Origin of the sequence: Rhizobium sp. AG855 (assembly GCF_003610655.1) — a bacterium.
Lineage (GTDB): Bacteria > Pseudomonadota > Alphaproteobacteria > Rhizobiales > Rhizobiaceae > Allorhizobium > Allorhizobium wuzhouense.
Window position 1 is genome coordinate 3312071 of the sequence record NZ_RAQG01000003.1, and the last position, 110191, is coordinate 3422261.

A 110191-nucleotide genomic window follows, 5' to 3' on the forward strand; every position below is an offset into this window, starting at 1 on the left:
AATGGCATCGCCATTCCGCATGGCAAGCTCAACAAGGTCACGCAGATCACCGGCGTCTTTGCGCGGCTCGAAACCCCTGTCGATTTCGAAGCGCTGGACGACCAGCCGGTCGATCTCGTCTTCCTGCTGCTCGCACCGGAAGGCGCCGGCGCCGATCATCTGAAGGCGCTGTCGCGCATTGCCCGTGTCCTGCGCGATCAGGATCTCGTCGCCAAGCTGCGCGCCACCGATTCCGCTTCCGCGATCTATACGTTCCTGAACGAAGAACAGGCCTCGAACGCGGCGTAAGCTGCGCATCGAACATAGGCAGACACAAAAAAAGCGCCTTTCGGGGGCGCTTTTTTCGTTTGCGATGGGGCCTCGATCAGGCTTTCGCCGCATCCTCTGCGGCTTCGGCCTTGGGTCCACCCTTGGCGACGCCGACCATGGCGGGGCGCAGCACACGTTCGCCGATGGCATAACCGGCCTGCACCACCTGGACCACGGTGTTGTTGGCAACGTCCGGATTGGGCACTTCGAACATCGCCTGGTGGAAGTTCGGGTCGAACTTCTGGCCGACCGGCTCGATCTTGCGAATGCCGTGGCGCTCCATGGTGGCCAACATGCCACGCTCCGTCATTTCCACGCCTTCGATCAGCGCGGTGACGGCGGCGTCAGCACCCGTGCGGGCTTCTTCCGGCAGGCTCTCGATGGCGCGGCGCAGGTTGTCGGAAACCGACAGCATGTCGCGGGCAAAGCCGGTGACCGCGTAGGACTTCGCATCCTTGATTTCGCGATCGGTGCGGCGACGCAGATTGTCCATGTCGGCCGCCAGACGCAGGAAGCGATCGCGCAGGTCCGCATTTTCTGCCCTCAAGGCGTCAAGGGCATCGCCTTCGCCGCCTTCGGCCTCGGTTTCCGCTTCTGCTTGTGCCTGGTCTTCCTGAGCTTCGGCAGCGTAAGCCTCTGCGGCGTCCGCGTCAGGTCCGTTCTTGTTGGTTTCTTCGGTCATGACGTTCTCCGAATGATTCTGCATTGTCGAACACGAGGCTCGATTTCGTGCCCGATATCAGGGTTTGAGGTGAAAAAATCAAGTGTCGGCGGCCAATTCAGCCTAGCGCCCCGTGCGTGACAGGCGCGCCATCAGCTGGGCGGTATAATCCACCATCGGAACGATGCGGGAATAGTTGAGCCGGGTGGGGCCAATGACCCCGACGGCGCCGACGATCCGATCCTCGCCATCCCGATAGGGCGCGACGATCAGCGACGAGCCCGAGAGGGAGAAGAGCTTGTTTTCCGAGCCGATGAAGATGCGCACCCCCGGACCGCTTTCCGCGAGATCGAGGATCTCGATCAGGCTTTCCTTACGCTCCAGGTCATCAAACAGCAGCCGCAGACGCTCGATATCTTCGAGATCGACCAGCCCTTCGAGCAGGTTGGCGCGGCCACGCACGATGAGGCGCGTCGGATTCTGCTCGGCGCCTTCGCCCGACCAGACCGCGAGGCCCCGTTCGACAAGGTCCTGGGACAGCGTGTCGAGTTCAGAGGCAACCTGCGTCTTCATGCTGTCGATCTGGCTGCGCAATTCGCGCAGCGTCTGGCCGGCCAGGTTGGCGTTGAGAAAGTTTGCGGCCTCCGTCAGCTGCGAAGCCGTGACGCCCGACGGCAGGTCTATGATGCGGTTTTCGACCTGGTTGTGTTCGCCGACGAGGACGGCAAGTGCCTTGGTGGGCTCCAGCCGGATGAATTCGACATGCTTGAGGACCGGATCGTTCTTCGCCGAGATGACGAGACCTGCGCCGCGCGACAGGCCCGATAACATGCGGCTTGCCTCGGTCAGCATGGTTTCCACCGGTTGACCGGGGCTCGACGGACGAATCTGGCGTTCGATGCTGTCACGCTCGGTTTCCGAGAGGTCACCGACCTGCATGAAGGCATCGACAAAGAAACGCAGACCTGCCTGTGTCGGCAGGCGACCGGCGCTGACATGCGGCGCATAGATGAGACCGAGATGTTCGAGATCGCTCATCACGTTGCGCACCGAGGCGGGCGACAGCGACATCGGCAGAAGGCGCGACAGGTTGCGCGAACCGAGCGGATCACCGGAGTCGAGATAGGTCTCGACAATCCGGCGAAAGACCTCCCTGGAGCGGTCGTCCAGCGATGCGGCAACATCTGCGATGGTCGTCTTGGGTGCGGCCATTGTCAGCGCGGGCATGATCTCATTGTTTCCATGGCAAGAATATAGTCATTCGCCCTCCGATGACAAAGGACTAATTGGGCTGTCGCCCTGCCTTGCCGCACTGTCGCATGGTTTTTTCTTTGCAAAGGACTGCCACCGTCCTTAGAAGGCTCTGACAACCCAGGAGATTGCAATGCGGCCATCCGGCAGAAAAACAGATCAAATGCGCAAAGTCTCGTTCGAGCGCAATTTCTCCAAGCATGCCGAAGGGTCCTGTCTGGTCAAGTTCGGTGATACGCATGTGCTGTGCACGGCGAGCCTCGAAGAAAAGACGCCGCCATGGCTGCGCAATTCCGGCAAGGGCTGGGTGACCGCCGAATACGGCATGCTGCCGCGCGCCACGGGCGAGCGCATGCGTCGCGAGGCATCGTCGGGCAAACAGAGCGGCCGCACGCAGGAAATCCAGCGGCTGATCGGCCGATCACTGCGGGCGGTCGTCGATCTCGAAGCGCTCGGCGAGCGGCAGATTTCGATCGACTGCGACGTCATCCAGGCGGATGGCGGCACACGCACGGCCTCGATCACCGGGGCCTGGATTGCGCTGCATGACTGCCTGAAGTGGATGGAAACCCGCAGCATGATCAAGGTCGAGAAGGTCCTGAAGGACCATATCGCGGCCGTTTCCTGCGGTATCTTCGCCAGCCAGCCCGTGATCGACCTCGATTATCTCGAAGACTCGGCAGCCGAGACGGACGCCAATTTTGTCATGACCGGCTCCGGCGGCATCGTCGAGATCCAGGGCACGGCCGAAGGCAAGCCGTTCAGCCAGGACGAATTCCTGACGCTGCTCGGCCTTGCCCGCAACGGGATCGACGAACTGGTGACCCTGCAGAAACAGGCGATTGCCTGAGACGAAGGGCCGAGTGGATGGCTAGGGAGATCGAAGGCGTTCTGGAAGCGGCGCTTTATGCGTCCGACCTCGACGCTGCCGAGCATTTCTATAGCACGGTACTCGGCCTGGATCGCATCGCACGGCATGATGATCGACACATCTTCTTCCGCTGCGGGCAGACGGTGGTGCTGATCTTCAATCCGGCCGAGACAGTGAAGCCCGCAGCATCCGGTTCATTGCCGGTGCCAACGCACGGCACGAGCGGCGCGGGGCATCTCTGTTTTCGAGTGTCGGCCGATGCACTCGATGCGATGGTGGCACGGCTCAACTCCGCCGGGGTCCCCATCGAAGCCGATTTCCGCTGGCCAGGCGGCGCCCGCTCGATCTATTTCCGCGATCCAGCCGGCAACAGCCTGGAATGCGCCGAACCAAAACTCTGGAATCTCTGAGGCCCTCATGCGCAAGCTCGACACCCGCACCATCGTCGTCGCCAGCCACAATGCCGGCAAGATCGCCGAAATCGCCGACCTGATTGGCCCGTTCGGCTTCTCCGCGAAATCGGCCAAGGACCTCAACTTCGTCGAGCCGGATGAAACCGGCACGACCTTCGAGGAAAATGCGGCGATCAAGGCGCTCGCTTCGGCCAAGGCTTCGGGGCTTCCGGCCCTGTCTGACGACAGCGGTCTTGTCATCGATGCGCTTGACGGCGCGCCGGGCGTCTACACGGCCAACTGGGCCGAGCGGGAAGACGGCACACGCGATTTTCCGTGGGCGATGGAAAAGGTCGAGAAGGCTCTGCAGGCACGTGGTGCGACGCAGGCCGCCCAGCGGACCGCGCGTTTCGTCAGCGTGCTCTGCCTGGCCTGGCCTGATGGCCATACCGAATTCTTCCGGGGCGAAATCGAGGGCGTCGTTGCCTGGCCGCCGCGCGGCACGGCCGGCTTCGGCTACGATCCGGTGTTCCAGCCGGAAGGTCACGACCGCACCTTCGGCGAAATGACGGCGGATGAGAAGCATGGCTGGAAACCGGGCGATGCAGCAGCGCTGTCGCACCGGGCGCGGGCCTTCAAGCTCTTTGTCGAAACCTGCCTGGAGGCATGAGCCGTTGACCGACAGGTCGTTTACGCTTCTGCCCGATACGGGCGAGCCCGGTTTCGGGGTCTATATCCATTGGCCCTTCTGCGCGGCCAAATGTCCCTACTGTGACTTCAACAGCCATGTGCGCCACCAGCCCGTCGATCAGGCGCGCTTCGTCCAGGCCTTCCTCACCGAAATGAAAACGATGCGGGCGCTGTCTGGCCCGAAGACAGTGACCAGCGTGTTCATGGGCGGCGGTACGCCGTCGCTGATGGATCCTTCGACCGTCGGCGCCATCTTGGACGGCATCGCGTCGACCTGGCATGTGCCTGACGGGATCGAGATCACCATGGAGGCCAATCCCTCCAGCGTCGAGGCGACACGTTTTCACGGCTATCGCGCCGCCGGCGTCAACCGCGTGTCGATGGGCGTGCAGGCGCTGAACGACCCGGACCTCCGGTTCCTCGGGCGGCTGCATGATGTAGCGGACGCGCTCAAAGCCATCCGACTGGCGCGCGAAATCTTTCCGCGCATGTCCTTCGATCTCATCTATGCCCGACCGAACCAGACGGTCGAGGCCTGGGAGCGCGAGCTGAAGGAGGCGATCTCCTATGCCGTCGACCACCTGTCGCTCTACCAGCTGACGATCGAGGAAGGCACGGCCTTTTACGGGCTGCACAAGGCCGGCAAGCTGATCGTGCCGGACGAGGAGCAGGCCGCGACACTTTACGAGGCGACGCAGGAGATCACCGCGCGCGAGGGCATGCCGGCCTATGAGGTTTCCAATCATGCCCGCCCCGGCGCCGAGAGCCGGCACAACCTGACCTATTGGCGTTACGGCGATTATGCCGGGATCGGCCCCGGCGCGCATGGACGGCTGACGAAGGGGCGGACGAAGATTGCGACGGCCGCGCAGAAGCATCCGGAAACCTGGCTTTCGGCCGTCGAGCAGGATGGCCATGGCATTGTCGAACGCGAGGACCTGGACAACGAGGCCCAGGCCGACGAACTGCTGATGATGGGGCTTCGGCTGCGCGAGGGCGTGGATCTCGCCCGCTGGCAGCAGCTCTCCGGGCGGGACCCCGATCCTGACAAGGAGCAGTTCCTGCTGGAACAGGGGTTCATCGAGCGGCTGGGCAATTCGCGGCTGCGCTGCACGCCGGCGGGCATGCTGATCCTCAACGCCGTGGTCGCCGATCTCGCCTGCTGAACGAAGGAGAGTGTCATGCCTGTCGATGATGCCTTTGCCCGCTATGACATGGCCGTGCTCTACGATGCCTTCAATATTCATGGGATGGACAGAGATTTTTACCTCGGTCTCTGCGATGCGCCCTGCCGGGTGCTCGATATCGGTTGCGGAACCGGTTCAATCGGGCTGGCGCTGGCCGATCTCGGTCATACGGTGACGGGCCTTGATCCGGCACCCGGCATGCTCAAGGTGGCGCGGACGAAGGACACGGCCGAAAGGGTCCGTTGGGTTGACGGCAATGTGCTTGATCCCAGTCTTTCGCTCGGCGAAGAATTCGATCTGGTGATCCTGACCGGACATGTCTTCCAGGTGTTTCTCGACGATGCGGAGACATTGTCCATGCTCAACTTCGTCCGGCGGCATCTGGCGCCCGAGGGGCGGCTGGTGTTCGAGAGCCGCAATCCGCTGGCGAGGGCCTGGGAGCGCTGGACGAAGAGCGACACCCGCGACGTGCAGCTGGTGGCCGGGATCGGTCGCGTCGAGGTGTTCTACCAGATCAAGGCTGTCGAGGGCGAACATGTCACCTTCGATGCGGTGTTCACATTGCTCGACACCGGCGAGACCAGGGTGAGCGAAAGCCGGCTGCGGTTTGCAGACCGGGACACCATCGGCCGCCTGCTGGCGGAAGCGGGTTTCGAGAACGTCGAATGGCTGGGCGACTTCGACGGCAGCCGCCTTGTTGCGGCAAGCCCCGAGATCATTTCCGTGGCCAAGGTTCAGGCCAGACCGGCGTGAAGATAGAGCCAGGTGGTCGGTTCGCCGTCGAACGCACCGCCCGAGACCGTCTCGATCTCGATATCGACGAAGCCGGCGGCAATGCAAAGCGCATGCAGCTCTTCCTGTGACGGCCTGTTGTAGTAGCGGCCGAGGCTGTCCAACCCCTCCCCTCCACCCGTCTTGAAGCTGGCATAGAGGCGTCCGGCGGGGCGGAGCGCGCGCGCCACGCGGCCGATCACATCCGGCAGATCGCGGCGCGGGACATGCAAAAGGCAGGCATTGGCCCAGATGCCGTCGAATTCCGCCACATAGGCCAGCTGCTGGAACGGCAGGACCAGGACCGGGCGCCCCAGGCGGCGCTCGGCTTCGGCCGCCATGGCGGCTGATCCATCCGAGGGGGTGACGTCGAAGCCGCGGGCGATCAATGCGGCGCTGTCGTCACCCGCACCGCAGCCGAGCTCGAGGATGCGCGCGTCCGCCGGAAGACGCTCGACGAAACGGGTCATCTGGCGCTCGGGCAGACGGCGGTCGCGCGCCGCATAGACTTCGGCGTACTCATCGTAAAATCTAAGGGAGGGATCGCGGCTCATGGGATCTGCCATAGCAAAAGGCCGGCTTGGGAGCCGGCCTTGATATCTCGTCTTATTCGTTGATCAGGCGTCGCAGCAGTTCGATTTCCTGCGACAGCTTCTGGTCGGCGGAGATCAGCTCCTCGATCTTGCGCACGGCGTGCAGCACCGTGGTGTGATCGCGTCCGCCGAAGCGGCGGCCGATCTCGGGGAAGGAACGCGGGGTGAGCGTCTTCGACAGATACATGGCGATCTGGCGCGGCTTGACGATGACGCGGGTGCGGCGGTTCGACACCAGTTCCTGGCGCGAGACGTTGTAGTGGCGAGCCACCACGCGCTGGATGTCCTCGATGCGCACGCGCTTCTGGTCGCCGGCGCCGACGAGATGGGCGAGCAGTTCATCGACGCGTTCGATCGACAGGTTCGGCTCGAAGGAGCGGCGGAAGAGCAGCTGGTTGAAGGCGCCTTCGAGGTCACGGCCGCTGCTGGTGATGTTGCGGGCGACGTGTTCGAGAATGTCATCCGGGATATCGAGCGATGCGTCTTCCTTGCGGGCAGCTTCCAGACGCGACTTCATCATGTCGAGCCGCATCTCGTAGTCGGGCGCTTCCATCTCGATGGCGACGCCACCCTGGAGGCGCGAACGGACGCGCGGATCGAGCGATTCCAGTTCCCAAGGCGCGCGGTCGGCCGCGACGACGACCTGCTTGGCGCTGTCGAGCAGCATGTTCAGGAGGTGGCAGAATTCGTGCTGGATCATCTTGCCCTGCAAGAACTGCATGTCGTCGATGATCAGGAGGTCGATGTTGCGCAGCGAGTCCTTCAGCGTCAGGGCGTCGTTGTCGCGGATGGCGGTTGCGAAACGCCACATGAAATATTCAGCCGTCAGATAGACGACGCGGGGTGCGCGCGGGCTATGGACGGCGGCATTGGCGATCGCCTGCAGCAGGTGCGTCTTGCCGAGTCCGACCGAGGAATGGATGAACAGCGGGTTGAAGCGCACGGCACCGGCGCCGGCTTCCGCAATGGTCTTGGCGGCGGCGAGCGCCACGCGGTTCGATGCGCCTTCAACAAAGCCATCAAAGGTGTAGCGGCTGTCGAGCGGCGAGCCAAAGAGGGGGCTTGCGGTGCTCGTGGCGCGGCCCGTGACGGACGACGGCCCCGGAGGAGAGGCGATCTGGCCAAGGCTCTGCGGACCCGTCCGGCGGGTTGCTGCCTGCTGCGGGGCGGCATCGGTGCCCACCGGGCGTTCTTCGATGGCCGGGACGCGGGTGCTGCGGCTTGCGCTGCGCACCATGATCTCGACCTTGAGGATCGACGGATCCTCGGCCTGGAAGATCGACGTGATGAGATCGAGATAACGGTTGTTGATCCACGACTTCAGGAAGGTTGTGGGGACGGTGAGGCGCACCACGCTCTTGGAGGCGGAGTGGAGCTTCAGGCGGCCGAACCAGCTCTGATACACGTCGACCCCGACCTGGGCTTTCAATCTTTTGCTGAACCGGTCGAAAAGAGCATCATGCTTCATTTCGGCATTGTCTCCTGCGCCCTCGGCGCACGCGGCGTCCAGCGCCGAATGTGCATTGTCCCCGTTCGCCAACGCACCGGCCGTCATAGAATTCATCTGCATTTTGCCGCCTTCCAAATCATTCCAGGTGCCGGGCGTTCTTTGAGCCGTCCGACAACCACTTCATCTCGGGCCGATCCGTAACCAGACCAACCATCCCCGAATGGATCGGTTCCGAGCCTTCAGCCAAAGGCTCGCACCAATCCGGTCATCGCCCCAGCCGATGACCTTCCCTCTAACCAATGGACTGCATCCTCGACATGCGGTCCACCCTTCCCCGCCCGGCATTCCTCCGGGTCAAGGCACAAAGCCGTCACCACGCGGAAACCGTCAGGTCTCCGATGCAATGTCGGTTGCTTTATGAGAAAACGGAATGGAAACACTCCGTTCCGGCAATGGTGGCGTTGAGAACCGATATTCCTACCGACCGGACCGTCTTTCCAGACCAGTCCCACGCCCCTTGCTGGAGATCATTAATGCAGGATCAAAAGCCAAGATCAACACTGATTTTTGCACGAAACCGGCGCGCGGCCATTGACTCTTGGTACTTCATTTTTGCGTCACATTCCGCTGAAAAAGAATCGCTTTTGAATCAAGGAGATTCACAGGCAGTCCCGAAATGGACCTTCTCAGACGTAAAAAAATAAAAATTCTCTTGACTCCCAGAGTGCCCAACCTGCCCCAAGGGGAAGTGGACAAATGCGCAGGCACCTCTCTCAAGCTATTGAAATTAAATAATATTTTCTGTCACGCCATTGACACGCTGCAGCGCAAAAGAATACCCTAAAACACAATTTTAACGACTGTGGCAAGGACAACGCAAAGAGCCCGGCGAATCGCCAGGCTCTTTTAATTTTGTCGAAACGGTGTCGAAAATTAGACGGCCAGAGCCTTCACACGAGCCGCCAGGCGCGAGATCTTGCGCGATGCGGTGTTGGCGTGAACGACGCCCTTCGTGGCGGCGCGCTGCAGTTCCGGCTGGGCAGCCTGCAGGGCGTCCTTGGCGACCGCTGCGTCACCGGAAGCGATCGCTTCTTCGACCTTGCGGATGAAACCACGGACGCGCGAACGACGAGCCTTGTTGACTGCAGTGCGGGCAGCGATCTTGCGGGTCGCCTTTTTCGCCGAAGAAGTGTTGGCCATAGATGCCTCTCTCGAAATTCAAACCAAAGCCCACCATTGCCGCGTCGGGTCATTGCGACCTGCCATACCAGCACTTGGGGAGCTGCTTCATGGGAAAAGCGCTGAAGGCTTTTCCAACCGTGGGCGGGCATATAGCGGGAAAGCGCGAATGCGTCAACGCGGATTCTGCAGATAACGCGCCCTCCCGGGCGCTTATCTGTTCCGGAAGACCGGCTTGCGCTTCTCGACGAAGGCCGCCATGCCTTCCTTCTGATCCTCGGTGGCAAAAAGCGCGTGGAAGAGCCGGCGTTCCGAGCGCAGGCCTTCCGTCAATGTCTGCTCGAAAGCCCGGTTGACCGCTTCCTTGGCCATCAACACCGACGGAAGCGAGAAGGCGGCGATCTTGGTGGCCGCTTCCACCGCCTCGCCCAGCAGCCGTTCGGGTTCGACCAGACGGGCGACGAGACCGGCGCTCTCGGCTTCGACAGCATCCATCATGCGGCCGGTCAGGCAGAGATCCATGGCCTTGGCCTTGCCGACGGCGCGGGTCAGGCGCTGCGAACCGCCCATGCCGGGGATGATGCCGAGCGTGATCTCGGGCTGGCCGAATTTCGCGGTCTTCGAGGCGATAATGAAGTCGCACATCATGGCAAGCTCGCAACCGCCGCCGAGCGCGAAGCCGGAAACGGCCGCGATGATCGGCTTGCGGAAGCCGGCAACCTCGTCCCAGCCGCCAATGAAGCCGCCGGTATAGGCATCGACGAAATCGAGCGACTGCATCTCCTTGATATCGGCACCGGCGGCGAAGGCCTTTTCCGAGCCTGTCAGGACCACCGCACCGATGCCGGCATCGGCTTCCAGCTCACCGAGCAACTGGCGCAGTTCGCGCATGACGGTGGAATTCAGCGCATTCAGCGCCTGGGGGCGGTTCAGCGTGATGATCGCAACCCGGTCGCGGCGTTCGGTCAACAGCGTTTCGAAGGACATGTCTCTCTCCCTGGCTGGCGCTTGCGGCGCTACTTCTGGCAGCGGCGACAATAGAATGTCGAGCGGCCGGATTGAACTATCCTTTCGACGGTACCGCCACAACCATCCGTGAGGCATTCCCTTCCCTCGCGATCATAGGCGCGGAAGAAGTGCTGGAAGTAGCCGAGCGTGCCATCGGTCTGGATATGGTCGCGCAGCGACGAGCCGCCGGCCTCGATGGCATCGGCGATGACCTCGCGGATGGAGGAGGCGAGCAGCGTCAATTCCGGCTTCGGCTTGCCGGTCTTGGTGACCAAGGTCGAGACCTTGCGGGTGGGCGACAGATGCGACCGCCACAGCGCCTCACAGACATAGATATTGCCGAGGCCCGCAATCACCTTCTGATCAAGCAGGGCGCTCTTCAAGGGCTGGCTGCGATCGGCAAATCGCGTGGCCAGATAATCGGCGGAGAGCCTATTGCCAACGGGCTCGGGGCCGAGGTCGCGGAAGGCGGGGTAATCGTCGAGTTCGGCGCGGTTGACGAGATCCATGAAGCCGAAGCGGCGAGGGTCATTATAGATGACGCGCACCGGCCCATCCTGCCGCTCCAGATGAAAGAGCACGTGATCATGCTTTTCATCCTTGCTGCGCTCGTGGTGGAAGACGCCCGGCATATCGGTCGCCGCCCCCGCCTCGATGCGGAAGGAGCCGGACATGCCGAGATGGGCAATCACGGTTGCACCGTCCTCCAGGTCGATCAGCAGATATTTGGCGCGGCGCGACAGCGCCTCGATGCGACGGCCCTCGACCCTTGCGGCAAAATCGCGCGGCAGGGGAAAGCGCAAATCGGGGCGGCGGAGCTCAAGCCGCTCAAGCCGCGCGCCTTCCATCGTCGGCGCCAAGCCGCGACGGACTGTCTCTACCTCTGGCAATTCCGGCATTTCAGCCCATCTTTCTGTTTGAAGCGCCTGTTTTACGGTCTATAGACCAGCCTTGAAGCGGGTGCACTTGCGCAGATAGCGCGTGAGAGCCCTTTTCGCTATGGTCTGCCCGACCTGTCCGTACCGTGGAGTGAGATGATGACTGCAAGCCGCATTTCCGCCGATGGCGGCATGGAAACCTCCTACGGGTTCCGCCAGGTCGACGAGCAGGAAAAGCAGAGCCTGGTCAACGACGTCTTCCACAAGGTGGCCAAGCGCTACGACATCATGAACGACGTGATGTCGGCCGGCCTGCACCGGGTCTGGAAGGATGCGATGGTCGCCTCGCTCAATCCGCGCAAGGACCCGAACTATAAAGTGCTCGATGTGGCCGGCGGCACCGGCGACATCGCGTTTCGCATCGTGGAAGCCTCCAATCGGCTGGCCCATGCGACCGTGCTCGACATCAACGGCTCCATGCTCGGTGTCGGCGCCGAGCGGGCGGAAAAGAAGGGGCTCACCCCGAACCTGACCTTTGTCGAGGCCAATGCCGAGAGCCTGCCTTTCGACGACAATTCCTTCGACGCCTACACGATCGCTTTCGGCATCCGCAACGTGCCGCATATCGACGTGGCGCTATCGGAAGCCTTCCGCGTCTTGAAGCGTGGCGGGCGGCTGCTGGTCCTGGAATTCTCGGAAGTCGAACTGCCGTTGCTCGACAAGGTCTATGATGCCTGGTCGTTCAACGCGATCCCGCGCTTCGGCAAGATGATCACGGGTGATGCCGAACCCTACCAGTATCTGGTGGAATCGATCCGCAAGTTCCCGAACCAGGCTGATTTCGCCCGGATGATCGAGCGCGCCGGCTTCGCAAGCGTGCGCTTCACCAATTACACCGGCGGGATCGCGGCCCTGCATTCCGGCTGGAAGATCTGAACCGCATGAGCACGATCGGTGCATATGTCCGCCTGGCGCGGGTCGGCTGGGTGCTGGTGCGGGAAGGTGTCGTTGCAGCACTTCCGTCGGAAGGGCTGCCGCCACTGGTCGGGTTCGCCAAGGCGGCCGTGGCACCGCTTGCCCGCAGCCGGGCAAAATCCGTCGAGCGCGCCGATCGGCTGGCCAATGCGGTCGCGCGCCTTGGGCCTTCCTATGTGAAGATCGGGCAGTTTCTGGCCACGCGTCCCGACGTCGTTGGCGCCGATTTCGCCGAGGATCTGTCGGGGCTGCAGGACCGGATGGCTTTTTTCCCGACGGAAGCATCGCGCAGCACGATCCGCGAGTCTCTCGGCCGGACGATCGAAGATCTCTATGTCCGCTTCGACGAGCCGATTGCGGCAGCCTCGATCGCGCAGGTTCACCCCGCCGAGGTCGAGACCCCGGAAGGGCCGTGCAAAGTCGCCGTGAAGGTGATCCGACCGGGCGTGCGCAAGCGTTTTGCCGCCGATCTCGAGGCCATGTATCTGGTCGCCCGCCTGCAGGAACGCTTCATCCCGAATTCGCGGCGCCTGCGCCCGGTCGAGGTGACGAAGACGCTGGAGCAGACCACCAAGGTGGAGATGGATCTGCGGCTGGAAGCGGCAGCGCTCTCCGAGATCGCCGAAAATACCAAGGATGATCCAGGCTTCCGCGTGCCCCAGGTCGACTGGGAGCGGACGGGTCGCGATGTCGTCACCATGGAATGGATCGACGGCATCAAGATGTCGGATGTCGAAGCATTGAAGGCGGCGGGCCACGATCTCAATGCGCTGGCCGATACGCTGATCCAGTCCTTCCTGCGCCACACGCTGCGCGACGGTTTCTTCCATGCCGACATGCATCCGGGCAATCTCTTCGTCGATGCCTCCGGCATGATCGTGGCCGTCGACATGGGCATTGCCGGACGGCTGGGCAAGAAGGAACGGCGCTTCCTCGCCGAAATCCTCTACGGCTTCATCACCCGCGACTATCTGCGGGTGGCCGAGGTGCATTTCGAGGCCGGCTATGTGCCGTCGCACCACAATGTCGCGAGTTTTGCCCAGGCCATCCGGGCGATCGGCGAACCGATCCATGGTCAGCCGGCCGAGACGATCTCCATGGGCAAGCTTCTGACGCTGCTGTTCGAGGTGACCGAGATCTTCGACATGGAGACGCGGCCCGAGCTGGTGATGCTGCAGAAGACGATGGTGGTCGTCGAGGGTGTTTCGCGCATCCTCAACCCGCGCTTCAACATGTGGAAGGCGGCCGAGCCTGTGGTGTCCGACTGGATCCGCGACAATCTCGGGCCAAAACGCATCGTCACCGACCTGAAGGATGGCGCGAAGGCCGCTATTCGGCTGGCGGAAGCGCTGCCCGAAATCGCCACCAAGACGGAAAAACTGCATGGCGAGATCATGCGGATGAGCGAAGAAGGCTTGCGCTTCGACGCGCAGACGGCCGAGCGGATCGGGCGGGCGGAAGCACGACATACGCGCTCCGGGCGAATTGCGCTCTGGGTTATAGCGGCTGCGTTGGTCGTGATCGCCGTCCAACTTGCCTGACTTTGCTAATATAACAAAATTTCTTGTTACATCGGTGGAACAAACGGTCTGGTGGGACGTTGAACCTGATAGACCTCAATTTGTTCCGTCGGAGCTCCATGTCAGTCCAGCAAAGCGGCTTCGTCCGGTCCACCCTGCTTTTTCTCCTGATCGGCACAGCCATTCTTGTCGCAATCATTGGCACCACGCTTGCCATGGTGGACAGGACGCGTTCGACATTCGAGTACATTCTCGGCGAGCGCAATATTCGCCGGATGGCCGTCAATCTGCTGCAGGAGATCACGGATGCCGAAACCGGTCAGCGCGGTTTCGTCATTACGGGGGACCCGAAGTTTCTGCAGCCGTATACCAATGCGGTCGACGACATCCGGGGCTCGCTCGACAAGCTCGATGAGGTCGTGAAGGATCGGCCGATCAAGGCGGAACGCATGCCCGACCTGCGGGCCGCCGTATCCGGCAAGCTCGATGAACTGGCCCGCTCCATCGAGCTCGTCCAATCCGGTTCCCGCGAAGAGGCAATCGCACTGGTGCAGACCGAAGTCGGCCGGGAATACATGGAGCGCATCCGCACCACCCTGGACTTCTTCAAGGACCAGTCCGACAAGAACGTGGATCTGGGCACCGCCGAACAGATCGCCGCAACGCAGCAGCTGAAGTGGATTACCATCGGCGGCGGCATTGCCATCATCGCGGTCATGGGCGGAGCCATTCTGGTTGTGCTGCAACATGTCCGGGCGCTCGCTGCGTCGCAGAAGGAAATCGAACTGCTCAATGCCGGCCTGGAAGCTCGGGTTGCCGAGCGGACCGAAGACCTGATGCAGGCCAACCAGGAAATTCAGCGTTTTGCCTATATCGTGACGCACGACCTTCGGGCGCCCCTGGTCAACATCATGGGATTCACGGCGGAGCTGGACGCATCGATGAAGTCGCTTCAAACCTATGTTTTGAACGAAGATGGGCCGCTCAGCGAAAGCCAGATTGCAGAGGCAAAGCTCGCCGCATCCGAAGACCTTCCCGAGGCGATCGGCTTCATTCGCTCCTCGACCCGCAAGATGGACGGCCTGATCAATGCCATCCTGAAGATATCCCGCGATGGACGGCGGCAGTTGAAGCCGGAGCCGATTGAACTCAAGCCGATGCTGGAAACGATCATGGCCAGCGTCAATCACCAGATCAGCGAGAGCGACGGAAAGGTCGATCTCGACATCCGGCTGAACGAAATGACAACCGACAGGTTGTCGCTTGAACAAATTCTCGGTAACCTTTTCGACAATGCTATCAAGTATAGGAATCCGGTACGACCTCTGGAGCTCGCCGTACGCACCATGCCCGAAGGGCGCCACATGGTGCGGATCGAGGTCCAGGACAATGGTCGCGGCATAGCAGAACACGACCACGAACGAATTTTCGAACTCTTCCGACGATCCGGCCAGCAAGATCAATCTGGCGAAGGCATTGGCCTTGCCCATGTCCGCTCTCTGGCGCGGAACCTGGGTGGTGAAATCACCGTCAAGTCCCGTTTGGACGAGGGTTCGACATTCGTATTGCGACTGCCATCGGATCTATCACGCTTGGTACGGAGTTGACTATGAAAGCGGTGGGCAAGGAAGTTACAATCATCATGATCGAGGATGACGAGGGCCATGCTCGTCTCATCGAAAAGAACGTCCGGCGGGCCGGCGTCAACAACGACATCGTTCCGTTCACCAACGGGACGGATGCGCTCGATTATGTGCTCGGCAAGGATCGCAGCGGCAAGGCCTCGGAAGATCGCTATCTTCTGATCCTGCTTGATCTCAATCTGCCCGACATGTCCGGCACCGATATTCTCGACCAGATCAAATCCAATCTGCATACGCGGCGCATGCCTGTGGTCATCCTGACGACAACGGACGACGAGCGCGAAATCCAGCGGTGCTACGACCTCGGGGCCAATGTCTATATTACCAAACCTGTCGACTACGACAATTTCGCCAATGCCATCCGGCAGCTCGGTCTCTTCTTTTCTGTCATGCAGATCCCATGACACCGGGCCAACCGCGATGAGCTTTCGCGTCCTTTATATCGACGACGACGCTGCCATCGCTCGGTTGGTGCAGAAACATATGGGGCGTCTGGGCCACGACGTCTCGCATGCGGAGACGGCCAGCGATGCGTTGGAGCGCCTGAACAGTCAGGACTTCGACGTCATCGTGCTGGACCACTACCTGCGCCAGACGACCGGCCACGAGGTGCTGGCGCTGATGCGCGAGACGCGTGTCGACTTGCCCGTCGTCTACGTGACGGGCTCGAACGAGGCGCAGATTGCGATCGAGGCGATCAAGGCCGGGGCTGCCGACTATGTCATCAAGACCGTCAGCGAAGACTTCCTGTCGCTGCTGACCAGCGCCATCGAGCAGTCGGTGGCCAATGCGCGGCTGCGGGTGGCAAAGGAGCGGGCAGACGAAGAGATCCGGCTCGGCAAGGAGCGGGCGGAAGCCCTGCTGGCGGAGGTGAACCACCGCGTCGCCAATTCGCTGGCGCTGGTCGCCAGCCTGCTGCGGCTACAGATTTCCAGCGCGCGCAGCGACGAAGTGAAGGCGGAGCTTTCAGAGACACAGGCGCGCATCACGGCGATCGCCGGCATGCATCGCAGCCTCTATACCTCCGATGATGTCAGCCGTGTCGAACTGGACCGCTATCTCGGGCGCCTGACGGCGGAGCTTTCCAACTCGCTCAGCAGTGCGGAAAAGCCGATCCGCCTTCTGATCGAGGCTGACAGGATTTCGATGACGGCAGACAAGGCCGTTTCGGTCGGCATGATCGTCACCGAACTCGTCACCAATGCCTTCAAATATGCCTATGCCCCCGGCCAGAGCGGCGATATCCGCGTGCATCTGAAGACGATTTCTGCGGATGAGGCCATGCTCAGGGTCGAGGATGACGGGATCGGCATCGACGTCAACAGCGCGCCGAAGGGCACCGGGCTCGGCAGCCGGATCGTCAAGTCGATGGCGTCCACGCTGGGTGACGGGCTGCGCTATCTGGAAGGCCAGCGCGGAACCGTCGCCGAAGTGCCGCTCAAGCTCGACGTGACCTCCTGATCCTTTCCCGGCGTTTACCAGCCTTTGCGGCAGCGTTTGCCTCACGCCCGTTTTGCGCTAGGGTCGCGCCGACAAAAGGGGCCCTACTTTCATGACCTTGGCCGGTAAACGCATCGTTCTGATCATCGCCGGCGGCATTGCCGCCTACAAGAGCCTCGACCTGATCCGGCGGCTGCGGGAACGCGGGGCGAGCGTGACCCCCATCATGACGCGGGCGGCACAGGAATTCGTCACACCGCTTGCGGTGGGCGCGCTTTCGGCGAGCCATGTCTATCTCGATCTGTTTTCCCGCGAGGACGAGCAGGATGTCGGGCACATCCGGCTGGCGCGCGACTGTGACCTCGTGCTGGTGGCGCCTATCACTGCCGACCTGATGGCCAAGATGGCGCATGGGCTGGCCGATGATCTGGCCTCCGCCGTGCTGCTGGCCAGCGATCGGCCGATCCTCGTTGCGCCGGCGATGAACCCGAAGATGTGGGAGAATGCCGCGACCCGACGCAATGTCGCGACACTGAAGGCGGATGGAATCGCCATGATCGGCCCCATGGCCGGGGAGATGGCCGAGAGCGGCGAGCGCGGTGTCGGTCGCATGGCCGAACCGCTGGAGATCGTCGCGGCCGTGGAAGGCCTGCTGTCCGGACCGAAACCACTTTCCGGTCTGAAGGCGATCGTCACTTCAGGCCCGACCCATGAGCCCATCGATCCCGTGCGCTATATCGCGAACCGCTCCTCCGGCAAGCAGGGGCACGCGATTGCCGCAGCACTTGCCCGGCTGGGGGCCGAGGTCACGCTGGTCTCGGGGCCGGTGACGATTCCCGATCCGCATGGGGTGCGCGTTTTGCATGTGGAGCGGGCCGAAGAGATGCGCGATGCCGTCATCGCCAACCTGCCGGCCGATATCGCCGTGATGGTGGCCGCCGTCGCCGACTGGCGGGTGGCTTCGGGTTCCGACCAGAAGATCAAGAAGCAGCCGGGCGAGGCGCCGCCCCCTCTCTTGCTCACCGAGAACCCGGATATCCTGAAGACTGTCGGGCATCACGCTCAACGGCCGCGCCTGGTGGTGGGCTTTGCCGCCGAGACGCAGAATGTGGACGCCAATGGACGGGCGAAGCTGGAACGCAAGGGGGCGGACCTGATCGTGGCCAATGACGTTTCGCCGGAGACCGGCATCATGGGCGGCGATCGCAATCGCGTCCGGCTGATCACGAAGAGTGGTGTCGAGGACTGGCCCGATCTCTCCAAGGACGAAGTTTCAGACCGGCTGGCCGCGTGGATTGCCACGCATGTGCAAGGCGCGCCCGCATGAGCCTGTTCGATCGCGCCGATTTCACGAGCTTCGTCGAAGGCCTGGCCGGAACCAGCCTCGTCGACCAATGGGACAGCCGCGTCGCCAAGGTCGGAGACAAGGTCTTTGGCCTTCTCAGCGATGCGGACCGACACCTCGCCTTCAAAGTGAGCGAGGAAAGTTTCGAGATCCTGACTTCGCTCGGCGGCGTGTCCCAGGCACCGTATTTCGCCAAGCGCAAATGGGTGAGCGTCCGCCCGGATACGGAACTGACGGCAGCGGATGTCGAGGAATATCTTGTTCGATCCTACCGGACCGTCAGCAGCAGCCTGACGCGAAAGCTCAGGCGGGAACTCGGGATCGAAGACTAGAGCCGTTCATTTTTAAATGGAAGCAGTTCTGCCGGAGCAGGTTTTCGTCGGGGCAGTGGCGATGGGCGACGTGCATACCCGGATGTATGTGCGAGCCGATCGCCGCTGATCCAGGCGGAAAGATGCCCGGCCCTTCGGGTTGGCTGAAACGGGCCGCCTGATCGACCGGCCGGCTTGGCCGTAGGCAGTAGCTACGACACGCGCCGGCCGGTCGACCATCCGACTCCGTTTGAGCCAACAGAACTGATTCCATTTAGAAATGAACGGCTCTAGAGAACGACGTTTTCAGCCGGCCAGCGCGATTGGCCGGTCCGGCGCCATGTCGATCCGCGCGGAGACCGGCTTGAACTCGGCAGCCTCCAACCCCTTGGCACTCAAGATCACGGCACTCGAAGCCGGGATTTCGACCCAGGTATCGGCTTCGTCGTTCAGCGGCTCGGAGACGAGGCAATAGCTGCCCTTCGGCCCCATGGGGGCGGCGTAAAGCGTGGGGGCAAATTCATCGGTCGAATAGCGGACAGCATACAGCGTGTCGCCATCCGAGAAGGCTGCGGTCAGGCGGATGCCGGCGGCGCCTGCCAGGTGCAGGCTGATCTGTTCGACGAAACCGACGGCCTCTGCCATGGCGGCAAGCGGGCGATCCTTCATGCCGAATTGCAGGGCCAGCAGGAACAGAAGTTCGCTGTCGGTGGTGCCGACGCGGGCGTGGAAATGCTCGTCGTCGAGCATGGCTTCCATCGGCCGGCGAATGCGGTCGAAATGATCGATCTGGCCATTGTGCATGAAGGACCAGGTGTCGTGCACAAAGGGATGACAGTTGTCGCGACGGGTCGATCCATGGGTCGCGGCGCGCACATGGGCGAGGAACAGCGGCGAGCGGATCTGGCGGGCGAGGCTTTTCAGATTGCAGTCGGACCACGCCGGCAGGACATCACGAAAACGGCCCGGCTCCGGCCGGTCGCCATACCAGGCGATGCCGAAACCATCGGCATTGGTGGCGGTCTTGGCGCGGGTGGCGCAATGGGACTGTTCGATGAGCGAGTGGGCGGGCGAGGTGACGAGTTCCTCGAGGAAGATCGCTTCTCCGCGATAGGCTGCCCAACGACACATGCGTTTCACAACTCCGGAAGGCGCCGACACAAGGGCTGCCCGACAACAGTGTTGGCCCGATAGGCTAACGATTTGCAAACATCCGGACGTTCATGACAGAATTTTGTCGGCCGTCGCAATCTTTTTCTGCAGTGCAGCAGGGGCAAATGTGAACACTGCGTTCCGCCCTCCGCTCCTGTGGCGCGGCGGCCAGAGCGGTTATATCTTGCTCAACACGCAACGCATTCGGCCAAGGAGCCAGTCCCCATGTCCATTCGTCCCGTCAAGCATGAGAGCCGCGCCACACCGACCATGGAAGGTGCCGGCGTCAAGCTGCACCGCGTCTTCGGCTTCGGTGATCCCTCGATGACCGACCCCTTCCTGATGATGGACGATTTCCGCAATGACGATCCGAGCGATTACATCCGTGGCTTTCCCTGGCATCCGCATCGCGGCATCGAGACGATCACCTATGTTCTGGCCGGCACCGTCGAACATGGCGACAGCCTGGGCAACCAGGGCATGCTGGGCGCCGGCGATCTGCAATGGATGACGGCCGGCAGCGGCATCATGCACCAGGAAATGCCGAAGGGCGATTTCGCCGGGCGGATGCATGGCTTCCAGCTCTGGGCCAACCTGCCCTCTTCCCTCAAGATGACGACCCCGCGCTACCAGGACATCAAGTCGGCCGACATTCCTGTCGTCGTCGACGATGACGGAACGGCCGTGCGTGTCATCTGTGGCGACTTCTGGGGCAAGAACGGCCCCGTCGACGGCATCGCCGCCGAGCCTGTCTATCTCGACATCTCGGTACCGCCCGGCAAGCGCAAGACCTTCCCGGTCGATACCTATCGCTCGGCTTTCGCCTATATCTTTGCCGGTTCCGGCTCTTTCCGTGACGCCTCCAAGCCGTTCGGGGTGAAGGTCGAGAAGGAATACATGGGCGAAGAGCTCAACATCCGCGATCTCTCCGGCAATCGCACGCTGGTGGTCTTCGACACCGGCGACGAAATCACCGTACAGGCCGGCGAGCAGGGTATCCGCTTCCTGCTGGTGACGGGCAAGCCGATCAAGGAGCCTGTCGCCTGGCACGGGCCGATCGTGATGAACAGCCGCGAGGAGCTGATGCAGGCCATGCGTGAACTGCAGAATGGAACCTTTATCAAGGCCGATCATTAATAGGATGCAGTCAAGTTCATCTCGCCCGGCGGTCCTCCAGCGCCGGGCTTTTCTTTGCCCGGAGGTTGCCCATGCGGATCACCGGTGCCTGCCATTGCGGCGCTGTTCGTTATGAAGCGGAGATAGACCCCCAGCGGATCGGCATCTGTCATTGCACCGATTGCCAACGCCTGACGGGCTCTGCCTATCGGGTGACGGCGGCCGCCCTTCCCGATCGTTTCCGACTCCGCTGCGGCACGCCGCGCCGCTATCGCAAACTTGGCGACAGCGGCCAGCCGAGTGACCAGTTCTTCTGCGGCGATTGCGGCTCGCCGCTCTGGCGAGAGAGTGCCGGCGGGAAGATCAGCATCCGGCTTGGGACCATCGACCAACGCCTTGAGCTCAAACCGCACCACCAGTCATGGCTGGGCTCCGCCCTGCCCTTCGTGTTCGATATCAGCGGGCTCGAACGCCAGGAAGACAGCTGAGGCTGTTCAGTCCGCCGCACCGGCGCGCCAGAGCGCATGGAAATGATGTACGGGTCCATGACCGCTGCCCACTTCGAGCTGGTCCGCCATGGCAATGGCCTGCTGCAGCCAGAGTTTGGCAGAGGATACCGATTCGCCGAGCGGCTTGCCTTTGCCGAGCTCCGCAGCGATGGCGCTCGACAGCGAGCAGCCGGTGCCATGGGTGTTGCTGCCGGCAATCCGCACGCCTTCGAACCAGCTGATGCCCTCCCCGCTCAAAAGGCAATCCGGGCTTTCCGGCCCGGCGAGGTGGCCACCTTTCATCAATATGGCGGTCGGGCCGAGGGCCGCCAGCCGGCTGGCTTGCTCGGCCATGGTCGCACGATCGGCCGCTTCCCGTGCGCCAAGGAGGGCGGCGGCTTCCGGCAAGTTGGGGGTCAAGAGCGTGGCAAGCGGCAGCAGCCTGTGCTTCAAAACAGCGATTGCCTCCGGATCAAGCAGCGCCGCCCCGCCCTTGGCGATCATGACAGGATCGTGCACGACGGGAATGCCGCGATGAGGTTCGAGGGCGCGGGCGACGGCCTCGGCAATCCGGGCATTCGCGATCATGCCAATCTTCACCGCATCGACGCGGATGTCGGCAAAGACCATGCGGATCTGCTCTTCGACGAAGTCGGGGGCGAGCGGGCAGACGGCCGAGACGCCCCGGGTGTTCTGGGCGGTGAGCGCGGTGAGCGCCGCCATGGCATAACAACCGCGCGCGGAAATCGCCTTAATATCCGCCTGGATGCCCGCGCCGCCCGATGGATCGGAGCCGGCGATGGACAGGACGTTGCGGATGGACGTGGTCGTCATGGGCGCGCTCCCTTGCAAGGGCGGAGCGACGGCGATCTACAGCAGTCCGGCTGCCGAAACGACCGATCGACTCCCTCCGCCAGCATGATCTGGTTCAGGTTCAAAGGGTGCTTCTCAGCCCGGCTCTCGCCAGACGCCCCTGTCTCTCATGGTCAAGACTAGGCGAGAGCGGACGTCCTGTCACCTGTCTCTCGCTGCTCCCCACTTAAACATTTGCCGCCGAAGCGCTCTCCGGCTAGGGAGGGATCGACACGACAGAACGAGGACCCCGCTCTTGCATCACTCCCCCGAGCGTCTTTTCGACCGACCTTTTCACGGCTTTCTCTTCGACATGGACGGAACGCTTCTGAATTCCACCGCCTCCACCGAGCGGGTCTGGAGTCGCTGGGCCCGCAAACACGGACTTGACGTCGAAGCCTTCCTTCCGACCATGCATGGCAGACGCGGCATCGATACGATCCGTGGGCTGAACCTGCCAGGTGTCGATCCATTCGTGGAAGCGCTGGAGGTCGAACGCGGGGAAACAGAGGATCTCGACGGGGTTGTGGCCCTTCCCGGTGCCATCGCGTTTCTCTCAAGCCTGCCGCCGGAATGCTGGGCGATCGTCACCTCTGCGCCCGCAGCCCTGGCGCGCGCGCGGATCGGCGCTGCGGGCCTGCCCTTCCCGGCAAAAATCGTGACGGCGGAGGATGTAAAGGTCGGCAAGCCCGATCCGACCGGCTATCTCCTCGGCGCAGAGCGGCTTGGTTTCGATCCGGCGCAGTGCCTGGTGTTCGAGGACGTGCTGGCCGGTGTTCAGGCGGGAGAGGCTGCCGGCGCGCAGGTTGCCGTGATCACGGCAACGCATCGCAATCCGCTGGGCACGGACCATCCGACCATTGCGAGCTATGAAGAGCTGGCGGTGACCGTCGACGCCGAGAAACGCTTGCGGATCGTCGCGCGCGGCTGACGGCTGAAAGGCGACACCGGGCCTTCAGGCAGGCCCGGTGCAATGATAATCACGCCGCCTTGGCGACGTGGTATTCCTTGATGGCGACCATCTTGATCGCCGGATAACGCTCGGCTTCGTAACGCAACGAAAACTGGTCCTGCGCCATGAAGACGGGATCGCCGTCGAGGTCCCGGCAGATATCGCCGCGACGCTGGGTCATGAACTTTTCCAGATCGTCCTTGTTGTCGGCCGAAATCCAGCGGCAGACCGAGAAGCGCGACATTTCGAAGGAAACCGGGAGCGTGTATTCTCCCTGCAGGCGTTCCTTCAAGACATCGAGCTGCAGCGCGCCGACGACGCCGACGATGGCGGGGGAGCCATCTTCCGGCGAGAAGAGCTGCACGACGCCCTCTTCGGCCATCTGCTGCAGGGCTTCCTTCAGCTTCTTGGCCTTCATTGCATCTTCCAGCCGCACGCGGCGGAGGATTTCCGGCGAGAAGTTCGGCACGCCCTGGAAGACGAGGTTTTCGCCTTCGGTCAGCGTATCACCGATGCGGAGTGTGCCGTGGTTCGGGATGCCCACCACGTCGCCGGCAAAGGCGGTGTCGGCCAGCTGGCGCTGCGAGGCGAAGAAGAATTGCGGGGCGGTGAGGCCCATCAGCTTGCCGGTGCGGGCGAGCTTGGCCTTCATGCCGCGCTCCAACTTGCCGGAGCAGATGCGGGCAAAGGCGATGCGGTCGCGGTGGTTCGGGTCCATGTTGGCCTGGATCTTGAAGACGAAGGCCGTCATCTTTTCTTCCGAGGCATGCACGGTTCTGACATCGGCCACCTGGTCGCGCGGCGGCGGGGCGAAATCGCCGAGCGCATTGATCAGGTCGCGAACACCGAAATTGCGGAGCGCCGAGCCGAAGAAGACCGGGGTCATATGGCCTTCGAGGAAGGCCTTGTGATCGAAGGGCTTGCAGGCTTCCTGCGCCAGTTCCAGCTCGTCGATGAAGGTGGCGCGCTCGTTTTCCGGCAGGTTTTCCGCGACGTTTCTCGGGCTGTTGACGGCCAGCGCCTCGACCTGCTTGTCGGATCCCCGGAAGGTGTTTTCGACCAGATTATACGAGCCGCAGAAGCTCTTCGAGCGGCCAACGGGCCAGGTGATCGGGGCGGTGTCGAGCGCCAGCTTCTCCTCGACCTCGTCGAGGATCTCGAAGATATCCCGGCTTTCGCGGTCCATCTTGTTGACGAAGGTGATGATCGGGATGTCGCGCATGCGGCAGACTTCGAAGAGCTTCAAAGTCCGCGGCTCGATACCCTTGGCGGCGTCGATGACCATGACGGCGGCATCGACGGCCGTCAGCGTGCGATAAGTGTCGTCGGCGAAGTCTTCGTGGCCGGGTGTGTCGAGAATGTTGAAGACATTGCCTTCATATTCGAAGGTCATGACAGAGGTGACGACCGAAATGCCGCGCTCGCGCTCGATCTTCATCCAGTCCGAGCGGGTCTGGATGCGATCCTTCTTGGCTTTCACTTCACCGGCAAGCTGGATGGCGCCGCCGAACAGCAGCAGCTTTTCGGTGAGCGTCGTCTTACCGGCGTCCGGGTGGGCGATAATAGCAAAGGTGCGGCGGCGGGAGACCGCCTCTGCGAGGGTTTCAGCCATAATCTCAGGAATTCCTTTTGGTCGGCGGTTATCTAGCGTTTCGACGGCCAATATGCAATTGAGCGCGACAAACAAAGGAATGTGCCCATGTCCTCCATTCGCTCCGACGTGCTCGGCCCTCACCTCAATCTGAAGCGCCTGCCGCATGGCGAAGGTCTCGACCTGCCGGGTTACGAGACGACAGGGGCTGCGGGCATGGATTTGAGGGCTGCCGTGACGGCTGACGAACCCATGGTGCTGTCGCCGGGCCGCCGGGCGCTGGTCCCGACCGGTTTCATCTTCGAGATTCCCTTTGGCTTCGAAGCGCAGATCCGGCCCCGCTCCGGCCTTGCCTTCAAGAACGGCATTACCTGCCTCAACACGCCCGGCACGATCGACAGCGATTATCGCGGCGAGGTGAAGGTGCTGTTGATCAATCTCGGGGACGAGGATTTCGTCATTGAGCGCGGCATGCGCATTGCGCAGATGGTGATTGCGCCGGTGACGCAGGTGCTGGTGGCCGAGGTGACCGAGACATCAGACACGGCGCGGGGTGCGGGCGGTTTCGGGTCGACGGGGGTGTGAGAACACGGGCATGTCGGAGAGACTGAGCCTGCGGCAAGGCTATTTCGCCGATCCCAAGGCCTTTCAGGCACTCGCGGATCTGCTGCACGACGTGTTCGGCATCGACATCACTCTGCAGAACCGTCTCGGCGGACCAGACCCGTCGTCTATGCCGTTCGGCTATTTCGACGAGGCCGGGCGCTGCATTGCCAATTTCTCGGCATTTTCCATGCCGCTTGTGATTGAGGGGCGCGTCGTCAAGGCGGCAGGTTTTCAATCCGGTGCCGTTCGCCCTGACTATCGTGGACGGGGTCTTTACCGTGACCTCATGCACCGCGCCTTTGCCTGGGCTGACGCTGAGGGTTTTGAGGTCGGCATTCTCTTGACCGACAAACCGGACCTTTATCGTTCTTTCGGGTTTCAGGTTGTCCCGCAGTTCCACTTTTGCGGAAACATGCCAAAAACCTCTTCCAGAGAGATCCATTCGCGGGATCTCGACCTGGCAAATGCCGACGACATCATGTTGGTCTCAGGCATTCTGGCCAACCGCCAACCGGTTTCCAGGATGTTTGCCGTCCAGCGCCAGTCCGAGATGTTTCTGCTCAATGCCCTCTTTGATCCGGAGATCCGGCTGAGTTACCTACCCGCTCTTGACACCGTCATTGGCTGGAAGATCGATGGCGACACTGTGCAGTTGCTTGATATAGCTGCCCGCCAGATACCTTTGATGGCGGACATCTGCGCCGCCTTGGGGGTCCCGCTTGAGCGGATCGAGGTGTTTTTCCCGACGGATCGCCTGGGGTGGAGCGGCGACGCGGAACCCTATGCCGGGTCTTGCGCGTTGATGGTCAGGGGGATTGATCCGTCCGCCGTACCCACGCCCGCCATGCTGTCGCCTATGGCTGATTTTTAACCGGTAGCATGATCTCCCCCGTCAGCGCTGTGCTTCCGCCACCATGCGGATGGCGAGGGCCGCCAGGACCGTGCCCATCAGCCAGCGCTGCGCCACCATCCAGAACGGACGGCCGGCGAGGAAAAGCGTGATCGTCCCGGCGGAGAGCGCGATCAGCGCGTTGACGGATACGCTGATGACGATCTGGGTGAAGCCGAGGATGACGGACTGGACAAAGACGCTGCCCAACACCGGATCGACGAATTGCGGCAGAAGCGACATGTAGAGGATCGCCACCTTCGGATTGAGCAGACTGGTGACGAAACCCATGACGAAGAGTTTTCGCGGACTGTCGACCGGCAGGTCTCGCACCTGGAAGGGCGACCGACCGCCGGGGCGTAGCGCCTGCCAGGCGAGCCATGCGAGATAAAACGCACCGCACAGTTTCAGCAGTTCATAAGCCATCGGGACGGCCAGCAACAGAACCGTGATGCCAAGCGCCGTGAGCAGCATGTAGACGAGAAACCCGAGCGCCACGCCGCCGAGCGAGACGAGGCCGGCGGCGGGCCCCTGGCAGATCGAGCGCGACACCAGATAAATCATGTTGGGGCCGGGTGTGAGCACCATGCCGAGACAGATGAGGGCAAAGGCGGCAAAGGCAGCAAGGCTCGGCATGCGGAGGGCTCCGGGATGGCGTTGTGCCACTTAAGATGCGGCGCTCGTCCGCTGCAACGGGGAACGTGTCACCGTTGCAAGTCTCTCCGCCCCAGACTATGGAAATCTCACGGAGAGGGAGGCCATCATGACACTTGCCACTGTAATCGCCTATTGCGGCGCGCTTTTCATTGCAGCGGCCATTCCCGGCCCCGGGATGACCGCGATCGTCGCCCGCGCGCTCGGCTCCGGCTTCCGGCCGACCTTCTTCATGGGGCTGGGCCTGATCCTCGGCGACATCATCTATCTGACGGCGGTGATCCTCGGCCTGGCGCTGGTGGCGAAAACCTTTGCCACCGTCTTCGTGGTGATCAAGTTCATCGGCGCTGCCTATCTCGTCTATATCGCCTACAAACTGTGGACAGCGGGGCTTCTGTCGCAATCGGTGACGGCCGACAAGGAAAGCCGGGCCGGCCGCTCCTTCCTGTCCGGCCTGCTGGTGACGCTCGGCAATCCAAAGACCATGCTGTTCTACATTGCGCTGGCGCCGAGCCTTCTGCCGCTCAGTGCCATCGGGCTGTTTGACTACCTGCTGTTGATCAGCCTAACCTTCCTGGTGCTGATGGCCGTTCTCATCCCCTACATCCTGCTCGCCGCTCAGGCTCGGCACCTGATGAAGCGGCCCTCGGCGCTGAAGCTGCTGAACCGTGGGGCGGCCGGGATCCTGGCCAGCACCGCCGCCTATATTGCCGCTCGGCCTGTCTGACCGACGGGTTGAGACCTTGAGCCGATGTAGGGGCAATCCAGCCGACCTTGAGGCGGTCGGCGGAGGAATATTTCCCTTTTCAAACACGGCACGGAGAAAGGGTTCTGGCGGGCGGGAAACAATGTGCTTATCCTTGCGTGCAAGCAAAATTCTGCAGGGAGACGAAACATGACGGATGCCAAGAAACCAGGCCGCGGACGCGTCTATGGATCGATCACCGAAACGATCGGCGACACGCCCATCGTTCGGCTCGACAAGCTGGCCAGGGAAAAGGGCGTGAAGGCGCATCTGCTCGCCAAGCTCGAATTCTTCAATCCGATCGCCTCGGTCAAGGACCGTATCGGGGTCGCGATGATCGAAAGCCTGGAAGCCCAGGGCAAAATCACCCCCGGCAAGACCACGCTGATCGAGCCGACCTCCGGCAATACCGGCATCGCACTTGCCTTCGCCGCCGCTGCCAAGGGCTATCGGCTGATCCTCACGATGCCCGAGACCATGTCGATCGAGCGCCGCAAGATGCTGGCCCTGCTCGGGGCCGAACTCGTCTTGACCGAAGGCGCAAAGGGCATGAAGGGCGCGATCGCCAAGGCGCAGGAACTGGCCGAGGCGACACCGGATTCGATCATCCCCCAGCAGTTCGAGAACCCGGCCAATCCGGAGATCCACCGCAAGACGACGGCGGAAGAAATCTGGAACGACACCGAAGGCTCGATCGACATCTTCGTTTCCGGCATCGGCACCGGCGGCACGATCACCGGCACCGGCCAGGTGCTGAAGGCAAAGAAGCCCTCCATCCAGGTGATCGCGGTCGAGCCGGCCGACAGCCCCGTGCTTTCGGGCGGCAATCCCGGTCCGCACAAGATCCAGGGCATCGGTGCGGGCTTCGCCCCTGCCATCCTCGACACCAAGATCTATGACGAGGTCGTCACCGTCACCAATGACGAAGCATTCGAGAATGCGCGGCTGGTTGCCCGCCTCGAAGGCGTGCCTGTCGGGATTTCCTCAGGGGCCGCACTCACGGCTGCGATCAAGGTCGGGCAGCGCCCTGAAAACGCCGGCAAGACGATTGTGGTGATCATCCCCTCCTTTGCCGAGCGCTATCTCTCGACCGCACTGTTTGCCGGTCTCGGCGAATAACAGCCGGCTAGACGCGGTCTCTGAAGGCCGCGTCTGCCATGCCTTTCGCCACATCATCTGCGCCCGGCCAATTTCCGGTCGCCGGCATCAGGGGGCATCGATCCTACCAGTCTCAATTCGCGCGCATTGGCTGCAGTCGGGCTTTGCGGTGGGGCGGAAATGCGTTCAAATCGTCCAGATCCCTGCTTGCGATGAGCGTTAAATCGATATCAAGCTTGGCGGGTTGTCGCCAATGCACGGCTCAGCTAGGTTCGTGAGCACTTTCGTATCGATGACGAGGCCCATGCGCGCATATTTCGACACACTGCCAGCCTTTGCTGCTGTCCAGAAAACCCTGTCCGGCAAGGACAAGGTTGTGACCTATGGCGCGAGCCTGTTCGTCTTCCTCGTCGCGCTTCTGCTGCGGGCCTGGCTTGACCCGCTGATGCCCGCCGGTTTCCCCTTTCTGACCTTCTTCCCGGCCGTCGTCATCTGCGGTTTCGTCTTCGGTGTGCGGCAGGGCATTCTGGTGTCGATTCTCTCCGGACTTGCCGCCTGGTATTTCTTCATTACGCCCTACCGTTTCGACGTCTCCGCCGGCACGCTGGTGGCGATGGGGCTCTATGTCTTTGTCATCGTCACGGATCTCACGCTCATCCACCTGATGATGGCGGCCTACCGGGCCGAGATCGCCGCCCGGCAGGAAACCCAACGGCTGGCCGACGGCCAGGAGGTGATGGCGCAGGAGCTCGACCATCGGCTGAAGAACATCTTCGCCACCATCAACGCCATCATCAGCCTGTCGCTGAAGAACGCCTCCAGCGCCGAGGAACTGGCAGCCCGACTGCGTGACCGGCTGACCGCGCTCGGTCGTTCAAACCTGCTCCTGCGCGGCCTGCGCGAGGGCGAGGACGCCTCCCTGCAGGCGGTCATCTTCCAGGCGCTCGAACCGTTTGCGGTGGTCGGCACGCCGCGCTTCTCGGCCTCCGGCCCGCGTGTGCCCGTCGGTGGCCAGACGGTCGTGGTGCTCAGCCTCATCCTGCACGAGCTTGGCACCAATGCTGCAAAATACGGCGCACTCAGCGTCGGTACCGGCCAGATCGATCTCACCTGGCGGCTTGAGCAGCCGGAAGGCGAAGAGAGCCGGCTCGTCATCGAGTGGCGCGAAACCGGCGGCCCGGTCCCCACGCCCCCCGAAGCGGGCGCTGGCGGTTTCGGCTCCACCCTGATGAAGCGGGTGATTTCAGGCGTGCGCGGCCAGGCCGAAATGCACTATCCCGAAACCGGCGCCGTGATCCGAATGTCACTGCCAACCGACATGCTGCGGCCCAACGAGACGTCACAGCCCGCCTGACCATCGGCCACCAGACCCGCTCTGCCGCCCACCCGGTCCTTCGGGCCACACTCACACGGCGCTTTTACAGGCTGCATGTTCGCTCCAGCGTCAACACGGAGGCAAGGGCCCAGCCTTCCTCCGACTTGCCTATCCCTACGCAGCCGCTGCGAGGCGCTCCGAAGCGATGCGATAGGAGATCGCTTCGGCGAGGTGGATGCGGCCCAGAGTCTCCACGCCATCGAGATCGGCGAGCGTTCGCGCCACCTTCAAGACGCGGTGATAGCCGCGGGCCGAAAAACGGAATTTGTCCGCCGCATCGCGCAGGAGCTGCAGGCCGGAGGGGTCGGGTTCGGCGAGCGTTTCGATCAAGGCCGTGGAGCAGCGGGCATTCGTCGAAAAGGGCAGATCAAGCCGGGCAAAACGCTCGCGCTGGCGGTTGCGGGCGGCGGCCACGCGGCGGGCGACATCGGCGCTGTTTTCGGCCGTGCCGGGGCGGATCAGGTCGGAGGCCGAGACGGCCGGCACATCGATGCGGATGTCGATACGATCCATCAGCGGGCCCGAGATGCGGCCCTGATACTCCGTTTGGCAGCGGATGCCGCGGGCGCAGACATGGCCTGGCTCCCCCGCCATGCCGCAGCGGCAGGGGTTCATCGCGGCCACCAGCTGGAAATCGGAGGGGTAGGAGACCCGGTGATTGGCGCGGGCGATGATGCATTCGCCGGTTTCGAGCGGCTGGCGGAGCGCATCCAGAACCGGCGGGGCAAATTCCGGCAGTTCGTCGAGAAAGAGAATGCCGTGATGGGCAAGCGAGGCCTCGCCCGGTCGCGCCTTCAGGCCACCGCCGACGAGCGCAGCCATGGTGGCCGAATGATGCGGGGTGCGGAAGGGGCGCCGATCGGAGAGCTTGCCGCCGGACAGTTGCCCGGCGATCGAATGGATCATCGAGACCTCAAGCAGTTCAGGCGCCGAGAGCGGCGGCAGGATCGAGGGCAGTCGGGCAGCCAGCATGGATTTTCCCGATCCCGGCGGACCGACCATCAAAAGGTTATGTCCACCGGCCGCGGCCACTTCGAGCGCGCGTTTTGCGCTTTCCTGGCCCTTGATATCCGCAAGGTCAGGCAGGTTGGCGGGCAAGGCACGGACGGAGGGTTCCGGACGGGACAGGATCTGCGTGCCGCGAAAATGGTTGGCGAGGCCAATCAGGCTGCGCGGAGCGAGGATATCGAGTTCGGCGCCGGCCCAGGCGGCTTCAGCACCACTCTCGGCCGGACAGATCAGGCCCTTGTCGACACTGTTGGCGCTGATGGCGGCCGGAAGCGCGCCGGCGATGGGGGCGATGGTGCCGTCGAGATTGAGTTCGCCGATGACCAGATAGCCAGAGAGGGCGTCGCCCGGAATGGCGCCGAGGGCCGCCATCAGCCCGAGCGCGATGGGCAGATCGAAATGCGAGCCCTCCTTCGGAAGGTCTGCGGGTGCCAGATTGACGGTGATCTTCTTGGGCGGCAGCGAGAGACCCGAGGCATGCAGGGCGGCCTGCACCCGCTCCCGGCTTTCGGCGACCGCTTTGTCGGGCAGGCCGACGATCTGCATGCCGGCCTTGCCGGGGGCCACCATGACCTGGACATCGACGGGCACACCCTCGATCCCCTGGAATGCAACCGTACTGACACGCGCTACCATTGCCCGCCCTCGCCGATCGATCTGAAGCCGTCACCGCAACTTCATATTGCGTGCAACGACGGGAACAATCTCGCATAAGACGCAGAGAATAGCAAGAACGTTTGCAGAACATTCACATCTGCAGGTAAGCGTCCGGTTGTGCCGGGTTGCGCAAGCAGAACGAGTGATGAACTTCTGAAATGGAATCAGGCGGTTGCAATCAGATGCGCTTTTTCTCTATCGCATCCCACAGAAGTGCTGCGATATCGGCGCCGCCGAACTTCTTCACTTCACGAATGCCCGTCGGCGAGGTCACGTTGATCTCGGTCATGTAGTCGCCAATGACGTCGATGCCGACAAGGAGGAAGCCGCGTTCACGCAGGGCGGGGCCGATGCGGGCGCAGATTTCGCGCTCGCGGGCGGTCAGTTCGGTCGGCTCCGGCCTGCCGCCGGCATGCATGTTGGACCGCGCGTCATGCTCGGCGGGAACCCGATTGATCGCGCCCACCGGTTCGCCGTCGACGAGAATGATGCGCTTGTCACCCTTGCGCACGGCCGGCAGATAGCCCTGGGCAATGAAGGGCTCGCGGAACATCTGGTTGAACATCTCCATCAGCGAAGAAAAATTGCGGTCGTCGCGGGTGGAGTGGAAGACGCCGGCGCCGCCATTGCCGTAAAGCGGCTTCAGGATGATGTCGCCCTGCTCTTCCCGGAACCGCGCAATCTCGGCCGGATCCTTGGTGATCAGGGTCGGCGGCATCAGGTCGGCGAATTCGGTGACGAAGATCTTTTCCGGCGAGTTGCGGACCCAGGACGGGTCGTTGACGACGAGTGTCTTCGGGTGAATGCGCTCGAGCAGATGCGTGGAGGTGATGTAGCTCATGTCAAACGGCGGATCCTGGCGGAGCAGCACGACATCCATGGTGGAGAGATCAACCCGCTCGGGCGTGCCGAGGGTATAGTGGTCCCCCTTGACGTCGCGCAGTTCCATCGGCTCAACCGTCGCATAGACCTTGCCGTCGCGCATGGACAGGCGATCGGGCGTGTAGTGAAAGAGCTTGTAACCGCGCGCCTGCGCTTCCAGGCTCATGGCGAAGGTCGAGTCGCCCGCGATGTTGATCGTGGAGACGTGGTCCATCTGGACCGCGACATTGGTGATTTTCGCCATAAGCTCTGTCCTCGTTCAAAAGCAAGGCAGATTTAGGCTCAGCCGCCCTTGATGGCAACGGCGGCTTGCTTGAATTTTGCTGATGCTGGGATCACGTCACAAGGCGGAAAACTTGCCCTGGCGCAAGGCGTTGCGCAAACGGTAGAGTGTCGCGAGCGGTCCCGGGAAGGGCTTGCGCAGGAATGCAACCTTGCGGACATAGGCGTCGACGCGCCAGGTCGCCCAGGTGCCGCCCCGGAAATAGGCGATGTCTCCGGCCTGCAGAAGCCGTTGGCTACCATCCTCGCCGGTGACATGAACCTCGCCCTCCTGAATGACAACCGTTTCGTCCCAGCCGAAGAACCAGCGAAATTCGCCGGCCGTGCAGTCCCAGACAGCCGTGGAGCTTGCCTCGTCGGTGCTGGTGGAATGCTGACCGATGCGGGCGAGCGGCGTTCCGCGGATGATCCAGTCGGGATTGATCGGAGCGGCCTTCAGCGCCAGATTGTCGCCATGGGCGGCGACCACCGGCGGCAGTTCGTCCCTCTTGCGGCGCGGTGCCGCCAGCATGACGCCGGCCATTCCCGCCAGCAGAAGTTTCAATGGCATCGTGATCCCCCTCGCCTGTAATGCGGGAGGACCCTAACAAGAACTCGCTAAAACGCGGTTTGGCAGATCGATAAAATGCAATCCATCCGGAACCGTCAGGCGAAGCTCGGAACCATTGCAGGTGACATCGAGGCCTGCGTGTTGGCATCCGGTGCCGGCTCGATCCGCCGGCCGGTCTCGGCCGAAAAGGCATGCAGTTTGTCGGCGGCGATCGTCAGCGGCAGATGATCGGCCAGGTCGGAGTTTGGCGAGACGATTGCGGTCATTGCCTGGCCGGCGACCATGCCGTGCACCAGGCGCTGAGCGCCAAGTTCCTCCACGTAGTCGACATCAAGCACGAGTTGCGCCGCGTGCGGCTCTGCAGCGACGAGATCCTCGGCGCGCAGGCCGATGCGGATCGGCCCTTCCGGCAGGGCGCCACCGAAGCACAGTTGTGCGCCGCCAATCATCAGGCGTCCGGCGTCGACATTTCCATCCAGCAGGTTCATGGCCGGCGAGCCGATGAAGCTGGCGACAAAGGTGGAAGCGGGGCGGTTGTAGACCTCGAGCGGCGTGCCGATCTGCTCGATGCGGCCGCCGTTCAGAACGACCAGACGATCGGCCAGCGTCATGGCCTCCAGCTGGTCGTGGGTGACGTAGATGGCCGTGGTCCTCAGCCGCTTCTGCAGCTTGCGGATCTCGCCGCGCATGGAGACGCGGAGCTTGGCATCAAGGTTGGACAGCGGCTCGTCGAAGAGGAACACCGCCGGCTTGCGGACGATGGCGCGGCCCATGGCGACGCGCTGGCGCTGGCCGCCCGAGAGAGCACGCGGCTTGCGGTCGAGATATCTCTCGATCTCCAGCATCTTTGCGGCTTCCGCGACGCGGGCGGCGATCTCGTCCTTCGGGGTGCCACGGTTCTTCAGGCCATAGGCCAGATTGTCGTAGACCGTCATATGCGGATAAAGCGCGTAGTTCTGGAAGACCATGGCGATGTCGCGGTCCGCAGGCTCGACCTCGTTGACCACGCGGCCGCCAATCGAGATCGTGCCTTGCGAGATCGCCTCCAGACCCGCCACCATGCGCAACAGCGTGGACTTGCCGCAGCCGGAGGGGCCAACCAGCACGATGAATTCGCCGTCCTCGATCTGGATGTCGACGCTATCGACGGCCCTGGCGCCGCCCTTGTCGTAGATCTTGCAGACCTCGTTGATGTCGATGGAAGCCATGATGCGTTCCTCTCTCACTTGTCGGTTTCTGTGAGGCCCTTGATGAACCAGCTCTGGAAGACCACCACCACGATGACGGGCGGCAGCATGGCGAGCACGGCCATGGCAAAGGCTTCGTTGTAATCGGGGATCTGCGCGCCAACCCAGACCTGCAGGATCTGCTTGATGCCGCGCATCAGCGTGTAGAAACCCTCGTCCGTGGTCATCAGCATGGGCCAGAGATACTGGTTCCAACCGTAGACGAACATGATGATGAAGACGGCGGCGATCATGGTGCGCGAGAGCGGCAAGAGGATATCGACGAAGAACTTGAAGGGCCCGGCATTGTCGATGCGGGCGGCTTCCAGCAGTTCGTCCGGCACGGACTTGAAGAACTGGCGGAAGAAGAAGGTGCCGGTGGCCGACGCCAGAAGCGGCAGGATCAGACCCTGGTAGCTGTTGAGGAGACCCAGATCGCTCATCACCTTGTAGGACGGCATGATGCGCACTTCGAGCGGCAGGAGCAGCGTGGTGAAGATCAGCCAGAAGGCGAGTGTCGCAAAACGGAAGCGGAAATAGACGATGGCGTAAGCCGCCAGCATCGACAGCACGATCTTGCCGATGGCGAAGCCCAGGCCCAGGATCAGCGAGTTCATCGCCATGGTGAGCCCCGTGACCTGGCCGGTGAAGCCACCGGACTTGAACAGGACCTTGTCATAGGTCGAGGTGAAATCATCGCCGATCGAGAGCATCAGGCCATGGGTGTGGATTTCGGCGGCAGAGTGCGTCGAGGTGGTGAAGGCGACGACCAGCGGGCCGAGCATGAAGATCACGCCTGATATCAGGATCAGATGGTCGAAGAATTTGGTGCGATACATGGCGCTCTCCTCAACCGTAATGGACGCGGCGTTCAATGAAGCGGAACTGGATCATGGTCAGGACCAGCACGACCAGCATCAGGATAACCGACTGGGCCGAGGACGAGCCGAGGTCATTGCCGCGGAAACCGTCGAGATAGACCTTGTAGACCAGCGTGATCGGGTTGTTGGCCGGCTTGTCCTTCACGATGACGTCGATGACGCCGAAGGTGTCGAACAGCGAATAGGTCATGTTGATGACCAGCAGGAAGAAGGCGGTCGGGGTCAAGAGCGGCAGGATGACCGTCCAGAAGCGGCGCGTGCCGGACTTGCAGTCGATGGCGGCCGCCTCGCGGATCGAGGCCGGGATGCCTTGCAAGCCGGAGAGAAAGAAGATGAAATTGTAGGGGATCTGGTTCCAGACGGCGACCGCGACCATGGCAAAGGCCGTGTCGAAATAGTTGAGGCCAACCTTCATATCCCAGCCGAACAGGGCGGCGAATTTGACGAAGGGACCGATATGCTGGTCGAAGAACATCATGCCGATCAGGCCCGCGACCGGCGGGGCAATGGCATAGACGACGATCAGCAGCGTCTTGTAGGCCGACTTGCCGCGGATCACGGCATCGGCTTTCAGCGCCAGCAGGAGGCCGAGCGACAAAGCAAGCGTCGTGACGATCAGGCTGTAGGCGATCGTGAAGCCGGCAATCTTGCGATATTCCGGCGAGGCGAGCGCATCCGTGTAATTGGCGAAACCGACGAAGCTCGCGCCGAAGCCGAAGGGATCCTCGATGTAGAAAGACGAGGTGATCGCCTGGGCGGACGGCCAGTAAAAGAAGATCGATATGATCACGAACTGCGGCAACAGAAACAGATACGGCAGGTATCGCGAGTTGAACTGGACGCGCTTCATGGTGGTGTCTTTCGAGAAGGAAGGCAGTCCGCATGGCGGGGGGATCAGCCCCTCATCCGCCTACCGGCACCTTCTCCCCGCAAGCGGGGAGAAGGCCGAGGGCCGCAACGTCTGCACTCCTCTCCCCGCTTGCGGGGAGAGGGTGTGGAGTGGGGCGCGAGATCCCCAGCGATGATCAGCCGGCCGTCTTGGCGAAGCGGGCGAGCAGTTCGTCAGCTTCCTTCTTGATGGTTTCCATGGCGTCCTTCGGGGTGGTTTCACCGGCGAAGATGCGGTTGTATTCGCGTTCCATGATCGAGCGGATCTGCGGGTAGAAGCCGAGGCGATAGCCCTTGTCCCACTCGGCGCCCGGCAGCTGCAACTGCTTGATGCCGACTTCAGCGGCCGGCTTCTCGTTGTAGTAGCCTTCCGACTTGGCCAGCTCGTAGGCGGCATTGGTGATGGCAACGTAACCGGTGGCCTGGTGGTAGAACTTCTGGATCTCGGTCGAGGTCAGGAAGTTGAAGAAGGTGGCCGTGCACTTGTTTTCTTCAGCCAACTTGCCGGACATGGCAAACAGGGCAGCGCCACCGATGAAGGAGTGGACGCCAGCACCTTCGATCGAGCCCCAATAGGGCAGGAAGGTGGCCGAGAAGGGCATGGTCGCGGTCTTCTGCAGGCCGCCGAAGGAGCCGGACGAACCGATCCAGAGAGCGGCCTTGCCTTCTTCGAAGACCTTCTGGTTGTCGTTCCAGGCCGCGCCGTAGTAGCCGAACAGGCCCTGATCGTACCAGGCCTTGAGCTTGTCATACATCATGACGTGGCGCTCGTCGGTGACGTTGATCGTCGTGTCGACGATGCTGTCATAGCCGTTGTTGTTCGAGGCGAACTGGATGTTGTTGCGCGAGAAAAAGTTCTCGGTGAACTGCCAGGTCAGCTGCGACTGGACGAGCGGGATGAAGCCGGCCTCTTTCAGCTTCGGGGCGATGGCTTCGAACTCTTCCCAGGTCTTGGGGGCTTCGACGCCGGCCTTCTTCAGGGCTTCGTCATTGATGTACATGATCGGGGCCGAGGAATTGAACGGCATGCCGACGAACTTGCCATCCGAGTCGGCGTAGAAATAGCGTACGCCCTCGATGAAGGCGTTGCGGTCGAAGGCAAAGCCGTTGTCCTTCAGGAGGTCTTCAGCCGGAATGGTCGCGCCCTTGGCGTTGATGATGGTGGCAGCGCCGGCATCAAAAACCTGCAGGATGTTCGGCTGTTCGCCGGAACGGAAAGCGGCGATGCCGGCCGACAGGGCTTCCTCGTAGGAGCCCTTGGAAACGGGCGTGATCGCGCATTCGCTCTGGGCGGCGTTGAACTTCTGGGCAAGCTCGTTGATCACTTCGCCGTTGCGGCCACCCATGCCGTGCCACCAGGTGATGTTGGTTGCGGCAAGCGTTGTCGATGCGGTCATGGTCAGGGCCAGAGCGGCCAGGGAAATCTTCTTGATCATGGGACAGATCCTCTCCACCGGTTGTTGCGGTGAGGCCTGCATTAGGCATGCTCAGTGACAGCGACTTGAATGTTTGGTGACAGTCCTGTCACAATTGGCGAGTTTCGAGTTTTCCACATCGAAGGCGAAATGAACCTAGAACGCACCCGGCAGATGCGTTGGCCAGCGCCATGGCCGCACCACGATGATATCATGGCGAAGTGACAGTTTTGTCGCGTCCGACTGCCTGGAAATCCAGTGGTCTGCGGCATTGTGGATGCGGCGCTGGGCCTCCCAGCCGACGGCATCGACGCCGGACGAGACGGTCTTTCGCGCTTTCACTTCGACGAAAACGACGAGATCGCCACGCCGGGCGATGATGTCGACTTCGCCCGCCCTGGTACGGTAGCGGAAGGCGAGGATACGGTAACCTTTCAAGAGAAGCGCGACCGCTGCGCGAACTTCAGACCAGCGGCCCAGCCTTTCGGCGCGGATGCGATTTCGATCCACGCCCTGGGGCTTCATGCGGCCCCCTTGAGTTCCAGGAGACGCTGGTAGAGGTCTTTGCGTGGCAGGCCGGTCAGCTTGGCAGCCTCGGTCGCGGCCTTGGCCGTCGGCATGGTGCCGGCGAGTTCGGAAAGCAGGCTGTCGACATCGGCGGCATCGGGTGCGGCATCGGCCATGGGTGGTCCAATCACCAGCACCACCTCGCCCTTCACGGCCTTGTCGGCATAGATCGCCGCCAGATCGCCAAGCGTGCCGCGGCGAAATTCTTCGAAGGTCTTGGTAAGCTCCCGGCAGACGGCGGCCGGGCGGCTGGCATCCAGTTCCTCGGCTGCAGCCGTCAGCGTATCGCCGATGCGATGCGGAGATTCAAAGAAGATCAGCGTCGCCGGGACCTTGGCGAGTTCCTTCAGCCGGTCGCGACGCGCTTTGTCCTTGGTCGGCAGGAAGCCGGCAAAGAGGAAGGCATCATTGGGCAGGCCGGAGCCGACGAGGGCTGCGAGCGGTGCCGAGGCGCCGGGGATCGGCACGACGCGATGGCCGGCCTCGATCGCCAGTTGGCCAAGGCGATAGCCGGGATCGGACACGAGCGGCGTGCCGGCATCGGAGACCAGGGCCACCGACTTGCCGGCGTCCAGCGCCGCGAGAAGCCGGGCGCCAGCCTCGTCGGCATTGTATTCGTGATAGGCGTAGGGGCGGTTCTCGATGCCGTAGCGGTCGAGCAGGACGCGGGTGACGCGGGTATCCTCGCAGGCGAGTACGTCGGCGCCGGCCAGGGTTTCCAGAGCCCGGAGCGTAATGTCGCTCAGGTTGCCGATGGGGGTGGCGACGAGATAAAGCGCCGGCTCCAACGGGCGGGCGGGGACCAACGTGTCGTTCAGACGATAGCGTTTGGCGGATGGCGCCTGCGCTGCGGATTTGTCATGATCTGTCATGGCGTCTTTATCCTCCACGCCCCGATCTTCCACAAGGGCGCCCGGCCATAAACCATTCCGCCAAGCTCTGGTGGGTGGGGGCGTGGAAAACCTTTGAGGCTCTTGCTTTTCCCGTTCGTTTCCTGCCATTTTGCCCGTCCACATCGTCCGGCCCGGGATCAGGCCGGCCCTTCTTCCATCCGGGCAACCGGATGACGACACGTCGAAAGCGGTAGCGTCCCATGCGTATAACTCTTGAACGGTCCAATCTCCTCAAGTCTCTGAACCATGTGCATCGCGTGGTCGAGCGTCGCAACACGATCCCGATCCTGTCGAACGTCCTGTTGAAGGCCGAAGGCGCCGCGCTCGACATGAAGGCGACCGACCTCGATCTCGAGATCACCGAAAGCACGGCCGCCATGGTCGAGCAGGCTGGCGCCACGACCGTGCCCGCGCATCTGCTGTATGAAATCGTGCGCAAGCTGCCCGACGGTTCGGAAGTGTTGCTCGCCACCACGCCTGATGGTGCCAGCATGACCGTCGCCTCCGGGCGTTCGAAATTCTCGCTTCAATGCCTGCCGCAGTCCGATTTCCCGGACCTGACCGCCGGCAGCTTCAGCCACAGCTTCAAGATCAAGGCATCCGACTTCAAGATGCTGATCGATCGCACCCAGTTCGCGATCTCGACCGAAGAGACACGCTACTATCTGAACGGCATCTTCCTGCACACGATCGAGGCTTCGGGCGCCCTCAAGCTGCGCGCGGTCGCGACCGACGGTCACCGTCTGGCGCGCGCCGATGTCGATGCGCCCTCGGGTTCGGAGGGCATGCCGGGCATCATCATTCCGCGCAAGACGGTCGGCGAGTTGCAGAAACTGATCGACAATCCGGATCTGACCATCGGGATCGAGATCTCGGATTCGAAGATCCGTCTCTCCATCGGCTCGGTCGTCCTGACCTCGAAGCTGATCGATGGCACCTTCCCGGACTACCAGCGCGTCATTCCGCAGGCGAACGACAAGGAAATGCGCGTCGATTGCCAGACCTTTGCCCGCGCCGTCGACCGTGTCTCGACCATTTCGTCGGAGCGTGGACGCGCCGTGAAGCTGGCGCTGTCCGATGGCCAGTTGCTGCTCACCGTCAACAACCCGGATTCGGGAAGTGCTACGGAAGAAGTGGCCGTCGGTTATGAAAACGACGCGATGGAGATCGGCTTCAACGCCAAGTACCTGCTCGACATCACCAGCCAGCTTTCCGGCGAAGACGCGATCTTCCTGCTCGCCGATGCGGGCTCTCCGACGCTCATCCGCGACACGGCCGGCGTCGATGCGCTTTATGTGCTTATGCCGATGCGCGTATAATTTTTCACGGAATCTTCTCTCTGGGCGCCATCTGATCTTGTTTTTGCGACAATTCGCTCCAAAGTCGGCTTATTGAATTCCAGTCAATGCGGTCAGTAACGGAGACGATGATGGCGCTGCGCTTGAAAGAACGGTTCGAAAAGAAGTTCGACGAAGAAATCCGCTTCTTCCGAGGGATGATGCAGGGGCCAAAGCAGGTCGGCGCCATCGTGCCGACCTCGTCCGTCACCGCACGGAAGATGGCGAGCGTCATCGACACGGCCTCCGGCCTTCCTGTTCTCGAACTCGGTCCGGGCACCGGGGTCATCACCAAACAGATCCTGGCCCGCGGCATTGCGCCCGAGAAGATCGTATCCGTCGAATATTCGCGTGACTTCTACGAGCGGCTCGTCGAGGACTATGCCGGGGTGAATTTCATCCACGGCGACGCCTTCGATCTGGAAAAGACGCTCGGCGCCTTTGCCGACCAGACCTTCGACAGCGTCATCTCGGCGGTGCCGCTTTTGAGCTTTCCGATGGAGGCCCGCATCCGGCTCATCGACGACCTGCTGTCCCGCATGCCGGCCGGACGACCGGTGGTACAGATCACCTACGGCCCGGTTTCGCCTGTTATCGCCAAGCCGGATCGCTACCATATCCAGCATTTCGACTTCATCGTGCGCAACATCCCGCCGGCGCAGCTGTGGATCTATCGCCGGGCCTGATCGTGTCTCTTCCCATCTGAGCGGGGGATCATCGCCTGCACGCCCTTGGTCGTGCTTGCGATTCATGGCGTGTCGTGCGACTTGACGTCGGTCTCGATCTGGCAGGAGTCTTTGTCTTGAGCGCACGTCACCGTCTCATCGTCGGACTGGATGTTCCGACCGTCGCCGATGCGGAGGGCGTGGTCACCACGCTCGGAGACAGCATCTCCTTCTACAAGATCGGCTATCAGCTCGCCTTTGCCGGCGGGCTGGAATTTGCCCGCGACCTCGCCAAGGACGGCAAGCAGGTCTTCCTCGACATGAAGCTGCTCGACATCGACAACACGGTCGCCTCGGCCGTGGAGAATATCGCGCGCATGGGCATGACCATGCTGACGCTGCATGCCTATCCGAAGGCGATGAAGGCGGCCGTCGAGGCCGCCACCGGTTCCGGCCTCTGCCTGCTCGGCGTGACCGTGCTGACCTCCATGGATGAGCAGGACCTGACCGATGCCGGTTATGAATATGATCCGCATACGCTGGTTTTGAAGCGCGCCGAACAGGCGCGTATTGCCGGCATGGGCGGCGTTGTCTGCTCGGCGGAGGAGGCATCGGCCGTGCGCCAGATTCTGGGACCGAAGATGGCGATCGTGACGCCGGGTATCCGGCCTGCGGGCGCCGATCATGGCGACCAGAAGCGGGTGATGACGCCGGCCGACGCGATTGCCGCCGGTTCCAGCCATCTCGTCGTGGCGCGTCCGATCGTGAAGGCCGCCGACCCGAAGGCGGCCGCACTTGCGATTCTCGCCGAGATGGACGCGGCGCTGGGTACGTCACACTAATTTCAAGCTGTCAGGGAGGACCGCATGGCCAAGGGATACTGGATCGCCCGCGTCGATATTCGCGATGCCGAGCGCTACAAGGATTATGTCGCCGCCGCAAAGCCGGCCTTTGAAAAATACGGCGCGACCTTCCTCGCCCGGGGCGGCGCTTACACGCAGCTTGAGGGCCAGGTGCGCGCCCGCAACGTGGTGATCGAATTCCCGTCGCATCAGGCCGCGGTCGATTGCTACAACTCGCCGGAATACCAGATTGCCGCGAAAATCCGCCAGGAAGTGGCAGATGCCGAAATGGTGGTCGTCGAAGGCGTCTGATGCTTTTGACCTGAGGCTCTTTGTCCTGCCGGCAAAGGCCTCATCTGCCCTTTCCCCGGGCAAGCGATTCGGCTAAGAGAGGCGCGATATCATACGCGCCGCGTGCGCCGCACCGTTCAGGGGAGCCCGTCCATGACCTTGTCCAACCAACCGCCGCTCGTCACCGTCTTCGGGGGCTCGGGTTTCGTCGGACGGCATGTGGTCAGGGCGCTCGCCAAACGCGGCTATCGTATTCGCGTTGCCGTGCGCCGTCCGGATCTCGCGGGCTTCCTGCAGCCGCTCGGCAATGTCGGCCAGATCTCCTTCGTCCAGGCCAACCTGCGTTACCGCGCCTCGGTGGATGCCGCCGTTCAGGGCGCCGATCATGTCGTCAACTGTGTTGGCATTCTGTTCGAGAGTGGCCGCAACGGCTTTGATGCCGTGCAGGACTTTGGCGCACGCGCTGTCGCCGAAGCCGCCCGTTCGGTCGGTGCGACGCTGACCCACATCTCGGCCATCGGCGCGGACGCCAAGTCGGACTCGGTCTACGCGACCACGAAGGGTCGTGCGGAAGCGGCGATCCAGTCGATCCTGCCGGATGCAACGATCCTGCGTCCGTCGATCGTGTTCGGACCTGAAGACGGTTTCTTCAACAAATTCGCCGCCATGGCACAGCTTTCGCCCTTCCTGCCGCTGGTTGGCGGCGGCAAGACGAAGTTCCAGCCGGTTTATGTCGAAGACGTCGCCGAAGTCGTGGCGCGGGCCGTCGATGGCTCGATCGCGCGTGGCAAGACCTATGAACTCGGTGGCCGCGACGTTCTCACCTTCAAGCAGTGTCTCGAGACCATGCTCGAAGTCGTCGGCCGCAAGCGGGCACTCGTTCCCCTGCCCTTCGGCATCGCCTCGCTGATCGGCAGCATCGCATCGGCCATTCCGCTGATCACGCCGCCGCTTACGCCCGACCAGGTCACGCTCCTGAAGAAGGACAATGTGGTCTCGCCAGCCGCCAAGGCTGAGGGTCGTACCCTTGAAGGCCTCGGCATCGAGCCGGTGACCGTGGCTGCCATCCTGCCGACCTATCTCGTGCAGTACCGCCCGCACGGCCAGTATGCCGGCGCCGGCAAGGCGGCCTGACAGGCTTTCCCAGGCGCGGCCTTCTGTGTCGGAGTTGCACAAAAGACGCAGCTAAAGAAAGACGCATGTTAACCGCGGATAAAGCAAGATCGCCTATTGATGGCCATCACAGCAATGCGTAAAGACTCGCCCGCAGCGCCGGGCGAGATTTGTTCGCCGGTCATTTGTTTTACGACAGTCTCAAGAGGCATTTCATGGGCAAGTCCATCGCACTGTTCTTTGCATGTGCGGCATTGGTGATCATCGCCGGCTCCTTCGTGGCGCCGACCACGGTGGCGGCCCGCAAGGGCAATTGCACTCCGGCATACGGGATCGACCCGTGCAGCACGGCTTCCATCCCGGCGACGAACTGATCATGTTTCCATAAAAAAGGGCCGCTTCGAACGGCCCTTTTTTTCGCGCAGCCCTGGCGGGATCACCCCACCAGCAAAAGGGCGACGAGGCCGATTGCACCGACCGCAATCCGCCAGTAGGCGAAAGGCGCATAACCGCGCCGCGAGATGAAATCCAGCAGAGACCTGACCACAAAGATCGCCGAGACGAAGGCAGCGACGAAGCCGATGGCGATGATCGCGCCGTCGTTGAAGCTCAACGCATCACGGTTCTTGTAGAGATCGAGCGCGAAGGCGCCGACCATGGTCGGCATGGCGAGGAAGAAGGAGAATTCGGCGGCCGAACGCTTGTCGGCGCCGAGCAGAAGGGCACCGACAATTGTGGCGCCCGAGCGCGAGGTGCCGGGGATCATCGCCAGGCACTGGAAGAAACCGATCTTCAGCGCCAGCGACAGCGGATATTCGGTCACGTCGTGATAGCGAGGCGTGAGCGGCTTGCGGTCGATCCAGAGCAGCACGAAACCGCCGAGGATCAGAACGACACAGATCAGCATCGGCGTTTCAAACAAAACGGTCTTGATGAAATCATGGGCGATCGCGCCGATCACAGCGGCTGGCAGGAAGCCGACGAGCACGGCGCCGACGAAGCGGCGGCTGGCAGCACTTGTGGGCAACGACAGGGCGATCTGCAAAAGCTTGGTGAAATAGACGCTCAGGATGGCGAGGATCGCGCCCAGCTGAATCAGCACCGCAAAGGTGTTGCCCGGCGACTTGAAACCGAGAAAATGACCGGCGAGCAGGACATGCGCCGTCGACGACACCGGGATGAACTCGGTCAAGCCCTCGATGAGGCCGAGCACAAGCGCGCTGATAATTGATTGATCTTCCATGGGGTCTCCATCAGGGGAAGGCTGTCCGTGATTTGCTTGTATTGCTTTAACCAAGCTCCTATAGCTTGGAAGCCGAGATCATGACCAGTCGCCTCTGATAGCGCGGTTTGGCACTTTTCAAAAATCCGAGAATCCGAGTCACAATGCCGACCCTGTACCATCATTCGATGTCCACCGCGTCCCGTTTCATCCGTCTGGTTCTGGCCGAATACGGCTTTCAGGTGGATCTGGTGGAGGAACAGACCTGGGAGAAGCGGAAGGAATTCCTAGCCTTCAACCCGGCCGGCACCCTGCCCGTCTATGTTGACGATAATATGCGCGCCCTCTGCGGCCCCATGGTCATTTCCGAATTCATCGACGAGACCCATGGCGTGCTGAAGCGCGATCGGCGACTGTTTGCGGAAGATCCGTTCCAACGGGCCGAGATACGTCGGCTGGTCGAGTGGTTCCTGCAAAAGATGGAGCAGGATGTCACCAAGCCTCTGGTGCGCGAGCGGGTGCACAAGCTGCTGATCCCCAATGGCCTGGGTGGCGGTGCGCCTGACTCGAAGGTGCTGCGCACCGCGCGCGGCAATATCCGCCATCACATGAAGTACCTCACCTGGCTGTCGGGCTCGCGCCAATGGGTGGCCGGCGAACGTTTGAGCTACGGCGACCTGTCGGCAGCGGCTGCCGTCTCGGTGCTCGATTATCTCGGCGAGATCGACTGGAACGAGTTCTCGGTCGCCAAGGAATGGTACCAGCGGATCAAATCGCGCCCCTCCTTCCGCCCGCTCCTCACCGAACGCGTGCGCGGCATCACGCCGGTCTCGCATTACGCCGATCTCGACTTCTGACGGCCAGCCCGATGGACGAGCCGCAGAGCGATCCGAAGATCAGGAAGCGGCGGGAAGACCTGACGCGCTTCCTGCGCGGGGAAGCGCTCGCACAAGGGTTTGACGTCTGTCGCGTCACCCTGCCCGACACGATCCCGGAGGCGCCGGGGCGGCTTCAAACTTTTGTCGAGGCCGGTCGGCACGGCACCATGGCGTGGATGGAAGAGACAATCGAGAGGCGCGGCGATCCGCGCGTGCTCTGGTCGGACGTGCGCTCCATCGTGATGTTCGGGATGAATTACGGCCCGGACGCGGATCCGCGCCTCTTGCAGGCAGAGCCGGACAAGGCCGCCATCTCCGTTTATGCCCGAAACCGCGACTATCACGACGTGATCAAAGGGCGGCTGAAAGAGATTGCGACGCGTTTTGCGGCAAAGGCCGGCGCCGATGTGAAGGTCTTTGTCGATACGGCGCCTGTCATGGAAAAACCGCTCGCGGCGGCAGCCGGGCTCGGCTGGCAGGGCAAACACACCAATCTCGTCAGCCGCGACTTCGGCTCCTGGCTGTTTCTCGGCAGCCTGTTCACCACTGAAGATCTCGAGATCGATCAGCCGGAACGCGATCATTGCGGCTCCTGCCGCGCCTGTCTCGACGCCTGTCCGACGGATGCCTTCCCGGCGCCCTACCAGATCGATGCGCGCCGCTGCATTTCCTATCTGACCATCGAGCACAAGGGGCGGATCGACCCTCAGCTTCGCCCCGCCTTCGGCAACCGGATCTATGGCTGCGACGACTGTCTCGCCGCCTGTCCGTGGAACAAGTTTGCGGCGAGTGCCCGCGAGATGAAGCTCAAGGCGCGTGATGATCTGAAAGCGCCCGAGATCGCCTTCTTCCTGACGCTGGACGATGCCGCCTTCCGCACCTACTTTAGCGGCTCGCCCGTAAAGCGCATCGGGCGCGACCGCTTCGTGCGCAACGTCCTGATTGCAGCGGGCAATTCCGGGTCGGTCAAGCTGGCGCCGGCCTGCGAGGCGCTTCTCGACGATACTTCCGCCGATGTGCGCGGCATGGCCGTCTGGGCGCTGTCGCGGCTTTTGCCGAGCCTGGACTTCCTGGCCTTGCGGACAGCGCGCATAGGGCAAGAACCGGACGAAACGGTCCGGCTGGAATGGATGATGGAGAGCTGACGCATGCGTGTGATGATTTTCGGGGCGGGTTATTCGGGCAAGGCGATCGGCCAGCTGTTGAGAGGCCAGGGTGCCTCTGTCGCCGGCACCACGCGCAGCGCCGAAAAAGGAGCCGCCCTTGAGGCCGCCGGCATCGAGCCTTTCGTCTTTGACGGTTCCAGCCTGACGCCGGAGCTCGAAGCCGCATTGAAAGACGTAACCCATCTCGTGCAGTCGATCGCGCCGGGCGCGGATGGCGATCCGCTGGTCCGGCTGTTCGGTGGCCAGGGCCTGAAGTCCGTGATGCCGAAGCTGGAATGGGTCTGCTATCTCTCGACCGTCGGGGTTTATGGCGACCATCAGGGCGCCTGGGTGGACGAGACATCCGAGCTGAAGCCGGTCTCGGTGCGCTCGGTCGAGCGCGTCGAGGCGGAAGAGGCCTGGCAGACGTTGGCCAATCGCGAGGCGATCCCGCTTGCCATTCTCCGGCTCTCCGGCATCTATGGGCCGGGGCGCAACACCTTCATGAACCTTGCCAATGGCACCGCTCGACGGCTGGTGAAGAAGGACCAGGTGTTCAACCGCATCCGGGTGGAAGACATAGCCGCGGCGACCGCTTTCCTGGCCGGGCCACGGACGGGTGGCGTGTTCAACGTCACGGACGACGAGCCCTCTCCGCCACAGGACGTGGTGATCGAGGCCGCGCGGTTGATGGGTATGGATGCGCCGCCCGAACAGCCCTTCGAAACGGCCGATCTGACGCCGATGGCGCGCTCCTTCTACGGCGAGAACAAGCGTGTTTCGAACGCCAAGATCAAGGCGCTCGGATTCAACTTCAGGTACCAGAACTACCATATGTCGCTGGCGGAATTACTTGGCTCCGGACGATGGAACCAAAAGGCCTGAAAGCCGTTTTTCCAGGTCGAACTTTGCGTGAAGAGTGGCAAAAATGGCCGAAAGACAGGGCCTCAGCCCCTTCCGCACCACAATTTGGGCAGCAAATATGACCGCTGTGGAAAATTTTTCTTTCTCGATTCCGTGAACGGCGCATCCCGGACTCGGGCTGGATTTTCATTCCGCGTTTACGACTGGAATCAAACAATTTTTCTGAATTCTTTACCATTCATTAAGGTAAAGACACCCAATCCGACCATCACGAATGTTACATTGTGAAATAGTTCGTGATTGCTAATTGGCACTTTTTTGCCACTTTTGACCCTGCCTAGCCTCAGACACGCAAAAAACACCTCGTGTCAACGACTAGGGAAATGTAACTTGACGATCAGCTGCCGCTCTATTTTCACCGCTGCAACTATTGCTGCACTCTGTGCTTTCGCGCCCCACAGTGCAAATGCCAAGTCCTCCTGCGGTGGCGCCTCGTGGTACGCCCTGCATTCGAAGACAGCTTCCGGTGAACGTATGAACCCGGCCAAGATGACGGCAGCCCACAAGAGCCTGCCGTTCGGAACCAAGGTCAAGGTTACCAATGCCCGCAGCGGCCAGAGCGTGGTTGTCCGCATCAACGATCGCGGACCCTTCATTCGCGGCCGCGTGCTCGATCTCTCCAAGGCCGCAGCCCAGAACATCGGCATGGTTCGTTCCGGCCACGCCAAGGTCTGCTACGAGATCATCGGCTGATCTCTCCACCCGTCCGGACGGCGCTTACGGTCGAACGTGGTTAGGCGCTTGCTCTTGCACCAGACAGCCGTTACCACGCTCTCTTCTTTCAAAGGAGAATGACCATGCGTCTGGGCGGCCGTCTTGCCGGTGCGATCGAAGTCTTGGATGATATCGAGACCCGTCGCCGTCCCGTTGCCGATGCCCTCAAGGATTGGGGGCTGGCCCACCGCTTCGCCGGGTCCGGCGACCGCGCGGCGATCGGCAATATCGTCTATGACGCGCTTCGCATGAAGCTCTCCCACGCCTGGCTGATGGATGACGACAGCGCGCAGGCCCTCGGCTGGGCCGTTCTCCTGCGCCAGTGGGGCATGGAGCTCGATGCGCTCACCGCCGGCTTCGAAGGCGACAACTTTGCTCCGGCCCCTCTTTCCGCCCAGCAGATCGAAGCCTTTTCCTCCCGCGATCTCTCGACTGCTCCGCTGCATATCCAGGGCGACATCCCGGATTGGGTCCAGCCCGCCTTTGAAGAGGCCTTTGGCGACGACTGGCTTGCGGAAGCCAAGGCACTTGCCACCCGCCCGACACTCGATCTGCGCGTCAACACCCTGAAGGCAAACCGCGAGAAGGTGCTGAAGGCGCTGGACCGCGCCGGCGCCCAGGCCTCGCCGATTGCCCGTTTCGGCATGCGCGTGCCGGCCGGCGAAGGCCCGTCGCGTCTGCCGAACGTCACGGCAGAACTCAGCTTCCAGAAGGGCTGGTTCGAGGTGCAGGATGAGGGATCGCAGATCGTCGCCGATCTCGTCGATCCGCGCGAGGGCCAGCAGGTCCTCGACTTCTGCGCCGGCGGCGGCGGCAAGACGCTGGCCATGGCAGCGGCCATGAACAACAAGGGCCAGGTGCATGCCTATGACGCCGACCGCAAGCGGCTGGCGCCGATCATCGAGCGGCTGAAGCGCGCCGGCACGCATAACGTCCAGGTGCATGACAGCGCCAAGGCGCTGGAGAGCCTGAAGGAACGCTTCGACCACGTGCTGGTCGACGCGCCCTGCACGGGCACCGGCACCTGGCGCCGTCGCCCCGACACCAAGTGGCGGCTGACCGATCGCAATCTGCAGGAGCGGGTGTCGCAGCAGGACGAGGCGCTGACGGCGGCATCCGCCTTCGTCAAGCCCGGCGGCTCGCTGGTTTATGTGACGTGCTCCGTCCTGCCCGATGAAAACGACCGGCAGGTGCGTGCCTTCTGTGCGAAGAACCCGGCCTTCGAGATCGTGCCCGTGCTCGACGACTGGAAGCGGTTGCTTGGCACCTCCGCGCCGGCGCCGCGCTCGGCCGATGGCAAGACGCTGACGCTCAGCCCCGCCAGCATGGATACGGACGGCTTCTTCTTCTGCCGCATGCGGCGCAAGTAAAACCTGAAACGGCCTCAAGGATTGTTCTCTTTCTTATACTCGACTGTTTGACACCAGTTTGATTTTCGGCCAAGACATGGCGTCCGTTCAAAGAGTGGCGCCGTGTCGGTGCCGAAGGGAGACACCATGATCCGGAAAACCGTCATCGGCGCATCTTTTGCGCTTCTGGCTTCGTCGGCTGCGATGTTCGCCGGGCCGGCCTTTGCCGCCCCGTCTGCCAAAGAGGTTCTGGTGCACTACACCGATCTCGCGGAGGCGAAATTCCAGGATGCGCTCACCACCGCCAAGGCTCTGGATGCCGCCATCGACGCGCTGATCGCCAAGCCGAGCGACGAGACGCTGAAGGCCGCTCGTGCTGCCTGGATCGCGGCGCGCCCGTCCTATCAACAGTCGGAAGTCTACCGCTTCGGCAACCCGATCGTCGACGAATGGGAAGGCAAGGTGAATGCCTGGCCGCTCGATGAAGGCCTGATCGACTATGTCGATGCCGCTTACGGCACCGAAAGCGACGGCAATTCGCTCTATGTCGCGAATGTCATCGCCAACCCGAAGATCAAGATCAACGGTGAAGAGATCGACGCCTCGAAGATCACGCCCGATTTCCTCGCCAACACGCTGCACGAGGCCGGCGACGTCGAAGCCAATGTCGCGACCGGCTATCACGCCATCGAATTCCTGCTGTGGGGTCAGGACCTGAACGGCACCGGTCCCGGCGCCGGCAACCGCCCCTATACGGACTACGACAAGTCCAATTGCACCAACGGCAATTGCGATCGCCGCGCCGACTATCTGAAGTCCGCCTCGACGCTGCTCGTTCAGGACCTGCAGGAAATGGTCGATGCCTGGGCGCCGGAAGGCGCCGCCACGAAGAACGTGCTTGCCGACGAGAAGAAGGGTCTGTCGATCATTCTGACCGGCATGGGTTCGCTCTCCTATGGCGAACTGGCCGGCGAGCGGATGAAGCTCGGCGTGTTGCTGCATGACCCGGAAGAAGAGCATGACTGCTTCTCCGACAACACGCACAATTCGCATCTGAACGACGCCATCGGCATCGCCTCGGCCTATCTCGGCGATTACACCCGCGCCGACGGCACCAAGCTCACCGGCCCGTCGCTCTCGGAACTGGTTGCCGCCAAGGATCCGGCGCTTGATGCCGAGATGAAGGCGAAGCTTGCAAAGACGCTGGACGCCATGAACGCCATGGCCAAGCGCGCCGAGACCAAGGAAGCCTATGACCAGATGATCGGTGAAGGCAATGCCGAGGGCAATGCCACAGTGCAGGCCGCCATCGACGGGCTGATCGACCAGACCCAGACCATCCAGCGCGTCATTGCGTCGCTGGATCTCGGCACGATCGAGCTTGAAGGCTCCGACAGCCTTGATAATCCTGGCGCCGTGTTCCAGTAAGAAGCAAAGGCGGGCCGTTCCGATGAGAACGGCCCGATCTCCCCGATGAAAACTCCGATCGCTCTCGCTGCCGGCCTCGCGCTGCTCATGCCGACAGCGATCCCGTCGAGCGCCGGGGACCGGGTCGCACGTAGCGACCTGTCGCCCAAGGACCTTGCCCGTGTGCAGGCCGTGACGACGCCAACCAGCGATTTTTCCAAAGCAGAACCGTTCGAGATCAAACAAGGCGGCGCCGGCACCTCGCAGCATGGCGTCTCCCGCGATGCCTTCTCGCATTTTGCCCCCAACATCACCTTTGCCGAAGAGCAGGATTTCAAGCTCGGCAATGCGCTCTTCACCAAGCTCTGGGTCTCCTCCCCCTCCTCGACCCAGGCCTCCGATGGGCTGGGGCCGCTGTTCAACGCGCGCGCCTGCCAGAGCTGCCATGTGAAGGATGGACGCGGCCATCCGCCGGAGGGCGATCGTGACGCGACCTCAATGTTCCTGCGGCTCGCACGTGGCCCCGCCACCGCGGAAGAGCGCGCCAAGCTGGAGCGGCTGGAGATGATGAGCCTGCCGGACCCGGTTTATGGCGGGCAGCTGCAGGACCAGGCGGTGCCGGGCCTTTCCGCCGAAGGACGGATGCAGATCCGCTATGACGAACAGGCCCTGGCGCTTTCAGGCGGCGAGACCGTGATGCTGCGCCGCCCCACCTATTCGGTCTCCGACCTCGCCTATGGCCCGCTCGATCCCTCAACGACTCTGTCGCCGCGCATTGCCAATCCGATGATCGGGCTCGGTCTGATCGAGGCGATTGCCGAGGAAGATATCCTGGCGCTGGCCGATCCCGATGATCAAAACGGCGACGGCATTTCCGGCAAGGCGGCGCGCGCCCGCGATCACAGGACCGGTGAAATCAAGCTCGGGCGTTTCGGCTGGAAGGCGCAGAACGCTTCTGTGCGCGACCAGAGTTCCGGCGCCTTTGCCGGGGATATCGGCATTTCGACGCCGGACGATCTACGTCATTTCGGCGATTGCACGTCAGCACAGGCGCAATGTCTCGCCAGCGCCACCGGCGTGCAGGCGCGGCTGGGTGATACGGAGGCACCCGATCCTGTGCTCGACCTCGTCACCTTCTATGCCAAGACCCTGGCGCCGCCGGCCCGTCGCGATGTCGAGCACGCCGAGGTCCTGCGCGGCAAGCAGCTGTTCTACGACGGCGGCTGCACCGCCTGCCACAGACCCAAATTCGTCACCAGCCGCAAGGCCGACAACAAGGCGCAGGCCTTCCAGCTGATCTGGCCCTATTCCGATTTTTTGCTGCATGACATGGGCGAGGGCCTCTCCGACGGGCAGGCCGTGGGCGATGCCACAGGAAGCGAGTGGCGCACACCGCCGCTCTGGGGTATCGGTCTCACACAAGCCGTCAATGGCCACACGTTCTTCCTGCATGACGGGCGCGCCCGCTCTCTCACCGAAGCCATCCTCTGGCATGGCGGGGAAGCGAAAGCGGCTCGGGATCTCTTTGCTGCTTCCGCCCCAAAGGACCGCAAGGCCCTCATCACATTCCTGGAGTCTCTCTGATGCGGACACCGTTTACCCGGATCGCCTTCGCCACACTTCTGGCACTTCCGCTCGGCTTCGGCCCCGCGCTGGCGCAGGAAAGCCCCATCCCCCCCGGCGTGCTCGACACCGCGAAGGTGCCCGGCGTCATGGCCAAGGCCGTCGACGGCTTCATTCGCCCCGGCTATCACCGCTTCCATGACAGCGCGACCGCCATGGCATCCGCCATGGGCGCCCTGTGTGCGGCCCCTTCGCAGCTCAGCCTCGACGGTGCCCGGACAGCCTTTGGCAGCGTGGTCGATGCCTGGTCGCGGATCGAGATCGTGCGCGTCGGCCCCGTGCTCGAGGGCAATCGCTTCGAGCGTATCCTGTTTTTCCCCGACCGCAAGGGAACTGGCTTGAAACAGGTGCAGGCGGCGCTTGCCAAATCGGACGAAAGCGCGACGTCGATGGAGACGCTGAAGGACAAGAGCGTTGCCATGCAGGGCATTGGCGCGCTCGAATTCGTACTCTACGGCACCGGCGCCGAGGCGTTGACCGCCGAGAAGGACGGCTATCGCTGCCGCTATGGGGCGGCCATCGCCGCCAATCTGCAGCGGCTGGGCGGGGAGCTTGCGACCGAATGGGACAAACCGGACGGCATCCAGGCCGCCTGGAAGACACCGGGGCCTGATAACCCCGTCTATCGCGACGAGGCGGAAGCGGCCAAGGAACTGCTCGGCGTGCTCGTGCATGCGGCGGAAACCGTGCGCGACCAGCGTATCGAGAGCTTCTACAAGGGCGATGCGGCGAAGGCCCTGCCCCACCAGGCGATCTACTGGCGCTCTGGCAATACCTTCCGCTCGATCACCGCGAATATCGAGGGTATCCGCGACCTGATGGACCAATCCGGCATGGCTGACCTCTTGGCCGAAGACAATCGCTCGGTCGTCAGCTCCACCGATTTCGTGGCGCATTCCCTGGCGCGGGTTTCCGGCGATATCGAACCGGATGTCGCCAAGGCGCTCGAAACGCCGGAACAGGTGGCGAAACTCGATTTCCTGCTGCTCAACAGCCGCGACCTGATCTTGCGCCTCAACAACGATCTCGGCGGCGGGATCGGCCTTGCCGCCGGCTTCTCCTTTTCCGACGGGGACTGAGATGCCGGTTCTGCCCTTGATCGATCGCCGTGCCTTTGTGCGGGCGGCGGGCCTTGCCTTCGTGGCAGGGCTGACGCCGCGCGCCGCCTTCGCGCTCGACCAGACGGATGCGGTCTATGCCTCCGGCCTGAAGCTGCCGGATGGCCGCTTTGCCATCGGCCTTGTCAGCGAAGCCGGGGAGCTCATCGAGCAGATCGCGCTTCCGGGCCGCATCCACGGGCTTTGCCACAGCGAGGTCAACGGCCTCTCCGTCGCCTTTGCCCGGCGACCGGGCACCTTTGCCGTCATCTTCGACACCACCCGCCGGGCCGAACCGAAAATCATCTCGGCGCCGGAGGGGCGGCATTATTTCGGCCATGGCGCCTTTTCGCCCAATGGTCAGCTGTTTTACGCCAGCGAGAACGATTTTGACGCCAATGCCGGGGTGGTCGGGATCTATGACTGCCTGTCGGGTTTTGAACGCGTCGGCGAGGTGCCGGCCCATGGCATCGGCACGCATGACATCACGGTGACGGCTGACGGCATTCTGGTCATCGCCAATGGCGGCATCGAGACCCATCCGGATTTCGGCCGCACCAAGCTCAATCTCGACCATATGGATCCGTCGCTGGCGCTGGTCGATGCAAAGAGCGGCGATCTGATCCAGAAGCACGCTTTGCCTACCGAGCTTCGCCAGCTTTCCACTCGGCATCTGGATACCGCCGAGGATGGCAAGATCTGGTTTGCCTGCCAGTATGAAGGACCGCGCACCGACCGGCCGCCACTGGTCGGGCATTTCTCCAAGGGCGAGGCGCTTTCCTTCGTGTCGCTACCGGAGGCGACCACCGACCGGCTCGGCAATTATGTCGGCGCGATCGCCGTCAACCGCGCCCAGGGCCTGGTCGGCATTGCCTCGCCGAAGAATGGGCTCTGGGCCGTGCTCGACGGACGCGACGGACGGCTGATCTCGGAAACGGTGCTCGCGGATGCCGCCGGCATCGCGCCGTCCCGTGAGAGTTTTGCCGTCTCCTCCTATCGCGGCGACTTCCTCGACCGGGTCCATCGCGTTGCCTGGGACCAGCATATCGTTCGGCTCTGATCGGTTGACCGGCATCTGGCCAAAGGCGACCCGCTGCCCTAGTTAGGCTCCATGCGCATCATCCTCACCTATGCCGCCTTCATTGTCATCGTCGTTTCGGCCGGTCTCTTGTCCGGCCTCGCGAACATGCCCGGCGACTGGTATGCGACGCTGCAGAAACCGTTTTTCAACCCGCCCGCCTGGCTCTTCGGCCCGGTCTGGACCACGCTCTATGTGCTGATCGGCATTGCCGGTGCGCGGATCTGGATGCGGGCACCGAAATCGGCGGCGATGCAGCTTTGGTTTGCCCAGCTGGGTGCCAATCTGCTCTGGTCGCCTGCCTTTTTCGGTCTGCAGAACCCCGAACTCGGCCTTATCGTGATTGCCGGCATGCTGCTGACGATCGTCGGCTTCATGATCAAGGCGCGGCCGATCGACCGTGTCTCGACACTGCTCTTTGTCCCCTATCTCGCCTGGGTCGCCTTTGCGAGCCTGCTCAACCTCAGCATTGCCTGGCTCAACTGAAAACTGGCTGATGAGTGCTTGCATGCCTTATTTCTGCGTGCCAATTTCGCGCCGAAGGGGCATCAAGCATGACAGAAATCGATCCTGATACCGTCGAGGCGCGCATTCGACGCAGTTTTGCGCGTCAGGGCGCCATGGAGACCTTGGGGGCGGAGCTTTCGCGCATCAGCCAGGGTGTCGTGGAGATCGAACTGGGTTTCGATCCCAAGCTCACCCAGCAACACGGTTTCCTGCATGCAGGCGTGATATCGGCGGCCCTCGACACCGCCTGCAGCTATGCCGCCTATACCGTCGTCGAGCCCGAAGTCTCGCTGCTGACCATCGAATTCAAGGTCAACCTGATGTCGCCGGGCCGGGGCGAACGTTTTCTGTTTCGTGGCGAGATCACCAAGCCGGGCTCGAACATCATCGTGGCCGACGGGCGCGGTTATGCGCTGACCGACGGTCCGGCCAAGCTGATCGCCTCGATGACCAGCACCTTGATGGTGATCCGCGGGCGGGAGGGGATTTCCGGATGAGCTACGAGATGAAGTCGATCGCCGGCAGACAGGTGCTCTTCGTCATGGCAGCGGATGCCGAATACGGCGTCTTCCTGCGCACGCGCATTTCGCCGCTGATGACCGGCGTAGGCCCGGTCGAAGCCGCCGTTGTGCTGACCAGGGAACTGGCGCGGCTCGCCATCCATGACGATCTTCCGGACCTCGTCGTCTCGCTCGGTTCGGCCGGCTCCGCGAGGCTCGAACAGGCCGAAGTCTATCAGGTCTCCTCCGTTTCCTATCGCGACATGGATGCCTCCGCCTTCGGCTTCGAAAAGGGCAAGACGCCGTTTCTCGATCTGCCGGTCGCCGTCGAGTTGCCCTTGCGCATCCCCGGCATTCCCGCCGCCAGCCTTTCCACCGGCGCAAACGTGGTCTCCGGTGCTGCCTATCAGTCGATCGATGCCGATATGGTCGAGATGGAGACCTTCGCGATCCTGCGCGCCTGCCAGAGTTTTGGCGTGCCGCTGATCGGCCTGCGCGGCATTTCCGATGGGCGCCACGACGTCAACCATATCGACGACTGGACGCAGTATCTGCACATCATCGACAAGAAGCTGGCGCTCGCGGTCGACAGCCTGCAGACGGCGCTCGAAGACGGCGTCTTCTGGTTCTGAGCAGGCGCACAAAAAATCGGGATTCTCCGTCCGATCTGCCATTGAAAGATGGCCCCTTTTTCTTTAAAGGCTCGCCATGACCCAGACAGCACATCCCGACAGTGTTCTCATCGTCGATTTCGGCAGCCAGGTAACGCAGCTGATCGCCCGCCGCGTTCGTGAATCCGGCGTCTATTGCGAAATCGTCCCTTTCCAGTCCGCCGAAGAAGGCTTCAAGCGCCTGAAGCCCAAGGCAATCATCCTGTCGGGAAGCCCCGCTTCCGTGCTCGATGAAGGAAGCCCCCGGGCACCGCAGGTTCTGTTCGACAGCGGTCTTCCCATCTTCGGCATCTGCTATGGCCAGCAGACCATGTGCGCCCAGCTCGGCGGCAAGGTCGAAGCGGGCCATCACCGCGAATTCGGTCGCGCCTTCCTCGAAGTCGAGCAGGATTGCACCCTCTTTGAAGGCCTCTGGTCTGTCGGCTCGCGCCACCAGGTCTGGATGTCCCATGGCGACCGCGTCACCGCGATCCCGCCGGGCTTCAAGGTGCTCGCCACCTCGTCCAACGCGCCCTTCGCCTTCATCGCCGACGAGGCCCGCAAATATTACGCCGTGCAGTTCCACCCTGAGGTCGTGCACACGCCCGATGGTGCGAAGCTCATCCAAAACTTCGTGCAGAACATCGCCGGCGTGAAGGGCGACTGGACCATGCATGCCTATCGCCAGAAGGCGGTTGAGCAGATCCGTGCCCAGGTCGGCGACAAGCGCGTCATCTGCGCGCTCTCGGGCGGCGTCGACTCGTCCGTAGCAGCCCTGCTGATCCACGAGGCCGTCGGCGATCAGCTGACCTGCATCCTCGTCGACCACGGCCTGATGCGCAAGAACGAGGCAGCGGATGTCGTTGCCATGTTCAAGGAACACTACAATCTGCACCTCATCCATGTGGATGCCGTCGACAAGTTCGTTGGCGAGCTCGAAGGTGTCAGCGACCCGGAAACCAAGCGCAAGATCATCGGCCGCCTGTTCATCGAGACTTTCGAGGAAGAAGCGAAAAAGCTCGGCGGCGCCGATTTCCTCGGCCAGGGCACGCTTTATCCCGACGTCATCGAAAGCGTTTCCTTCACCGGCGGCCCGTCGGTGACGATCAAGAGCCACCACAATGTCGGCGGCCTGCCCGAGCGCATGAAGATGCAGCTTGTCGAACCCTTGCGCGAACTCTTCAAGGACGAAGTGCGCGTGCTCGGCAAGGAGCTTGGCCTGCCCGACTCGTTCATCGGCCGTCACCCCTTCCCGGGTCCGGGCCTTGCCATCCGCTGCCCGGGCGGCGTTACCCGCGAAAAGCTCGACATCCTGCGCGAAGCCGATGCCATCTATCTCGACGAGATCCGCAAGGCCGGCCTCTACGACGCGATCTGGCAGGCCTTTGCCGTGCTGCTGCCGGTGCAGACCGTCGGCGTCATGGGCGATGGGCGTACTTACGAATTCGTCTGTGCGCTGCGCGCCGTCACCTCGGTCGACGGCATGACCGCCGACTTCTACCACTACGACATGGAATTCCTCGGCCGGGCTGCCACCCGCATCATCAACGAGGTCCGCGGCATCAACCGCGTCGTCTACGACGTGACGTCGAAGCCGCCGGGCACGATCGAGTGGGAATGAGGCGAACGCCTCAACCTTAGTGAACGAATGAAACGGAGGACCTGGCCCTCCGTTTTCTTTTCCGTACGCTGTCCTCAGAAAGCGAAGGACTGTTGCGCCGGGGTCGTTTCAGGCAGCTCAACCCCCTCCAGCTCCAGCATCCGCAGCTTGGCGTCCGTTCCGCCAGGCGCGGAAAAACCACCGATCTTGCGTCCGGCCGCCAGGACCCGATGGCAGGGGATGATCAGCGGAATGGGGTTCTTGGCCATGGCCTGGCCGATCGTCCATGCGCCCGCCGGTCCGAGTTCCAGTTCGGCGGCCAGGGCGCCATAGGTGGTCGCCGTGCCCCAGGCCAGGCGTCGCGTGGCGGCATAGATCTGGCGATACAGATCGGTCGGGGCGGACAAGTCGAGCGGCAGATCGGAAAAATCGCTCTGCTCGCCGTCAAAGTAGCGCTTCACGCGGCCGATCACACCCGCAATCCGGGCGTCCGGATCCGTCTCGATGATCGAGGCGTGGCGCCGATGTATGGACAGCACCGTCTCTTCCTGCGATGCAGCCGGCAGGCGGAAGCCTGCGATGCCATTCTCGCTCCAGAGAATGGCACAATGGCCATGGGCGGCCTCGAAGGTCGCATAGTGATGCGTGACTGACATGATGCGCTCGTCCATCTGGCTGCCCCTTGCAGCACGCTGAAGATGGCTCTTCCCGGCCCGCCCGGCAACCCGATTTCCGAACCTCTCCTCTTCGCCAATCCGGCAGAACGGTGCCGGCTTGCCAGGCCCGGCTACGCCTTGCTATCCCTCGTTTGTGAACAGGAGACATGGCATGCCCACCATCATCTACGGCATCAAGAACTGCGACACGATGAAGAAGGCCCGCACCTGGCTTGATGACCACAGCGTCTCGCATGACTTCCACGACTACAAGGCCAAGGGCATTGACGCGTCGACCCTCGACGGCTGGATCGGCAAAGTCGGCTGGGAGGTGCTCTTGAACAAGGCCGGCACCACCTTCAAGAAGCTCGACGACGCGCAGAAAGAGAACCTCGACGCCGCCAAGGCCAAGACGCTGATGCTGGCGCAGCCATCGATGATCAAACGCCCGGTGCTGGACGTGGACGGCGCGCTTGTCGTCGGTTTCAAGCCCGAGACCTATCAGCAGACCTTCAAGGCCTGACCTCATGGCGAAGACCACCCGCGCCACGCAGTTTCTCGACAAGGCCGGCGTCGCCTATACCACCGCGACCTATGACTACGACCCGAATGCCGAGCGCATCGGGCTGCAGGCGGCAGAAGCGATCGGCGAGCATCCGTCGCGGGTGCTGAAGACGCTGATGGCCGAACTCGACGGCAAGCCGGTCTGCGTCGTCGTGCCCTCCGACAAGGAGGTGTCGATGAAGAAGCTGGCGGCAGCCTTCGGCGGCAAATCCGCAGCGATGATGAAGCCGGCCAACGCGGAAAAACTCACCGGCTTCGTGGTCGGCGGCATCAGCCCCTTCGGCCAGAAAAAGCAGGTGCCGACTGCTATCGAGATCTCCGCCATGGACGAGCCGCTCGTCTACATGAATGGCGGCCAGCGCGGGCTGCAGGTGCGGCTCTCACCACAGGATGCGCAAAAGGCGCTGCTTGCAATTGTCGCGCATTTGGTCGCCTGACCTCGCCCCGCGGTCTGGACTTCGCCATCTTTGCCCTTAACTCTGGCGTGACAGCCACAACAGGAATGCCCCATGACCCTTCCCGATTACTCCGCCTCCATTGATCCCGTAAAGCTCGACAAGCTCGCCGAGGTGGCGATCAAGGTCGGCTTGCAGCTGCAAAAGGGTCAGGACCTGGTGCTGACGGCTCCGCTCGTCGCCGTGCCGCTGGTGCGGCTGATCACGGCGCATGCCTACAAAGCGGGCGCGTCGACTGTCACCACCTTCTATTCGGACGAGGAGACGACGCTGGCGCGCTATCGCCACGGTCACGACGAGAGCTTCGATCGCGCGCCGAACTGGCTCTATGACGGCATGGCGAAGGCTTATGAAAACGGCGCAGCACGCCTCGCGATCGCTGGCGACAACCCGATGCTGCTCGCCTCCGAAGACCCTGCCAAGGTCGGCCGCGCCAACAAGGCAACCTCGATCGCCTACAAGCCGGCGCTGGAGCATATCTCCAACTTCGACATCAACTGGAACATCTGCTCCTACCCGAACCCGTCCTGGTCGAAACTCGTCTTCCCGGATCTGCCGATCGACGAGGCCGTGCGCAAGCTGGCCGACGCTATCTTCGCCGCTTCGCGTGTGGACCGTGACGATCCGGTCGCGGCCTGGGCCGAGCACAATGCGGAACTGAAGAAGCGGTCGACCTGGCTCAACGGCGAGCGCTTTGCCGCCCTGCATTTCACCGGCCCCGGCACCGACCTGACCGTCGGTCTCGCCGACGGCCATGAATGGCATGGCGGTGCGTCGACGGCGAAGAACGGCGTGACCTGCAATCCGAACATTCCGACGGAAGAAGTCTTCACCACGCCGCATGCGCTGAAGGTGGAGGGCCATGTCTCCTCGACCAAGCCGCTCAGCCACCAGGGCACGCTGATCGACGACATCCAGGTGCGCTTCGAAGGCGGACGGATCGTCGAGGCCAAGGCATCCAAGGGCGAGGCAGTGCTCAACAAGGTGCTCGACACCGACGAAGGCGCACGGCGGCTGGGCGAAGTGGCGCTGGTGCCGCATTCCTCGCCGATCTCGGCCTCGGGCGTGCTGTTCTACAACACGCTGTTCGACGAAAATGCCTCCTGCCACATCGCGCTTGGCCAGTGCTATTCGAAGTGCTTCCTCGACGGCGCCTCGCTCAGCCAGGACCAGATCAAGGCGCAAGGGGGCAATTCCTCGCTGATCCACATCGACTGGATGATCGGTTCCGACAAGGTCGATATCGACGGCATCCGCGCCGATGGCTCCAAGGTGCCCGTGATGCGCAAGGGCGAGTGGGCCTGAGACTTAATCCCTCAGCGGTCAAACAAAAAACCCCGTCCTCATTCCAGGGCGGGGTTTTGATTTTCGGCCAGAGCCTCAAAATCAGCGGTAGTAGACGACCTTGCCGCCGTTGAGTGCGGTCTGGACCCAAAGCACGTTGTGCTGGGCAATGCCGCGGACCTGGAGTGCGGCAACCAGGCTCGGATCTTCCGTGACGACGGCCTGAGCCAGACGCAGACTGTTGCCGGTCGGGTAGATGGCCTGCCGCGGATAGGTGTGACGATCGAACCCGCCGCGATCGACGCGGATTGCCGTGACATTGCCGTTATACTGCTTGCCGAACAGGATCTCGCGCGGCGTCCAGCCACCGGCTTCGACATAGGTGGCAGCCTGGGCGGAAACGACGCCGAACGTGGCCGCAGCGACAATGGCGGCCAGAATGGTCTTCTTCATCATGATCATACTCCTTTTCGCCGAGTGCCGTTTTCACGCATTCAGCTTCGGAGACAGATGTGGCGACGACGAAGATAGTTTTCCAGTATAATCACGTCGGGTTGATCAATTGCGCGCAATTTATTTGCCGCCGGGCGGCCGTGCAGCGCTGTGCCGGTCAACCGAAATCGATGACCGGCAGATCGGTGGCAGCGCCTGTCAGCCCTGGCGGGCCTTGCGGGCGGCGTAACGGCGGTCACGCTCGGCCTTGCGAGCGGCTTCGTCTTCGACGACGCGGCTGATGCGTGATGCTTCGGCCTGTTCGCGGGCGTCCTTTTCGGCGCTCGCTGCGGCAGTCAGGGCTTCCTCGCGTTCGCGGGCTTCCTGCTCGGCGCGGGCCTTTTCCTCGGCCTTGGCGCGGTCGCGTTCGGCATGGCGCTTGGCGCGTTCTTCGGCGCGCGCGGCCCGTTCGGCCAAACGCGCTTCACGGTCGGGGTCGGCTGCGGAATGCGCGGCCTTGTAGGCCTCGAGCAATGCCGCCTTGGCGTCTGTGGCTGTCGTCCGGCGCTCGGCCAGGCCATGATCTCTGCTGAATTTCATCGGTGCTCCGATCTCTCGAGTGGGGTGTCAGGGGCGCGCGCGCTTGGCCACAAGGGCGGCCGTCGCGCGTTCGCGCGTTTCGCGTTCGCGTGTGAGACGAGCTTCGCGCAGGCGCGCCGTCTTTTCATCACGCGCTGCGGTAATGGCATCCAGTTCGTCGACGGCGCGACCGCGGGCGAGAAACTGTGACTGGGTACGCGCAAAGGCCGCTTCGGCGGTCTGGCGCGACTTCGTAAGGTTGTCGGACATTTCGTCTCCTTTCAGGAGCCTGCCCTTGTCGGGCAATAAAAAAAGGCCAGGCAAACCGCCTGACCTTCCCTAGGGATCTTGCTTTCGACAGTGCCAGTACATCCGTGGTCAAAGGAAAGCGGATCCCGGATCTATCAGGCCGCCTGCAGGTTGCAGGCAGACATCTTGCCCGACTTGTTGTCGCGCTCCATATCGTAGGCAATCTTCTGGCCTTCAACGATTTCGCGCATTCCGGCGCGTTCAACAGCCGAGATGTGGACGAATGCGTCCGGGCCGCCGTTGTCAGGCTGAATGAAGCCGAAGCCCTTGGTGGAATTGAACCATTTTACTGTGCCAGTGGTCATGATGAACCCTTTCGTAGCGCATAGATTTCCCCCAGCGCGACTGCGCTGCGGACAGGATAACGATTTTTGAAAGGAAGTTTCGCTCAAAGCGCTGAAGCGCGGTAACCAAAGCCAGACAAACAAATATCGACAAACCAGATATAGACAGCGCCGGCCTAAAAGTCAACCGAAAGTCGAAATTGCACGAATTTCGACTCTATTCGGATGGTTTTTCATCACGAAAACAAAGGCCATAAGCGAAAATATTTGCCGATAATTTCGCGAGTATTTTGCTCTTTTCCGCCATATCGCGGAAAATATTATTGATGCCTCAGATTCCATGTCTGCCAACGTAGGTGCCTTGTCTGCTGCTGGAGCCGGCACCTCGCCAGACAAATGTCAGAACAGGCTGCCCTGACCAGAGGTGCCCTCGGGCTTTCTCGCAGGGCGCGGCTGCGGCGCGGGCCTGGGCGGCGCCGCAGGTTCGGGCGGCAGAACGCCCTCCCCGGCCACGGCTTTCACCCGACCATCGGCGAACTGGATCTCGATCCCCTGACCGTGCGCCACCGCGTTTGCCCGCGTCACCGGCCGATCCCAGGCATCACGGATCACGGCATAGCCGCGCGCGAGCACATTGGTATAGGAGAGCGACTGCAACACGCGATCCTGGGAGACGAGCGCCTGGCGGGCGCGGCGCAGATCGTTGACCACGGCGCTGTCTGCCCGGCGCGACAGACCGTCGAGACGATCGCGCGACCGGTCGGTCATGGCTTTCAGACGAGCCGGCACGGCACTGAGCGTCGCATCGAAGCGTTCCAGGCGGGCCTTGTTGCGGTCGAGCAGCCGTTCGACGACGCGCTCGGCACGGGCTGCCTGTTCGGACAGCTTCTGCTTCCGCTCGACCAAGCGACGCACCAGCATGTCGGGCGAGAGCCTGGCCGCCGCGCGTTCGAAATTGCGCCGTTTGTTCATGGTGTTGAGTTCAAGGCTGCGGCCGAGCCCGGCTGCGGCTTCATCGAAGCGACGGCGCGGCAAAGCGAGCAGCTGATCGAGCGAGGGCAGTGCCCGCACAAGCGCGCGCAGGTTCTGCCGGCGATTGTCCATCTGGCGGTTCATGGCACCGGACAGACGGGCCGACAATGCCGAGACCTGCGCCTCGAGGTCCGCCTTGACAGGCACCGCCATCTCGGCCGCACCCGTCGGGGTCGGCGCACGGATATCGGCCGCGTAATCAATGAGCGTCCAGTCGGTTTCATGGCCGACGGCGGAGATCAGCGGGATCGTGCTCGCAGCGGCGGCCCGCACCACGGCCTCGTCGTTGAAGCTCCAGAGATCCTCAAGGCTGCCACCACCGCGCGCCACGATCAGCACATCGGGTCGCGGGATCAGGCCGCCGTGCTCCAGGGCGTTGAACCCCTGGATGGCATTCGCCACCTCGTCGCCGGAGCCCTCGCCCTGCACCTTCACCGGCCAGACGAGAACATGCACCGGGAAGCGATCCGAGATGCGGTGCAGGATATCGCGGATGACGGCACCGGTCGGCGAAGTGACGACACCGATCACCCGGGGCAGAAAGGGCAGAAGCTGTTTGCGCGCGGGATCGAACAGGCCTTCGGCCGTAAAGCGGCGCTTGCGCTCCTCGATCAGCGCCATCAGCGCGCCGGCACCGGCAGGTTCCATCTGCTCGATGACGATCTGGTATTTCGACGAGCCGGGGAAGGTGGTGACCTTGCCGGTGGCAATCACTTCCATGCCCTCTTCCGGGCGATATTTCAGCTTCGAGAACGAGCCCTTCCAGATCACCGCATCGATGCGCGCCTTGTCGTCCTTCAGGCTGAAATAGGCATGGCCCGAGGAATGCGGCCCACGATAGCCGGAGATTTCGCCGCGCACGCGGACATGCTCGAAGGAGGTTTCGATGGTGCGCTTGATCGAGCCCGACAGTTCCGAAACGGAGAACTCGGTCAGATTCGTCGGCGAATCGTTGTCGAAGAAATTGCTCATGCCCCTTTGCTAGCGGAAAAATCCGCCGAGATCAGCCCGTGCCGTCGCAGCCTGCCCGGTTTCCCCGGCATTGATCAGGGCAGCGTCACGGTGAAGATCTGCAATCCCGATGGGCCGTCGATCGGAACGGGAGTGAGATAGGCCGGGACATTGCCCTTGAGCAGCTGGGCATAGAGGCCATCCGGTTTCATCCGGGCAATCTTTTCCGACTGGAGGAAATCCGGGCAGAAGGCGAGAATGCCGACACCTGCGCCGCGCAGAAAGGCGGCGGCCTCGTCTGGCTTGGCCAGGCCGATATGGATCTCGGTCAGCATACCGCCCTGGTTGCGGTGATAGGGGCCGGTCAGGACGCGATGCCGGGTGAAACGGAGGATTTCCGGGCCGATGTCGGAGGGGGCGGCCACCGTCGTCGGCAGCAGCTTGGCAAGCGTCTGGTATGCCGCCCGCGTGTCACAGGCAACGGCTGCGTCCTGCGACATCTGGCTTGGTCCGACCAGCGATTTCATCCGCGCGGTAACGCCCGCCGTGCCCTCGACGAAGAACACGCCGCTGAGGATCCAGACACTCGGCACAGAGAGGATTGCGGTGAGCGCAAAGAGCAGGCCGGCGCCGAGATGCTCGGGCTGGTCATGGGTCTTCAGGCGCAGGTCCGAGATCAGGAGAGAGAGGGGCAGGATGGCGAAGAGATTTGAAAAGGTGCTGCCACGAACCTGCACGAGGGCAACGAGGTAGCTGACGGCCAGCAGTGCGAGCAGCACGAGATGGACGCGCACGCCGTCCCGACCGGCAATGCGGAACAGGCAGACGGCAATGCCGAAGAAACCGACGGCGTAAAAACCACCGAAGCTTTGCGGGTCAGCGGCCAGTTGCTGGCGAAAGGACTGCGCCTCGATGACGCCTGACAGCCACAGGTTCTGCAACAGCGGATCGAGTTCATTCAGCGGGTTCTGCAGGCACTGGGGCGCAACGGTCAATGCGGTGGCCAGAACCAGGGCACCGATGACCAGGATTGCGACACTGCGCAGGCGCAGGCTTGCCCCGTTGCCGAGATAGGTCGCGACATAAAGCGCTGCGGCACCAATGCCGACGATGGCGTAGAAACCGATCGAAAGGCTATCACAGGTGACGGCGCCGTAGCGAGCGGGCGGCACCGTGGCAAAAAACAGCGCAGAGAGCGACAGAAGCAGGGTCAGCGAGAAGCTGCGCGCAGCCGAGGTGAAAGCCGGACCTTCGGCCACCCAGAGAAGGCCGACCACGGCGCAGACGGCCGCCACCAGCGGCGTCGTTTCCGCACCGATTGCCAGCGCCACCGCTGCGGCCAATCCCGCCACGGCATGGCTCATGCGGCCACGGGCAGGGTCGAGCAGCCCCGCCGCCATGATCGCGGCCAAGACCATCTGAACATTGTGATGATCGATCGCGCCCGGCAGGAAACGATTGCTGGTGATGCAGAAGACGGCCGTGAACATCAGCACGACATGCATCGTCACATCAGACCCGATGCGGCGAGCGGCAACCGCCATGGCCGTCATCAGCGGCACGACGAGCGACAGCGGCCAGACAAGCAGTGCCAGGGCTTCAGCCTGTTCACCGGGCACGACATGGGAAAAGAGCCGGATCAACAGCGCGATCGGCAGGTCGATCAGGCGGGACCAATGCATCAGCGTGCCGCCGTCAAGGCCCAAGCGATACTGCATCAGGTCGAACCAGGACTGGCCGGCGAGCAGATCGCGCACCTCGACGAGGCGCATGACATCGTCGTTGTCGGCGCCGACATAATCCACGGCTCCGGGCAGGTTGAGAAGCGCGATGAAGGCGATGGCCGCGACACTGTAGAAACCGATCCAGAGTGGCAGGGATGCCCTCGACTGAACCTTGTCTGACGCCTGTGCGGACAAATCGATCATGGATCCCCCGTTTCTTCAAAGACCCGGCGCATCGACTGGCTCGGTGCCATCATTCCAAGATGATACGCGGGCGAAACCTAGCCTTAACCTTCTCAAGAAATAGTAAAGCGAGAGGGGACCATAAGGGTCTCCAGAGCCCCAGCAGGTATTGCCCCATGAGTGGTCCGGCCACCAATGCTCCCGACATTGCCGTTCTCCTGCCGTGCTACAACGAGGCGGCGACGATCGGCCAGGTGGTGCGCGACTTCCGGGCGGCCCTGCCGGAGGCGCGGATCTACGTCTACGACAACAATTCCACCGACGGCACGGCGCTGACCGCCATGCTGGCCGGCGCCACCGTCGTGCGCGAACGACGCCAGGGCAAGGGCCATGTGGTGCGCCGCATGTTCTGCGATATCGATGCCGATATCTACATCATGGCCGATGGCGACGGGACCTATGGCCCCGCCGACGCTGAAGAACTTGTTCGCACGCTGATCACCGAGCGCGTCGACATGGTCGTCGGCACGCGGCGCGGCGTGCATGCCGATGCCGGACGCAACGGCCATGCCTTCGGCAACCGACTGTTCAACGGGCTTTACCGCCTGCTCTTCGGCAACGACTTCACCGACATCCTCTCCGGCTACCGCGCCTTTTCGCGCCGCTATGTGAAAAGTTTTCCGGCGATATCCGGCGGATTTGAGATCGAGACTGAGATGTCGGTGCATGCTTCGCGGCTCAAGCTGCCGGTAACCGAGCTTGAACTCAATTACGGACGCCGTCCCGCCGGATCCCAATCGAAACTTTCCACCTTCCGGGACGGGTTCAAGATCCTGGGCATGTTTGCCATGCTGATGAAGGAGACGCGTCCTTTTGCATTCTTTGCAACTATCGCAAGCGCGTTTCTGATGGCGGGCATTCTCTTTGGCGCCCCGGTAATCGTCGAATACCTTCAGACGGGTCTCGTCCCGCGAATGCCGACATGGGTATTGTCTCTCTGCCTTGTCGGCCTGAGTTTTGTTTCCTTCGCCGGAGGCGTGATTCTGGATTCCGTGGCGCAGGGTCGCAACGAGCTGCTACGATTGCACTATCTCAGTCTACCGTCGATTTATTCCGGCAAGCGCTCCGATCCGGCCGAAGAGGCGGCACGCAAAAGAGATGCGGCATGAGGCGCGAAACAACAAACAGGATCCGCTTCTTCATTGAAGATGTCCTCCCACCGATCCTCCGCGATTCCAAGCTGTTCCTCTGGCTGGCCGAATTGGCGTGGGGCAAGCACATATCGGACCTGGCCGAATTTCGTGCGCGTGCGCCCTTCCTGACAGAGGAGGCTTACGCTGATCTTTACCGCAAGCATCCGCGGGTGCATGCCGGCACCGACAATTCGGAAGCCTGCATCCGCCGGGTCGTAGAGGAAGTCCAAGGGGACAGCGTTTGCGACATCGGCTGCGGGACAGGCGCGCTCCTCACGCGCATCCGCCAAGGTCACCCGACATTGACGCGGGTGACAGGCGTCGATTTCGTCATTGATGATGCCGCAGCCTTACCGGGCGTCGAATATATTGCCGCAAAGATCGAAAACCTCCCGTTTGCCGATGGAGAGTTTGACACCGTCGTTTGCACGCATGTCATCGAACACGTGCTTGAGTATCACCGTGCAATTGCCGAGCTGCGGCGCATTGCCCGCAGGCGGGTCATCATTGTCGTTCCCCGGGAACGCGAGGCACGCTACAGTTTCAATCCGCATTTCAACTTTTTCCCCTATACGCATTCCTTTCTGCGCGCCATGCATCCGGTCCCTGCGCAGCATAGCTGCGTCGATATCGGGCGTGACATCTTCTACATGGAAAACGTGGAGCGCTGAGCACCTTGGATTTCTCCAGCCTGACACTCGCAACCTGGATCGGATTGCTCGGCACCCCCTTGATGATCGCGATGGGACAAGTCCTGTTCAAGCTTGCGAGCCAGACCACCGGCACATTTTCTTTGGCCAGCCTCCTCACGCTTGCCGTCAATCCAGTCTTCATCGCGGCCCTCGCCCTGTACGGCTTTGGCACGGTTGTCTGGATCTACGTCCTGCGCTCCGTTCCCCTCACCATCGCCTATTCCTTCATGGGGCTGACCTTCTGCTTCGTTCCCGTGCTGGCCCAGCTCGTCTTCGGCGAGCCACTGCATTTTCGTTATCTCATGGGAACGTTGCTGATCGTTGCCGGGCTCGTCACGATCCATGTCTGAGCGGCGCAACCGACTCGATTGGCGCGTGACGCTCGGGATTACGATCGTCGCAGATCTCGTGCTCTTTCCGATGATCCTTACTGCGCTGGAAGCGCCGATCCTGTCCCGAGGCGTCTCGTTTCTGACCGCTTATGCGGTTTCGCAAATGCTGCGAGCGACTACCGGGCTTGGCAAGTCTCCCGGCGCCATTCTCCAGGTGCCGGGCCTGTGGCCGCTGCTTGCGATCACAGGCTTGATCAACTTCGGCCTGTTTGGGATCCTCAACGCACGCGCGCCGGAAATCCAGCCGATTCTGCATCTTCTTCTGGCCTGGGCGGCCTCTCTTCTCTTCATCGCCTTCGGCGTGTACCGGATCAAACGCTTTCGCTGATCGATGAGACGAGATGATAAAGCCGCGGCTTACACCGCCTCCCAGCCGTCCTTGGTCGCTGCGCGGTAGATCGCGTCGATCAGTTTCTGGTTCAGCTTCGAGCTTTCCAGCGTGACCACTTCACCCGTCTTCCCCTCGACCGCGCGGGCAAAGGCTTCGGCCTCCAGCTTGTACTGGCGGCTGTCGGGGAAGCGGAAGATCTGTGAAACATTGTGGCCGCGATTGGTGAGTTCCACTTCCTCGGCGCCCCAGCGGTCGGCATTGAAGGGGGACTTGACCTCGATGAAACCATCCGTGCCGTGGAAGACCATCAGCTGGCGGTTGGCCATCTGGGTCGCGACATAGAAGTTCAGCTCGAAATCGGCGAAATCCGCCTTCACGCTTGCATAGATGTCCGTGCCGAAGTGCGGATCGCGCTCGATGGTCGACTGGACGCGGACCGGCTCCTTGCCGGTCACGAAGCGGGTGGTGATGGTGGGGTAGACGCCGATATCCGGCAGCGCGCCGCCGCCGAGTTCGGGAATGTTACGCATATTGCCGGGATCGCGGTTGAAGTAGGTGAAGGAGCCCTGCACCATCTTCAGCGTGCCGATCGCGCCCTCGGCCAAGAGGTCGCGCACTTTCAGCCAGACCGGTGCGTAAGTCACCATATACGCTTCGGTGATCAGCACCTTGTTGCGGTCGCGCGCTTCGATGATGGCGTCGATCTCGTCGGCCTTCAGCGCGATCGGCTTTTCGCAGAGCACGTGTTTGCCGGCATTGGCCGCCTTGATCGCCCATTCAACATGCTGGCTGGTCGGCAGCGGAATATAGACGGCGTCGATTACGTCGGAGGCCAGCATTTCCTCGTAGGAGCCGAAGGCATGGGGCACGGAGAAGCGGTCGGCCATCTCTCGGGCCCTTGCCAGATCCCGGCTTGCAATGGCTGTTACGACGGCGTTTTCGGCATCCTGGATCGCCGGCACCACGAGCTCGCGACCGATCTTGGCCGTCGACAGAATTCCGAAACGCAGCATCTCTCATCCTCCTCAAAAATGTCGGGGCGGACATTAGGGGAAGGACCGGCAGGGTGCAACGGCGTCGATGCCATCTTCGCTCGGGCTTGCGCAACAGGATGGCCGAAAATGTCCGAACTTCGTCCGTCCCGGACATAGTGGCCTCAAGCTCCGGCTCTATGGTAGAGCTCGAACGCAACGACAGGAGTCGAATATGTCCGCCCAAGACACAGCCCTCATCGTGGTCGACGCCCAGGAAAGCTTTCGCCAGATGCCGGATTGGGATCCGTCGACCGCAGCGCCCTATCTTGCGCGCCAACAGGCGCTGATCGACGGCGCGACAGCTGTGGGCATGCCGATCGTGCAGATCTTCCATGTCGATGCCGACGACACCTTTACCCTTGAAAGCGGGTTCGTGCGGACCCTCGCTGAAATTTCGCTCGCGCCTGATGCCACCTTCCACAAGGGCGTGCATTCGGCCCTGGTCGACACCGGGCTCGACGCCTGGCTGCGCGAAAACGGCATCCGCCGGGTGATCGTCTCCGGCATCCGTACCGAGCAGTGCTGCGAGACCACGACCCGGCATGCTTCGGATCTCGGCTTCGCCGTCGATTTCGTCACCGAGGCGACCCTCACCTTCCCGATGACGCATGCCTCCGGGGCGGTGTTTTCCGCCGAGGACATTCGCGTCCGGACCGAGCTGGTGTTATCAGGACGCTTCGCCCGGATCGTCACGGTCGAACAGGCGCTGGCGCCGCTTCCGGTCGCTGCGTAAGATCCGTCATGGACGTGATCCCGGTCTATATCCTCATTCCGCCCGACACCCTGCTGGTCGACATCGCCGGCCCGCTGGAAGCCTTGCGGTATGCAAACGAGGAGCAGGACGAGGTTCGGTTCGACTATCGCTACATTTCCGCGACCCCTCGGCAGCAGACATCCATCGGACTGACGCTGGATGGGCTGGAACCGCTGCCCGACAGCCTGCCGGATGATGCCGTGCTGATCATTTCCGGCAGCCTCACGGTCGGCATTGCCGAGATCGCACGCGATCCGGAACTGAAGGTGCTGACGCGCTGGCTGGCACAGGCCGTTCGCCCCGACATCCGGCTGATGACCATCTGCTCCGGCGCTTTGCTTGCCGCCGCCGCGGGGCTGATGGAAGGCTGCCAGTGCACCACGCATGTCGAATGCCTGGATGAGCTGCGGGCGCTCGCCCCGACCGCCAGCGTGCTCGACAACCGGCTCTATGTCGAGGACGGCAATCGCTTTTCGAGCGCCGGGATTTCAACCGGGATCGATCTGATGCTGCATGTCGTGGGGCGGTTCGTCTCCCCGCTGACCGCGCTTTCGGTGGCCCGCAAGATGGTCATCTATCTTCGCCGCAGCGGACAGGACCCGCAGATGTCGCCCTGGCTTTCGGGGCGCAATCACATTCACCCGGCAATCCACCGCGCCCAGGATGCGATCATGGCCGATCCGGCGCGCGAGTGGTCGCTGCCGGGGCTTGCGGCCATAGCCCATCTCAGCGAACGGCATCTCTCCCGTCTGTTTCGCGAACATGTCGGATTGTCCGTCGTCGATTACGTCAATCTGATGCGGGTGACGCTTGCCCAGGAACTGCTCAAACAATCGCGGCTCGACATGGAAAGCCTGGCGCAGCGGGCCGGCTTTGCCTCGTCGCGGCATATGCGCCGCGTCTGGTCCCAGCACCACGGCGTGTCGCCCAGCGAATTCCGAAGGACCGGCAAGTGACTGATTGCACTCTCTTTCGTTTTCAGACCCATCCACGATTTTAATGGTACCCGTCGCTTACGCTTGATAGCGTCTCCCTAACCCTTCCCCGTCCCCTCTCCTTCTCCACTTTTCGAGGCTTTCCATGCAGAAACGTGCTCTCGGCCGCACCGGCCTTTCCATCGCCCCCGTCGTGCTTGGCGGCAATGTCTTCGGCTGGACCGCCGACGAGAAGACGTCCTTCGACATTCTCGATCGTTTCTTCGACGCCGGCTTCAACACGATCGATACGGCCGACATCTATTCAAGCTGGGCCGATGGCCATGTCGGCGGCGAAAGCGAGACGATCATCGGAAACTGGCTGAAGCGTGGAAGCGTGCGCCGGGAAGATGCGATCATCGTCACCAAGGTCGGCGGCGACCTCGGCGAGAACCGTCGGGGCCTCAGCGCCCGCTGGATCGCCGAGGCGGTCGACGATTCCCTTCGCCGCCTGCAGACCGACTATATCGATCTCTATCTCGCCCACTGGCCGGATGCGGACACTTCCCACGAGGAAAGCCTGACGGCCTTCTCCCGGCTCAAGGAGCAGGGCAAGGTCCGGGCGATCGGCTGCTCGAACCTCAATGCCGAACAATTGCAGGCGACCTTAGATGCCGCCAAGGCAGCGGGTGTCGGCCGCTACGACGTGCTCCAGCCCGAATACAATCTCTATACGCGCTCGACCTTCGAGGGAGATCTCGCAGCACTCTGCCAGAAGGAAGAGATCGGGGTCATCACCTATTTCGCCCTCGCCTCGGGCTTCCTGACCGGCAAGTACCGCAGCGCTGCCGACACCGAAGGCAAGGCTCGCGGCGAAGACATGGGTCCTTATCTGAATGACCGCGGCTTCCGCATCCTTGGTGCATTGGATGCCGTGGCCGCAGAGACCCAGACCAGCCCGGCAACGGTCGCCATCGCCTGGATCGCGGCCCAGCCCGCTGTCACCGCACCGATCGCATCGGCCACGAGCCTGCGCCAGCTGGAGAGCCTGATTGCCGCCGGAAAGCTGGAGCTGACCAAGGCGCAGATCGAAGCCCTGAACGCGGCCAGCGCATGAGCCGCGCCTCGCTTGTGATCCGGGATGCCACGGCGGCTGACGAAGCCGCCTGGCGTGGCCTCTGGAATCAGTATCTCGCCTTCTACAAGGTGGACCTCGCCGACGATGTCACGGCCCATACCTGGGCGCGCATCCTCGACCCTTCGTCGCGCGTCGCCATGCGGGTGGCCGAGGTCGAAGGCGTGCTGGCGGGTTTCGCCATCCATCATTTCCACGATTCCACCTGGGTGAAGACGCCGGATTGTTATCTGGAAGACCTATTCCTCGACGCCACGTTTCGCGGTCGCGGCATCGGCCGGGCGCTGATCGACGACCTCATCGCGCTTTCCAGGGCCAAGGGCTGGTCGCGGCTCTACTGGCACACCGACCGGGGCAACGAGACGGCGCGCAAGCTCTACGACACCTATGCCCCGGAAGATGGTCACGTGCGCTATCGGCTGAAATTCAGCTGATCCTCATCACCCGCGCCAGCGGAAGAAATCGATGAAGGCGCGCAGCGCCGGGCGCATCTGACGGCGGCTCGGATAGTAGATCGAGAAGCCGTCAAAGGGCGGGCACCAGTCGTCGAGCACGCGCACCAGACGCTCTCCTTCGATGTCCGCCTCGATGCGGGCATCGAAAACATAGGCGAGCCCTGCCCCATCTAGGGCCGCCTGTCGCATCAGGCTCTGGTCGGAGAGGATCAGGCCGCCCCGGACATCCACCGTGATCGCCCTGCCGTCCTTCTCGAATTCCCAGCGATAGAGGGTGCCGCTGGAAAACCGCCGGCGGATGCAGATATGGCTTGCGAGATCGCGCGGATGGATCGGCTTCGGGTGGCTCTCGAAATAGCCCGGCGCGCCGACGACGGCACTCCGCCACGGCCCACTCACCCGCACGGCGACCATATCGGCTTCCAGATGTTCACCGAGCCGCAAGCCGGCGTCGAAGCCTTTCTCGACGATATCCTCGAACCGGTCGTCGGTGACGATCTCCAGTTCGATATCGGGATAGAGCCGGACGAATTCGCCGAGACGCGGGGCGATCAGATCCCGTGCGGCAAGGAGCGGCATGGTGATGCGCAAGGGGCCGGCCGGCTTGTCGCGTCCGTCGGACAGGGCCGTCAGGGCAGCTTCGATGTCGCCCAGCGCCGGGCCCAGCACGTCGAGAAGCCTGCGACCTTCCTCGGTCGGGGCGACGCTGCGCGTGGTGCGCGCCATCAGCCGCAACCCGACACTGCTTTCGAGCGCCGAGATTGCGTGGGTGACGGCCGAGGGAGCGATGCCCAGCTCCGTGGCCGCTGCGCGGAAGCTTCCATGCCGCGCAACGGCGGCCAGTACCGCCAGCTGGGAGAGTTGAGTTCGGTTCATAATTCTAAATTATAGAACAACCCATCACGATCCGCACCCATTTTCAGAACTCATCGGACGCCCTAGATTGCCTCTACCTGCTGTGCCGGTCCGCATCGGCATGGTATCCTGGTTCCCGAACACTCCTTGAAGGAGGCCATCATGCAATCCCGTCGTCTCGGTTCCCTTTCCCCTTCCGCCATCGGTCTCGGCTGCATGGGCATGAGCCATGCCTATGGCACCAATATCGACGAGGCCTCCGCCCAGGCCCTGATCGACCGTGCCGTCGATCTCGGTGTCACCTTCTTCGATACCGCCGAAGTCTACGGTCCCTTCACCAATGAGGAACTGGTGGGCAAGATCCTGCGCAAACATCGGGATCGGGTGCTCATCGCCACCAAGTTCGGCTTCACCATCGGCGACGCGGCGAAGGCCGCCCGGCCCTCGGGTCTCGACAGCCGGCCGGAACACCTGCGTGCGGTGGCGGATGCCTCGCTGAAGCGGCTAGGGGTCGAGGTGATCGATCTCTTCTACCAGCACCGTGTCGATCCCGACGTGCCGATCGAAGAGACGGTCGGCGCCATGGCGGATCTCGTGAAGGAAGGCAAGGTGCGCGCGCTCGGCCTTTCCGAGGCGAGTGCTGCGACGCTCCGGCGAGCGCATGCGGTGCATCCGATCGCGGCCATCCAGAGCGAATATTCACTGTGGACCCGCGATCCTGAAACCAACGGTGTCTTCGACACCTGCCGCGAGCTCGGCATCGGCTTCGTGCCCTTTTCACCGCTCGGGCGCGGCATGCTGACGGGGGCACTCAAGGATCTCGGCAAGCTCGGGGCGAATGATTTCCGCCGCGGACTGCCGCGCTTCGACCAGGCGAATTTCGATGCCAATGTGGCGCTGGTCACGGCACTGGAAGAGATGGCTGCCGCAAAGGGCGTCGCCGCCGGTCAATTGGCGCTCGCCTGGGTGCTGGCGCAGGGCAATTTCATCGTGCCGATCCCCGGCACCACCAAGATCGCCAATCTCGAAAGCAATGTCGCGGCGACCGCGATCATGCTCTCGCCCGAAGATCTGGCCACACTGGGCGCCCTCGTTGCCCCCGACAAGGTGGCCGGCGCTCGCTACAATGAAAGCATGGCGAAGATGGCCGGACGCTAGCCGAATAGGGGGAGGCTGTCACCGCTTCCCCCGTCTCGCCTCCCTGAACGTCCGGCGGGCCCGAAGCGCTCAGGTTCTGGAGCTCCGCCCCTCGGCCGCCGGTTTTCCGGCGTAAAACGAGCGCTTGTTTTCATACATCGCGTCGTCGGCGCGTTTCATCAGCGCCTCCATGCTTTCGCCCGGTTCGCTCGTTGCCGTGCCCATCGAGATGCTCAACACGGCATCCGAATAAAACTGGTTGTTGATCTTGAGGATCTCGTTGATCGTTTCGGCCATGCCGAGGGCAACCTGGTGATCCGCACCCGGCATCAGGACGGCAAATTCGTCGCCGCCGATGCGCGTCGCGTGATGCGGCGGCTTCACGACGCTGTTCAGCACCTCGCCAAAGCGCCGCAACAGCTGATCGCCGGCATCATGCCCGCGCTCGTCATTAGCCTCCTTCAAACCGTTGAGGTCGATGACGATGGCCGAGACCGGGCGCAGCGACTTGCGCTCCAGCCGGTTCAGTTCGTCCGTATAGAAGGCGCGGTTGTGCAGCTTGGTCAAAATGTCGTGTTTGCCGAGATATTCGAGATAGGCCTCGGCCTTCTTGCGGGCCGTGATGTCGGTCAGGGCCACCTGCACCCGCGACCAGTCGTGCTCATGCCCGGGGAACACCGCAAAGTTCAGGAGGATATGCCGCTCGCTGCCGTCGAGGGCGTAGTTGACCACTTCGCGACTGTGGAAGAGGCGATTTTCCCAGAGATCGACCAACTGCTCCCGGAATGGTTTTTCCATCTCGCCGCGAAAGATTTCGCTCTGGCGCATCAGGAGCGTCTGCCGATCCGGCGCCCCGAAGAGATCGAGGGTCGCCTGGTTGACATCAAGGATCCGGATTTCGGACATGCATTGGCGCACGAATTCGGGATGAACATCGGTGAAGACGCGAAAGTCCACGATACCGCGGGCACGCACATCCTCGAGCAGGGTGTGAATGCCGCTGAAATCCTCGATCCAGAGCGACACGGGCGAATGCTCGAAGACCCCTTCGGCATAACGACGATTTTCCTGTTCGGCCCGCCGCGCATCTTCCCGATCGGTGACGTCCTCGGTTGTGACGAGCAGCTGGCCAAGTGTCTCCTCGTGACCGGGCAGGACGGAGCCGCGCAGCTGAATGTCGAGCCGGCGCCCGGAGAGCGTATAATTCGCCGTGGACCCGACGAATTCCGTCTTGCCATCCCAGAGATCCGTCAGTTCGTTGATATGGGTTTCCCACATATCATCGCGGAAAACCTTGTCGAGATTGCCAGAAAGCTCTTCCAGGCTGGCCGCCTCGAACAATTCGAGCGTCTTGCGGTTGACCTTCAGGATGCGGATCTTGGCCGAGCATTCCGCCACGCGTGACACATCCTGTCGCAGAAAGCTGCGCAGGTCGGTCACGCCGCCCGCGCGCCACTCGTCGAACTGCGCCTTGACCGCGCTGAAATCCTCGATCCACATCGCAATCGGGGCGAGTTCAAAGATGTTCGAATCGATGGAATCGGTCATGAAACTAGCCTGTCTGAATTCATCGCGTCATACGGAATAGGATGGAGCACAACCCGCACCCTAGGTAGAGTTGATTAACGCTCTGTTGCTCGCAAAGGGTTGAAAGCGGCTCACCTGCGCTTGCGGGGCGAGCGGCGGTCTCAGCTTCTCGTGATACCGCGCCGATAGGCGGACGGTGTCGTGCCGGTCACCGTCTTGAACATGCGCGTCAGGTGGCTCTGGCTGCTGAAGCCGCAGGCGCTGGCGATCTGGGCAATCGGCTCCACGCCTTCCAGCATGCGGCGGGCGCGGTCGATGCGGCGGTTCATGATGAAGCCATGGGGCGACACACCGCAACTGAGACTGAACATGCGCTGCAGATGGAATTCGCTCAGGCCCGCCAGGGTCGCCAGTTCCTGCAGCGTGATCGCGCGATGGAGCGCCGAGTCGATAAACTCGATCAAGCGCCGACGAACCACAGGGGCGAGACCGCCACGCAGGGTCACGGCCTTCTCGCCGCCATACCGCGGATCAAGGAAGAGATGCCCGACGGATGCCGTCAGCGCCTGCTCGGCCCAAAGCCGGTCCCCGCTTCGCGTCGCTTGGGCAAGCTGCCCGAGTGCGCCGGCCAGCTGCGGCGCTTCACCGAAGGTCGTTTCGGGAATGACCATGAGCCGCGCATCGCGGTCGAAGGTCTCGGAAAAAAGCCGTCGCAGCTCCTGGTCCGAAACATAGAGATGGACGAAATCGAAGGTGTCGGTGATTTCCCACTCCGACGAAGCGCCCTCGGGCATGATGCAGAGCGCACCCGGCCAACCATGAATGGAGCCGGCATCGATACGGCGGGTGCCGTCCCCGCCGAAGAGGTAACAGCTGAACGTGTGGCCATCGGCGCGCTCGTAGCGCATCCGGTCATGGCTGTTGCGCCAGAGGGCGCTGGCCCTGCCCTCGCCGAGGTCGAGCGCATGCAGCCGCTCGGCACGGGACGAAGCGGACAGCGAACTGAAGACGGACGAGGCATGCAGCATGAGAATGGTCCGATGATCTCGGCGCATTCTAGCGCAAGACGGCCCCTGCGCCACCCATCCGCCACCATCGTCGCACGCTTCGGCGCAGTTCACCGCAAGATCATGCAAGAATTCTCAATCGGACCGGCGCTCAAGTCACTGACAACGCCATGACGCGGCACCCGGCATGACTGGCCGCTCGCTGCACAAGACCGAATTGAACCCGCCATGACCAATCTCCTGCTGTTTTCCTCCACCGTCCTGATCTGGGGTACGACCTGGATCGCGATTGCGCTTCAGATCGGCCCCGTCCCGGTGCTGGTCTCGGTGTTCTACCGCTTCGCCACCGCCGCCCTCATTCTGGTCGCGGCCCTCGTGGTCACTCGGCGGCTGAAGGTGCCGACGCGCGCCCAGCAACCTTTCGTGCTTGCCCAGGCGCTCTGCCTGTTCTGCTGCAACTTCCTCTGCTTCTACCATGCCGCCAGCTATGTGCCCTCGGGCCTGATCTCGGTCGTCTTTTCGCTGGCGACGATCTACAACGCGGTCAATGCCCGTCTCTTCTTCGGCGACCGCATCAGTCCGCGCACACTGCTTGCCGCAGCCTTGGGTGCCACCGGCCTCGTCCTGCTCTTCGGGGTGGACATCCTGTTCAGTCTCAATCCGGACAGCTGGAAGGGCATCGGCCTCTCGGCTTTGGGCACGCTGTTCTTCTCGCTCGGCAACATGGCCTCGCGGCGCAACAGCGCATCCGGCATCGCGCCGATCACCGCCAATGCCTGGGGCATGAGTTATGGGGCGCTGGCGCTGCTGGCTTTGATTTTCCTCACCGGCACCCCGATCGTCGCGCCGCCGACACTCACCTATTTCGGTGCCATGCTCTATCTCGCGGCGATTGGCTCGGTCGTCGGCTTCACCACCTATCTGATGCTGGTTTCGCGCATCGGCTCGCAGAAGGCAGCTTACGCCACCGTGCTCTTCCCCGTGGTCGCGCTGACGCTCTCGACACTCTACGAGGACTATCACTGGACCTTGCTTTCAGGCCTCGGCCTGCTGATGACGCTTGCCGGCAATGCGGTGATGTTTGCCAAGCTGCCGGCGCGCAAAGCCGTGCTCGTCGCAGAAAAGCTGCCGGCCTGAGAGGTTGCCAAACGGGACGCCCAATGGCAGCGGCTGTCGTGAAAACAGCTGACGCGCAGATTTCGCGCGTCAGCGCCCGCTTTCTGCGTTATGAGGGCTGAGACCCCTGACCTGCCCCGGAAAGCCAGACCATGTTCTCACCCCTCCAGCCTTGGCTCCGCTCTTGACACGGCTGACCGATAGGACGGCCCTCGACCGGCTCGGCTTTGCCGCCTTCTTCGCTGAACAGGTTGGCCCCGATGAGAGCCATCTCCTCGTGCGGCGCATCTCGTCTGTGCACCGCGATCGGCTGGATGCGATCGACGGCAGCGGCCCCGTTTCGATCACGCTTGCCCCGAATGCCAACACGGCCGAATACGCTGTCGGTGACTGGGTGCTCGCCGATCCCCATGACGGGGCACTCGTGCGGCGCCTGGAGCGCCGTACCGTCTTCCAGCGCCGCGCCGAAGGCGTGATCGGCCACCAGCTGGCCGCCGCCAATGTCGACACGCTCTTCGTCGTCACCTCCTGCAATGCGGACTTCAACCCGGCACGCCTCGAACGTTACCTGATCATGGCCAATGAGGCCGGCACGCGCCCGGTCATCGTACTCACCAAGGCCGATATGGTCGACGACTCCGAGACCTATGCCGCGCAGGCATCTGCGCTGCAGCGGGATCTTTCGGTGGTGATCGTCAATGCGCGCTCGCCCGACGCCATTAAACCGCTGATGCCCTGGTGCGGACCGGGTCAGACGGTGGCGCTGGTCGGCTCGTCGGGTGTCGGCAAATCGACGCTCGTCAACACGCTGTCGGGTCCGGGCGCCGGAGAGCCGCAAAAGACCGGCACCATCCGCGAGCAGGATGCCAAGGGCCGGCACACCACGACGGCGCGCTCCTTGCATGCGATTGCGGGCGGTGGCTGGGTGATCGATACGCCCGGCATCCGCACCCTCTATGTCAGCGACGTCACCGACGGCATCGACACGCTGTTTGCCGAGATCACCGAGCTTGCACCGCATTGCAAGTTTCGTGACTGCAGCCATTCGCATGAAAAAGGCTGCGCCGTGCAGGCCGCGATCCGGGAGGGCACGCTCGATCCGGACAGGCTCGAGCGCTGGCGTCAGCTTCAGGCGGAGAACCGCGACCGCACGCCTGTCTATACCGGACCGAAGGGCAACAAGACGCTGCGCAAGAAGAAGTATTGAGCTTTCGACCGCACATCCCTACATAGGGGATACAGACGACGCCCTTCGCACGCGTCGCATCCGCTCGCCCCGTGCGAGCTTATCTTCCCCGTTTACCGCGACATCTAGGGCTTCGGCATCCTGCCGGGGCATATTCCGAATTGGAGACCAGCATGGCAGACGAAACCACCGCCCCCGCGGCGCAGAAGGGCTATGAGCCCATCCCCTTCGCCAAGAAGCACCGCATCTCGGTCGAAGACGCCAAGGCAATCCTTGCCAAGCATGGCAGCGACCGCAAGTCCGCCGACAAGGAAGGCCGCCGCGTCAGCCTTTGAGGTTTTCGCCGCCTGTCCCTGGCGTTGCTGACATCAGGTAGAAACAAATGAGCCCTTCCCCTGTTTGACGGGGGGAAGGGCTTTTTCATGGGCGATCGAGAGAGGCCGGCAGAGCGCCTGCCTGAGCCAGACCCGCGCTTAGGCGCGCAGCGCACCGCCGGTGGACTTCTCTACATTGCCGACAATCTTCTTCGTCAGCGCGTCGAAATCCTCGTCGGTCAGGGTCTTGTCGGCCGGCTGGATCAGCACTTCGATCGCCACCGACTTCTTGCCTTCGCCGACAGATGCACCTTCGAAGATATCGAAGACGTTGACGCCTGATATCAGCTTGCGGTCCGCACTGGTTGCGGCCTTGATGATCGCGCCAGCTTCGACCGCCTTTTCGACGACGAAGGCGAAGTCGCGCTTCACCATCTGGAAGGGCGAAAGCTCAAGTGCTGCCTTCGTGCGGGTCGCCTTCTTCTTCGGCTCCGGCAGGGCATCGACATAGATCTCGAAGCCGCATAGCGTACCGGAGACATCGAGCGCTTCCAGCGTCTTCGGATGGAATTCACCGAAGGTGCCGAGGATGACCTTGGGGCCGGCCTTGATCGTGCCGGACCGGCCGGGGTGATACCATTCAGGACCACCCTGTTCGATCTGGACATTGCTCATCGGAATGCCGCAGGCTTCGAGGACTGCCAGCGCATCGGCCTTGGCATCAAAAACGTCGACCGGCTTGCCGCCGCCCTTGGCGGTGTTCGACCAGGCGCGACCGGCACCGGCAAGCGAGGCCGTGCCACGACGGACGCCACCGGCGACGCGGCGCTGGGTGTCGGGCGTATCGCCTTCATAGGTGCCGGAAACCTCGAAGATCGCCACATCGCCGAAGCCACGGTCGGCATTGCGCTGGGCAGCCGTCAGGAGGCCTGGCAGCAGCGAGGGGCGCATGTCGGACATGTCGGCTGCGATCGGATTGACGAGCTTCAGCTTGTCGCTGCCGCCGCCGAAAAGCTTCGCATGCTCGGCCGGGATGAAGGACCAGGTGACGGCTTCCAGCATGCCGCGCGCGGCAAGCGCCCGGCGCGCCGTGCGGGTGCGGATCTGCAGCGTGGTCAAAATCTTGCCATTGACCGAGCCGGTCGGCGGCAGCGGTTCCGGCGCGATTTTGTCGACGCCGAACATGCGCATGACCTCTTCGACGAGATCCGCCTTGCCATCGACGTCAGGACGCCAGGAAGGAACCGAGACCTTGGCGGCCTTGTCGTCACCCGAGAGGATCTCGAAACCAAGGGCCGTCAGGATCTGGCGCGATTCGTCATTGGAGACGGTCAGGCCGGTCAGGCGCTTCACTTCCGCATAGGGGAAGTCGACCACCTTCTTCTGGTGACCCTTGTAGCCCTCAACCTTGGCTGCAGCTGCCGTGCCGCCACACATCTCGAGCACCAGTTCGGTGGTGCGCTCGAGGCCGGGGACCATGTATTCCGGATCGACGCCACGCTCGAAGCGGTAGCGCGCATCGGTGATGATGCCATGGGCGCGGCCGGTCTTGGCGATGTTGATGGGATCCCAGAGGGCCGACTCGATCAGTACGTTGACGGTGTTCTCGTCGCAGCCCGAATGTTCGCCACCCATGATACCGCCGATCGATTCCGGACCGTTATCGTCAGCGATGACGACATTGTTCGGGTTCAGCTTGTAGGTGCGGGTATCGAGCGCGAGGATTTCCTCACCCTCCTTGGCGCGGCGCACGACAAGCGCGCCCTTGACCTTGTCGGCGTCGAAGACATGCATGGGGCGACCCTGGTCGAAGGTCATGTAGTTGGTGACGTCGACGAGCGCCGAGATCGGACGAAGCCCGATCGACAGCAGACGCTGCTGCATCCATTTCGGGCTCGGGCCGTTCTTCACGCCACGCACGAGGCGATAGGCAAAGCCCGGGCAGAGATGGTCTTCGAGTTCAAGCTTCACCTCGACCGGGGTCTCACCCTCGACCTTGAACGCCGGTGCCTTCGGCGCCTTGAGCTTACCCAGGCCGGAGGCGGCCAGATCACGGGCAATGCCGAAAACCGAGGTGCAATCCGGACGGTTCGGGGTCAGGTTGATCTCGATGACCGGATCGTCGAGGCCGGCATAAGAAGCGAAGGACGTGCCCACGGGCGCATCCTCGGGCAGATCGATGATGCCGTTGTGGTCGTCGGAGATGTTGAGCTCCTTTTCGGAGCACATCATGCCATGGCTCTCGACGCCACGGATCTTGCCGACCGAGAGCGTCACATCGATGCCCGGCACATAGGTGCCCGGACGCGCCAAAGCACCGATCATGCCGGCGCGGGCATTCGGCGCACCGCAGACGATCTGCACCGGCTTGCCGTCACCGGCATCGACGGTCAGGACCTTGAGGCGATCGGCCTCCGGATGCTTCTCGGCCGTCAGGATCTTGGCGATGACGAAGGGCTTGTAGGCCGCCTTGTCATCGACATCCTCGACCTCAAGACCGATCGCGGTCAGCCGCTCGCAGATCTCGTCGAGCGAGGCCTCGGTTTCCAGGTGATCCTTCAGCCAGGAGAGTGTGAATTTCATTGTCTCGTTCCCATCTGCATCTTGCCCGAAGCGTCCAGCGGACGACCGCCTGACGCCTGTCTTCCGAGGAGCATGCTGACCACCGTCACATCGAGATCGATATCGGGCCAGTGAATGCTCGACGGCATGAATTCCACGTTGTTCCGCTCCACCGGCAGCGCCTCCTGAAGGGGCGGGTACCACCAGACCGGGACGCTGACGATCCGACCGTCCGTCAGTTCCACATGCAGCAGGTCGTCATCGCAAAGCAGGTCGACCGGGCGCATGTTGTCGAGATGTTCAATCACGTCACATTTGCCTTCATTCACTCGGAATGGCGGTTTCATCCACCCGTCCGCCTGGCCGCCCCTCTTGCAGCGGGACAGCCACGCATTGTGCCGATCAGGCGCTCAAACCGCCAAACAGCGTCGGCACATCCAGCGGGCGGAAGCCGTAATGGCTCATCCAGCGGACATCGGCGTTGAAGAAGTCGCGGAGATCAGGCATGCCGTATTTCAGCATGGCGATGCGGTCGAGGCCCATGCCCCAGGCAAAGCCCTGGTATTCGTCCGGATCGAGACCGCCGGCGCGCAGCACATTCGGGTGCACCATGCCGCAGCCGAGGATTTCCATCCAGTCCTTGCCTTCGCCGAACTTGACGATCGGGCCCGAGGAGCGGTCGCACTGGATGTCGACTTCGAAGCTCGGCTCGGTGAACGGGAAGAAGGACGGGCGGAAGCGCATGGTGACGCTGTCGACCTCGAAGAAAGCCTTGCAGAACTCTTCCAGGATCCAGCGCATGTTGGCGACATTCGCCGTCTTGTCGATGACCAGACCCTCGACCTGATGGAACATCGGCGAATGGGTCGCATCTGAGTCCTGGCGATAGGTCTTGCCCGGAATGACGATGCGGATCGGCGGCTTCTGGGCTTCCATGGTGCGGATCTGCACCGGCGAGGTGTGCGTGCGCAGCACCTTGCGGTCACCGTTCTCGTCGGGCGAGAGGAAGAAGGTGTCGTGCATCTCGCGGGCCGGGTGGCCTTCGGGGAAGTTCAGCGCCGTGAAGTTATAATAATCGGTCTCGATATCGGGACCTTCGGCGATCGAGAAACCCATGTCGGCGAAGATCGCGGTGATTTCATCGACGATCTGGCTGATCGGGTGGATGCGGCCGCGCTCGGCGGGCGAGGAGCGCACCGGCAGCGAGACATCGACGGTCTCTGCCTTCAGGCGCGCATTGATCGCGGCGTCCTTGAGGGATGCCTTGCGGGTGGTAATCTCGTCGGTCACCTCATTCTTCAGCGCGTTGATCGCCGCACCGCGCGTCTGGCGCTCTTCCGGCGTCATCGTGCCCAACGTCTTCAGGAGTTCGGAGACCGAGCCCTTCTTGCCGAGTGCGGAGACGCGCACCGCCTCGATCGCGGCCTCGTCGCCGGCTGCGGCGATCTCGGCGAGCAGCTGTGCCTTCAAAACGTCTAGTTCAACCATCTCATCCTGCCTTGGCGGTCTTCGGGCCATCCACCGAAAGGGGTGGAACCCGCATCAGAAATTCAGTTGCCATGATAAAGCGTCGCAGATCACTACCCATGTGCAGGCGGCCAATCAACCGGGCGAGCGGCAAAATTCGGCCGATCAGAGCCGTCAGCCTGACCAATTCGACGCGGGCCGCTTCCGGCGCCCGGGCAAGCCAGGCCTCAAGGGCCGCCGGACAGGTGGCCTCGGGGTTCACCGCGAAGGCGGTCACGACGAGGAAGTAGAGCAGGACGTCGCGCGCCTGGGCCATGGCGAGTGGCATGACCGAGGCCGGGTCTTCTTCGAAGTCCATGAAACCGACCGCACCGTCTTCGAGGAAAAAATCCCGCACATGCGGCCGGCCGTGGCTCAGCCCTGCGGCATGGACCCTGCCCAGCGCCTCCGCCACCTGGATCAAGAAGGCATCATGCGCCACCGGGTCGGCATCGCGCATCTCCCTCATGCGACGGTCGATCGTCGGACCGACATCGGACATGACCATTGCGGTGGCTGAGGCGTAGACGATCTTCGGCACCGGAAAACCCGCCGCAGCAAAGGAGCGGATGCGGGAGACCTCCCGTGCCTGCATGGCCTCGGGCGAAAGCTGCGGCGAGGGCCTGAGAACGGGAATGCGGAAGAGGGCCGCAAAGAAGCCCTGCACCGCCACCAGCGGCGGCAGGACCTTGCCGCCCTGGCGCTTGATCCAGACGGTGCGGTCCTTCAGCTCCAGCCGCTGCACGCGGCCGTCGCTTTGCATCATCGCGCGCAGCAGCTCGCCGATCTCGTCACTGCCGAGCAGGATCCCGTCTTCGATCGCGGCGCCCGGCCCATCCGGATATGCCATGTCAGCTCCATCGACACGCCCGTTTCCAGCGCGCGTCCTTGCCTTTTTAGTCGTTCTGCCCTTCACGCCGGTCAGGCGCGATCGCAAAGAAAAACCCGCGCCGGTCGTCCAGCGCGGGTTTCCCAAGATGTCAAACGTTCGGGAAGCGCTGGCTTACTTGACCGCGCTTTCAAACTCGTTGGCCGTGCCGGCGTCCTTGAGGTAGACGAGCGCGTTCTTGGAAGCTTCAACGAGCTTCGCGAATGCTGCCGGCTCATGGATGGCGAGGTCGGAGAGAACCTTGCGGTCGACTTCGATACCAGCCTTGTTCAGGCCGTCGATGAAGCGGCCGTAGGTCAGGCCGAATTCGCGGACGGCAGCGTTGATACGCTGGATCCACAGAGCGCGGAAGTTGCGCTTGTTGACCTTGCGGTCGCGGTAGGCGAATGCCTTCGAACGATCAACGGCAGCCTTTGCGGCGCGGATCGTGTTCTTGCGGCGGCCGTAGAAGCCCTTGGCTGCCTTGAATACCTTGTTGTGCTTGGCGCGGGAAGTTACGCCACGTTTTACGCGTGCCATGTCATGATCTCCTTAAATGATCCAAAAAGCGTGGGGTCTCAGAGACCGTTCGGCAGGTAGTTCTTGATGACCTTCTTGCCGTCAGCTTCGGCGAGAACCATCGTGCCGCGAGCGTTGCGGATGAACTTGTTGGACCGCTTGATCATGCCGTGGCGCTTGCCGGCGCCAGCCGCGAGGACCTTGCCGGTTGCAGTGATCTTGAACCGCTTTTTGGCGGAGGATTTCGTCTTCATCTTGGGCATTTTGCTACTCCATTGTTCTTGTATCGAAACAGGCAGACGAATGCCCGTTTTCAAGCATAAAGAACGGCCACGGCATGCCCTGCCGGACCGTTCGGACGGGCGCTTATAACCGCAGACCCGAAAAAGCGCAACGGGGCGTGGATTTTATTCTTCGCCGTCGGGTTTTCCGTCATGCATGCGTGACGGCAAGGTCAGCGTGACCTGCAATCCGCCAAGTGCAGAGCGGGCGAAGGAAAGCCCGCCACCATAGGCCGACAGCACGTCGGCGCTGATCGCAAGCCCGAGCCCCGACCCTTCCCCCTCACCCAGATGCACGCCACGCCCGGCAATCTCGGCCAGGGCTGCCTCCTCGACACCGGGACCGTCATCCTCGACACAAAGGCGGATGCGATCGCCCTTTCGTTCGGCAGACACCGAGATGACGCCCAACGCAAACCGGGTCGCGTTGTCCAGCACGTTGCCGAGGGCTTCGGCGAGATCGGCGGGATCCATGTCGACCGTCAGCGTATCGTCAAGCCGGAGGTTCCAGTCGATGCCGCGCGCCGTCGTGACCGGCATCAGCACCGAGACCAGCTTGCCGGCGAGAGACGCAAGCCGCGTCTGCGCCATCTGCTCCACCCCGAGCCGGGCCGATTGCAGCTGCCTGTCCGCCCGCTGGCGGATGAGATCCACCTGCTGGCGGATCAGCGCCTTTTCCGGTTCGGGCAGCCCGTCGGCCACGTGCAGGAGCACCGTCAGCGGGGTTTTCAGACCGTGGGCAAGATCGCTTGCACGCGCCCTTGCCCGCTCGACAGCGGTTTCGCGCTCCTGCAGCAACTGGTTCAGTTCCAGCACCAGTGGCTTCAGCTCCGTCGGCCCCTCCCCCTCGAAGTGGTCCAGGAGGCCGGAGCGCACCCGCGCGAGGCTCGCCTGGAGACGCGACAGCGGGGCAAGCCCGATCCCGATCTGCAGCAGGGCTGCGGCGAGCAGAACGGCTGCGGTGGCGGCGAGCATCACGGCCATCGAGCCATGATACTCGGAGATCGCATCGTCGATCACCTTGCGGTCGAAAGCCGCGAACAGCGTGAAAGGGCGGGTGCCGCCTGGGGTTTCGAGGTCGATCCAGCGGAGATCGACGAGGATCGGCGCGCCATCGGGGCCTTCCGTCTCACGAAAGCCGTAGGGGCCGGCATGAAGGGCGGACAAGGGCAATTCGACATCCCAGAGGGAGCGCGACCGGATCACCCGGCCATCCTCGGCAATCACCTGCCAATACAGGCCGCTTCCAGGCAGGCCGAACCGCGGATCGCTCGGCTCGTTGGTCACAACAGGCTCGCCCTTGCGGATCTCGATGCTCGCGGCCAACTGATCCATGATCGCCGACATATCGGCGCGATAACGATCGGCGGCATAGGTGGAGAAGACCCGGCTGAGCCCGAAGCCGACCAGCACCAGCACGAAGGCGATCGCCAGGACGGCACCGATCACCAGGCGCAGGCGCAGAGACTGCATCATGCGCCGTCGCCCGACAGCGTGTAGCCAAAGCCCCGCCGGGTGGCGATGGCCAGCGGATGGGTCTTGCGGCGGATCCGCGCGATCATCGCTTCGACGGCATTCTTGGCGGCATCGTCGTCGCGGCCCTGGACCTGGCGGGCGATTTCCAGCGGATCGAACACCCGCGCCGGTTCCGTGACGAGCAGCGACAGAAGCCGGTACTCAAGCGGCGTCAGTTCGATCGGGCGCCCTTCAAAGGTCACACGCCGTGCCGCATCGTCAATCACGAAACCACCAGCCGAGGCTTTGGTCTTGATGCGTCCGCCGGCCCGGCGCAGCAGTGCCTTCAGCCTTGCAATCAGTTCCTCATTGCGGAAGGGCTTGGGCAGGTAGTCATCGGCGCCGGCTTCAAAACCGTCAACCCGCTCCATCCAGGACCCGCGCGCGGTCAAGACGAGGATCGGCGTTTCGAGGCCGGCCGCCCGCCAGCGTTTCAGGATCGACAAGCCGTCCATGCCCGGAAGGCCGAGATCGAGCACAATCGCGGTATAGTCACCCGTCTCGCCTTCCGCCCAGACCTCCGGGCCCGATGTCAGGTGATGGACGACGAAGCCCTCCGCCTCCAGCTTCGACCGGGTGTAGTCGGCAATGGTCGCATCATCTTCAGCCAGCAATATGCGCATCGTTCACCATCCAAACAGGGTCAGGCGCCGGCCGCTTGCGGCATCCAGCTTCAGGGTGCGAACGGTGGCGCCTTTCTGGATCTTCAGCGTATAAAAGGGCTTGCGTGCCTCGAGATCGAGATTGACCGAGATGACGCGCCCGCCGCCCATTTCCTGCACGCGCTTCAAAATATCCTTCAGCGGCAGGATGCGCCCCTCGCCGACAGCCTCGCGGGCGCGCTGATGATCACGGTCCGGTTGCGATCGTCCCGATCCGCTGCTGCCTTCATTGCCGCCCTTGCCATCGTCCCCGCCGTCATGATTGCCATCATCGTCGCTGCCGTTGTCCCTGCCGCTGTGGTCATCACCACCGCCGGAACCGCCGTCGCTTCCGCCATCGTCGTCGCCGCCGTGACCGCTGTCGTCACTGCCGCCGTCGTCGCTTCCGTCCTTTGCGGCAGCCTGCGGCGCCCACGCAAGCTGCGTGGCGACACAAGACGCGGCAAGAAGCAGGAACAGAAAGCGGCGGCGGTCCATCACGGGCTCGATCAGTAGCGGGGGGCCAGCCTAGCGCGACCATGCGCGGCCGCCAACTGACAAATGATTAGCCCCGTCCGGTGGGGGCCGGACGGGGTAAAACGGCGATGGTCCCGCGGCGGCTAGGGCATCGCCGTTGGCACCGGCTTAGGGGGCCGGAATGACGGTGACGCCGGTCAGCGTGCCCCTGGGCGCCCGCAGCTTGATTTCGGTTCGGCCATGTTCCGCTTCGGTCTCGAAGCGCAGACGCTTGCCGTTCTGATCGACCGGGACCATCGACCCGTTGAGCAGGCCCTGCAACTGTGCATCGTTGACGATCAGACGGATTTCATCGCGATTTCCACCCTCACCGTCATCCATGCGGTCGTCGCTATCGCCGGCGGCGCGGTCGCCGCCGTGGTCGTCGCCCTTGTCGTGATCCGGGCCGTCGTCACTGGAATCGTGATGGCCCGAACCACGTCCGGAGTCGTCACGACCACTCTCATGGCTGTCATCGCTGCCGCTGTCATCGCTGCCGCTGTCATTGCCATCGTCGCTGCCGCCACGGGCCTGGGCCTGTTGCTGCATGAGCGCGGAGAGCGGGGCCGGGGCCATGGCGCCCACGGCCGGCAGAAGGGCGAGCGCGAGCACCGCCGTGCCGGACGCGAGAAGGGTGCGTCGGATGCGTGCAGTCATGATGCTACCTCCATAATTAGACATATTCGATGGAAGGATCATGCATTGTGCCGACTGACAGACCGGCCAAGCCGACGGTCAGCATTCTGTCAGCAATTCATGCTGCCTGACCGGATGCACCGTTCACGCACGAAAAAGCCGCCTTGCGGCGGCTTCTTCAATTCCGACAGGTGCGGCGGCGGAGCCGGCCTCAGGCTCACTTCGGAGCGAGCACCATCATCATCTGGCGACCTTCGAGCTTGGGTTCGGCTTCCACCTTGGCAATCGCCAGCGTGTCTTCCTTGACCTGCAGAAGAAGCTTCATGCCGAGTTCCTGGTGGGCCATTTCGCGGCCGCGGAACTTCAGGGTCACCTTGACCTTGTCGCCTTCTTCGAAGAAGCGGTTCATCGCCTTCATCTTCACCTCATAGTCATGGGTGTCGATGTTCGGCCGCATCTTGATTTCTTTGACTTCGACGATCTTCTGCTTCTTGCGCGCTTCAGCCGCCTTCTTCTGGTTGGCGTATTTCAGCTTGCCCAGATCGAGGATCTTGCAGACCGGCGGCTCCGCGTTGGGCGAAATCTCGACCAGATCCAATCCGGCCTCTTCCGCCATACGCAACGCCTGATCCGTCGGCACGACACCGAGGTTCTGGCCTTCTTCGTTGATCAACTGGACCTTGGGTATGCGAATTTCTCGGTTGGAGCGCGGCCCATCCTTAACGGGGGCATCGGTCTTAAACGGTCTGCGAATGGTCGTATTCTCCTCGAACTATTTCGAAATGCATGCGGTCCTGGTCCGCGCGCATACGCGTGACAGGGCTATGTGATACTTGTGTCGGCAGAGTCAATAGCATGGCTCGCAAAGAAAATCACCTGTTGTCGGTCACTTCCTGAATGTGTTTTACACCCCTGCAGCGAATCGGAGCACGTCATGAACCAGCCCGCGAACATCCTCAGCGAAAAGACCCTCACCGTCGGCACCGGGGTTTCGGCGCGGCCGATCAGCGTCATCGAGCGGTTGGCCGCGCCGGATGCGGGCGCGGACAGGCCGGTGCTGGTGTGGCTCGGCGGTTATCGCTCCGACATGTCCGGGACAAAGGCGATCGAGATGGACGCACTTGCCGCCGAGCATGGGATCGGCGCGATCCGCTTCGACTATTCCGGCCATGGCGTTTCCGGCGGCGATTTCGCCGACGGCACCATCTCGCGCTGGACCGAGGAGGCGCTTGCGGTGATCTCGGCCTCGGGCGCCCGGCGCGTCATCCTCATCGGCTCATCGATGGGTGGCTGGATTGCGCTTCGCGTCATCCAGGAAGCCCGCAGGCTCGGCCTCGGCTTCACCGTTTCAGGCCTCGTCCTGATCGCGCCGGCGCCGGATTTCACCTCCGAGCTCATCGAACCCAGCCTCACCGAGGCCGAGCGCCAGTCGCTTGAGGAGCGGGGCTTCTTCGAGGAACCGTCGGAATACAGCCCCGAGCCGAACATCTTCACCCGCGCGCTGATCGAGGACGGGCGAGAAAACCGGGTGCTGACGGGCCTGATCGAGACCGGCTGCCCGGTGCATATCCTGCAGGGCATGAAGGATCCGGACGTGCCCCATACCCACGCCCTGAAGCTGATGGAATTCCTGCCGCTCGATGACGTGGTGCTGACGCTGGTGCGCGACGGCGACCACCGTCTGTCCCGGCCCGAGGACATTGCGCGGATGAAAGCGGCCATCCTGTCGATGATCTGACGGCATCGACCGACGTCCCGGACACGCCGGCGTCAGGATATTCCTGACAGGGCGGGAACATTCTGGCCCGTCTGCCGGTTGGAACTGTCGCATTTTAACCATAGTGACCGAATTGCGGGGGAGTTCGTCCCCCGCCACGTTGACTCATGCCCTGTAGCAATCTTAACGTTTTGTTAAGGATACAGGGGACAGGTTCATGACGAACGGTTCACGCGCCATCAAGGCGCTGATCATTGCTGCAGCGGTTCTGGCACCCGCCCATGCCGGTCATTCGGCATCATCGCTGTCACGCTCGATGATTACCGGGCAGATCACGTCCCAGCCGATTGGCCATTACGAATTCTGCAAGTCCCTGCCGCAGGAATGCGCCATGCGCACCCGCCCCTCGACCCCGCCGAAGATCACCGATCACGGCTGGGGCCTGATCCATGACGTCAATGCCTCGGTCAATCATGCCATCGTGCCGATGACCGACGAGCAGATCTATGGCCGCGAAGAGGTCTGGGCCTATCCGACGGATGTCGGTGACTGCGAGGATTTCGTCCTCCTGAAGCGCAAGAAGCTGATGGAAGCCGGCTTCTCCGTGGCCGACCTCCTGATCACGGTCGTGCGCAAGCCGGATGGCGAAGGCCATGCGGTGCTGACCGTGCGCAGCCAGGCCGGTGACTTCGTGCTCGACAACCTCAATGACGACGTCAAGCTCTGGAGCGAGACGCATTACACCTTCCTCAAGCGCCAGTCGTCGACCGACAGCGGCCGCTGGGTCACGATCGAAAACGGCACGTCCGACGTTCTCGTCGGCGCGCTCCAATAAGCTAGCCGGTCGCGGCAGGCCTTGCGCCTGCCGTCAGAACCGTCGTTGCCAACACGGCCATCAGAGACACGAGTGCCAGGCATGCCAAGGCTGCGCCTGGCCCGGCCCAGTCGTTGATCCAGATCACCGAGACCGGCGCGAGCGCGGAAACGACAATGCGCACCGCCGACAGCGTGCCCATGGTCCGGCCATAGCCGGCGGCCCCGAAATAATGCAGCGGCAGGACGCCGCGCACGATTGATGTCAGGCCCTGGCCGGCACCGTAGAACAAGGCGAATGCCAGGGCGAAGCCGGTCGCAGGGATCAGCAGCGATCCGGCGAGAAGGGCGATGCCGAGCGCCATGACGGCGGCCGCGATCACGGCGGTCAAGGGCGGCGAGAACAGATTGCGCCTGATATATTCGATCAGTCGCGCCGCCACCTGGCTCGGCCCGATCAGGCTGCCGGCAAGCGTCGCAATGCCGGTGGCGTAGCCGAGATCGCGCATCAGCACGAGCAGGGTCGCGCCGATCGCCGAGATGACGAAACCGCCGGCGGCAAAGGCAATCGCCATCAGGACCATCTGCCGGGTGCGGTCCTTCGGCAGGCTCGCCTCGTCTGTGCGTTCCGCCGCCGCCGGCGTGGCCACCGTGTCGATCCGCGCCTTCGGCAGGGCAAGATGGATCGGCAGGGCTATCAGCAGATTCATGGCGGCCAGCACCAGGTAGATCTCCCGCCAGGTCATCCATGTCAGCAGCCATTGCAGCAGCGGCCAGTAGATCGTCGAGGCGAAGCCCGCGATCAGCGTCACCAGCGTGATATGCGCTCGGGCCTCCCGGCCATGGCTCTGGGCAAGGGCGGCAAAACCCGCATCATATTGCACCGCAAGTGCAATGAATTCGGCCGCAAGCGTGATGCCGGCAAACTGCCAGGCGTTCTGCATGACGGCGAAAAGCGAAAGCGCCAGAGCTGCCGCCAGCGAACCGACGCAGAGCACCAGGCGCGCGCCGAGCCGGTCGACCATCCGCCCGATCACCGGCGCTGCGATGGCGCCCGCCAGCAGGCCAAAGGAAAACACCCCGAAGACGAAGCTGCGACTCCACCCGAATTCGCGCGCGATTTCCGGTGCCAGCACCGAGAAGGAATAATAGAGCGTTCCGTAACCGATGGTCATCGTGACGCCCAGACCGATGGTCGCGGGTGAGAATTTCATGGCGCCTTGCTAGTCGTATCAGATGATGACCAGATGACAGCGCCATACGCCCTTCCGTCAAGCCGTCAGACTCACCCCTGCCCGATCAGGACGCCGGCGGCGAGCACCAGCGAACCGCCGAGCACCACCTGCATGGCGGCGCGCCAGAAGGGCGTCTCCATGTAGCGGTTCTGAATGAAGGCGATCGCCCAGAGTTCGAAGAAGACGACGATGGCGGCGGTGATCGTCGCCGTCCAGAAATGCGGGATCAGATAAGGCAGCGCGTGGCCGAGGCCACCCAGCGCCGTCATGATGCCGGAGGCAAGCCCGCGTTTGACCGGCGAACCCCGGCCCGACAGCTTGCCGTCGTCATGGGCCGCTTCGGTAAAGCCCATGGAAATGCCGGCGCCGACCGAGGCAGACAGGCCGATGAGGAAGGTCGACCAAGTGTCACCGGTCGCAAAGGCTGCGGCAAAGATCGGCGCGAGCGTCGAGACCGAACCGTCCATCAGACCTGCCAGCCCCGGCTGCACATAGGTCAGGATGAACTGGCGACGGGCGCCTTGGTCCTCTTCGGTCTTTGCCTCTTCGGTTACATGCTTTTCGCCGAGCATGCCGGCGATCTGTTCGTGGCCCTGTTCGGCGAGCGCAAGATCGCCCAGCAGCTTGCGGATGCCGGCATCGGAGGTTTTCTGAGCGGCCGCCATGTAGAAACGATAGGCACCCTGCTCCATCAGTTCCGCCTCGGTGCGGATCTGGTCGAGGGTCTGGTTCTTTCGCAGCCAGTCGGGCTTGCGGTCATAGAAACCACGGACATGGTCCCGGCGGATCAGCGGGATGCGCTCGCCGAACCGCTCGCGATGCATCTCGATCAGCATGTTGCGATGGGTGTGCTCGACCTCGGCCATGTCCTCGAAAACCTTGGCCGATTGCGGCGCATTGGCGCGCAACTGGTCGGCATAGGCGAGATAGATGCGGGCATCGTCCTCCTCGGAGGAAATGGCAAGCCCGAGAATCTCCTGTTCGCTGAGACTGTCGAAGGAGCGCTTGCCGGCGGACAGGGAGAAACCAAACATCTGTTGTCACCTTTTTAGAATTATTCTAAACTTATGCCTCTGCTCCGGTTTTTTCAAGCGGGAAGTTCCGACTTGACCACCCTGCGACGCGGACGTAGCCAGAGGCTGAACCACAGGGATGACGACGCCATGACCATGGAGCTTTCCGGACGCGCCGCACACCGCGCCGACATCACCGCCCGCGCCGAAGCCCAGATGGCGGCCATGGGCGTCGATGCCGCCTTCATCGACCGGCTGGTCGACACCTTCTATGGCCATATCCGCCAGCATCCCGATCTTGGCCCGGTCTTCGAGGGGCGGCTTGCCGGTCGCTGGCCGGAGCATATGGTGAAGATGAAATCCTTCTGGTCGTCGATCGCCTTCAAGACCGGCGCCTATGGCGGCAAGCCGGTGCAGGCCCATCACGGCGTCGACGGCATGGCCGAAGGGCTGTTTCGCCAGTGGCTGCAGCTGTTTTCCGATACGCTTGTCGAAGTCGGCGCCACCGAAGACATCCACGGCTGGTTCATGACCAGTGCCGAGCGCATCGCAAAGAGCCTCGTCCTGTCCTTGTTCTACAATCCGGCCTTCGACGATCCGGCACGCAAGCCAAGGGGCTGACGGTTCCTTGCGTGGAACAATCTGGCTGCGCAAGAAAACGCAAGAAAGCCGGCACCGCCTGGCAATTTGCCGAGCATTTCCCCTTGCACGCCAGGGTTTGCGCCTTTAGACCCGCCGCGGGAGCTGGAGGAGCAATTTTGGAAAACCAAGGCAAGAGATCATGAACCGCCGTCAATTCTTCAAGCAGGCCGGCGTTGCCGGCGTAGGCGCCGCAGCACTCGCCGCCCCTGCCCTCGCCCAGGAAAACCCGAAGGTCACCTGGCGCCTCGCTTCCTCCTTCCCGAAGAGCCTCGACATCATCTTCGGTGCTGCGACCGACATCGCAGAAAGCGTGTCGAAGGCCACGGACGGCCAGTTCGAGATCCAGGTTTATGCCGCCGGCGAAATCGTGCCGCCGCTGCAGGTCGCCGACGCCGTGTCCGACGATACCGTCGAGATGGGCCATACCTGCTGCTACTATTATATCGGCAAGGACCCGGCCTTTGCGCTCGGCACCGCCATCCCCTTCGGCCTCAATGCCCGCATGACCAATTCCTGGTTCACCGCCGGCGGCGGCAACGAGCTGCTGAACGAGTTCCTGGCCTCCTACAAGCTTTACGCGCTGCCGGCCGGCAATACCGGTGCCCAGATGGGCGGCTGGTATCGCAAGGAAATCAAGACCATCGACGACCTCAAGGGGTTGAAGATGCGCATTGCCGGCCTCGCCGGCGAGATCATGTCGAAGGTCGGCGTCACCCCGCAGCAGATCGCCGGCTCCGACGTCTATCCGGCGCTGGAAAAGGGCACGATCGATGCCACCGAATTCGTCGGTCCCTATGACGACCTGAAGCTCGGCTTCTACAAGGTGGCGCCCTATTACTACTACCCGGCCTGGTGGGAAGGCGGCCCGACCGTGCATGCCTTCTTCAACCTCGAGAAGTTCAATGCGCTGCCGGAAAACTACAAGCGCATCCTGACCGATGCCTGCGCTGCAGCGAACGCCCGCATGCTCGCCCGTTACGATGCGTCCAACGCCCAGGCGCTGCGCGAACTCGTCGCCGGCGGCGCGCAGCTCCGTGCGTTTTCGACCGACATCCTCGACACCTGCCACAAGGCGGCGAAGGAGACCTATTCGGATCTCTCGGCCAAGAACGAGTGGTTCAAGAAGCTCTTCGACAGCCAGCAGGCCTTCAAGCAGGACGCCTATCTCTGGGCCCAGATCGCCGAATACAGCTTCGACACCTACCAGATGATCCAGCAGCGCCAGGGCACACTCTAAGGCCGGACATCGACCCGAGACGGCACGCGCCCCGGCCTGTCCAAGGCCGGGGCGCGTGCATCCGCTACACTCTCTGTACTGGACGGTTGCCGGTCCGAGGGCGCATGATGGCGGCTGCGGAGGCTACCATGGCGCATGACGGCTACAACCAGTTCTGTCCGGTCGCCAAGGCCTGCGAGGTGCTGGAGCCGCGCTGGACGCTGCTGCTGCTGGCGGAGATGTGGTCCGGCTCCACGCGTTTCAACGAGATCCGCCGTGGCGTGCCCGGCATGTCGCCGACGCTGATGTCGAAGCGCCTGCGCCAGATGGAGGAGCGGGGTCTGGTGCAGCGTCTTCGCCACCCCGGATCCGGAGAGATCCATTATCGGACCGCCGCCATTGCCGACGAGCTGGAGCCGATCGTGCGGGCGCTCGGCTCCTGGGCCCATCGCAACATCGATGCGGATGTCACGCTCGAGAATCTCGATGCGCGGCTCCTGATGTGGAACATGCGCCGGAAGATCGATCCGGCCGCCCTGCCGACCGCGCGCCGCAGCGTCATCTGCTTCATCTATCCGGAATTGCCGCGCGAGGAGCAGAGCTACTGGCTGCTGTGCAGGCCGGGAAATCCCGTCGACCTCTGCTCCACCGACCCTGGTCATGCGGTCGATCTCTTCGTCACCGCCGACCTCAAGGCCCTTACCTCCGCCTGGATCGGGCTTTCGAGCCTGAAGGCCGAAATCGAACGCGACAAGATCACGCTGGTCGGCGATGCCGCGATGGCCGCCAGCATCGGTGCCTGGATGGTGCGCAGCTCCTATGCGACAGCGCCCCCCTGACGGTCCACTTTCTGTACCGGCAGCGCTACAGTTCCTACACTGGCCCCTGATCCCGGCGACCGCGACACTCCTCTCTCCATCACAAGGAGAGAGACCATGCAAAATTTTGCAGCAATGCCCGCCGCCGTTGCCTCGGTTCCAGTACCGGATCTCGCGGCGCTGAAGACCCGCCAGCAGGGCGCCTGGGCGTCGGGCGACTATGCCGTCGTCGGCACGACCCTGCAGATCGTCGGCGAAACCCTCTGCGAAGCGATCGATCTGCGCGCTGGCGAGACGGTGCTCGATGTCGCCGCCGGCAACGGCAATGCCACGCTCGCTGCCGCCCGCCGCTTTGCCGTGGTCACATCGACCGACTATGTGGCGGCCCTCCTGGAGCGCGGCCGGGCGCGTGCGGCCGCCGACGGCCTGACGGTCACCTTCCAGACCGCCGATGCCGAGGCGCTGCCCTTCGGGAACGAGACCTTCGACGTGATCCTCTCGACCTTCGGCGTCATGTTCACGCCGAACCAGGAAGCCGCAGCCGGGGAACTGCTGAGGGTCTGCCGTTCGGGCGGCCGCATCGGCATGGCCAACTGGACGCCGGAAGGCTTCATCTGCCAGTTGTTCCGCACCATGGGCCAGCACCTGCCACCGCCGCCGGGCGCGCTTTCTCCGGCCCTGTGGGGCACCGAAGCCCGGCTCGACGCCCTGTTTTCAGTTGCCGGCACAGTCTCCATCCAGCCGAAGGTCTTCACCTTCCGCTATCGTTCGCCTGATCATTGGCTGGAGGTGTTTCGCACCTGGTATGGACCCGTGCACAAGGCCTTCGCCGCCCTCCCCGACGCCGGTCAGGCCGCACTCGGGCAGGATCTCCTCGCACTGATTGCCCGCTTCAACCGCGCCACCGACGGGACGATGGTCGTGCCGAGCGACTATCTGGAGGTCATCGTCACCAAGGCTTGACGATCGTTGACGATCCCGGCGGGCCAGCTGCCGGGATCGTCCGAACGATGGGCCGCACGCCTCTCAGCTCTCCAGCCCTCTCAGAACATTGGCGACGTTCAAACCGATTTCCGGCACGCCGTAACCACCCTCCATCAGTGTCAGGACCGGCACGCCGCTCGCCGCGATCATTTCGCCCATCTTGATGTAATCCGGGCTCTTCAGCTTGAAGAAGCTGATCGGGTCCTGCTCGAAGGTGTCGACGCCGAGCGAGACGACAATGGCTTCCGCGCCATAGGCCTTGATGCGCTTCAGGCTGTCCTCAAGCGCTGCCGACCAGACCGACCAGGGTGTGCCTGACGGCATCGGATAGTTGGCGTTCAGGCCTTCGCCGTCACCCTCGCCCGTCTCGTCGGCATACCCTAAGAAATAGGGAAAGGCATTTTCCGGCTCGCCATGCAGCGAGGCGAAGAAGATGTCGCCGCGGCTGTAGGTGATGTCCTGCGTGCCATTGCCGTGGTGAAAATCGACATCGAGGATTGCCACCTTCTTCGCTCCATGATCCAGCAACCGCTGGGCGGCAACGGCGGCATTGTTGATGAAGCAATAGCCGCCGAAGAGATCGCGGCCGGCATGGTGACCCGGCGGGCGGCAGAGCGAGAAGGCGAAGCGGTTGCCAGCGTTCAGCCAGTCCGCCCCCGACAGAGCGACGTCCATCGAGGCGATTGTCGCCTCATAGGTGCCCTTGGAAATCGAGGTCTCGGCGGAGTTGGTGTAATAGCCGACAGCACCGTCGATGTGTTTGGGCACCCGCGCCGTCTGGCTGCGGCGGCAGGGGAAGGAGGTCGCGATCGCCTCGCCCTTGAAGCCATGGGCTTCCCAGCGGTCCCAGCAGGTGCGCAGGAATTCGAGATAGCCGGCGTCATGCACCTTGAGTGCCGTTTCCAGCCCGTGTTCGGCCGGTGCCTCGACATCGGTGAAACCGGCTTCCTTGACCGCCGCCAGAACCCATTCGGCGCGGAACGGTCCTTCGAAGGGTTTCACCAGGAGGCCGCCATGCAGCTCGGTCTTGGCATCTCTGAGCTTGTGCTTTTCCGAATAACAGACGCGCATCACGTTCCCTCTTTTTCTTGTCCGCGGTCGGGCCGCAGATCCGTCGTTACGCCGAACCTAGCGCCAGGCCGGGCGGGGCTGCAAGAGACCGTCGCCGCATTTTCGGTCACACGACCAAATCTCCTCCGGGCAGACTGCGGGCTTGACCTTTTCCGGTAGCGCGCCTATTTGGAAACGATCATTTCCCAATTGTCCGGAACCGACGATGCCCGATATTGCCACGTCCAGCCGCACCGCCGGCCGCCCCCGCGAATTCGAGATCGCAACCGCACTCGATGCTGCAATCGTCGTCTTCACCGAGCGGGGCTATCACGGGACCTCCATCACCGACCTGAAGGCGTGCATGGGGCTGACGGCCGGCAGCATCTACAAGGCCTTCAAGGACAAGAAGGCGATCTTCCTCGCCGCCTTCGATCGCTACAAGCAGGTGCGCGCCGCCCTTCTGGCGGAAAAACTCGCCGAAGCCTCCACCGGCCGCGCGCAGGTGCAGGCCATCCTCCATTTCTACGCCGACGCCGCCTGCGGCGAGACCGGGCGGCGCGGCTGTCTTGCCATTGGTGCCGCCGTCGAACTCGCCCTCTTCGATGAAGAGGTTGCCGCGCGCGTGGCGCGATCCCATGCCGCGCTGCTTGCTGAGATCGAGGGTTTCATCGTCAAGGGCCAGGCCGACGGGTCCGTCTCCGGCAGGGTCGATCCGCAGGCGGCGGCGCTCTCGATCTTCTCGTTCCTCCAGGGCATCCGGATCGCCGGAAAATCCGGTCAGGACCCGGGTCGCACCCGCGCAAGCGCCGATGCCCTGCTCGCCCTTCTCGACTGATGCCCGCACACCCAAGCCACTTCGATCCTCCCCTCCTCCCCCGGAACATCGTCATGACCCAAGCCTCCCCGACCGCCGAACCCGCCCTCGAGACCCTGCAGGCCCCTCGCCTCTCGGCCGGTCTCACCTTCATCATGGCCGCCGCCTGCGGCCTGATCGCCGCCAATCTCTACTACGCCCAGCCGCTTGCCGGCCCCATTGCGGACGCCATCGGGCTACCGCTCCATGCCAGCGGCCTGATCGTCACGCTGACGCAGGTCGGCTATGGTCTCGGGCTGTTCTTCCTCGTGCCGCTCGGCGATCTCGTCGAGAACCGCAAACTGATCCTGGTCATGATCGGTGCCGTCACCGCAGCCCTGATCGCCGCCTGCCTTGCCACAACGCCGCTTCCCTTCCTGGCCGCATCGCTGTCGATCGGGCTCGGCGCCGTCGCGGTCCAGATGATCGTGCCCTTTGCCGCCGGCCTTGCCCCCGAACAGTCGCGCGGCAAGGTGGTGGGCAATGTCATGAGCGGGCTGATGGTCGGTATCATGATGGCCCGGCCGGTCTCGAGCCTTGTTGCCCGCCTCGGCTCCTGGCACACGATCTTCTTTCTTTCTGCCGCCGTCATGGTGGCGCTTGGCGTCGTGCTTGCCATGACGCTTCCGGAACGGCGGCCGCAGGCGAAACTCGGCTATCTCGCGCTGATCGGCTCGATGGGCCGGCTCTTCGTCACGCAGACAGTGCTGCAGCGGCGCGCCGCTTACCAGGCCTTCCAGTTCGCCGCCTTCAGCCTGTTCTGGACGGTGACGCCGCTCTATCTGGCCAGTCCCGCCTTCGGCCTGACCCAAACGGGCATTGCCCTTTTCGCCCTGGCCGGTGTCGCCGGCGCCATTGCCTCGCCGATTGCCGGGCGGCTTGCCGATCGCGGTCTGTCCGGCCCGGCCACCGCCTTCGGTCTCTCCAGCGTTCTCACGGCCTTCGTCGTCACGCTGATGTCGCCGGAAGGATCGTGGATCGCCCTGAGCCTGCTGACCTTTGCCGCCATTCTCCTCGATTTCGGCGTCACCACCACGTTGGTCACCGGCCAGCGTGCCATCTTCGGCCTTGGCGCTGAGCTGCGCAGCCGGCTGAACGGGCTGTTCATGGCGATCTTCTTTACCGGCGGTGCAATCGGTTCGGCCATCGGCGCCTACAGCTATGCCCAGGGCGGCTGGACCGCCGCAGCGATCCTCGGCGGCGCCCTGCCGCTCGCGGCCCTGCTGCTCTTCCTGACGGAAGCCCGGCGGGCCTGAACCGCAACGCCAAAGCCAAAAACCCGAAGGGGCGGCTCTCCGGGTCCTCAGACCCGAAAAGCCGCCCCTTCCCCCCGGCCCCCGCCGTAGTCGAACTTATTCGGTCAGATTGATCTGTTCGGTCTGGCCACCTTCGCAGGTGTAGCAGCAGTCGTCACAGGTCGCGGCATTTTCGGGGCCGACGCCCCAATAGCTCTGCTTGTCGCCTTCGATCCAGGCGCCATAGCAGATCTTCTCGCCTTCTTCGCAGGAGAGCGGGATCTGCTTGGTTTCGCCGTCGTTGAGATAGAAGACCTGGTTGTTGCCCGGCCAGACATAATCCCGGTCCTGGCTGTACAGCTCCACTTCCACCGCATTCGGATGGTCGTTGCGCATCACGAAGGTCACGTCTGCCGCAAAGGCCGGCGCGACGGCGGCCAGCACCAGTCCGGCGGCCATGCCGATGATTGTCTTCCGTCCCGCCATGCTTGCCCCCTCTGCCCCGAAAAAAGCCTATCGGGGGGCGACCATAAGCAGATGGAAAGACTTCTGGAAAGAGTCGGCTTGGACGTTTTTTGGGCTGATCGCGTCCGCCGGTTCAAGCCAGTCGCTTGTAGAAGATGACCGTGTCGCAGAAGCGCCCGTCGGGGTAGAGCGCATAGTCGGGAATCTCGCCGGACCGTTGCCAGCCGAGCTTCTCGTAGATCGATTCCGCCAGCTCCCCCTTGGCCGTATCGAGCACCAGCAGCGTGCGACCGGCAGCGGCAGCACCTGCTTCGGCGGCCTTCATCAGGGCGGTCGAAAGACCTCTGCCACGCGCTTTGCGATGCACCAGTAGTTTCATCAGATCGGCCCGGTGCGGCTGGTTGGGCTTGAGCGCAAAGCCTATCTGCACCGTGCCCACCAGCCGGTCCTCGACGAAGGCCCCGTACAGGAGGACCTCGCCGCGTCCGACAGCCTCCGCCACGCCGCGCCAGAAATCCTCACCCTCCTGCGTCGTGAAGGGCGGCATGAATCCAACAGAGGCATTGTCGGCGATGCAATCGGCAAGGATTTCGGTCAGGGCCGGGATCTGATCGAGGGCTTCCACATGGGAGAGCTGACGGATATCGGGCATAAGATGTTCCAGTTGCTGTCTATGGATTTTGCGTCGGAAGGGTCAGGAACCCAGCGCGATCACCACGGCATAACGGGCAGGCGCGTCGGTCGGATTGTGATAGGCATGCACGTCGCCGACATTCATGAAGAGACAGTCGCCCGCTTCCAGCCGGTGCACCGTCTCGCCCACTGTCAGCTCGATCACCCCTTCGAAGACCCAGACATGCTGGGTCTGGCTGCGGCCGGTTGGGCGGCCGGGGAAGCGGACATGGGCCTGCGGCGGAAACTCCACCTCGACGATATCCGTGCCGCTGCCGGTACCCGGCGGCGAGACGGCGCGGCGCAGATAGCCGCTTTCCGGATCGCGCCAGACCGGCTGGCGGGCGCGGCGCATCAGAGGATCGGCGACCCCGCCTTCTTCGGCAAAGAAGACGGAGAGCGAGACGCCGAGCGCCGAACACAGCCGCGCCAGAAGGGCTGCCGTCGGGCTCGCCTCGGCCCGCTCGATCCGCGAGATCATCGCCCGGCTGACCCCGGAGGCTTCCGCCAGTTGATCGAGCGTCAGGCCGCGCCGCATCCTGAGTGCCCTCACCCGCTCACCCACCGTCTTTTCGAAGTCGTCTGCCGTTGATTCCATGATAGTAGAATTCACAGACATCATCATGGAGTCAAGTGTTCCCGATATCAGGGAACACATCCGTCCCGGATTGCCTTATGCTGCCGCGACAGATGAGAGGGAACGGCATGAAACAGATCGGGCGGGTGGTTGAGCTTTGGCGATATCCGGTGAGTTCCGTCGGCGGGCAGTCGCTGCAGCAGCTTGAGGTCACGCCCACCGGGATCCCCGGAGACCGCCGCTTTGCCCTGTTCGATCCCGCAAGCGGTCTCGCCGCCGCCCCCGAGCGGGAACCACGCTGGCGGCCGGCTCTCTTCCTGGAGGCCCTGCGCGATGATTCCGCCCTGCTGCCGCAATTGCGCTTTCCGGATGGGGACAGCGTCTGGCTCGACGATTCCCGCCTTGCCGCGCGGCTTGAGGCGCATTTCGGCTTTGCCGCCGGCATCGGCGCCTATGGTGGGCTGGATGACGGGGCTGACATGCGCTTTCCCATCGTCTCCAACCGCTATGCGCCGGCGCCCCTGCATCTCGTGACGACGGCATCACTACGACAGCTGGCAGCGGCAGCCAATGTGCCTCATCCGGATCATCGCCGGTTCCGTCCCTCCATCCTGATCGAAACGGACGAGTCCGAGGGTTTCCTTGAAAACAGCTGGATCGGCCAGGACATCACCATCGGCTCGACGCCCGTCAGCGTCACCGAGCCGACGCGCCGCTGCGGCATGACCATGATCGCCCAGCCCGAAATCGACGAACAGCCGGAGATCCTGCGCGGCATCATGAGGCACAATGCCCGCAATCTCGGCGTCTATGCCACCGTGGGCGCGCCTGTCACCATCGCCATCGGCGACCGCGTCTATGCCGGGATCTGAAACAGTGGCGCCTCATCGCTTGCTGGCGCCACATCCGCAAGGATGGCCTCGGCCACCGTCTCGCCGATCTCACAGGCGCTGGTGATCCCCTGTACGAACGGCTCCTTGTGCAGCAGGAAGGCGATCGCGGCACAATAGAGCCGGTTGCTAAGCGGCCCATCGATCTTCGGACGGTAGTGCTCGTCGACCTCGATGCCGCCGGTGCGCACCATGTCCGGTCCCCCGTCCAGCGTGTGCAGCGCGCCCGTGCGCGGCGTCGCGGATTCCCGCACGCCGCCCTGGGCAACGAGGGTCGGGAATGGCAGATCGGTCGCCGACAGGGTTTCCTGGCCGGTCGCATCGATGAAGGAACCGAAGCGATGCTCGACATCGCCGACGATGACACGAGCTCCGCGCTCGGCACCCGTCTCGTCCGTCTCGATCCGGTAGTCGTCGCCGAGCTTCAGGATATCGAGCTTGCCCGCCCGCGACAGCGCCAACAGACGGCGGATCGAGGTCAGCGGCACGGTCGCATAGTCGTCGATGAAGATCGTCTTGAAGTGCTTGTGGAAGCGCTTCAGGTCCTCCTCGTTCAGATGCGGAATGACACGCGCCACGATCTCGTGGGTGATCAGGATCGCATAGCGCCAGGGCACCGTATACTGTTTCACCCTGTTCTCTTCGACCTCGGCCAGATTGCGCGCCGCCCAGACGAAGGGATCGGACTGGATACGGTCGGCGTAGTAGGCAGGGGCAAAGGTCTCGACCGTCAGCTGCGACAACCCGATGCGGGCGCCATAGTCAGGGTCGGCGGCAACGATCTCGCGGCGAAACAGGTCGAACACGTCATCAAGCAGGTCGTGGCGACCGGTCGCGATCAGCGCGTCGATTGCCTCCTTCGTGCAGACCTTCGGCGTTTCATACGGCAGCGGACAATAGAAATCTGCCTCCGGCAGCACGCCTTTGCGTGACATCATCGTGGCGTGAAACTCCTCCGTGCCCTCGGCCGGCTGATATTGCAGGTCGCCGGCGGCATCGGCGTAGAACATGCCGCGAGCCGTCGCCACCGTCATCAGCGCATCGATGCTGCTGAGCGAGGTGCCGAGAATGCCGACGCGTTCGTTGCGCACCGTCTTCAGCGCCGTCGCCGGCCAGGGGGAGACGAAGTAGCCGGGGCGGATCTCGGTGGTCTCGGGCCAGTTGTGTCCGGTTGCCATCACGACGTGATCGAAGACGGCATCGTGGCGACCATCCGGGCTCTCGACGCTCAACCGGATCTGCTCCGGCTGCAGTTCGATATCGACCACCTTGTGACGGCCCAGCACCGTCACCTCGTGGCCGTTTTCGGCGGCTGCCAGGCGCAACAGGCGGAACTGCTCCTGCATGTAGTCGCCCAGCACCACGCGCGGGTAAAATTCCCGGTTGTCGATCGCAGGACGCTGGATGCCAAGCTGTTGCAACCGGTCGTCACCTTGCCGCCGCAGCCAGTCGACCAGGGTCTCGGCAAAGGCCGGAAGTTCGATGCTCGGGATATTGGACAGCATGGCCGGATCGTTGACATCGGGGTGGTACGGCGTGCCCTTGCCCGGTTCGTCATCGGCTTCATACAGTGTGATGGACAGGCGGACGGATGAACCGATCAACCCCTTGAAAGTATAAAGTCCGGTCGGCCCGGTGCCAATGATCGCAATTCTGGGAAGCATGGAGGTCTCGCTGCCGTGCGAGGGATCTCGCATGCGGATGCGATAGAATGCCCGGCTGCGCCGGATGTTCCCAATCTCGATGCCTCAACCGGCGACGACCCATCGCCGGAACAATTCCGGTGGCTTCCGCCTTTTCCTGTCATCGCAACCGATACAGGAGGAACTCCCGATGATTTCTGCAGATCAGATCCGTGAACACATGGAAGTGCGCGGCCTCGATGGCAACCATGTCGGCACCGTCGACCACATGGACGGCCAGAGCCGCATCAAGCTCACCAAGACCGATTCGACGGACGGCCAGCATCACTACATCCCGCTGGACTGGGTCGATCACATCGACGAACACGTCCACCTGTCGAAGAATTCCGACGACGTGAAGCGCGACTGGTCGGTCAACTGATCGCTCTGGCTGGCATGATGCCGGCAAACAGAAAGGGTCGTCCCGCGCCAGCGTGACGACCCTTTTTGTTGTGAATCGATTTGGTGCTCAAGAAGTGAAAAACTGAGTATGGTGTGTCACGGCACGGATGTTTAGTCGGCGTCTTTGCCGTTGATGGAGGAGGGTCTTTGGATTGAGAGAGCCAATCAAGATTGTGAAGTACAATGATGGGCGTGTCGCATATCAAATAGAACTTCCGCCTGAGACTCCGGCGATGGATGCCAATGAATATTACTTCGCGATCATAAAATGTGCGGGCGGTAGAAATAATCCCTGCATTATTTATTCTAATCGGAGTGGATTCACCATCGACGGAAAAGCGACTCACGACATCTTCATCATCGCAAATTTTGACGGCGAGTTTCCGAGTCTTCTGCTGTCAGATGGAAGCAAAATTCAGTTGGTCCGTAAGCTGACGGATGAGGAATACAAAAAGGAAATGATTCTGTTTCAGTCAGCCTTGGGCCTAAGCGGTTGATTAGAATGATGTTCCGATATTCGTGAGGGACTCGTTCAAGATGGCCGTTGAATTGGTCTCCGACTTGGCTCAGCCGCCGACCTGGGCGATCCAGTCGGGCAGGCTGTAATAGTTAGAGATGCGGGCGACCTTGCCGTCCCGGATCTCGAAGAACGCGCCGGCCGGCAGGCGGTAGGTCTGGCCATTGGCCTCCGGCAGGCCCTCATCGGTCGCGAGATAGGTGCCGTTGACGATGAATTCGGCAGCACCGCGCGTGCCGTCCTCGTTCACCATGATCACCATGTCGGTGAGCTCTTCCTTGTAGCAGCGGTTCATGTGATCCATGAACTTCGCGAACGCTTCCTTGCCCGTCTGGCGCTCACCCTGGTTGATGTCGTGGGCCACGTCATCGGTCAGGAGTGCCAGAAAACGGTCCATGTCGCCGGCATTGAAGGCGTCGTAATAGGCACGGATGGTGGCGGCGGCGGTCATCGATCACTCCTCGTCGTGGAATTGCTTTCTCGGGTTGTCAGGGAAGGGTATAACCACTCCGCAACGGACTGAAAACACTCTATGACGCTCACGATCCAATCCTTTTCCGGCAGCGACGCCGCCCCTTTCTTCAACGACCTCGCGCGGCTCAGAACGACGGTCTTCCGCGCCTTTCCCTATCTCTACCAGGGAAATCCTGACTACGAGCAGACCTATCTGTCGACCTATGCCAAGTCGGAAGGCTCGGTCTTCGTCATCGCCCGCTATGATGACCAGGTGGTCGGAGTTGCCACGGGAACGCCGATGGCCGGCGAGACCGATGAGGTCAAACGCCCCTTCCTGGAGGCCGGGCTCGACCCGCAAGAGTTCTTCTATTTCGGCGAAAGCGTGCTCCTGCCGCAGTATCGCGGCCGGGGCATCGGCGTTGCCTTCTTCGAGGGCCGCGAGACGCAGGCGACAAAACTCGGACTGCGCTACGCCACCTTCTGCGCCGTCGAACGCCCCCGCGACCACCCGCGCCGCCCGGCCGACTACGTGCCGCTGGACAGTTTCTGGCACAAGCGCGGCTATACCCATCACCCCGAGCTTCGGACCACCTTCACCTGGCGCGACCTCGACGCATCAGTCGAGAGCCCGAAGCCGCTTTCCTTCTGGATCCGGGATCTGACCCCATGACCGCCATCACGCTCGCCGCCTGCCAGTACAAGATCGACCTCATCGAAGACTGGGAAGCTTACGTCCTTCACCTGACACACCTCGTGCATCAGGCCGTCGAGCGCGGCGCGAAACTCGTGCTCCTGCCGGAATATGCCGGCCTCGTGCTGACCGGCCAGCTGGACGCACAAACCCGATCGGACCTGCACGGCTCGATCGCCGGCATCCAGCCGCTGATCCCGGCCTGGGTCGAACTCTGCGAGGAACTCGCCCGCACCCACGAAATCGTCTTCCAGCCCGGCTCCGCCCCGGTGCTCGATCCCGACGGCCAATACCGCAACCGGGCCTTCCTCTTCGGCCCCGACGGCCTCATCGGCCATCAGGACAAGATCATCATGACCCGCTTCGAACGCGAGCAATGGGGCATCGCGGCCGGACGCGACGGGCTCACCGCCTTCGACACCCCGCTCGGCAAGCTCGGCATCCTGATCTGCTACGACAACGAATTCCCGATGCTGGCCCACACGCTCGCCGAAAAGGGCGTCGACCTGATCCTCGCCCCTTCCTGCACCGACACACTCGCCGGCGCCTATCGCGTGCGCATCGGCGCCCAGGCCCGGGCACTCGAAAACCAGATTGCCGTGCTCGCCTCCCCAACGGCGGGCACCGCCCCCTGGTCTCCGGCCCTCGACGAAAACCGCGGCCGCGCCGCGCTCTACGTCCCCTCCGACTACGGCATGCCGCCGAATGGCATCTATGCCGAAAGCGAGAGTGACCACGTCGAGGAGAGCCATTGGCTGATCGCGCAAATCGATCTGGACGCGGTCCGGCGGCTCAGGACGGAAGGCCAGGTGGCCACCCGGCGTGATTGGCCAGAGCAGTTTCTCCGCTGAATGCCCTTATTCGCAACGGCTGGGGACAATTTCCCGCTGGTCGTTGCGTTTGGTCGCTGCTATATGCGCGAACCATGAGCACCGATCGCACGCCCCTGAGCCATATCCGCAACTTTTCCATCGTCGCCCATATCGACCATGGCAAGTCCACCCTCGCCGACCGTCTGATCCAGACGACCGGGGGCCTTGCCGAGCGCGAGATGTCCGAGCAGGTGCTGGACTCGATGGATATCGAGAAGGAACGCGGCATCACCATCAAGGCCCAGACGGTGCGGTTGCACTACAAGGCCAACAATGGCGAAACCTATGTGCTGAACCTGATCGACACGCCCGGACACGTCGACTTCGCCTATGAAGTCTCGCGGTCGCTGTCGGCCTGCGAAGGTTCGCTGCTGGTCGTTGACGCCTCCCAGGGTGTCGAAGCCCAGACGCTCGCCAACGTCTATCAGGCGATCGACAACAATCACGAGCTGGTCACCGTCCTCAACAAGGTCGACCTGCCCGCCGCCGAGCCCGAGCGCATCAAGGAACAGATCGAGGAAGTCATCGGCATCGATGCTTCCGAGGCCGTGCTGATTTCGGCGAAGACCGGTCTTGGCATTCCCGACGTGCTCGAAGCCATCGTGCACAAGCTGCCGGCGCCGAAGAGCGAAGGCGGCGACAAGGCACCGCTCAAGGCCCTGCTCGTCGACAGCTGGTACGACACCTATCTCGGCGTCATGGTTCTCGTGCGCGTGCTCGACGGCGTTTTGACCAAGGGCCAGGTCATCCGCATGATGGGCACGGATGCCAAATACAATGTCGAGCGCGTCGGCGTCTTGACCCCGAAGATGCTCTCGGTCGATTCACTCGGCCCCGGCGAAATCGGCTTTTTCACCGGTTCGATCAAGGAAGTGGCCGACACCCGCGTCGGCGATACCATCACCGAAGACAAGCGCCCGACCGCAAAAATGCTGCCGGGCTTCAAGCCGGCCCAGCCGGTCGTGTTCTGCGGCCTCTTCCCCGTTGATGCCGCCGATTTCGAAGACCTGCGCGCCGCCATGGGCAAGCTGCGTCTCAACGACGCCTCCTTCTCCTTCGAAATGGAATCGTCTGCCGCGCTCGGCTTCGGCTTCCGCTGCGGCTTCCTCGGCCTGCTGCATCTCGAAATCATCCAGGAGCGCCTCGAGCGCGAATTCGATCTCGACCTGATCGCAACCGCCCCCTCCGTCGTCTACAAGCTGTTCATGACCGACGGCACGGAGCGCGAGCTGCACAATCCGGCCGACATGCCCGACGTGGTCAAGATCTCCGAAATCCACGAGCCGTGGATCAAGGCGACGATCCTAACGCCCGACGACTATCTCGGCGGCATCCTCAAACTCTGCCAGGACCGGCGCGGCATCCAGACCGAACTCACCTATGTCGGCAAGCGCGCGATGATCACCTATGAGCTGCCGCTCAACGAAGTGGTCTTCGATTTCTACGACCGCCTGAAGTCGATCTCCAAGGGCTACGCCTCCTTCGACTACCATCTCGACGGCCATCGCGAGGGCAACCTCGTCAAGATGTCGATCCTCGTCAACGGCGAGCCGGTCGATGCTCTCTCGATGATGGTGCACCGCATGGCAGCCGAAAAGCGCGGCCGCGACATGTGCGAAAAGCTCAAGGACCTGATCCCGAAGCACATGTTCAAGATCCCGATCCA

The 110191-nt window shown here is 62.8% G+C and carries 120 protein-coding genes and 1 riboswitch (2 of these 121 cut by a window edge); of the genes, 69 read left to right on the forward strand and 51 right to left on the reverse strand.

What is annotated here, in order from left to right; all coding sequences use genetic code 11:
- On the forward strand, positions 1–288 hold the 3' portion of the coding sequence (gene ptsN / locus DFO46_RS16265; protein ID WP_110790205.1) for a PTS IIA-like nitrogen regulatory protein PtsN. 177 nt of this gene lie to the left of the window's left edge; 288 of the gene's 465 nt are visible here — the last part of the coding sequence; its start codon lies off the left edge, out of view; it ends in the stop codon at positions 286–288.
- A gap of 76 nt (positions 289–364) precedes the next feature.
- On the opposite strand, the gene grpE is transcribed toward ptsN, so the two are convergent.
- On the reverse strand, positions 365–991 hold the full coding sequence (grpE, locus tag DFO46_RS16270) for a nucleotide exchange factor GrpE (protein WP_245408821.1): 627 nt from the start codon (positions 989–991) through the stop codon (positions 365–367).
- A gap of 102 nt (positions 992–1093) precedes the next feature.
- A complete protein-coding gene (gene hrcA, locus DFO46_RS16275) occupies positions 1094–2182 on the reverse strand; it encodes a heat-inducible transcriptional repressor HrcA (RefSeq protein ID WP_110790390.1) in 1089 nt (362 codons plus the stop codon).
- Between the two features lie 172 nt (positions 2183–2354).
- Here hrcA and rph point away from each other — a divergent pair, with 172 nt between their 5' ends.
- The 5 genes from rph to DFO46_RS16300 are packed head-to-tail and all read left to right on the forward strand — an operon-like array spanning position 2355 to position 6114.
- On the forward strand, positions 2355–3071 hold the full coding sequence (gene rph, locus DFO46_RS16280; RefSeq protein WP_110790207.1) for a ribonuclease PH: 717 nt from the start codon (positions 2355–2357) through the stop codon (positions 3069–3071).
- 17 nt (positions 3072–3088) lie between these two features.
- The gene (locus DFO46_RS16285) at positions 3089–3502 is read left to right on the forward strand and encodes a VOC family protein (RefSeq protein WP_120277993.1); all 414 of its coding nucleotides are present in this window, start codon (positions 3089–3091) and stop codon (positions 3500–3502) included.
- 7 nt (positions 3503–3509) lie between these two features.
- The gene (gene rdgB / locus DFO46_RS16290; RefSeq protein WP_120277994.1) at positions 3510–4154 is read left to right on the forward strand and encodes an RdgB/HAM1 family non-canonical purine NTP pyrophosphatase; all 645 of its coding nucleotides are present in this window, start codon (positions 3510–3512) and stop codon (positions 4152–4154) included.
- Between the two features lie 4 nt (positions 4155–4158).
- Positions 4159–5340 carry a radical SAM family heme chaperone HemW gene (hemW, locus tag DFO46_RS16295; RefSeq protein ID WP_120277995.1) on the forward strand — a complete coding sequence of 394 codons (1182 nt, stop codon included), beginning with the start codon at positions 4159–4161 and terminating at the stop codon, positions 5338–5340.
- 15 nt (positions 5341–5355) lie between these two features.
- Positions 5356–6114: a class I SAM-dependent methyltransferase gene (locus DFO46_RS16300; RefSeq protein ID WP_120277996.1), complete on the forward strand. Its 759-nt coding sequence runs from the start codon at positions 5356–5358 to the stop codon at positions 6112–6114.
- Here the strand turns inward: DFO46_RS16300 and DFO46_RS16305 are convergent.
- The 5 genes from DFO46_RS16305 to mutM form a co-directional block, all read right to left on the reverse strand.
- A complete protein-coding gene (locus tag DFO46_RS16305; protein WP_120278291.1) occupies positions 6096–6686 on the reverse strand; it encodes a class I SAM-dependent methyltransferase in 591 nt (196 codons plus the stop codon). The genes DFO46_RS16300 and DFO46_RS16305 overlap by 19 nt on opposite strands.
- Before the next feature lie 52 nt (positions 6687–6738).
- Positions 6739–8295, reverse strand: a complete 1557-nt coding sequence (gene dnaA / locus DFO46_RS16310; protein WP_110790212.1) for a chromosomal replication initiator protein DnaA — start codon at positions 8293–8295, stop codon at positions 6739–6741.
- 813 nt (positions 8296–9108) lie between these two features.
- Positions 9109–9375, reverse strand: coding sequence for a 30S ribosomal protein S20 (gene rpsT, locus DFO46_RS16315; RefSeq protein WP_062276883.1), 267 nt, complete (start codon positions 9373–9375; stop codon positions 9109–9111).
- Positions 9376–9567: 192 nt separating this feature from the next.
- Positions 9568–10341 carry an enoyl-CoA hydratase gene (locus DFO46_RS16320; protein WP_120277997.1) on the reverse strand — a complete coding sequence of 258 codons (774 nt, stop codon included), beginning with the start codon at positions 10339–10341 and terminating at the stop codon, positions 9568–9570.
- A 29-nt stretch (positions 10342–10370) separates the two neighbouring features.
- Positions 10371–11261 carry a bifunctional DNA-formamidopyrimidine glycosylase/DNA-(apurinic or apyrimidinic site) lyase gene (gene mutM / locus DFO46_RS16325; protein ID WP_120277998.1) on the reverse strand — a complete coding sequence of 297 codons (891 nt, stop codon included), beginning with the start codon at positions 11259–11261 and terminating at the stop codon, positions 10371–10373.
- Between the two features lie 138 nt (positions 11262–11399).
- Between mutM and ubiE the strand changes: the two genes are divergently transcribed.
- The 7 genes from ubiE (at position 11400) to DFO46_RS16360 (ending at position 18495) form a co-directional block, all read left to right on the forward strand.
- A complete protein-coding gene (gene ubiE, locus DFO46_RS16330) occupies positions 11400–12176 on the forward strand; it encodes a bifunctional demethylmenaquinone methyltransferase/2-methoxy-6-polyprenyl-1,4-benzoquinol methylase UbiE (protein ID WP_120278292.1) in 777 nt (258 codons plus the stop codon).
- Positions 12177–12181: 5 nt separating this feature from the next.
- A complete protein-coding gene (gene ubiB / locus DFO46_RS16335) occupies positions 12182–13756 on the forward strand; it encodes a 2-polyprenylphenol 6-hydroxylase (protein WP_120277999.1) in 1575 nt (524 codons plus the stop codon).
- Between the two features lie 98 nt (positions 13757–13854).
- Positions 13855–15342 carry a CHASE3 domain-containing protein gene (locus tag DFO46_RS16340; RefSeq protein WP_120278000.1) on the forward strand — a complete coding sequence of 496 codons (1488 nt, stop codon included), beginning with the start codon at positions 13855–13857 and terminating at the stop codon, positions 15340–15342.
- A 2-nt stretch (positions 15343–15344) separates the two neighbouring features.
- A complete protein-coding gene (locus tag DFO46_RS16345; RefSeq protein ID WP_110790217.1) occupies positions 15345–15782 on the forward strand; it encodes a response regulator in 438 nt (145 codons plus the stop codon).
- Between the two features lie 16 nt (positions 15783–15798).
- Complete coding sequence (locus tag DFO46_RS16350; protein ID WP_110790218.1) at positions 15799–16839, forward strand: histidine kinase dimerization/phosphoacceptor domain -containing protein; 1041 nt, start codon at positions 15799–15801, stop codon at positions 16837–16839.
- A 91-nt stretch (positions 16840–16930) separates the two neighbouring features.
- Positions 16931–18145, forward strand: a complete 1215-nt coding sequence (coaBC, locus tag DFO46_RS16355; protein WP_120278001.1) for a bifunctional phosphopantothenoylcysteine decarboxylase/phosphopantothenate--cysteine ligase CoaBC — start codon at positions 16931–16933, stop codon at positions 18143–18145.
- On the forward strand, positions 18142–18495 hold the full coding sequence (locus DFO46_RS16360; protein WP_120278002.1) for an MmcQ/YjbR family DNA-binding protein: 354 nt from the start codon (positions 18142–18144) through the stop codon (positions 18493–18495). Before coaBC ends, DFO46_RS16360 begins: the two co-directional genes overlap by 4 nt.
- Positions 18496–18780: 285 nt before the next feature.
- Here the strand turns inward: DFO46_RS16360 and DFO46_RS16370 are convergent, their stop codons facing one another.
- Positions 18781–19605 (reverse strand): class II glutamine amidotransferase, encoded by an 825-nt coding sequence (locus DFO46_RS16370; protein WP_110790221.1) that lies wholly within the window; start codon positions 19603–19605, stop codon positions 18781–18783.
- Positions 19606–19851: 246 nt separating this feature from the next.
- On the opposite strand from DFO46_RS16370, the gene DFO46_RS16375 reads away from it, so the two are divergent.
- Together DFO46_RS16375 and DFO46_RS16380 are read left to right on the forward strand one after the other, a co-directional pair.
- Positions 19852–20763: a pirin family protein gene (locus DFO46_RS16375; protein ID WP_120278003.1), complete on the forward strand. Its 912-nt coding sequence runs from the start codon at positions 19852–19854 to the stop codon at positions 20761–20763.
- Positions 20764–20834: 71 nt separating this feature from the next.
- The gene (locus tag DFO46_RS16380; protein ID WP_120278004.1) at positions 20835–21230 is read left to right on the forward strand and encodes a GFA family protein; all 396 of its coding nucleotides are present in this window, start codon (positions 20835–20837) and stop codon (positions 21228–21230) included.
- 6 nt (positions 21231–21236) lie between these two features.
- On the opposite strand, the gene thiD is transcribed toward DFO46_RS16380, so the two are convergent.
- Positions 21237–22064: a bifunctional hydroxymethylpyrimidine kinase/phosphomethylpyrimidine kinase gene (gene thiD, locus DFO46_RS16385; protein ID WP_120278005.1), complete on the reverse strand. Its 828-nt coding sequence runs from the start codon at positions 22062–22064 to the stop codon at positions 21237–21239.
- Between the two features lie 54 nt (positions 22065–22118).
- Positions 22119–22215: riboswitch (TPP riboswitch) on the reverse strand.
- A gap of 123 nt (positions 22216–22338) precedes the next feature.
- Between thiD and DFO46_RS16390 the strand changes: the two genes are divergently transcribed.
- A complete protein-coding gene (locus tag DFO46_RS16390; protein ID WP_245422581.1) occupies positions 22339–23013 on the forward strand; it encodes an HAD-IA family hydrolase in 675 nt (224 codons plus the stop codon).
- A gap of 49 nt (positions 23014–23062) precedes the next feature.
- On the opposite strand, the gene DFO46_RS16395 is transcribed toward DFO46_RS16390, so the two are convergent.
- A complete protein-coding gene (locus tag DFO46_RS16395) occupies positions 23063–24646 on the reverse strand; it encodes a peptide chain release factor 3 (RefSeq protein ID WP_120278006.1) in 1584 nt (527 codons plus the stop codon).
- A gap of 87 nt (positions 24647–24733) precedes the next feature.
- Between DFO46_RS16395 and dut the strand changes: the two genes are divergently transcribed.
- On the forward strand, positions 24734–25210 hold the full coding sequence (dut, locus tag DFO46_RS16400) for a dUTP diphosphatase (protein ID WP_120278007.1): 477 nt from the start codon (positions 24734–24736) through the stop codon (positions 25208–25210).
- A gap of 91 nt (positions 25211–25301) precedes the next feature.
- Positions 25302–26102, forward strand: a complete 801-nt coding sequence (locus DFO46_RS16405) for a GNAT family N-acetyltransferase (protein ID WP_245422582.1) — start codon at positions 25302–25304, stop codon at positions 26100–26102.
- A 21-nt stretch (positions 26103–26123) separates the two neighbouring features.
- On the opposite strand, the gene DFO46_RS16410 is transcribed toward DFO46_RS16405, so the two are convergent.
- Positions 26124–26756: a LysE family translocator gene (locus DFO46_RS16410; RefSeq protein ID WP_120278009.1), complete on the reverse strand. Its 633-nt coding sequence runs from the start codon at positions 26754–26756 to the stop codon at positions 26124–26126.
- 127 nt (positions 26757–26883) lie between these two features.
- Here DFO46_RS16410 and DFO46_RS16415 point away from each other — a divergent pair, with 127 nt between their 5' ends.
- The 3 genes from DFO46_RS16415 (at position 26884) to DFO46_RS16425 (ending at position 29971) form a co-directional block, all read left to right on the forward strand.
- Positions 26884–27501 carry a LysE family translocator gene (locus DFO46_RS16415; RefSeq protein ID WP_110790229.1) on the forward strand — a complete coding sequence of 206 codons (618 nt, stop codon included), beginning with the start codon at positions 26884–26886 and terminating at the stop codon, positions 27499–27501.
- A 168-nt stretch (positions 27502–27669) separates the two neighbouring features.
- On the forward strand, positions 27670–28638 hold the full coding sequence (cysK, locus tag DFO46_RS16420) for a cysteine synthase A (protein ID WP_120278010.1): 969 nt from the start codon (positions 27670–27672) through the stop codon (positions 28636–28638).
- 283 nt (positions 28639–28921) lie between these two features.
- Entirely contained in the window at positions 28922–29971 is a 1050-nt protein-coding gene (locus DFO46_RS16425) for an HWE histidine kinase domain-containing protein (RefSeq protein ID WP_120278011.1), read from the forward strand.
- A 135-nt stretch (positions 29972–30106) separates the two neighbouring features.
- On the opposite strand, the gene DFO46_RS16430 is transcribed toward DFO46_RS16425, so the two are convergent.
- The 9 genes from DFO46_RS16430 to rsmI form a co-directional block, all read right to left on the reverse strand.
- Positions 30107–31636, reverse strand: coding sequence for a YifB family Mg chelatase-like AAA ATPase (locus DFO46_RS16430; RefSeq protein ID WP_120278012.1), 1530 nt, complete (start codon positions 31634–31636; stop codon positions 30107–30109).
- A 199-nt stretch (positions 31637–31835) separates the two neighbouring features.
- Entirely contained in the window at positions 31836–32783 is a 948-nt protein-coding gene (gene gshB, locus DFO46_RS16435) for a glutathione synthase (protein ID WP_120278013.1), read from the reverse strand.
- Positions 32784–32879: 96 nt separating this feature from the next.
- Positions 32880–33371 carry a cupin domain-containing protein gene (locus tag DFO46_RS16440; RefSeq protein WP_120278014.1) on the reverse strand — a complete coding sequence of 164 codons (492 nt, stop codon included), beginning with the start codon at positions 33369–33371 and terminating at the stop codon, positions 32880–32882.
- A 95-nt stretch (positions 33372–33466) separates the two neighbouring features.
- Positions 33467–34579 carry a sn-glycerol-3-phosphate import ATP-binding protein UgpC gene (locus DFO46_RS16445; protein WP_120278015.1) on the reverse strand — a complete coding sequence of 371 codons (1113 nt, stop codon included), beginning with the start codon at positions 34577–34579 and terminating at the stop codon, positions 33467–33469.
- Between the two features lie 14 nt (positions 34580–34593).
- On the reverse strand, positions 34594–35436 hold the full coding sequence (locus DFO46_RS16450) for an ABC transporter permease subunit (protein WP_120278016.1): 843 nt from the start codon (positions 35434–35436) through the stop codon (positions 34594–34596).
- 10 nt (positions 35437–35446) lie between these two features.
- The gene (locus DFO46_RS16455; protein WP_110790237.1) at positions 35447–36328 is read right to left on the reverse strand and encodes an ABC transporter permease subunit; all 882 of its coding nucleotides are present in this window, start codon (positions 36326–36328) and stop codon (positions 35447–35449) included.
- A 175-nt stretch (positions 36329–36503) separates the two neighbouring features.
- Positions 36504–37802 (reverse strand): extracellular solute-binding protein, encoded by a 1299-nt coding sequence (locus tag DFO46_RS16460; protein WP_120278017.1) that lies wholly within the window; start codon positions 37800–37802, stop codon positions 36504–36506.
- A gap of 135 nt (positions 37803–37937) precedes the next feature.
- A complete protein-coding gene (locus DFO46_RS16465) occupies positions 37938–38306 on the reverse strand; it encodes a YraN family protein (RefSeq protein ID WP_120278018.1) in 369 nt (122 codons plus the stop codon).
- Positions 38303–39220 (reverse strand): 16S rRNA (cytidine(1402)-2'-O)-methyltransferase, encoded by a 918-nt coding sequence (gene rsmI, locus DFO46_RS16470; protein ID WP_110790240.1) that lies wholly within the window; start codon positions 39218–39220, stop codon positions 38303–38305. The genes DFO46_RS16465 and rsmI overlap by 4 nt, the downstream gene beginning before the upstream one ends.
- Positions 39221–39441: 221 nt before the next feature.
- Here rsmI and dnaN point away from each other — a divergent pair, with 221 nt between their 5' ends.
- The 6 genes from dnaN to DFO46_RS23935 all read left to right on the forward strand — a co-directional run bounded on the left by dnaN (position 39442) and on the right by DFO46_RS23935 (position 43863).
- Complete coding sequence (dnaN, locus tag DFO46_RS16475; protein ID WP_120278019.1) at positions 39442–40560, forward strand: DNA polymerase III subunit beta; 1119 nt, start codon at positions 39442–39444, stop codon at positions 40558–40560.
- 110 nt (positions 40561–40670) lie between these two features.
- The gene (pmtA, locus tag DFO46_RS16480; RefSeq protein WP_110790242.1) at positions 40671–41264 is read left to right on the forward strand and encodes a phospholipid N-methyltransferase PmtA; all 594 of its coding nucleotides are present in this window, start codon (positions 40671–40673) and stop codon (positions 41262–41264) included.
- Positions 41265–41380: 116 nt separating this feature from the next.
- The gene (gene pyrF, locus DFO46_RS16485; RefSeq protein ID WP_110790243.1) at positions 41381–42085 is read left to right on the forward strand and encodes an orotidine-5'-phosphate decarboxylase; all 705 of its coding nucleotides are present in this window, start codon (positions 41381–41383) and stop codon (positions 42083–42085) included.
- A 24-nt stretch (positions 42086–42109) separates the two neighbouring features.
- On the forward strand, positions 42110–42397 hold the full coding sequence (locus DFO46_RS16490) for a DUF1330 domain-containing protein (protein ID WP_110790244.1): 288 nt from the start codon (positions 42110–42112) through the stop codon (positions 42395–42397).
- Positions 42398–42529: 132 nt separating this feature from the next.
- The gene (locus DFO46_RS16495) at positions 42530–43510 is read left to right on the forward strand and encodes a complex I NDUFA9 subunit family protein (RefSeq protein ID WP_120278020.1); all 981 of its coding nucleotides are present in this window, start codon (positions 42530–42532) and stop codon (positions 43508–43510) included.
- Positions 43511–43704: 194 nt separating this feature from the next.
- Complete coding sequence (locus tag DFO46_RS23935) at positions 43705–43863, forward strand: hypothetical protein (RefSeq protein ID WP_165826144.1); 159 nt, start codon at positions 43705–43707, stop codon at positions 43861–43863.
- A gap of 62 nt (positions 43864–43925) precedes the next feature.
- Here DFO46_RS23935 and DFO46_RS16505 read toward each other — a convergent pair whose 3' ends face one another.
- Positions 43926–44732, reverse strand: coding sequence for an undecaprenyl-diphosphate phosphatase (locus tag DFO46_RS16505; RefSeq protein ID WP_120278021.1), 807 nt, complete (start codon positions 44730–44732; stop codon positions 43926–43928).
- A 143-nt stretch (positions 44733–44875) separates the two neighbouring features.
- Between DFO46_RS16505 and DFO46_RS16510 the strand changes: the two genes are divergently transcribed.
- The 13 genes from DFO46_RS16510 (at position 44876) to guaA (ending at position 58204) form a co-directional block, all read left to right on the forward strand.
- Entirely contained in the window at positions 44876–45568 is a 693-nt protein-coding gene (locus DFO46_RS16510) for a glutathione S-transferase family protein (RefSeq protein WP_120278022.1), read from the forward strand.
- An 11-nt stretch (positions 45569–45579) separates the two neighbouring features.
- Positions 45580–46734, forward strand: a complete 1155-nt coding sequence (gene queG, locus DFO46_RS16515; RefSeq protein WP_120278023.1) for a tRNA epoxyqueuosine(34) reductase QueG — start codon at positions 45580–45582, stop codon at positions 46732–46734.
- Positions 46735–46737: 3 nt separating this feature from the next.
- A complete protein-coding gene (locus DFO46_RS16520; RefSeq protein WP_120278024.1) occupies positions 46738–47619 on the forward strand; it encodes an SDR family oxidoreductase in 882 nt (293 codons plus the stop codon).
- A 369-nt stretch (positions 47620–47988) separates the two neighbouring features.
- Positions 47989–48351 (forward strand): septal ring lytic transglycosylase RlpA family protein, encoded by a 363-nt coding sequence (locus DFO46_RS16525; RefSeq protein ID WP_165826145.1) that lies wholly within the window; start codon positions 47989–47991, stop codon positions 48349–48351.
- 104 nt (positions 48352–48455) lie between these two features.
- Positions 48456–49742: an RsmB/NOP family class I SAM-dependent RNA methyltransferase gene (locus tag DFO46_RS16530; protein WP_120278025.1), complete on the forward strand. Its 1287-nt coding sequence runs from the start codon at positions 48456–48458 to the stop codon at positions 49740–49742.
- Between the two features lie 126 nt (positions 49743–49868).
- Complete coding sequence (locus tag DFO46_RS16535; RefSeq protein WP_120278026.1) at positions 49869–51149, forward strand: imelysin family protein; 1281 nt, start codon at positions 49869–49871, stop codon at positions 51147–51149.
- An 87-nt stretch (positions 51150–51236) separates the two neighbouring features.
- Entirely contained in the window at positions 51237–52712 is a 1476-nt protein-coding gene (locus tag DFO46_RS16540) for a di-heme oxidoredictase family protein (RefSeq protein ID WP_245422624.1), read from the forward strand.
- Positions 52712–53830 carry an imelysin family protein gene (locus DFO46_RS16545; protein ID WP_120278028.1) on the forward strand — a complete coding sequence of 373 codons (1119 nt, stop codon included), beginning with the start codon at positions 52712–52714 and terminating at the stop codon, positions 53828–53830. Before DFO46_RS16540 ends, DFO46_RS16545 begins: the two co-directional genes overlap by 1 nt.
- 1 nt (position 53831) lies before the next feature.
- Entirely contained in the window at positions 53832–54908 is a 1077-nt protein-coding gene (locus DFO46_RS16550; protein WP_120278029.1) for a DUF1513 domain-containing protein, read from the forward strand.
- Positions 54909–54959: 51 nt separating this feature from the next.
- Entirely contained in the window at positions 54960–55412 is a 453-nt protein-coding gene (locus DFO46_RS16555; RefSeq protein ID WP_120278030.1) for a TspO/MBR family protein, read from the forward strand.
- Positions 55413–55480: 68 nt separating this feature from the next.
- Positions 55481–55930, forward strand: a complete 450-nt coding sequence (locus DFO46_RS16560; RefSeq protein ID WP_110790257.1) for a PaaI family thioesterase — start codon at positions 55481–55483, stop codon at positions 55928–55930.
- Positions 55927–56565, forward strand: a complete 639-nt coding sequence (locus tag DFO46_RS16565) for a 5'-methylthioadenosine/S-adenosylhomocysteine nucleosidase (RefSeq protein ID WP_120278031.1) — start codon at positions 55927–55929, stop codon at positions 56563–56565. Before DFO46_RS16560 ends, DFO46_RS16565 begins: the two co-directional genes overlap by 4 nt.
- A 76-nt stretch (positions 56566–56641) precedes the next feature.
- Positions 56642–58204: a glutamine-hydrolyzing GMP synthase gene (guaA, locus tag DFO46_RS16570; RefSeq protein WP_110790259.1), complete on the forward strand. Its 1563-nt coding sequence runs from the start codon at positions 56642–56644 to the stop codon at positions 58202–58204.
- Between the two features lie 74 nt (positions 58205–58278).
- Here guaA and DFO46_RS16575 read toward each other — a convergent pair whose 3' ends face one another.
- Positions 58279–58854, reverse strand: coding sequence for a methylated-DNA--[protein]-cysteine S-methyltransferase (locus DFO46_RS16575; RefSeq protein WP_281039956.1), 576 nt, complete (start codon positions 58852–58854; stop codon positions 58279–58281).
- A 157-nt stretch (positions 58855–59011) separates the two neighbouring features.
- On the opposite strand from DFO46_RS16575, the gene DFO46_RS16580 reads away from it, so the two are divergent.
- The 3 genes from DFO46_RS16580 to DFO46_RS16590 all read left to right on the forward strand — a co-directional run bounded on the left by DFO46_RS16580 (position 59012) and on the right by DFO46_RS16590 (position 61163).
- The gene (locus DFO46_RS16580) at positions 59012–59362 is read left to right on the forward strand and encodes an ArsC family reductase (RefSeq protein WP_120278032.1); all 351 of its coding nucleotides are present in this window, start codon (positions 59012–59014) and stop codon (positions 59360–59362) included.
- A gap of 4 nt (positions 59363–59366) precedes the next feature.
- Positions 59367–59840 carry a Cys-tRNA(Pro) deacylase gene (gene ybaK / locus DFO46_RS16585; protein WP_120278033.1) on the forward strand — a complete coding sequence of 158 codons (474 nt, stop codon included), beginning with the start codon at positions 59367–59369 and terminating at the stop codon, positions 59838–59840.
- A gap of 72 nt (positions 59841–59912) precedes the next feature.
- Positions 59913–61163 carry an aminopeptidase gene (locus tag DFO46_RS16590; protein ID WP_120278034.1) on the forward strand — a complete coding sequence of 417 codons (1251 nt, stop codon included), beginning with the start codon at positions 59913–59915 and terminating at the stop codon, positions 61161–61163.
- A gap of 81 nt (positions 61164–61244) precedes the next feature.
- Here the strand turns inward: DFO46_RS16590 and DFO46_RS16595 are convergent, their stop codons facing one another.
- The 6 genes from DFO46_RS16595 to DFO46_RS16620 form a co-directional block, all read right to left on the reverse strand.
- A complete protein-coding gene (locus tag DFO46_RS16595) occupies positions 61245–61598 on the reverse strand; it encodes a hypothetical protein (RefSeq protein WP_147412776.1) in 354 nt (117 codons plus the stop codon).
- A 195-nt stretch (positions 61599–61793) separates the two neighbouring features.
- Positions 61794–62174 carry a DUF6481 family protein gene (locus tag DFO46_RS23940; RefSeq protein ID WP_110790264.1) on the reverse strand — a complete coding sequence of 127 codons (381 nt, stop codon included), beginning with the start codon at positions 62172–62174 and terminating at the stop codon, positions 61794–61796.
- Positions 62175–62201: 27 nt separating this feature from the next.
- A complete protein-coding gene (locus DFO46_RS16605; RefSeq protein ID WP_110790265.1) occupies positions 62202–62423 on the reverse strand; it encodes a hypothetical protein in 222 nt (73 codons plus the stop codon).
- Between the two features lie 134 nt (positions 62424–62557).
- Complete coding sequence (locus DFO46_RS16610) at positions 62558–62767, reverse strand: cold-shock protein (protein ID WP_025427963.1); 210 nt, start codon at positions 62765–62767, stop codon at positions 62558–62560.
- Between the two features lie 378 nt (positions 62768–63145).
- The gene (gene xseA, locus DFO46_RS16615) at positions 63146–64750 is read right to left on the reverse strand and encodes an exodeoxyribonuclease VII large subunit (RefSeq protein WP_120278036.1); all 1605 of its coding nucleotides are present in this window, start codon (positions 64748–64750) and stop codon (positions 63146–63148) included.
- 74 nt (positions 64751–64824) lie between these two features.
- Positions 64825–66657: a hypothetical protein gene (locus DFO46_RS16620; protein WP_120278037.1), complete on the reverse strand. Its 1833-nt coding sequence runs from the start codon at positions 66655–66657 to the stop codon at positions 64825–64827.
- A 155-nt stretch (positions 66658–66812) separates the two neighbouring features.
- Between DFO46_RS16620 and DFO46_RS16625 the strand changes: the two genes are divergently transcribed.
- Genes DFO46_RS16625 through DFO46_RS16640 form a run of 4 tightly spaced genes read left to right on the forward strand, consistent with a single transcriptional unit; the run spans position 66813 to position 69241 of the window.
- Positions 66813–67805 (forward strand): glycosyltransferase, encoded by a 993-nt coding sequence (locus tag DFO46_RS16625; RefSeq protein ID WP_120278038.1) that lies wholly within the window; start codon positions 66813–66815, stop codon positions 67803–67805.
- Positions 67802–68500, forward strand: coding sequence for a class I SAM-dependent methyltransferase (locus DFO46_RS16630; RefSeq protein WP_110790269.1), 699 nt, complete (start codon positions 67802–67804; stop codon positions 68498–68500). Before DFO46_RS16625 ends, DFO46_RS16630 begins: the two co-directional genes overlap by 4 nt.
- Before the next feature lie 5 nt (positions 68501–68505).
- On the forward strand, positions 68506–68871 hold the full coding sequence (locus DFO46_RS16635) for a transporter (protein WP_245422583.1): 366 nt from the start codon (positions 68506–68508) through the stop codon (positions 68869–68871).
- A gap of 25 nt (positions 68872–68896) precedes the next feature.
- Complete coding sequence (locus tag DFO46_RS16640; RefSeq protein ID WP_147412777.1) at positions 68897–69241, forward strand: hypothetical protein; 345 nt, start codon at positions 68897–68899, stop codon at positions 69239–69241.
- Positions 69242–69270: 29 nt separating this feature from the next.
- On the opposite strand, the gene DFO46_RS16645 is transcribed toward DFO46_RS16640, so the two are convergent.
- The gene (locus tag DFO46_RS16645) at positions 69271–70257 is read right to left on the reverse strand and encodes a Gfo/Idh/MocA family oxidoreductase (RefSeq protein WP_120278040.1); all 987 of its coding nucleotides are present in this window, start codon (positions 70255–70257) and stop codon (positions 69271–69273) included.
- Positions 70258–70450: 193 nt separating this feature from the next.
- Between DFO46_RS16645 and DFO46_RS16650 the strand changes: the two genes are divergently transcribed.
- The 4 genes from DFO46_RS16650 (at position 70451) to DFO46_RS16665 (ending at position 73515) form a co-directional block, all read left to right on the forward strand.
- A complete protein-coding gene (locus tag DFO46_RS16650) occupies positions 70451–71011 on the forward strand; it encodes an isochorismatase family protein (RefSeq protein ID WP_120278041.1) in 561 nt (186 codons plus the stop codon).
- A gap of 8 nt (positions 71012–71019) precedes the next feature.
- The gene (locus DFO46_RS16655; RefSeq protein ID WP_120278042.1) at positions 71020–71988 is read left to right on the forward strand and encodes a helix-turn-helix domain-containing protein; all 969 of its coding nucleotides are present in this window, start codon (positions 71020–71022) and stop codon (positions 71986–71988) included.
- Between the two features lie 124 nt (positions 71989–72112).
- Entirely contained in the window at positions 72113–73063 is a 951-nt protein-coding gene (locus tag DFO46_RS16660) for an aldo/keto reductase (protein WP_120278043.1), read from the forward strand.
- Complete coding sequence (locus DFO46_RS16665; RefSeq protein ID WP_120278044.1) at positions 73060–73515, forward strand: GNAT family N-acetyltransferase; 456 nt, start codon at positions 73060–73062, stop codon at positions 73513–73515. Before DFO46_RS16660 ends, DFO46_RS16665 begins: the two co-directional genes overlap by 4 nt.
- Positions 73516–73521: 6 nt before the next feature.
- Here DFO46_RS16665 and DFO46_RS16670 read toward each other — a convergent pair whose 3' ends face one another.
- Positions 73522–74412 carry a LysR family transcriptional regulator gene (locus DFO46_RS16670; protein WP_120278045.1) on the reverse strand — a complete coding sequence of 297 codons (891 nt, stop codon included), beginning with the start codon at positions 74410–74412 and terminating at the stop codon, positions 73522–73524.
- Positions 74413–74553: 141 nt separating this feature from the next.
- Between DFO46_RS16670 and DFO46_RS16675 the strand changes: the two genes are divergently transcribed.
- Positions 74554–75549 (forward strand): aldo/keto reductase, encoded by a 996-nt coding sequence (locus DFO46_RS16675; RefSeq protein WP_120278046.1) that lies wholly within the window; start codon positions 74554–74556, stop codon positions 75547–75549.
- Positions 75550–75618: 69 nt separating this feature from the next.
- Here the strand turns inward: DFO46_RS16675 and DFO46_RS16680 are convergent, their stop codons facing one another.
- Together DFO46_RS16680 and DFO46_RS16685 are read right to left on the reverse strand one after the other, a co-directional pair.
- Complete coding sequence (locus DFO46_RS16680) at positions 75619–77076, reverse strand: sensor domain-containing diguanylate cyclase (RefSeq protein ID WP_120278047.1); 1458 nt, start codon at positions 77074–77076, stop codon at positions 75619–75621.
- A 140-nt stretch (positions 77077–77216) separates the two neighbouring features.
- A complete protein-coding gene (locus DFO46_RS16685) occupies positions 77217–77963 on the reverse strand; it encodes an AraC family transcriptional regulator (protein WP_183041943.1) in 747 nt (248 codons plus the stop codon).
- Between the two features lie 327 nt (positions 77964–78290).
- Here DFO46_RS16685 and DFO46_RS16690 point away from each other — a divergent pair, with 327 nt between their 5' ends.
- The 3 genes from DFO46_RS16690 (at position 78291) to DFO46_RS23945 (ending at position 80699) form a co-directional block, all read left to right on the forward strand.
- Positions 78291–79199 (forward strand): DMT family transporter, encoded by a 909-nt coding sequence (locus tag DFO46_RS16690; RefSeq protein ID WP_120278049.1) that lies wholly within the window; start codon positions 78291–78293, stop codon positions 79197–79199.
- A gap of 163 nt (positions 79200–79362) precedes the next feature.
- A complete protein-coding gene (gene rsgA, locus DFO46_RS16695; RefSeq protein WP_120278296.1) occupies positions 79363–80385 on the forward strand; it encodes a ribosome small subunit-dependent GTPase A in 1023 nt (340 codons plus the stop codon).
- Between the two features lie 152 nt (positions 80386–80537).
- Positions 80538–80699 carry a hypothetical protein gene (locus DFO46_RS23945; protein ID WP_165826146.1) on the forward strand — a complete coding sequence of 54 codons (162 nt, stop codon included), beginning with the start codon at positions 80538–80540 and terminating at the stop codon, positions 80697–80699.
- 138 nt (positions 80700–80837) lie between these two features.
- Here DFO46_RS23945 and pheT read toward each other — a convergent pair whose 3' ends face one another.
- The 11 genes from pheT to infC all read right to left on the reverse strand — a co-directional run bounded on the left by pheT (position 80838) and on the right by infC (position 90476).
- Positions 80838–83261 (reverse strand): phenylalanine--tRNA ligase subunit beta, encoded by a 2424-nt coding sequence (gene pheT / locus DFO46_RS16700; RefSeq protein WP_120278050.1) that lies wholly within the window; start codon positions 83259–83261, stop codon positions 80838–80840.
- On the reverse strand, positions 83258–83587 hold the full coding sequence (locus DFO46_RS16705) for a DUF2442 domain-containing protein (protein ID WP_245408825.1): 330 nt from the start codon (positions 83585–83587) through the stop codon (positions 83258–83260). The genes pheT and DFO46_RS16705 overlap by 4 nt, the downstream gene beginning before the upstream one ends.
- Positions 83588–83642: 55 nt before the next feature.
- Entirely contained in the window at positions 83643–84728 is a 1086-nt protein-coding gene (pheS, locus tag DFO46_RS16710) for a phenylalanine--tRNA ligase subunit alpha (RefSeq protein ID WP_110790284.1), read from the reverse strand.
- Between the two features lies 1 nt (position 84729).
- Positions 84730–85596 carry a lipopolysaccharide kinase InaA family protein gene (locus tag DFO46_RS16715; protein WP_120278051.1) on the reverse strand — a complete coding sequence of 289 codons (867 nt, stop codon included), beginning with the start codon at positions 85594–85596 and terminating at the stop codon, positions 84730–84732.
- Between the two features lie 153 nt (positions 85597–85749).
- Positions 85750–86154 (reverse strand): 50S ribosomal protein L20, encoded by a 405-nt coding sequence (rplT, locus tag DFO46_RS16720; protein WP_110790286.1) that lies wholly within the window; start codon positions 86152–86154, stop codon positions 85750–85752.
- A gap of 38 nt (positions 86155–86192) precedes the next feature.
- Complete coding sequence (gene rpmI / locus DFO46_RS16725) at positions 86193–86396, reverse strand: 50S ribosomal protein L35 (protein ID WP_054156359.1); 204 nt, start codon at positions 86394–86396, stop codon at positions 86193–86195.
- 144 nt (positions 86397–86540) lie between these two features.
- Entirely contained in the window at positions 86541–87890 is a 1350-nt protein-coding gene (locus DFO46_RS16730; protein ID WP_120278052.1) for a HAMP domain-containing sensor histidine kinase, read from the reverse strand.
- Entirely contained in the window at positions 87887–88552 is a 666-nt protein-coding gene (locus tag DFO46_RS16735; RefSeq protein WP_110790288.1) for a response regulator transcription factor, read from the reverse strand. The genes DFO46_RS16730 and DFO46_RS16735 overlap by 4 nt, the downstream gene beginning before the upstream one ends.
- A 3-nt stretch (positions 88553–88555) precedes the next feature.
- Complete coding sequence (locus tag DFO46_RS16740) at positions 88556–89068, reverse strand: hypothetical protein (RefSeq protein ID WP_120278053.1); 513 nt, start codon at positions 89066–89068, stop codon at positions 88556–88558.
- Between the two features lie 147 nt (positions 89069–89215).
- Entirely contained in the window at positions 89216–89743 is a 528-nt protein-coding gene (locus DFO46_RS16745) for a hypothetical protein (RefSeq protein ID WP_245422584.1), read from the reverse strand.
- A 196-nt stretch (positions 89744–89939) separates the two neighbouring features.
- Complete coding sequence (infC, locus tag DFO46_RS16750) at positions 89940–90476, reverse strand: translation initiation factor IF-3 (RefSeq protein WP_110790291.1); 537 nt, start codon at positions 90474–90476, stop codon at positions 89940–89942.
- A gap of 180 nt (positions 90477–90656) precedes the next feature.
- On the opposite strand from infC, the gene DFO46_RS16755 reads away from it, so the two are divergent.
- On the forward strand, positions 90657–91460 hold the full coding sequence (locus DFO46_RS16755; RefSeq protein ID WP_120278055.1) for an alpha/beta hydrolase: 804 nt from the start codon (positions 90657–90659) through the stop codon (positions 91458–91460).
- A gap of 196 nt (positions 91461–91656) precedes the next feature.
- Positions 91657–92274 (forward strand): transglutaminase-like cysteine peptidase, encoded by a 618-nt coding sequence (locus DFO46_RS16760; protein ID WP_110790293.1) that lies wholly within the window; start codon positions 91657–91659, stop codon positions 92272–92274.
- Between the two features lies 1 nt (position 92275).
- Here the strand turns inward: DFO46_RS16760 and DFO46_RS16765 are convergent, their stop codons facing one another.
- Complete coding sequence (locus DFO46_RS16765) at positions 92276–93466, reverse strand: MFS transporter (protein ID WP_120278056.1); 1191 nt, start codon at positions 93464–93466, stop codon at positions 92276–92278.
- 71 nt (positions 93467–93537) lie between these two features.
- The gene (gene mbfA, locus DFO46_RS16770; protein WP_120278057.1) at positions 93538–94521 is read right to left on the reverse strand and encodes an iron exporter MbfA; all 984 of its coding nucleotides are present in this window, start codon (positions 94519–94521) and stop codon (positions 93538–93540) included.
- A 129-nt stretch (positions 94522–94650) separates the two neighbouring features.
- On the opposite strand from mbfA, the gene DFO46_RS16775 reads away from it, so the two are divergent.
- The 4 genes from DFO46_RS16775 to DFO46_RS16790 all read left to right on the forward strand — a co-directional run bounded on the left by DFO46_RS16775 (position 94651) and on the right by DFO46_RS16790 (position 98139).
- Positions 94651–95121 (forward strand): truncated hemoglobin, encoded by a 471-nt coding sequence (locus tag DFO46_RS16775; protein WP_110793826.1) that lies wholly within the window; start codon positions 94651–94653, stop codon positions 95119–95121.
- A 160-nt stretch (positions 95122–95281) separates the two neighbouring features.
- Positions 95282–96379: a TRAP transporter substrate-binding protein gene (locus tag DFO46_RS16780; protein WP_120278058.1), complete on the forward strand. Its 1098-nt coding sequence runs from the start codon at positions 95282–95284 to the stop codon at positions 96377–96379.
- A gap of 128 nt (positions 96380–96507) precedes the next feature.
- Positions 96508–97197 carry a helix-turn-helix domain-containing protein gene (locus DFO46_RS16785; RefSeq protein WP_120278059.1) on the forward strand — a complete coding sequence of 230 codons (690 nt, stop codon included), beginning with the start codon at positions 96508–96510 and terminating at the stop codon, positions 97195–97197.
- A gap of 96 nt (positions 97198–97293) precedes the next feature.
- Positions 97294–98139 carry a class I SAM-dependent methyltransferase gene (locus tag DFO46_RS16790; RefSeq protein ID WP_120278060.1) on the forward strand — a complete coding sequence of 282 codons (846 nt, stop codon included), beginning with the start codon at positions 97294–97296 and terminating at the stop codon, positions 98137–98139.
- A gap of 63 nt (positions 98140–98202) precedes the next feature.
- On the opposite strand, the gene DFO46_RS16795 is transcribed toward DFO46_RS16790, so the two are convergent.
- Positions 98203–99231 (reverse strand): histone deacetylase family protein, encoded by a 1029-nt coding sequence (locus DFO46_RS16795; RefSeq protein ID WP_120278061.1) that lies wholly within the window; start codon positions 99229–99231, stop codon positions 98203–98205.
- A 205-nt stretch (positions 99232–99436) separates the two neighbouring features.
- Here DFO46_RS16795 and DFO46_RS16800 point away from each other — a divergent pair, with 205 nt between their 5' ends.
- Together DFO46_RS16800 and DFO46_RS16805 are read left to right on the forward strand one after the other, a co-directional pair.
- Positions 99437–100048 (forward strand): TetR/AcrR family transcriptional regulator, encoded by a 612-nt coding sequence (locus DFO46_RS16800; protein WP_120278062.1) that lies wholly within the window; start codon positions 99437–99439, stop codon positions 100046–100048.
- Between the two features lie 53 nt (positions 100049–100101).
- The gene (locus DFO46_RS16805; RefSeq protein ID WP_120278063.1) at positions 100102–101322 is read left to right on the forward strand and encodes an MFS transporter; all 1221 of its coding nucleotides are present in this window, start codon (positions 100102–100104) and stop codon (positions 101320–101322) included.
- A gap of 96 nt (positions 101323–101418) precedes the next feature.
- On the opposite strand, the gene DFO46_RS16810 is transcribed toward DFO46_RS16805, so the two are convergent.
- From DFO46_RS16810 to DFO46_RS16820, 3 genes are all read right to left on the reverse strand, one after another.
- Positions 101419–101760, reverse strand: coding sequence for a hypothetical protein (locus DFO46_RS16810; RefSeq protein WP_110793919.1), 342 nt, complete (start codon positions 101758–101760; stop codon positions 101419–101421).
- A gap of 139 nt (positions 101761–101899) precedes the next feature.
- Complete coding sequence (locus DFO46_RS16815) at positions 101900–102418, reverse strand: GNAT family N-acetyltransferase (protein ID WP_110793832.1); 519 nt, start codon at positions 102416–102418, stop codon at positions 101900–101902.
- Between the two features lie 42 nt (positions 102419–102460).
- A complete protein-coding gene (locus DFO46_RS16820) occupies positions 102461–103036 on the reverse strand; it encodes an XRE family transcriptional regulator (protein ID WP_120278064.1) in 576 nt (191 codons plus the stop codon).
- A 107-nt stretch (positions 103037–103143) separates the two neighbouring features.
- On the opposite strand from DFO46_RS16820, the gene DFO46_RS16825 reads away from it, so the two are divergent.
- Complete coding sequence (locus tag DFO46_RS16825; protein ID WP_120278065.1) at positions 103144–103887, forward strand: MOSC N-terminal beta barrel domain-containing protein; 744 nt, start codon at positions 103144–103146, stop codon at positions 103885–103887.
- On the opposite strand, the gene DFO46_RS16830 is transcribed toward DFO46_RS16825, so the two are convergent.
- Complete coding sequence (locus DFO46_RS16830) at positions 103872–105569, reverse strand: FAD/NAD(P)-binding protein (protein WP_120278066.1); 1698 nt, start codon at positions 105567–105569, stop codon at positions 103872–103874. The genes DFO46_RS16825 and DFO46_RS16830 overlap by 16 nt on opposite strands.
- Positions 105570–105738: 169 nt before the next feature.
- Between DFO46_RS16830 and DFO46_RS16835 the strand changes: the two genes are divergently transcribed.
- Positions 105739–105969: a DUF2171 domain-containing protein gene (locus tag DFO46_RS16835; RefSeq protein ID WP_110793835.1), complete on the forward strand. Its 231-nt coding sequence runs from the start codon at positions 105739–105741 to the stop codon at positions 105967–105969.
- A 172-nt stretch (positions 105970–106141) separates the two neighbouring features.
- Positions 106142–106486, forward strand: a complete 345-nt coding sequence (locus tag DFO46_RS16840; RefSeq protein ID WP_120278067.1) for a hypothetical protein — start codon at positions 106142–106144, stop codon at positions 106484–106486.
- 69 nt (positions 106487–106555) lie between these two features.
- Here DFO46_RS16840 and DFO46_RS16845 read toward each other — a convergent pair whose 3' ends face one another.
- Positions 106556–106957, reverse strand: a complete 402-nt coding sequence (locus DFO46_RS16845) for a ketosteroid isomerase-related protein (protein WP_120278068.1) — start codon at positions 106955–106957, stop codon at positions 106556–106558.
- 81 nt (positions 106958–107038) lie between these two features.
- Here DFO46_RS16845 and DFO46_RS16850 point away from each other — a divergent pair, with 81 nt between their 5' ends.
- The 3 genes from DFO46_RS16850 to lepA form a co-directional block, all read left to right on the forward strand.
- The gene (locus DFO46_RS16850; protein WP_120278069.1) at positions 107039–107632 is read left to right on the forward strand and encodes a GNAT family N-acetyltransferase; all 594 of its coding nucleotides are present in this window, start codon (positions 107039–107041) and stop codon (positions 107630–107632) included.
- On the forward strand, positions 107629–108504 hold the full coding sequence (locus DFO46_RS16855; protein ID WP_120278070.1) for a carbon-nitrogen hydrolase family protein: 876 nt from the start codon (positions 107629–107631) through the stop codon (positions 108502–108504). The genes DFO46_RS16850 and DFO46_RS16855 overlap by 4 nt, the downstream gene beginning before the upstream one ends.
- Positions 108505–108578: 74 nt before the next feature.
- On the forward strand, positions 108579–110191 hold the 5' portion of the coding sequence (gene lepA, locus DFO46_RS16860) for a translation elongation factor 4 (RefSeq protein WP_110793839.1). Its footprint extends 208 nt past the window's final position; the window shows 1613 of its 1821 coding nt (coding positions 1–1613); it begins with the start codon at positions 108579–108581; the stop codon falls past the right edge of the window.

Coding starts and splice junctions, on each gene's coding strand:
- grpE (WP_245408821.1), bottom strand. CDS start 991: ATGACCGAAGAAACCAACAAGAACGGACCTGACGCGGACGCCGCAGAG.
- hrcA (WP_110790390.1), bottom strand. CDS start 2,182: ATGGCCGCACCCAAGACGACCATCGCAGATGTTGCCGCATCGCTGGAC.
- rph (WP_110790207.1), top strand. CDS start 2,355: ATGCGGCCATCCGGCAGAAAAACAGATCAAATGCGCAAAGTCTCGTTC.
- DFO46_RS16285 (WP_120277993.1), top strand. CDS start 3,089: ATGGCTAGGGAGATCGAAGGCGTTCTGGAAGCGGCGCTTTATGCGTCC.
- rdgB (WP_120277994.1), top strand. CDS start 3,510: ATGCGCAAGCTCGACACCCGCACCATCGTCGTCGCCAGCCACAATGCC.
- DFO46_RS16300 (WP_120277996.1), top strand. CDS start 5,356: ATGCCTGTCGATGATGCCTTTGCCCGCTATGACATGGCCGTGCTCTAC.
- DFO46_RS16305 (WP_120278291.1), bottom strand. CDS start 6,686: ATGAGCCGCGATCCCTCCCTTAGATTTTACGATGAGTACGCCGAAGTC.
- dnaA (WP_110790212.1), bottom strand. CDS start 8,295: ATGCAGATGAATTCTATGACGGCCGGTGCGTTGGCGAACGGGGACAAT.
- rpsT (WP_062276883.1), bottom strand. CDS start 9,375: ATGGCCAACACTTCTTCGGCGAAAAAGGCGACCCGCAAGATCGCTGCC.
- DFO46_RS16320 (WP_120277997.1), bottom strand. CDS start 10,341: ATGTCCTTCGAAACGCTGTTGACCGAACGCCGCGACCGGGTTGCGATC.
- mutM (WP_120277998.1), bottom strand. CDS start 11,261: ATGCCGGAATTGCCAGAGGTAGAGACAGTCCGTCGCGGCTTGGCGCCG.
- ubiE (WP_120278292.1), top strand. CDS start 11,400: ATGACTGCAAGCCGCATTTCCGCCGATGGCGGCATGGAAACCTCCTAC.
- ubiB (WP_120277999.1), top strand. CDS start 12,182: ATGAGCACGATCGGTGCATATGTCCGCCTGGCGCGGGTCGGCTGGGTG.
- DFO46_RS16340 (WP_120278000.1), top strand. CDS start 13,855: ATGTCAGTCCAGCAAAGCGGCTTCGTCCGGTCCACCCTGCTTTTTCTC.
- DFO46_RS16345 (WP_110790217.1), top strand. CDS start 15,345: ATGAAAGCGGTGGGCAAGGAAGTTACAATCATCATGATCGAGGATGAC.
- DFO46_RS16350 (WP_110790218.1), top strand. CDS start 15,799: ATGAGCTTTCGCGTCCTTTATATCGACGACGACGCTGCCATCGCTCGG.
- coaBC (WP_120278001.1), top strand. CDS start 16,931: ATGACCTTGGCCGGTAAACGCATCGTTCTGATCATCGCCGGCGGCATT.
- DFO46_RS16360 (WP_120278002.1), top strand. CDS start 18,142: ATGAGCCTGTTCGATCGCGCCGATTTCACGAGCTTCGTCGAAGGCCTG.
- DFO46_RS16370 (WP_110790221.1), bottom strand. CDS start 19,605: ATGTGTCGTTGGGCAGCCTATCGCGGAGAAGCGATCTTCCTCGAGGAA.
- DFO46_RS16375 (WP_120278003.1), top strand. CDS start 19,852: ATGTCCATTCGTCCCGTCAAGCATGAGAGCCGCGCCACACCGACCATG.
- DFO46_RS16380 (WP_120278004.1), top strand. CDS start 20,835: ATGCGGATCACCGGTGCCTGCCATTGCGGCGCTGTTCGTTATGAAGCG.
- thiD (WP_120278005.1), bottom strand. CDS start 22,064: ATGACGACCACGTCCATCCGCAACGTCCTGTCCATCGCCGGCTCCGAT.
- DFO46_RS16395 (WP_120278006.1), bottom strand. CDS start 24,646: ATGGCTGAAACCCTCGCAGAGGCGGTCTCCCGCCGCCGCACCTTTGCT.
- dut (WP_120278007.1), top strand. CDS start 24,734: ATGTCCTCCATTCGCTCCGACGTGCTCGGCCCTCACCTCAATCTGAAG.
- DFO46_RS16410 (WP_120278009.1), bottom strand. CDS start 26,756: ATGCCGAGCCTTGCTGCCTTTGCCGCCTTTGCCCTCATCTGTCTCGGC.
- DFO46_RS16415 (WP_110790229.1), top strand. CDS start 26,884: ATGACACTTGCCACTGTAATCGCCTATTGCGGCGCGCTTTTCATTGCA.
- cysK (WP_120278010.1), top strand. CDS start 27,670: ATGACGGATGCCAAGAAACCAGGCCGCGGACGCGTCTATGGATCGATC.
- DFO46_RS16425 (WP_120278011.1), top strand. CDS start 28,922: ATGCGCGCATATTTCGACACACTGCCAGCCTTTGCTGCTGTCCAGAAA.
- DFO46_RS16430 (WP_120278012.1), bottom strand. CDS start 31,636: ATGGTAGCGCGTGTCAGTACGGTTGCATTCCAGGGGATCGAGGGTGTG.
- gshB (WP_120278013.1), bottom strand. CDS start 32,783: ATGGCGAAAATCACCAATGTCGCGGTCCAGATGGACCACGTCTCCACG.
- DFO46_RS16440 (WP_120278014.1), bottom strand. CDS start 33,371: ATGCCATTGAAACTTCTGCTGGCGGGAATGGCCGGCGTCATGCTGGCG.
- DFO46_RS16445 (WP_120278015.1), bottom strand. CDS start 34,579: ATGGCTTCCATCGACATCAACGAGGTCTGCAAGATCTACGACAAGGGC.
- DFO46_RS16450 (WP_120278016.1), bottom strand. CDS start 35,436: ATGTATCGCACCAAATTCTTCGACCATCTGATCCTGATATCAGGCGTG.
- DFO46_RS16455 (WP_110790237.1), bottom strand. CDS start 36,328: ATGAAGCGCGTCCAGTTCAACTCGCGATACCTGCCGTATCTGTTTCTG.
- DFO46_RS16460 (WP_120278017.1), bottom strand. CDS start 37,802: ATGATCAAGAAGATTTCCCTGGCCGCTCTGGCCCTGACCATGACCGCA.
- DFO46_RS16465 (WP_120278018.1), bottom strand. CDS start 38,306: ATGAAGCCCCAGGGCGTGGATCGAAATCGCATCCGCGCCGAAAGGCTG.
- rsmI (WP_110790240.1), bottom strand. CDS start 39,220: ATGACAGATCATGACAAATCCGCAGCGCAGGCGCCATCCGCCAAACGC.
- dnaN (WP_120278019.1), top strand. CDS start 39,442: ATGCGTATAACTCTTGAACGGTCCAATCTCCTCAAGTCTCTGAACCAT.
- pmtA (WP_110790242.1), top strand. CDS start 40,671: ATGGCGCTGCGCTTGAAAGAACGGTTCGAAAAGAAGTTCGACGAAGAA.
- DFO46_RS16490 (WP_110790244.1), top strand. CDS start 42,110: ATGGCCAAGGGATACTGGATCGCCCGCGTCGATATTCGCGATGCCGAG.
- DFO46_RS16495 (WP_120278020.1), top strand. CDS start 42,530: ATGACCTTGTCCAACCAACCGCCGCTCGTCACCGTCTTCGGGGGCTCG.
- DFO46_RS23935 (WP_165826144.1), top strand. CDS start 43,705: ATGGGCAAGTCCATCGCACTGTTCTTTGCATGTGCGGCATTGGTGATC.
- DFO46_RS16505 (WP_120278021.1), bottom strand. CDS start 44,732: ATGGAAGATCAATCAATTATCAGCGCGCTTGTGCTCGGCCTCATCGAG.
- DFO46_RS16510 (WP_120278022.1), top strand. CDS start 44,876: ATGCCGACCCTGTACCATCATTCGATGTCCACCGCGTCCCGTTTCATC.
- queG (WP_120278023.1), top strand. CDS start 45,580: ATGGACGAGCCGCAGAGCGATCCGAAGATCAGGAAGCGGCGGGAAGAC.
- DFO46_RS16520 (WP_120278024.1), top strand. CDS start 46,738: ATGCGTGTGATGATTTTCGGGGCGGGTTATTCGGGCAAGGCGATCGGC.
- DFO46_RS16530 (WP_120278025.1), top strand. CDS start 48,456: ATGCGTCTGGGCGGCCGTCTTGCCGGTGCGATCGAAGTCTTGGATGAT.
- DFO46_RS16535 (WP_120278026.1), top strand. CDS start 49,869: ATGATCCGGAAAACCGTCATCGGCGCATCTTTTGCGCTTCTGGCTTCG.
- DFO46_RS16540 (WP_245422624.1), top strand. CDS start 51,237: ATGCCGACAGCGATCCCGTCGAGCGCCGGGGACCGGGTCGCACGTAGC.
- DFO46_RS16545 (WP_120278028.1), top strand. CDS start 52,712: ATGCGGACACCGTTTACCCGGATCGCCTTCGCCACACTTCTGGCACTT.
- DFO46_RS16550 (WP_120278029.1), top strand. CDS start 53,832: ATGCCGGTTCTGCCCTTGATCGATCGCCGTGCCTTTGTGCGGGCGGCG.
- DFO46_RS16555 (WP_120278030.1), top strand. CDS start 54,960: ATGCGCATCATCCTCACCTATGCCGCCTTCATTGTCATCGTCGTTTCG.
- DFO46_RS16560 (WP_110790257.1), top strand. CDS start 55,481: ATGACAGAAATCGATCCTGATACCGTCGAGGCGCGCATTCGACGCAGT.
- DFO46_RS16565 (WP_120278031.1), top strand. CDS start 55,927: ATGAGCTACGAGATGAAGTCGATCGCCGGCAGACAGGTGCTCTTCGTC.
- guaA (WP_110790259.1), top strand. CDS start 56,642: ATGACCCAGACAGCACATCCCGACAGTGTTCTCATCGTCGATTTCGGC.
- DFO46_RS16575 (WP_281039956.1), bottom strand. CDS start 58,854: ATGGACGAGCGCATCATGTCAGTCACGCATCACTATGCGACCTTCGAG.
- DFO46_RS16580 (WP_120278032.1), top strand. CDS start 59,012: ATGCCCACCATCATCTACGGCATCAAGAACTGCGACACGATGAAGAAG.
- ybaK (WP_120278033.1), top strand. CDS start 59,367: ATGGCGAAGACCACCCGCGCCACGCAGTTTCTCGACAAGGCCGGCGTC.
- DFO46_RS16590 (WP_120278034.1), top strand. CDS start 59,913: ATGACCCTTCCCGATTACTCCGCCTCCATTGATCCCGTAAAGCTCGAC.
- DFO46_RS16595 (WP_147412776.1), bottom strand. CDS start 61,598: ATGATGAAGAAGACCATTCTGGCCGCCATTGTCGCTGCGGCCACGTTC.
- DFO46_RS23940 (WP_110790264.1), bottom strand. CDS start 62,174: ATGAAATTCAGCAGAGATCATGGCCTGGCCGAGCGCCGGACGACAGCC.
- DFO46_RS16605 (WP_110790265.1), bottom strand. CDS start 62,423: ATGTCCGACAACCTTACGAAGTCGCGCCAGACCGCCGAAGCGGCCTTT.
- DFO46_RS16610 (WP_025427963.1), bottom strand. CDS start 62,767: ATGACCACTGGCACAGTAAAATGGTTCAATTCCACCAAGGGCTTCGGC.
- xseA (WP_120278036.1), bottom strand. CDS start 64,750: ATGAGCAATTTCTTCGACAACGATTCGCCGACGAATCTGACCGAGTTC.
- DFO46_RS16620 (WP_120278037.1), bottom strand. CDS start 66,657: ATGATCGATTTGTCCGCACAGGCGTCAGACAAGGTTCAGTCGAGGGCA.
- DFO46_RS16625 (WP_120278038.1), top strand. CDS start 66,813: ATGAGTGGTCCGGCCACCAATGCTCCCGACATTGCCGTTCTCCTGCCG.
- DFO46_RS16630 (WP_110790269.1), top strand. CDS start 67,802: ATGAGGCGCGAAACAACAAACAGGATCCGCTTCTTCATTGAAGATGTC.
- DFO46_RS16645 (WP_120278040.1), bottom strand. CDS start 70,257: ATGCTGCGTTTCGGAATTCTGTCGACGGCCAAGATCGGTCGCGAGCTC.
- DFO46_RS16650 (WP_120278041.1), top strand. CDS start 70,451: ATGTCCGCCCAAGACACAGCCCTCATCGTGGTCGACGCCCAGGAAAGC.
- DFO46_RS16655 (WP_120278042.1), top strand. CDS start 71,020: ATGGACGTGATCCCGGTCTATATCCTCATTCCGCCCGACACCCTGCTG.
- DFO46_RS16660 (WP_120278043.1), top strand. CDS start 72,113: ATGCAGAAACGTGCTCTCGGCCGCACCGGCCTTTCCATCGCCCCCGTC.
- DFO46_RS16665 (WP_120278044.1), top strand. CDS start 73,060: ATGAGCCGCGCCTCGCTTGTGATCCGGGATGCCACGGCGGCTGACGAA.
- DFO46_RS16670 (WP_120278045.1), bottom strand. CDS start 74,412: ATGAACCGAACTCAACTCTCCCAGCTGGCGGTACTGGCCGCCGTTGCG.
- DFO46_RS16675 (WP_120278046.1), top strand. CDS start 74,554: ATGCAATCCCGTCGTCTCGGTTCCCTTTCCCCTTCCGCCATCGGTCTC.
- DFO46_RS16680 (WP_120278047.1), bottom strand. CDS start 77,076: ATGACCGATTCCATCGATTCGAACATCTTTGAACTCGCCCCGATTGCG.
- DFO46_RS16685 (WP_183041943.1), bottom strand. CDS start 77,963: ATGCGCTACGAGCGCGCCGATGGCCACACGTTCAGCTGTTACCTCTTC.
- DFO46_RS16690 (WP_120278049.1), top strand. CDS start 78,291: ATGACCAATCTCCTGCTGTTTTCCTCCACCGTCCTGATCTGGGGTACG.
- DFO46_RS23945 (WP_165826146.1), top strand. CDS start 80,538: ATGGCAGACGAAACCACCGCCCCCGCGGCGCAGAAGGGCTATGAGCCC.
- pheT (WP_120278050.1), bottom strand. CDS start 83,261: ATGAAATTCACACTCTCCTGGCTGAAGGATCACCTGGAAACCGAGGCC.
- DFO46_RS16705 (WP_245408825.1), bottom strand. CDS start 83,587: ATGAAACCGCCATTCCGAGTGAATGAAGGCAAATGTGACGTGATTGAA.
- pheS (WP_110790284.1), bottom strand. CDS start 84,728: ATGGTTGAACTAGACGTTTTGAAGGCACAGCTGCTCGCCGAGATCGCC.
- DFO46_RS16715 (WP_120278051.1), bottom strand. CDS start 85,596: ATGGCATATCCGGATGGGCCGGGCGCCGCGATCGAAGACGGGATCCTG.
- rplT (WP_110790286.1), bottom strand. CDS start 86,154: ATGGCACGCGTAAAACGTGGCGTAACTTCCCGCGCCAAGCACAACAAG.
- rpmI (WP_054156359.1), bottom strand. CDS start 86,396: ATGCCCAAGATGAAGACGAAATCCTCCGCCAAAAAGCGGTTCAAGATC.
- DFO46_RS16730 (WP_120278052.1), bottom strand. CDS start 87,890: ATGATGCAGTCTCTGCGCCTGCGCCTGGTGATCGGTGCCGTCCTGGCG.
- DFO46_RS16735 (WP_110790288.1), bottom strand. CDS start 88,552: ATGCGCATATTGCTGGCTGAAGATGATGCGACCATTGCCGACTACACC.
- DFO46_RS16740 (WP_120278053.1), bottom strand. CDS start 89,068: ATGGACCGCCGCCGCTTTCTGTTCCTGCTTCTTGCCGCGTCTTGTGTC.
- DFO46_RS16745 (WP_245422584.1), bottom strand. CDS start 89,743: ATGACTGCACGCATCCGACGCACCCTTCTCGCGTCCGGCACGGCGGTG.
- DFO46_RS16755 (WP_120278055.1), top strand. CDS start 90,657: ATGAACCAGCCCGCGAACATCCTCAGCGAAAAGACCCTCACCGTCGGC.
- DFO46_RS16760 (WP_110790293.1), top strand. CDS start 91,657: ATGACGAACGGTTCACGCGCCATCAAGGCGCTGATCATTGCTGCAGCG.
- DFO46_RS16765 (WP_120278056.1), bottom strand. CDS start 93,466: ATGAAATTCTCACCCGCGACCATCGGTCTGGGCGTCACGATGACCATC.
- mbfA (WP_120278057.1), bottom strand. CDS start 94,521: ATGTTTGGTTTCTCCCTGTCCGCCGGCAAGCGCTCCTTCGACAGTCTC.
- DFO46_RS16775 (WP_110793826.1), top strand. CDS start 94,651: ATGACCATGGAGCTTTCCGGACGCGCCGCACACCGCGCCGACATCACC.
- DFO46_RS16780 (WP_120278058.1), top strand. CDS start 95,282: ATGAACCGCCGTCAATTCTTCAAGCAGGCCGGCGTTGCCGGCGTAGGC.
- DFO46_RS16785 (WP_120278059.1), top strand. CDS start 96,508: ATGGCGCATGACGGCTACAACCAGTTCTGTCCGGTCGCCAAGGCCTGC.
- DFO46_RS16790 (WP_120278060.1), top strand. CDS start 97,294: ATGCAAAATTTTGCAGCAATGCCCGCCGCCGTTGCCTCGGTTCCAGTA.
- DFO46_RS16795 (WP_120278061.1), bottom strand. CDS start 99,231: ATGCGCGTCTGTTATTCGGAAAAGCACAAGCTCAGAGATGCCAAGACC.
- DFO46_RS16800 (WP_120278062.1), top strand. CDS start 99,437: ATGCCCGATATTGCCACGTCCAGCCGCACCGCCGGCCGCCCCCGCGAA.
- DFO46_RS16805 (WP_120278063.1), top strand. CDS start 100,102: ATGACCCAAGCCTCCCCGACCGCCGAACCCGCCCTCGAGACCCTGCAG.
- DFO46_RS16810 (WP_110793919.1), bottom strand. CDS start 101,760: ATGGCCGCCGGACTGGTGCTGGCCGCCGTCGCGCCGGCCTTTGCGGCA.
- DFO46_RS16815 (WP_110793832.1), bottom strand. CDS start 102,418: ATGCCCGATATCCGTCAGCTCTCCCATGTGGAAGCCCTCGATCAGATC.
- DFO46_RS16820 (WP_120278064.1), bottom strand. CDS start 103,036: ATGGAATCAACGGCAGACGACTTCGAAAAGACGGTGGGTGAGCGGGTG.
- DFO46_RS16825 (WP_120278065.1), top strand. CDS start 103,144: ATGAAACAGATCGGGCGGGTGGTTGAGCTTTGGCGATATCCGGTGAGT.
- DFO46_RS16830 (WP_120278066.1), bottom strand. CDS start 105,569: ATGCTTCCCAGAATTGCGATCATTGGCACCGGGCCGACCGGACTTTAT.
- DFO46_RS16835 (WP_110793835.1), top strand. CDS start 105,739: ATGATTTCTGCAGATCAGATCCGTGAACACATGGAAGTGCGCGGCCTC.
- DFO46_RS16845 (WP_120278068.1), bottom strand. CDS start 106,957: ATGACCGCCGCCGCCACCATCCGTGCCTATTACGACGCCTTCAATGCC.
- DFO46_RS16850 (WP_120278069.1), top strand. CDS start 107,039: ATGACGCTCACGATCCAATCCTTTTCCGGCAGCGACGCCGCCCCTTTC.
- DFO46_RS16855 (WP_120278070.1), top strand. CDS start 107,629: ATGACCGCCATCACGCTCGCCGCCTGCCAGTACAAGATCGACCTCATC.